At 37.8% G+C, this 114,382-nt stretch carries 124 protein-coding genes, 1 other RNA gene and 2 riboswitches (1 of these 127 running past the window's edge); of the genes, 96 read left to right on the forward strand and 29 right to left on the reverse strand.

The window, feature by feature from the left end; all coding sequences use genetic code 11:
* From rpoD to RUH74_RS00325, 6 genes are all read left to right on the forward strand, one after another.
* Window positions 1-159, forward strand: partial view of an RNA polymerase sigma factor RpoD gene (gene rpoD / locus RUH74_RS00300; protein WP_053477046.1) — the final stretch only. The gene continues 969 nt to the left of window position 1, outside the view; only the last 159 of its 1,128 coding nucleotides appear in the window; the start codon falls outside the window, past its left edge; the stop codon is at window positions 157-159.
* Window positions 160-311: 152 nt separating this feature from the next.
* Complete coding sequence (locus RUH74_RS00305; RefSeq protein ID WP_313798246.1) at window positions 312-839, forward strand: hypothetical protein; 528 nt, start codon at window positions 312-314, stop codon at window positions 837-839.
* Window positions 840-938: 99 nt separating this feature from the next.
* Window positions 939-2,081, forward strand: a complete 1,143-nt coding sequence (locus tag RUH74_RS00310; protein ID WP_313798247.1) for an acyl-CoA dehydrogenase — start codon at window positions 939-941, stop codon at window positions 2,079-2,081.
* Between the two features lie 177 nt (window positions 2,082-2,258).
* The gene (gene cccA / locus RUH74_RS00315) at window positions 2,259-2,621 is read left to right on the forward strand and encodes a cytochrome c550 (protein WP_313798248.1); all 363 of its coding nucleotides are present in this window, start codon (window positions 2,259-2,261) and stop codon (window positions 2,619-2,621) included.
* Between the two features lie 117 nt (window positions 2,622-2,738).
* Window positions 2,739-3,446 (forward strand): tRNA (adenine(22)-N(1))-methyltransferase, encoded by a 708-nt coding sequence (locus tag RUH74_RS00320; protein ID WP_313798249.1) that lies wholly within the window; start codon window positions 2,739-2,741, stop codon window positions 3,444-3,446.
* The gene (locus RUH74_RS00325) at window positions 3,443-4,558 is read left to right on the forward strand and encodes a Nif3-like dinuclear metal center hexameric protein (RefSeq protein WP_313798250.1); all 1,116 of its coding nucleotides are present in this window, start codon (window positions 3,443-3,445) and stop codon (window positions 4,556-4,558) included. The genes RUH74_RS00320 and RUH74_RS00325 overlap by 4 nt, the downstream gene beginning before the upstream one ends.
* 62 nt (window positions 4,559-4,620) lie before the next feature.
* Here the strand turns inward: RUH74_RS00325 and RUH74_RS00330 are convergent, their stop codons facing one another.
* Together RUH74_RS00330 and vrrA are read right to left on the reverse strand one after the other, a co-directional pair.
* Entirely contained in the window at window positions 4,621-5,559 is a 939-nt protein-coding gene (locus tag RUH74_RS00330; RefSeq protein ID WP_313798251.1) for a 4-hydroxy-3-methylbut-2-enyl diphosphate reductase, read from the reverse strand.
* 221 nt (window positions 5,560-5,780) lie between these two features.
* Window positions 5,781-6,341 carry a VrrA/YqfQ family protein gene (gene vrrA / locus RUH74_RS00335; RefSeq protein WP_313798252.1) on the reverse strand — a complete coding sequence of 187 codons (561 nt, stop codon included), beginning with the start codon at window positions 6,339-6,341 and terminating at the stop codon, window positions 5,781-5,783.
* 196 nt (window positions 6,342-6,537) lie between these two features.
* Between vrrA and RUH74_RS00340 the strand changes: the two genes are divergently transcribed.
* Together RUH74_RS00340 and RUH74_RS00345 are read left to right on the forward strand one after the other, a co-directional pair.
* Window positions 6,538-7,848, forward strand: a complete 1,311-nt coding sequence (locus RUH74_RS00340) for a DEAD/DEAH box helicase (protein WP_313798253.1) — start codon at window positions 6,538-6,540, stop codon at window positions 7,846-7,848.
* 22 nt (window positions 7,849-7,870) lie between these two features.
* Window positions 7,871-8,764, forward strand: a complete 894-nt coding sequence (locus tag RUH74_RS00345) for a deoxyribonuclease IV (RefSeq protein ID WP_313798254.1) — start codon at window positions 7,871-7,873, stop codon at window positions 8,762-8,764.
* Between the two features lie 53 nt (window positions 8,765-8,817).
* On the opposite strand, the gene RUH74_RS00350 is transcribed toward RUH74_RS00345, so the two are convergent.
* Entirely contained in the window at window positions 8,818-9,072 is a 255-nt protein-coding gene (locus tag RUH74_RS00350) for a DUF2624 domain-containing protein (RefSeq protein ID WP_313798255.1), read from the reverse strand.
* 183 nt (window positions 9,073-9,255) lie between these two features.
* Here RUH74_RS00350 and RUH74_RS00355 point away from each other — a divergent pair, with 183 nt between their 5' ends.
* From RUH74_RS00355 to RUH74_RS00365, 3 genes are read left to right on the forward strand one after another with little or no spacing between them, the layout of a single operon-like run.
* Complete coding sequence (locus RUH74_RS00355; protein ID WP_313798256.1) at window positions 9,256-10,053, forward strand: metal ABC transporter ATP-binding protein; 798 nt, start codon at window positions 9,256-9,258, stop codon at window positions 10,051-10,053.
* A complete protein-coding gene (locus RUH74_RS00360) occupies window positions 10,050-10,892 on the forward strand; it encodes a metal ABC transporter permease (protein WP_313798257.1) in 843 nt (280 codons plus the stop codon). The genes RUH74_RS00355 and RUH74_RS00360 overlap by 4 nt, the downstream gene beginning before the upstream one ends.
* 40 nt (window positions 10,893-10,932) lie before the next feature.
* A complete protein-coding gene (locus tag RUH74_RS00365) occupies window positions 10,933-11,367 on the forward strand; it encodes a Fur family transcriptional regulator (RefSeq protein WP_313798258.1) in 435 nt (144 codons plus the stop codon).
* 26 nt (window positions 11,368-11,393) lie between these two features.
* On the opposite strand, the gene RUH74_RS00370 is transcribed toward RUH74_RS00365, so the two are convergent.
* Window positions 11,394-11,963, reverse strand: a complete 570-nt coding sequence (locus tag RUH74_RS00370; protein ID WP_313798259.1) for a hypothetical protein — start codon at window positions 11,961-11,963, stop codon at window positions 11,394-11,396.
* 222 nt (window positions 11,964-12,185) lie between these two features.
* Here RUH74_RS00370 and RUH74_RS00375 point away from each other — a divergent pair, with 222 nt between their 5' ends.
* The gene (locus RUH74_RS00375; RefSeq protein ID WP_313798260.1) at window positions 12,186-12,566 is read left to right on the forward strand and encodes a DUF308 domain-containing protein; all 381 of its coding nucleotides are present in this window, start codon (window positions 12,186-12,188) and stop codon (window positions 12,564-12,566) included.
* 233 nt (window positions 12,567-12,799) lie between these two features.
* On the opposite strand, the gene ispG is transcribed toward RUH74_RS00375, so the two are convergent.
* Together ispG and RUH74_RS00385 are read right to left on the reverse strand one after the other, a co-directional pair.
* Window positions 12,800-13,909, reverse strand: a complete 1,110-nt coding sequence (ispG, locus tag RUH74_RS00380; RefSeq protein ID WP_313798549.1) for a flavodoxin-dependent (E)-4-hydroxy-3-methylbut-2-enyl-diphosphate synthase — start codon at window positions 13,907-13,909, stop codon at window positions 12,800-12,802.
* A 124-nt stretch (window positions 13,910-14,033) separates the two neighbouring features.
* Window positions 14,034-14,357, reverse strand: a complete 324-nt coding sequence (locus tag RUH74_RS00385) for a hypothetical protein (RefSeq protein ID WP_313798261.1) — start codon at window positions 14,355-14,357, stop codon at window positions 14,034-14,036.
* Window positions 14,358-14,572: 215 nt separating this feature from the next.
* On the opposite strand from RUH74_RS00385, the gene RUH74_RS00390 reads away from it, so the two are divergent.
* The gene (locus RUH74_RS00390) at window positions 14,573-16,240 is read left to right on the forward strand and encodes a methyl-accepting chemotaxis protein (protein WP_313798262.1); all 1,668 of its coding nucleotides are present in this window, start codon (window positions 14,573-14,575) and stop codon (window positions 16,238-16,240) included.
* Window positions 16,241-16,294: 54 nt separating this feature from the next.
* On the opposite strand, the gene RUH74_RS00395 is transcribed toward RUH74_RS00390, so the two are convergent.
* Complete coding sequence (locus RUH74_RS00395) at window positions 16,295-17,074, reverse strand: DUF1189 domain-containing protein (protein WP_313798263.1); 780 nt, start codon at window positions 17,072-17,074, stop codon at window positions 16,295-16,297.
* Between the two features lie 257 nt (window positions 17,075-17,331).
* Here RUH74_RS00395 and RUH74_RS00400 point away from each other — a divergent pair, with 257 nt between their 5' ends.
* Both RUH74_RS00400 and RUH74_RS00405 read left to right on the forward strand, forming a co-directional pair.
* Window positions 17,332-18,939, forward strand: a complete 1,608-nt coding sequence (locus tag RUH74_RS00400; RefSeq protein WP_396229747.1) for a Na/Pi cotransporter family protein — start codon at window positions 17,332-17,334, stop codon at window positions 18,937-18,939.
* A gap of 80 nt (window positions 18,940-19,019) precedes the next feature.
* Window positions 19,020-19,502, forward strand: coding sequence for a DUF456 domain-containing protein (locus RUH74_RS00405; protein ID WP_313798265.1), 483 nt, complete (start codon window positions 19,020-19,022; stop codon window positions 19,500-19,502).
* 139 nt (window positions 19,503-19,641) lie between these two features.
* Here the strand turns inward: RUH74_RS00405 and RUH74_RS00410 are convergent, their stop codons facing one another.
* On the reverse strand, window positions 19,642-20,337 hold the full coding sequence (locus RUH74_RS00410) for a Crp/Fnr family transcriptional regulator (RefSeq protein ID WP_313798266.1): 696 nt from the start codon (window positions 20,335-20,337) through the stop codon (window positions 19,642-19,644).
* A gap of 383 nt (window positions 20,338-20,720) precedes the next feature.
* Here RUH74_RS00410 and RUH74_RS00415 point away from each other — a divergent pair, with 383 nt between their 5' ends.
* From RUH74_RS00415 to phoU, 8 genes are all read left to right on the forward strand, one after another.
* Window positions 20,721-21,329 (forward strand): superoxide dismutase, encoded by a 609-nt coding sequence (locus RUH74_RS00415; RefSeq protein WP_313798267.1) that lies wholly within the window; start codon window positions 20,721-20,723, stop codon window positions 21,327-21,329.
* A gap of 125 nt (window positions 21,330-21,454) precedes the next feature.
* Complete coding sequence (locus RUH74_RS00420) at window positions 21,455-22,672, forward strand: MFS transporter (protein WP_313798268.1); 1,218 nt, start codon at window positions 21,455-21,457, stop codon at window positions 22,670-22,672.
* A gap of 199 nt (window positions 22,673-22,871) precedes the next feature.
* Window positions 22,872-24,962, forward strand: a complete 2,091-nt coding sequence (locus RUH74_RS00425; protein WP_313798550.1) for a peptidoglycan D,D-transpeptidase FtsI family protein — start codon at window positions 22,872-22,874, stop codon at window positions 24,960-24,962.
* A 211-nt stretch (window positions 24,963-25,173) separates the two neighbouring features.
* Window positions 25,174-26,166, forward strand: coding sequence for a PstS family phosphate ABC transporter substrate-binding protein (locus tag RUH74_RS00430; protein WP_313798269.1), 993 nt, complete (start codon window positions 25,174-25,176; stop codon window positions 26,164-26,166).
* A 93-nt stretch (window positions 26,167-26,259) separates the two neighbouring features.
* On the forward strand, window positions 26,260-27,210 hold the full coding sequence (gene pstC, locus RUH74_RS00435) for a phosphate ABC transporter permease subunit PstC (protein ID WP_313798270.1): 951 nt from the start codon (window positions 26,260-26,262) through the stop codon (window positions 27,208-27,210).
* Window positions 27,211-28,089 (forward strand): phosphate ABC transporter permease PstA, encoded by an 879-nt coding sequence (gene pstA / locus RUH74_RS00440; RefSeq protein ID WP_313798271.1) that lies wholly within the window; start codon window positions 27,211-27,213, stop codon window positions 28,087-28,089.
* Between the two features lie 74 nt (window positions 28,090-28,163).
* Window positions 28,164-28,952 carry a phosphate ABC transporter ATP-binding protein PstB gene (gene pstB / locus RUH74_RS00445; RefSeq protein ID WP_313798551.1) on the forward strand — a complete coding sequence of 263 codons (789 nt, stop codon included), beginning with the start codon at window positions 28,164-28,166 and terminating at the stop codon, window positions 28,950-28,952.
* A 57-nt stretch (window positions 28,953-29,009) separates the two neighbouring features.
* The gene (gene phoU, locus RUH74_RS00450; protein ID WP_313798552.1) at window positions 29,010-29,672 is read left to right on the forward strand and encodes a phosphate signaling complex protein PhoU; all 663 of its coding nucleotides are present in this window, start codon (window positions 29,010-29,012) and stop codon (window positions 29,670-29,672) included.
* A gap of 32 nt (window positions 29,673-29,704) precedes the next feature.
* Here phoU and RUH74_RS00455 read toward each other — a convergent pair whose 3' ends face one another.
* Both RUH74_RS00455 and RUH74_RS00460 read right to left on the reverse strand, forming a co-directional pair.
* The gene (locus RUH74_RS00455; RefSeq protein ID WP_313798272.1) at window positions 29,705-30,175 is read right to left on the reverse strand and encodes a hypothetical protein; all 471 of its coding nucleotides are present in this window, start codon (window positions 30,173-30,175) and stop codon (window positions 29,705-29,707) included.
* A complete protein-coding gene (locus RUH74_RS00460) occupies window positions 30,168-30,557 on the reverse strand; it encodes a hypothetical protein (protein WP_313798273.1) in 390 nt (129 codons plus the stop codon). The genes RUH74_RS00455 and RUH74_RS00460 overlap by 8 nt, the downstream gene beginning before the upstream one ends.
* Window positions 30,558-30,928: 371 nt before the next feature.
* Here RUH74_RS00460 and RUH74_RS00465 point away from each other — a divergent pair, with 371 nt between their 5' ends.
* The 9 genes from RUH74_RS00465 to RUH74_RS00505 all read left to right on the forward strand — a co-directional run bounded on the left by RUH74_RS00465 (window position 30,929) and on the right by RUH74_RS00505 (window position 37,408).
* Window positions 30,929-32,311: a glycosyltransferase family 4 protein gene (locus RUH74_RS00465; protein ID WP_313798274.1), complete on the forward strand. Its 1,383-nt coding sequence runs from the start codon at window positions 30,929-30,931 to the stop codon at window positions 32,309-32,311.
* A 37-nt stretch (window positions 32,312-32,348) separates the two neighbouring features.
* Entirely contained in the window at window positions 32,349-32,966 is a 618-nt protein-coding gene (locus tag RUH74_RS00470) for a hypothetical protein (protein ID WP_313798275.1), read from the forward strand.
* Window positions 32,967-33,093: 127 nt separating this feature from the next.
* Window positions 33,094-33,726 (forward strand): hypothetical protein, encoded by a 633-nt coding sequence (locus tag RUH74_RS00475; protein ID WP_313798276.1) that lies wholly within the window; start codon window positions 33,094-33,096, stop codon window positions 33,724-33,726.
* 248 nt (window positions 33,727-33,974) lie between these two features.
* Window positions 33,975-34,628 carry a DUF3267 domain-containing protein gene (locus RUH74_RS00480; RefSeq protein ID WP_313798277.1) on the forward strand — a complete coding sequence of 218 codons (654 nt, stop codon included), beginning with the start codon at window positions 33,975-33,977 and terminating at the stop codon, window positions 34,626-34,628.
* A 69-nt stretch (window positions 34,629-34,697) separates the two neighbouring features.
* A complete protein-coding gene (locus RUH74_RS00485) occupies window positions 34,698-35,129 on the forward strand; it encodes a GNAT family N-acetyltransferase (protein ID WP_313798278.1) in 432 nt (143 codons plus the stop codon).
* 332 nt (window positions 35,130-35,461) lie between these two features.
* Window positions 35,462-35,611 carry a 50S ribosomal protein L33 gene (gene rpmG, locus RUH74_RS00490; RefSeq protein WP_009332954.1) on the forward strand — a complete coding sequence of 50 codons (150 nt, stop codon included), beginning with the start codon at window positions 35,462-35,464 and terminating at the stop codon, window positions 35,609-35,611.
* Window positions 35,612-35,822: 211 nt separating this feature from the next.
* The gene (locus RUH74_RS00495) at window positions 35,823-36,395 is read left to right on the forward strand and encodes a 5-formyltetrahydrofolate cyclo-ligase (RefSeq protein ID WP_313798279.1); all 573 of its coding nucleotides are present in this window, start codon (window positions 35,823-35,825) and stop codon (window positions 36,393-36,395) included.
* Window positions 36,388-37,173: a DUF92 domain-containing protein gene (locus tag RUH74_RS00500; protein WP_313798280.1), complete on the forward strand. Its 786-nt coding sequence runs from the start codon at window positions 36,388-36,390 to the stop codon at window positions 37,171-37,173. The genes RUH74_RS00495 and RUH74_RS00500 overlap by 8 nt, the downstream gene beginning before the upstream one ends.
* Window positions 37,174-37,210: 37 nt before the next feature.
* Window positions 37,211-37,408 carry a hypothetical protein gene (locus tag RUH74_RS00505; protein ID WP_313798281.1) on the forward strand — a complete coding sequence of 66 codons (198 nt, stop codon included), beginning with the start codon at window positions 37,211-37,213 and terminating at the stop codon, window positions 37,406-37,408.
* Window positions 37,409-37,553: 145 nt separating this feature from the next.
* Here the strand turns inward: RUH74_RS00505 and RUH74_RS00510 are convergent, their stop codons facing one another.
* On the reverse strand, window positions 37,554-38,213 hold the full coding sequence (locus tag RUH74_RS00510; protein ID WP_313798282.1) for a hypothetical protein: 660 nt from the start codon (window positions 38,211-38,213) through the stop codon (window positions 37,554-37,556).
* 239 nt (window positions 38,214-38,452) lie between these two features.
* On the opposite strand from RUH74_RS00510, the gene RUH74_RS00515 reads away from it, so the two are divergent.
* The 7 genes from RUH74_RS00515 to RUH74_RS00545 all read left to right on the forward strand — a co-directional run bounded on the left by RUH74_RS00515 (window position 38,453) and on the right by RUH74_RS00545 (window position 46,941).
* Window positions 38,453-39,994, forward strand: coding sequence for a rhomboid family intramembrane serine protease (locus RUH74_RS00515; RefSeq protein ID WP_313798283.1), 1,542 nt, complete (start codon window positions 38,453-38,455; stop codon window positions 39,992-39,994).
* A 113-nt stretch (window positions 39,995-40,107) separates the two neighbouring features.
* A complete protein-coding gene (locus RUH74_RS00520) occupies window positions 40,108-41,568 on the forward strand; it encodes a spore germination protein (protein WP_313798284.1) in 1,461 nt (486 codons plus the stop codon).
* A 102-nt stretch (window positions 41,569-41,670) separates the two neighbouring features.
* A complete protein-coding gene (locus tag RUH74_RS00525) occupies window positions 41,671-41,874 on the forward strand; it encodes a YqgQ family protein (RefSeq protein ID WP_313798285.1) in 204 nt (67 codons plus the stop codon).
* A 277-nt stretch (window positions 41,875-42,151) separates the two neighbouring features.
* On the forward strand, window positions 42,152-44,053 hold the full coding sequence (locus RUH74_RS00530) for an LTA synthase family protein (RefSeq protein ID WP_313798286.1): 1,902 nt from the start codon (window positions 42,152-42,154) through the stop codon (window positions 44,051-44,053).
* Between the two features lie 106 nt (window positions 44,054-44,159).
* The gene (locus RUH74_RS00535; protein WP_313798287.1) at window positions 44,160-45,347 is read left to right on the forward strand and encodes a M14 family metallopeptidase; all 1,188 of its coding nucleotides are present in this window, start codon (window positions 44,160-44,162) and stop codon (window positions 45,345-45,347) included.
* Between the two features lie 111 nt (window positions 45,348-45,458).
* On the forward strand, window positions 45,459-46,601 hold the full coding sequence (locus RUH74_RS00540; RefSeq protein WP_313798288.1) for a YqgU-like beta propeller domain-containing protein: 1,143 nt from the start codon (window positions 45,459-45,461) through the stop codon (window positions 46,599-46,601).
* 25 nt (window positions 46,602-46,626) lie between these two features.
* Window positions 46,627-46,941 (forward strand): MTH1187 family thiamine-binding protein, encoded by a 315-nt coding sequence (locus tag RUH74_RS00545; protein ID WP_313798289.1) that lies wholly within the window; start codon window positions 46,627-46,629, stop codon window positions 46,939-46,941.
* A gap of 253 nt (window positions 46,942-47,194) precedes the next feature.
* Here RUH74_RS00545 and RUH74_RS00550 read toward each other — a convergent pair whose 3' ends face one another.
* Window positions 47,195-47,368, reverse strand: a complete 174-nt coding sequence (locus tag RUH74_RS00550; protein WP_075209188.1) for a DUF2759 domain-containing protein — start codon at window positions 47,366-47,368, stop codon at window positions 47,195-47,197.
* 286 nt (window positions 47,369-47,654) lie between these two features.
* On the opposite strand from RUH74_RS00550, the gene RUH74_RS00555 reads away from it, so the two are divergent.
* Window positions 47,655-48,290: an MBL fold metallo-hydrolase gene (locus RUH74_RS00555; protein WP_313798290.1), complete on the forward strand. Its 636-nt coding sequence runs from the start codon at window positions 47,655-47,657 to the stop codon at window positions 48,288-48,290.
* 554 nt (window positions 48,291-48,844) lie between these two features.
* On the forward strand, window positions 48,845-49,906 hold the full coding sequence (locus tag RUH74_RS00560) for a class I SAM-dependent methyltransferase (protein ID WP_313798291.1): 1,062 nt from the start codon (window positions 48,845-48,847) through the stop codon (window positions 49,904-49,906).
* Window positions 49,907-49,967: 61 nt separating this feature from the next.
* Here RUH74_RS00560 and RUH74_RS00565 read toward each other — a convergent pair whose 3' ends face one another.
* Together RUH74_RS00565 and RUH74_RS00570 are read right to left on the reverse strand one after the other, a co-directional pair.
* Window positions 49,968-50,210 carry a DUF2626 domain-containing protein gene (locus RUH74_RS00565; protein WP_053477001.1) on the reverse strand — a complete coding sequence of 81 codons (243 nt, stop codon included), beginning with the start codon at window positions 50,208-50,210 and terminating at the stop codon, window positions 49,968-49,970.
* A gap of 83 nt (window positions 50,211-50,293) precedes the next feature.
* A complete protein-coding gene (locus RUH74_RS00570; protein ID WP_313798292.1) occupies window positions 50,294-50,995 on the reverse strand; it encodes a helix-turn-helix transcriptional regulator in 702 nt (233 codons plus the stop codon).
* A 302-nt stretch (window positions 50,996-51,297) separates the two neighbouring features.
* Between RUH74_RS00570 and comGA the strand changes: the two genes are divergently transcribed.
* The 9 genes from comGA to RUH74_RS00615 all read left to right on the forward strand — a co-directional run bounded on the left by comGA (window position 51,298) and on the right by RUH74_RS00615 (window position 56,111).
* Window positions 51,298-52,368: a competence type IV pilus ATPase ComGA gene (gene comGA / locus RUH74_RS00575; protein ID WP_313798293.1), complete on the forward strand. Its 1,071-nt coding sequence runs from the start codon at window positions 51,298-51,300 to the stop codon at window positions 52,366-52,368.
* Window positions 52,355-53,386, forward strand: a complete 1,032-nt coding sequence (gene comGB, locus RUH74_RS00580) for a competence type IV pilus assembly protein ComGB (protein WP_313798294.1) — start codon at window positions 52,355-52,357, stop codon at window positions 53,384-53,386. Before comGA ends, comGB begins: the two co-directional genes overlap by 14 nt.
* Window positions 53,387-53,505: 119 nt before the next feature.
* Window positions 53,506-53,796 carry a competence type IV pilus major pilin ComGC gene (comGC, locus tag RUH74_RS00585; RefSeq protein WP_396229753.1) on the forward strand — a complete coding sequence of 97 codons (291 nt, stop codon included), beginning with the start codon at window positions 53,506-53,508 and terminating at the stop codon, window positions 53,794-53,796.
* Window positions 53,789-54,229, forward strand: coding sequence for a competence type IV pilus minor pilin ComGD (comGD, locus tag RUH74_RS00590; protein ID WP_313798295.1), 441 nt, complete (start codon window positions 53,789-53,791; stop codon window positions 54,227-54,229). The genes comGC and comGD overlap by 8 nt, the downstream gene beginning before the upstream one ends.
* Entirely contained in the window at window positions 54,213-54,545 is a 333-nt protein-coding gene (locus RUH74_RS00595) for a phosphatase (RefSeq protein ID WP_313798296.1), read from the forward strand. Before comGD ends, RUH74_RS00595 begins: the two co-directional genes overlap by 17 nt.
* Window positions 54,499-54,978, forward strand: coding sequence for a competence type IV pilus minor pilin ComGF (comGF, locus tag RUH74_RS00600; RefSeq protein WP_313798297.1), 480 nt, complete (start codon window positions 54,499-54,501; stop codon window positions 54,976-54,978). Before RUH74_RS00595 ends, comGF begins: the two co-directional genes overlap by 47 nt.
* Window positions 54,968-55,351 (forward strand): competence type IV pilus minor pilin ComGG, encoded by a 384-nt coding sequence (comGG, locus tag RUH74_RS00605; protein WP_313798298.1) that lies wholly within the window; start codon window positions 54,968-54,970, stop codon window positions 55,349-55,351. Before comGF ends, comGG begins: the two co-directional genes overlap by 11 nt.
* A gap of 14 nt (window positions 55,352-55,365) precedes the next feature.
* Window positions 55,366-55,869 (forward strand): shikimate kinase, encoded by a 504-nt coding sequence (locus RUH74_RS00610; RefSeq protein WP_313798299.1) that lies wholly within the window; start codon window positions 55,366-55,368, stop codon window positions 55,867-55,869.
* A gap of 65 nt (window positions 55,870-55,934) precedes the next feature.
* A complete protein-coding gene (locus RUH74_RS00615; RefSeq protein ID WP_313798300.1) occupies window positions 55,935-56,111 on the forward strand; it encodes a YqzE family protein in 177 nt (58 codons plus the stop codon).
* A gap of 37 nt (window positions 56,112-56,148) precedes the next feature.
* Here RUH74_RS00615 and RUH74_RS00620 read toward each other — a convergent pair whose 3' ends face one another.
* Both RUH74_RS00620 and RUH74_RS00625 read right to left on the reverse strand, forming a co-directional pair.
* Window positions 56,149-56,952, reverse strand: coding sequence for a YqhG family protein (locus tag RUH74_RS00620; protein ID WP_313798301.1), 804 nt, complete (start codon window positions 56,950-56,952; stop codon window positions 56,149-56,151).
* On the reverse strand, window positions 56,930-58,618 hold the full coding sequence (locus RUH74_RS00625; protein ID WP_313798302.1) for a DEAD/DEAH box helicase: 1,689 nt from the start codon (window positions 58,616-58,618) through the stop codon (window positions 56,930-56,932). The genes RUH74_RS00620 and RUH74_RS00625 overlap by 23 nt, the downstream gene beginning before the upstream one ends.
* Before the next feature lie 204 nt (window positions 58,619-58,822).
* Window positions 58,823-58,914: riboswitch (glycine riboswitch) on the forward strand.
* A 3-nt stretch (window positions 58,915-58,917) separates the two neighbouring features.
* Window positions 58,918-58,999: riboswitch (glycine riboswitch) on the forward strand.
* A gap of 92 nt (window positions 59,000-59,091) precedes the next feature.
* Here RUH74_RS00625 and gcvT point away from each other — a divergent pair.
* The 3 genes from gcvT to gcvPB are packed head-to-tail and all read left to right on the forward strand — an operon-like array spanning window position 59,092 to window position 63,014.
* Window positions 59,092-60,198, forward strand: coding sequence for a glycine cleavage system aminomethyltransferase GcvT (gene gcvT, locus RUH74_RS00630; protein ID WP_313798303.1), 1,107 nt, complete (start codon window positions 59,092-59,094; stop codon window positions 60,196-60,198).
* 16 nt (window positions 60,199-60,214) lie between these two features.
* On the forward strand, window positions 60,215-61,561 hold the full coding sequence (gene gcvPA / locus RUH74_RS00635; protein ID WP_313798304.1) for an aminomethyl-transferring glycine dehydrogenase subunit GcvPA: 1,347 nt from the start codon (window positions 60,215-60,217) through the stop codon (window positions 61,559-61,561).
* Window positions 61,554-63,014 (forward strand): aminomethyl-transferring glycine dehydrogenase subunit GcvPB, encoded by a 1,461-nt coding sequence (gcvPB, locus tag RUH74_RS00640; protein WP_313798305.1) that lies wholly within the window; start codon window positions 61,554-61,556, stop codon window positions 63,012-63,014. Before gcvPA ends, gcvPB begins: the two co-directional genes overlap by 8 nt.
* Window positions 63,015-63,175: 161 nt before the next feature.
* Here gcvPB and RUH74_RS00645 read toward each other — a convergent pair whose 3' ends face one another.
* Window positions 63,176-63,559, reverse strand: coding sequence for a rhodanese-like domain-containing protein (locus RUH74_RS00645; RefSeq protein ID WP_313798306.1), 384 nt, complete (start codon window positions 63,557-63,559; stop codon window positions 63,176-63,178).
* Window positions 63,560-63,750: 191 nt separating this feature from the next.
* Between RUH74_RS00645 and RUH74_RS00650 the strand changes: the two genes are divergently transcribed.
* Window positions 63,751-64,587, forward strand: a complete 837-nt coding sequence (locus RUH74_RS00650) for a lipoate--protein ligase family protein (protein ID WP_313798307.1) — start codon at window positions 63,751-63,753, stop codon at window positions 64,585-64,587.
* A 56-nt stretch (window positions 64,588-64,643) separates the two neighbouring features.
* Here RUH74_RS00650 and RUH74_RS00655 read toward each other — a convergent pair whose 3' ends face one another.
* Together RUH74_RS00655 and RUH74_RS00660 are read right to left on the reverse strand one after the other, a co-directional pair.
* The gene (locus RUH74_RS00655) at window positions 64,644-64,832 is read right to left on the reverse strand and encodes a DUF4177 domain-containing protein (protein ID WP_313798308.1); all 189 of its coding nucleotides are present in this window, start codon (window positions 64,830-64,832) and stop codon (window positions 64,644-64,646) included.
* A 170-nt stretch (window positions 64,833-65,002) separates the two neighbouring features.
* Window positions 65,003-65,413 (reverse strand): FUSC family protein, encoded by a 411-nt coding sequence (locus RUH74_RS00660; protein ID WP_313798554.1) that lies wholly within the window; start codon window positions 65,411-65,413, stop codon window positions 65,003-65,005.
* Between the two features lie 201 nt (window positions 65,414-65,614).
* Between RUH74_RS00660 and RUH74_RS00665 the strand changes: the two genes are divergently transcribed.
* From RUH74_RS00665 to RUH74_RS00680, 4 genes are read left to right on the forward strand one after another with little or no spacing between them, the layout of a single operon-like run.
* Complete coding sequence (locus RUH74_RS00665) at window positions 65,615-66,514, forward strand: ABC transporter ATP-binding protein (RefSeq protein WP_313798309.1); 900 nt, start codon at window positions 65,615-65,617, stop codon at window positions 66,512-66,514.
* Window positions 66,515-67,255 carry an ABC transporter permease gene (locus RUH74_RS00670; protein WP_313798310.1) on the forward strand — a complete coding sequence of 247 codons (741 nt, stop codon included), beginning with the start codon at window positions 66,515-66,517 and terminating at the stop codon, window positions 67,253-67,255.
* A 5-nt stretch (window positions 67,256-67,260) separates the two neighbouring features.
* The gene (locus RUH74_RS00675; protein WP_313798311.1) at window positions 67,261-68,385 is read left to right on the forward strand and encodes a sensor histidine kinase; all 1,125 of its coding nucleotides are present in this window, start codon (window positions 67,261-67,263) and stop codon (window positions 68,383-68,385) included.
* Window positions 68,382-68,984: a response regulator transcription factor gene (locus tag RUH74_RS00680; RefSeq protein ID WP_313798312.1), complete on the forward strand. Its 603-nt coding sequence runs from the start codon at window positions 68,382-68,384 to the stop codon at window positions 68,982-68,984. Before RUH74_RS00675 ends, RUH74_RS00680 begins: the two co-directional genes overlap by 4 nt.
* A gap of 34 nt (window positions 68,985-69,018) precedes the next feature.
* Here the strand turns inward: RUH74_RS00680 and RUH74_RS00685 are convergent, their stop codons facing one another.
* Genes RUH74_RS00685 through proV form a run of 3 tightly spaced genes read right to left on the reverse strand, consistent with a single transcriptional unit; the run spans window position 69,019 to window position 72,037 of the window.
* The gene (locus RUH74_RS00685; protein WP_313798313.1) at window positions 69,019-69,930 is read right to left on the reverse strand and encodes a glycine betaine ABC transporter substrate-binding protein; all 912 of its coding nucleotides are present in this window, start codon (window positions 69,928-69,930) and stop codon (window positions 69,019-69,021) included.
* Window positions 69,927-70,778: an ABC transporter permease gene (locus RUH74_RS00690; protein ID WP_313798314.1), complete on the reverse strand. Its 852-nt coding sequence runs from the start codon at window positions 70,776-70,778 to the stop codon at window positions 69,927-69,929. Before RUH74_RS00690 ends, RUH74_RS00685 begins: the two co-directional genes overlap by 4 nt.
* The gene (gene proV / locus RUH74_RS00695; RefSeq protein ID WP_313798315.1) at window positions 70,778-72,037 is read right to left on the reverse strand and encodes a glycine betaine/L-proline ABC transporter ATP-binding protein ProV; all 1,260 of its coding nucleotides are present in this window, start codon (window positions 72,035-72,037) and stop codon (window positions 70,778-70,780) included. The genes RUH74_RS00690 and proV overlap by 1 nt, the downstream gene beginning before the upstream one ends.
* 353 nt (window positions 72,038-72,390) lie before the next feature.
* Between proV and RUH74_RS00700 the strand changes: the two genes are divergently transcribed.
* From RUH74_RS00700 to RUH74_RS00710, 3 genes are all read left to right on the forward strand, one after another.
* The gene (locus tag RUH74_RS00700; protein WP_313798316.1) at window positions 72,391-72,933 is read left to right on the forward strand and encodes a GbsR/MarR family transcriptional regulator; all 543 of its coding nucleotides are present in this window, start codon (window positions 72,391-72,393) and stop codon (window positions 72,931-72,933) included.
* Between the two features lie 340 nt (window positions 72,934-73,273).
* Window positions 73,274-75,835: a vitamin B12-dependent ribonucleotide reductase gene (locus RUH74_RS00705; protein WP_313798317.1), complete on the forward strand. Its 2,562-nt coding sequence runs from the start codon at window positions 73,274-73,276 to the stop codon at window positions 75,833-75,835.
* A gap of 143 nt (window positions 75,836-75,978) precedes the next feature.
* Window positions 75,979-76,863, forward strand: coding sequence for a patatin-like phospholipase family protein (locus RUH74_RS00710; RefSeq protein ID WP_313798318.1), 885 nt, complete (start codon window positions 75,979-75,981; stop codon window positions 76,861-76,863).
* 26 nt (window positions 76,864-76,889) lie between these two features.
* Here the strand turns inward: RUH74_RS00710 and RUH74_RS00715 are convergent, their stop codons facing one another.
* Window positions 76,890-77,279: an SA1362 family protein gene (locus tag RUH74_RS00715; RefSeq protein WP_313798319.1), complete on the reverse strand. Its 390-nt coding sequence runs from the start codon at window positions 77,277-77,279 to the stop codon at window positions 76,890-76,892.
* Window positions 77,280-77,514: 235 nt separating this feature from the next.
* Here RUH74_RS00715 and RUH74_RS00720 point away from each other — a divergent pair, with 235 nt between their 5' ends.
* From RUH74_RS00720 to efp, 4 genes are all read left to right on the forward strand, one after another.
* A complete protein-coding gene (locus RUH74_RS00720) occupies window positions 77,515-78,036 on the forward strand; it encodes a YqhR family membrane protein (RefSeq protein WP_313798320.1) in 522 nt (173 codons plus the stop codon).
* A 132-nt stretch (window positions 78,037-78,168) separates the two neighbouring features.
* Window positions 78,169-78,615, forward strand: a complete 447-nt coding sequence (aroQ, locus tag RUH74_RS00725) for a type II 3-dehydroquinate dehydratase (protein WP_313798321.1) — start codon at window positions 78,169-78,171, stop codon at window positions 78,613-78,615.
* Window positions 78,616-78,617: 2 nt separating this feature from the next.
* Window positions 78,618-79,679, forward strand: a complete 1,062-nt coding sequence (locus RUH74_RS00730) for a M24 family metallopeptidase (RefSeq protein ID WP_313798323.1) — start codon at window positions 78,618-78,620, stop codon at window positions 79,677-79,679.
* A 70-nt stretch (window positions 79,680-79,749) separates the two neighbouring features.
* Window positions 79,750-80,307, forward strand: coding sequence for an elongation factor P (gene efp, locus RUH74_RS00735; protein ID WP_313798324.1), 558 nt, complete (start codon window positions 79,750-79,752; stop codon window positions 80,305-80,307).
* A gap of 49 nt (window positions 80,308-80,356) precedes the next feature.
* Here the strand turns inward: efp and RUH74_RS00740 are convergent, their stop codons facing one another.
* Window positions 80,357-80,536 (reverse strand): hypothetical protein, encoded by a 180-nt coding sequence (locus RUH74_RS00740; RefSeq protein WP_313798325.1) that lies wholly within the window; start codon window positions 80,534-80,536, stop codon window positions 80,357-80,359.
* Window positions 80,537-80,677: 141 nt separating this feature from the next.
* Here RUH74_RS00740 and ssrS point away from each other — a divergent pair.
* Window positions 80,678-80,860: non-coding RNA, 6S RNA (gene ssrS / locus RUH74_RS00745), on the forward strand.
* Between the two features lie 49 nt (window positions 80,861-80,909).
* Here ssrS and RUH74_RS00750 read toward each other — a convergent pair.
* Window positions 80,910-81,578, reverse strand: coding sequence for an SIMPL domain-containing protein (locus tag RUH74_RS00750; RefSeq protein ID WP_313798326.1), 669 nt, complete (start codon window positions 81,576-81,578; stop codon window positions 80,910-80,912).
* Between the two features lie 358 nt (window positions 81,579-81,936).
* Here RUH74_RS00750 and spoIIIAA point away from each other — a divergent pair, with 358 nt between their 5' ends.
* From spoIIIAA to RUH74_RS00790, 8 genes are all read left to right on the forward strand, one after another.
* Window positions 81,937-82,860 (forward strand): stage III sporulation protein AA, encoded by a 924-nt coding sequence (gene spoIIIAA, locus RUH74_RS00755; protein WP_313798327.1) that lies wholly within the window; start codon window positions 81,937-81,939, stop codon window positions 82,858-82,860.
* Window positions 82,861-83,376 (forward strand): stage III sporulation protein SpoIIIAB, encoded by a 516-nt coding sequence (spoIIIAB, locus tag RUH74_RS00760; RefSeq protein WP_313798328.1) that lies wholly within the window; start codon window positions 82,861-82,863, stop codon window positions 83,374-83,376.
* Between the two features lie 20 nt (window positions 83,377-83,396).
* Window positions 83,397-83,603, forward strand: a complete 207-nt coding sequence (gene spoIIIAC, locus RUH74_RS00765; RefSeq protein ID WP_009794945.1) for a stage III sporulation protein AC — start codon at window positions 83,397-83,399, stop codon at window positions 83,601-83,603.
* A 14-nt stretch (window positions 83,604-83,617) separates the two neighbouring features.
* On the forward strand, window positions 83,618-84,007 hold the full coding sequence (spoIIIAD, locus tag RUH74_RS00770; protein ID WP_313798555.1) for a stage III sporulation protein AD: 390 nt from the start codon (window positions 83,618-83,620) through the stop codon (window positions 84,005-84,007).
* A gap of 110 nt (window positions 84,008-84,117) precedes the next feature.
* Entirely contained in the window at window positions 84,118-85,326 is a 1,209-nt protein-coding gene (gene spoIIIAE / locus RUH74_RS00775; protein ID WP_313798329.1) for a stage III sporulation protein AE, read from the forward strand.
* Between the two features lie 12 nt (window positions 85,327-85,338).
* Window positions 85,339-85,983, forward strand: coding sequence for a stage III sporulation protein AF (spoIIIAF, locus tag RUH74_RS00780; RefSeq protein ID WP_313798330.1), 645 nt, complete (start codon window positions 85,339-85,341; stop codon window positions 85,981-85,983).
* Window positions 85,976-86,650: a stage III sporulation protein AG gene (spoIIIAG, locus tag RUH74_RS00785; protein ID WP_313798331.1), complete on the forward strand. Its 675-nt coding sequence runs from the start codon at window positions 85,976-85,978 to the stop codon at window positions 86,648-86,650. The genes spoIIIAF and spoIIIAG overlap by 8 nt, the downstream gene beginning before the upstream one ends.
* 3 nt (window positions 86,651-86,653) lie before the next feature.
* Window positions 86,654-87,202 carry a SpoIIIAH-like family protein gene (locus tag RUH74_RS00790; RefSeq protein ID WP_313798332.1) on the forward strand — a complete coding sequence of 183 codons (549 nt, stop codon included), beginning with the start codon at window positions 86,654-86,656 and terminating at the stop codon, window positions 87,200-87,202.
* A gap of 101 nt (window positions 87,203-87,303) precedes the next feature.
* On the opposite strand, the gene RUH74_RS00795 is transcribed toward RUH74_RS00790, so the two are convergent.
* Window positions 87,304-88,440 (reverse strand): methyl-accepting chemotaxis protein, encoded by a 1,137-nt coding sequence (locus RUH74_RS00795; protein WP_313798333.1) that lies wholly within the window; start codon window positions 88,438-88,440, stop codon window positions 87,304-87,306.
* Entirely contained in the window at window positions 88,416-88,784 is a 369-nt protein-coding gene (locus RUH74_RS00800; RefSeq protein ID WP_313798334.1) for a hypothetical protein, read from the reverse strand. The genes RUH74_RS00795 and RUH74_RS00800 overlap by 25 nt, the downstream gene beginning before the upstream one ends.
* A 297-nt stretch (window positions 88,785-89,081) precedes the next feature.
* Between RUH74_RS00800 and accB the strand changes: the two genes are divergently transcribed.
* The 14 genes from accB to spo0A all read left to right on the forward strand — a co-directional run bounded on the left by accB (window position 89,082) and on the right by spo0A (window position 103,468).
* Window positions 89,082-89,570, forward strand: a complete 489-nt coding sequence (accB, locus tag RUH74_RS00805; protein ID WP_313798335.1) for an acetyl-CoA carboxylase biotin carboxyl carrier protein — start codon at window positions 89,082-89,084, stop codon at window positions 89,568-89,570.
* A gap of 18 nt (window positions 89,571-89,588) precedes the next feature.
* Window positions 89,589-90,941: an acetyl-CoA carboxylase biotin carboxylase subunit gene (gene accC / locus RUH74_RS00810; protein ID WP_313798336.1), complete on the forward strand. Its 1,353-nt coding sequence runs from the start codon at window positions 89,589-89,591 to the stop codon at window positions 90,939-90,941.
* Between the two features lie 20 nt (window positions 90,942-90,961).
* Window positions 90,962-91,366 carry an Asp23/Gls24 family envelope stress response protein gene (locus tag RUH74_RS00815; protein ID WP_313798338.1) on the forward strand — a complete coding sequence of 135 codons (405 nt, stop codon included), beginning with the start codon at window positions 90,962-90,964 and terminating at the stop codon, window positions 91,364-91,366.
* Between the two features lie 256 nt (window positions 91,367-91,622).
* A complete protein-coding gene (gene nusB / locus RUH74_RS00820) occupies window positions 91,623-92,012 on the forward strand; it encodes a transcription antitermination factor NusB (RefSeq protein WP_313798339.1) in 390 nt (129 codons plus the stop codon).
* A 48-nt stretch (window positions 92,013-92,060) separates the two neighbouring features.
* Window positions 92,061-92,933, forward strand: a complete 873-nt coding sequence (gene folD, locus RUH74_RS00825; RefSeq protein ID WP_313798340.1) for a bifunctional methylenetetrahydrofolate dehydrogenase/methenyltetrahydrofolate cyclohydrolase FolD — start codon at window positions 92,061-92,063, stop codon at window positions 92,931-92,933.
* Window positions 92,934-93,051: 118 nt separating this feature from the next.
* Entirely contained in the window at window positions 93,052-94,392 is a 1,341-nt protein-coding gene (xseA, locus tag RUH74_RS00830) for an exodeoxyribonuclease VII large subunit (RefSeq protein WP_313798341.1), read from the forward strand.
* A 5-nt stretch (window positions 94,393-94,397) separates the two neighbouring features.
* On the forward strand, window positions 94,398-94,631 hold the full coding sequence (xseB, locus tag RUH74_RS00835) for an exodeoxyribonuclease VII small subunit (RefSeq protein WP_313798342.1): 234 nt from the start codon (window positions 94,398-94,400) through the stop codon (window positions 94,629-94,631).
* Window positions 94,632-94,633: 2 nt separating this feature from the next.
* Entirely contained in the window at window positions 94,634-95,527 is an 894-nt protein-coding gene (locus RUH74_RS00840) for a polyprenyl synthetase family protein (RefSeq protein WP_313798343.1), read from the forward strand.
* A gap of 367 nt (window positions 95,528-95,894) precedes the next feature.
* Window positions 95,895-97,787 (forward strand): 1-deoxy-D-xylulose-5-phosphate synthase, encoded by a 1,893-nt coding sequence (gene dxs / locus RUH74_RS00845; RefSeq protein WP_313798344.1) that lies wholly within the window; start codon window positions 95,895-95,897, stop codon window positions 97,785-97,787.
* A 2-nt stretch (window positions 97,788-97,789) separates the two neighbouring features.
* Window positions 97,790-98,635, forward strand: coding sequence for a TlyA family RNA methyltransferase (locus RUH74_RS00850; RefSeq protein WP_313798345.1), 846 nt, complete (start codon window positions 97,790-97,792; stop codon window positions 98,633-98,635).
* A 196-nt stretch (window positions 98,636-98,831) separates the two neighbouring features.
* A complete protein-coding gene (gene ahrC, locus RUH74_RS00855) occupies window positions 98,832-99,281 on the forward strand; it encodes a transcriptional regulator AhrC/ArgR (protein ID WP_313798556.1) in 450 nt (149 codons plus the stop codon).
* 36 nt (window positions 99,282-99,317) lie between these two features.
* Window positions 99,318-101,006 (forward strand): DNA repair protein RecN, encoded by a 1,689-nt coding sequence (gene recN / locus RUH74_RS00860; RefSeq protein WP_313798346.1) that lies wholly within the window; start codon window positions 99,318-99,320, stop codon window positions 101,004-101,006.
* Window positions 101,007-101,128: 122 nt separating this feature from the next.
* Entirely contained in the window at window positions 101,129-102,418 is a 1,290-nt protein-coding gene (gene spoIVB, locus RUH74_RS00865; RefSeq protein WP_313798347.1) for a SpoIVB peptidase, read from the forward strand.
* 261 nt (window positions 102,419-102,679) lie between these two features.
* On the forward strand, window positions 102,680-103,468 hold the full coding sequence (gene spo0A, locus RUH74_RS00870) for a sporulation transcription factor Spo0A (protein WP_313798348.1): 789 nt from the start codon (window positions 102,680-102,682) through the stop codon (window positions 103,466-103,468).
* An 84-nt stretch (window positions 103,469-103,552) separates the two neighbouring features.
* Here the strand turns inward: spo0A and RUH74_RS00875 are convergent, their stop codons facing one another.
* A complete protein-coding gene (locus RUH74_RS00875) occupies window positions 103,553-103,705 on the reverse strand; it encodes a YycC family protein (RefSeq protein ID WP_313798349.1) in 153 nt (50 codons plus the stop codon).
* A gap of 28 nt (window positions 103,706-103,733) precedes the next feature.
* Here RUH74_RS00875 and RUH74_RS00880 point away from each other — a divergent pair, with 28 nt between their 5' ends.
* Window positions 103,734-104,456, forward strand: a complete 723-nt coding sequence (locus RUH74_RS00880; RefSeq protein ID WP_313798350.1) for a glycerophosphodiester phosphodiesterase — start codon at window positions 103,734-103,736, stop codon at window positions 104,454-104,456.
* A 35-nt stretch (window positions 104,457-104,491) separates the two neighbouring features.
* Here RUH74_RS00880 and RUH74_RS00885 read toward each other — a convergent pair whose 3' ends face one another.
* Complete coding sequence (locus tag RUH74_RS00885; RefSeq protein WP_313798351.1) at window positions 104,492-104,725, reverse strand: DUF2627 domain-containing protein; 234 nt, start codon at window positions 104,723-104,725, stop codon at window positions 104,492-104,494.
* Window positions 104,726-104,885: 160 nt separating this feature from the next.
* Here RUH74_RS00885 and RUH74_RS00890 point away from each other — a divergent pair, with 160 nt between their 5' ends.
* The 7 genes from RUH74_RS00890 to RUH74_RS00920 all read left to right on the forward strand — a co-directional run bounded on the left by RUH74_RS00890 (window position 104,886) and on the right by RUH74_RS00920 (window position 114,197).
* Complete coding sequence (locus RUH74_RS00890; RefSeq protein ID WP_313798352.1) at window positions 104,886-106,952, forward strand: sigma 54-interacting transcriptional regulator; 2,067 nt, start codon at window positions 104,886-104,888, stop codon at window positions 106,950-106,952.
* A gap of 194 nt (window positions 106,953-107,146) precedes the next feature.
* Complete coding sequence (yqiS, locus tag RUH74_RS00895) at window positions 107,147-108,052, forward strand: phosphate butyryltransferase (protein WP_313798353.1); 906 nt, start codon at window positions 107,147-107,149, stop codon at window positions 108,050-108,052.
* A 31-nt stretch (window positions 108,053-108,083) separates the two neighbouring features.
* Window positions 108,084-109,181, forward strand: coding sequence for a branched-chain amino acid dehydrogenase (gene bcd / locus RUH74_RS00900; RefSeq protein WP_313798354.1), 1,098 nt, complete (start codon window positions 108,084-108,086; stop codon window positions 109,179-109,181).
* A 147-nt stretch (window positions 109,182-109,328) separates the two neighbouring features.
* Entirely contained in the window at window positions 109,329-110,435 is a 1,107-nt protein-coding gene (gene buk, locus RUH74_RS00905; RefSeq protein WP_313798355.1) for a butyrate kinase, read from the forward strand.
* Between the two features lie 291 nt (window positions 110,436-110,726).
* Window positions 110,727-112,145, forward strand: coding sequence for a dihydrolipoyl dehydrogenase (gene lpdA / locus RUH74_RS00910; RefSeq protein WP_313798356.1), 1,419 nt, complete (start codon window positions 110,727-110,729; stop codon window positions 112,143-112,145).
* Window positions 112,146-112,202: 57 nt separating this feature from the next.
* Window positions 112,203-113,198 (forward strand): thiamine pyrophosphate-dependent dehydrogenase E1 component subunit alpha, encoded by a 996-nt coding sequence (locus RUH74_RS00915; protein ID WP_313798357.1) that lies wholly within the window; start codon window positions 112,203-112,205, stop codon window positions 113,196-113,198.
* 15 nt (window positions 113,199-113,213) lie between these two features.
* Window positions 113,214-114,197 carry an alpha-ketoacid dehydrogenase subunit beta gene (locus tag RUH74_RS00920; RefSeq protein ID WP_313798358.1) on the forward strand — a complete coding sequence of 328 codons (984 nt, stop codon included), beginning with the start codon at window positions 113,214-113,216 and terminating at the stop codon, window positions 114,195-114,197.
* Window positions 114,198-114,382: the final 185 nt, after the last annotated feature.

Below are 114,382 nucleotides of genomic sequence, written 5' to 3' on the forward strand. Positions count from 1 at the left end.
CTTCGCTTTGGGCTTGATGATGGGCGCACACGAACGTTAGAAGAGGTTGGGAAAGTGTTTGGTGTTACTCGTGAACGTATTCGTCAAATTGAAGCCAAAGCATTGCGCAAATTAAGACATCCTAGCAGAAGCAAACGGTTGAAAGACTTTTTAGAATAAATGGGATGCCACATTTCCTTTTTAGAAAAGGATTGCCAGAAAATAGTTTACTTCTTACAATAGAGGTAAACTATTTTTTTTATTTAGTTTGGAAATATATTCTAACATTGATCTGTCTAGCGCAAGCGCTTTTCTAAAAGGATGTGTAACTTTTGAATGAAAATCGAAAAAACATCATTATAAATGAAATTTTATCTTGGAAGAAAGCCCGAATGCTTCCAGAACAATATTGTGATTATCTTTTGGCTTTATATACAGAAGGAAATCAACAAAAGATTTCAAAAAAAGGGATAGGTAGTGGTGGCTTTTGGAAAAATCACTATCTATTTATTTTACTTCTTCCACTAACCCTTTTTTTAATCCATTTTACTGAATTGTCTATTACTTTGCAAATGCCGGTATTCATTTTGTTTGTTTTGATGGGAGTTATCTTTACAATTTATTTTTCTAAAAAAGGAATACTGTTGCAAATCCCAATGATTGTGTCCGCGTTAATTCTATTGCTGGCTTCTGTTGAATTTTTTTCTAGTATGTACCCAGAAAAGCCCGTATTCCTTTATTTTAATTTAATCATTAACTGTTTACTATGGTTGTTGTATGGTTGGAAACTTAAGCAGCCGGCGTTTGCGATTTCAGGGATATTAGGGCTTGTTTTGCTTATTATTTATATTTTTGTATAATAAAATATTTTATAAAATTTTTAAATGTTGTGAAAATTATCTATTCTCTTTTATAATATAGTTGTAAGCGTATACAACGAGTATAAGGGGGATGGACTGTTGAATTTTGATTTAACTTCTGAACAAGAAATGATTCTTAAGACGATACGTGAATTTGCAGATGAAGAAGTAGCACCTGGTGCACTTGACAGGGATCGCAATAAAGAATTTCCAATTGATATTTTTAAAAAAATGTCTGACCTAGGTTTAATGGGTCTTCCTTTTCCAGAAGAATATGGAGGTGCTGGTGCAGATACAGTGAGTTTTGCGATTGTTACAGAAGAGCTAAGCCGTGCGTGCGGCTCGACAGGGATTACATATTCAGCTCATATATCTTTAGGCGGCGCCCCGCTGTATTTGTTTGGAACAGAAGAACAAAAGAAAAAGTATTTAGTCCCTATCTGTACAGGTGAAACGTTTGGTGCGTTTGGTTTAACAGAGCCGGGTGCTGGTTCGGATGCCGGCGGTACGAGAACTACAGCAGTTGAAAAAGATGGAGAATATATCATAAATGGAAATAAGTGTTTTATCACGAATGCGAGCTATGCGAAGCATTTAGCTCTTACAGCAATAACTGGTGAGGCAGATGGGAAAAAGGAAATAAGTGCAATCATTGTCCCGACTGATACGGCTGGTTTTAAGGTGATTGATAATTATGAGAAAATGGGATTGCATTCATCGAATACGACAGAACTTGTTCTAGAAGACGTGCGCGTGCCGACTGAGCACTTGCTCGGTAAAAAGGGCGAAGGCTTTAAACAATTTTTAATTACCTTAGATGGAGGCAGAATTGGTATAGGTGCAATGGCTGTTGGCATCGCGCAAGCTGCTTATGAGAAGGCAGTTCAATATGCAAAGGAACGTCAGCAATTTGGGCGTACTTTATCCAATTTCCAAGCGATTCAATTTAAATTGGCAGATATGGCAATGAAAATTGAACTAGCACGGAATATGGTTTATAAGGCAGCTTGGCTGAAGGATCAAGGAAGACCATTTTCTAAGGAAGCATCGATGTGTAAACTTTATGCTTCTGAGATATGTATGGAAATTACAGATCAGGCAGTTCAAATTCATGGCGGGTATGGGTATATGAGAGACTATCATGTTGAGAGATATATGAGAGATGGAAAGTTAACGGAAATTGGCGAAGGAACTTCCGAAGTTCAACGTTTAGTCATTGCCCGTCAAGTCTTAAGTAATTAAAAATAATGGGAAAGAAACAAGAAACTCCATCTACGTGATGGAGTTTTTGTCTATTTTCCGAATTTGCTGTGACAAAGTTTGCTTTAGGTCTTTTCCTTCGGTAGAATTTGAAGTAGAATAGAGATTGTTTGTACAATTACTTAATATTAGATGTTCATACATAAGGGAGGTTAAAACATGAAAAATACAGCAATGCCTTATCTTATTATTTTCGCATTCGGTATCGTAGCAATTTTCTTTATGTCTTTCATCGGACTTAATAACATGGATGAGATTGCTGCAGAGAAAGAAGGCGGCGGCGAAAAAGCTGAAGAGCAAGTTGCAGCAAGCCCAGAAGACACTTATAAGCAAAGCTGTCTTGCTTGTCATGGTGACCAATATCAAGGGGCTGTAGGTCCAGCATTAACTGGCGTTGGTGAACGTCATTCACAAGAAGAACTTGTAGATATTCTAACAAACGGTACAGCTAATGGGATGCCTGGCGGTTTAGTCGCTGGACAGGAAGAAGCAATGGCTGAATGGTTAATGACTCTTAAATAATTGATTGAAAAGAAAGTCCTTTGCATATGTAAAGGACTTTTTCTATACTTATGAAGATGGCTGCTGAAAAAAGGTGCGGGCTATTTATATAAAATTAAAGATATAAGTGGTGACAAAATGAATACTGAAAAATTATCACAGCGGCTAGAAGCTGTTGCGAATTATATTCCTAGTGGATCACGTCTCGCTGACATTGGGTCTGATCATGCTTATTTGCCATGCTACGCTGTTAAGCGGGGGATTGTTCCGTTTGCTATAGCTGGAGAGGTTGTAGAAGGCCCCTATCAATCAGCAAAACGGCAGGTGAAGATGGAAGGGCTTGATGAGCAAATTATCGTTAGAAAAGGAAATGGGTTAGAGGTCATTGCTCCGGGAGAAATTGACTGCATAACGATTGCCGGTATGGGTGGAGCTTTAATTGCAAGTATTTTGGAAGAAGGGAAGAATAAGCTAGAATCGGTTAAACGATTAATCCTGCAGCCAAATATTAGCGCTATGACGATAAGACAATGGCTTATAGATAATGGATGGGAATTAAAAGCGGAAGAAATTCTTGAAGAAGATGAAAAAATTTACGAGATTTTAGTTGCAGAGAAAGGCATTCCATTTAAACCATATAAAGATTTACAGAAGGAGCTTTTACTTGGTCCTTTCTTAATTAAACAATTGTCTGTTTCCTTTCAGAAAAAATGGAGAAACGAGCAAAAAAATTGGCAGAGAATTTTAACACAGCTGGAAAATGCAGCACAATCAGAGGATACAATACTGAAAAAGAAAGAGCTTAATGAAAAGATTCAAATGGTTGAGGAGGTATTAAACAAATGAAAAGGGTGAACGGGCATGAAATCGTCCAGTTATTCGAACAGTTTTCCCCGAAAAGTTATGCGATGGAGGGAGATAAGATCGGATTGCAAATTGGGAGATTAAATAAACCGATTGAGAATGTGATGATTGCTCTTGATGTACTAGAGGAAGTCGTTGATGAGGCAATTGAAAAAAATGTCCAGTTGATCATTGCTCACCATCCTCCCATTTTTCGTCCATTAAAAGCTATTGCAACGGAAACACCTGCTGGCAGGCTAATTGAAAAGCTGATCAAGCATGATATAGCAGTTTATGCTGCCCATACGAATTTAGATGTGGCAACTGGCGGTGTAAATGATATGCTGGCAGAGGCACTTCAGCTAACAAATACGGAAGTGCTTTATCCGACATATGAAACACATTTGAAAAAGCTAGTTGTCTATGTTCCTGTAGAAAATGCGGATGAGGTTAAGCTGGCTCTTGGGAATGCTGGTGCAGGAGCAATCGGAAACTATAGTTATTGTTCATTTTCATCCTCTGGGATTGGACAGTTTTTACCGGGAGAGGAAACAAATCCATATATCGGGCAAGCAGGAAAGCTTGAAACGGTTAAAGAAGAACGGGTAGAAACCATCTTTCCAGAGCATCTTGAGAAAAAGATTCTTTCAGCTATGTTTAAGTCTCACCCATATGAGGAAGTTGCTTATGATATTTATAGCTTGGAGAATAAGGGAGAAGTCCTAGGTCTCGGAAGAATTGGAGATATTCAAGAAATGACGCTAAAGGAGTTTGCTGCTCACGTAAAGAGCTGTCTTGATGTGAAAGCGGTACGGGTCGTAGGTGCTTTGGATGAAAAGGTAAGGAAAGTGGCTGTTCTTGGTGGAGATGGAAACAAATACTTTACTTCGGCAAAATTTAAAGGTGCAGATGTGTATGTTACCGGTGATATGTACTACCATGTTGCGCACGATGCGATGATGATGGGACTAAATATAGTTGATCCAGGCCATAATGTCGAGAAAGTGATGAAAAAAGGCGTAGCAATACAGCTGGAGAAAATGTGCAAGGAAAAGGGCTATGATGTCTCAATCTTTGCATCTGAATTGCATACAGATCCTTTTCAGTTTGTATAAGAGGATTGTCTGATCAATAGTTAACGAACGAGGACCGGTTCTTTCCAAACCGGTCCTTGTTCCTATCTTTTAATCTTAGGAAGAATTTTATTTAGCGGTACCTTTCTCTCTCTTTTCCAAGTCGTTTCATCAGTAGGATCAAACTGCTCGATAAAGGCAATTACTTCTTTTGTAATAGGTGTTGGAGTAGAGGCACCTGATGTAACTGCAACGGTTGATGCATCCTTAATCCAATCGATTTCTAGCTCGGTTACATCCGCAATCCGGTATGCTTTGGTGCTGGCGATTTCCTCAGACACTTGTGCGAGGCGATTGGAGTTATTGCTTTTTGGGTCACCAACAACTATGGTTACATCAGCTTGTCCTGCTTGAGTTGCAACCGCTTCTTGGCGTACCTGTGTGGCATTGCAAATTTCTTTATGAAACTCGGCATGAGGATACTTTTCCTTTAACTTATCCATTACATCTTTAACATCCCACTGACTCATTGTCGTTTGATTAGTGACAACAATCTTTTCATTTTGAAGCTTCAAGGCATTTACATCTTTTAGGGATTCAACTAGATGAACAGCATGTGGAGCAACACCAATGGCTCCTTCAGGCTCAGGGTGCCCTTTTTTTCCAATATAAATAATCTGGAAGCCTTCTTTCACTTTTTTTTCAATTAATTCATGTGTTCTCGTTACATCAGGACAAGTGGCATCAAGAGTAACAAGCCCTTTCGCCTTAGCTAATTCTCTTACCTCTGGTGATATGCCGTGAGCAGTGAAGATAACTGTTCCCTTATCAACCTTGCTAAGTATATCCATCCGGTCTTTTCCATCAAGAGTAATAATTCCTTCTTCTTCAAAGGCATCTGTTACATGCTTGTTATGAACAATCATTCCAAGGATATAAATGGGCCGTGGCAGTGATTTATCAAGTGCCGCATTTCTGGCAATAACCATTGCATCGACAACTCCATAACAATAACCGCGTGGTGATATTTTAATGATTTCCATATTCAAAACCCTCCCAATAATACAAACATCTATGATAAAGTCGGTCTATTTTTCTATATTTTTGATTGTTCATTCGGTAGAAAGTGAATGATCCGTATACTATTATATAGAACTTTTGCTAATAATAATACTAAAAGGCAGTTAAGTATGCTGTCTTTATTTATTAGCTAGAAAGGGAAAAGTTGAAAAAGTAAAATAAAAAAGAATGCTGCAGCATCCTTTTATACATACAATTTTGGCATCGATTGGCCATTTCTTTGTTCTTGTTTAGTGGGGCTGTTATCGATGTCTGCTCCTTTGCTTTCTTTTTTTATCGTTTTTTTTGTTTTAACGGATGTTGTTTCTTTTTTAGACTTTACATCCACTGAAGTTGGTTCTTCATCGCCATTCTTCAACCCTCTGTAAAGTTTCCACATGGCAGGGATGTTTTTTATGAGCGGTCCATACTGCTGCACCATTGGTCCTACTTGCTGGGCAGTATTTAAAACCTTTTGAGTATTTGATAAAAAGCCATTAATCGCAGTGGGGTTGCTTAAAGCTTTTAAAATGCCGCCTGCTCCTGATCCACCCGTTCCCGCAGCCCTGCTTGCTGTCCCAGCAGCACCAGCAGCACCTCTCGCTTTGCCCCCACCCATAAGTTTTGCGAGCAGGCCTCCACCTCCCTGTCTCATTTGAGGTGCCCCTCTCATCATTGATCCCATTGGTGGACGAGCTTGCATTGGTGGCATGAATGATTGGGGAGGCATTCCTCCTCGAAAAGGCATTCTCGGTCTATTCAACATTCTCATTAACCTCCTTTCTAATAAGATATGCATCATTACTGATTTGGTTTAGGCGGGGGAAAGATGGAATTCTGGAAGAAACAAATCAAAACAGATGCCAAAATAAAACTAATCTTTAGTATGAGTGGTTATTTGTCTAAAATTTTATTATAATAACAGGATGACTATAAGAATCGATACATGAGGAGTTAAGAGAATGAACGAAACAAAGTTTGAACGGTATGAATTCAAGCCATTTATTATTGAAGCAGTAAAAAAGCTAGGCTTTTATGAGCCTACTGAAATACAAGAACGCTTAATCCCAACAATTCTTAAAGGAGAAAGCGCAATTGGCCAATCACAAACAGGAACGGGAAAAACTCATGCATATATACTACCAATCCTGCAAAAGCTTGACCCTGCAAAGAATGAAGTTCAAGCGATCATTACGGCACCAACAAGGGAACTAGCTAACCAAATCTATCAAGAAATACTTAAAGTAACGGAGCATTGTTTAGAAGGTGAAGAAATAGTGGCACGCTGCTATATCGGAGGAACGGACAAGCAGCGAACCATTGAAAAGTTAAAAAAGCAGCCTCAAATTGTTGTTGGTACACCAGGAAGAATTAATGACCTAGTGAAGGAACAGGCTTTATTTGTTCATAAAGCAACTATGCTAGTTGTTGATGAAGCAGACTTAATGTTAGACATGGGATTTCTTGAGGATGTGGACCAAATTGCTGGAAGAATGCCTGAGAAAATTCAGATGCTTGTTTTCTCTGCAACGATCCCTGAAAAGCTGAAGCCATTCTTAAAAAAATATATGGAAAACCCAAAATATATCCACGTAGAGCCCGGGCAAGCAACGGCAGCTAAAGTGGAACAATGGATAATGCCATCAAAGCACCGAAATAAAGTAAATCTCGTTCATGAGGCTTTATCTGCATTTAATCCATATTTAGCTATTGTCTTTACGAATACGAAGAAAAAAGCGGACGAGGTTGCCGATGCATTGATTGCAAAAGGGTTAAAGGTAGGAAGGATTCATGGAGACTTGAATCCGCGCGAACGGAAAAAAATGATGAAGCAAATTATCGATTTGGAGTTTCAATATATCGTGGCAACCGACTTAGCTGCACGTGGAATCGATATCCAGGGGATAAGCCATGTGATCAATTATGAACTTCCGACAGATCTAGATTTTTATATTCATCGAGTCGGCCGAACAGCAAGGGCTGGATATTCTGGCATTGCTTTAACCATTTACGAAGCTGCCGATGAAGATGCACTCAACCGCCTTGAAAAAATGGGCATTGAATTTCACCATGTTGATTTGCAAAAGGGTGAATGGACAAAGCTTGATGAGCGCAACAAGCGTAAAAATCGTCAAAGAAAAACAGATGATATCGATAAAAAAGCTTCTTCGCTTGTCCAAAAACCAAAAAAGGTCAAACCTGGCTATAAAAAGAAGATGAAATGGGAAATGGATAAGATTAAAAAACGCGAAAGAAGAATAAAGAAAAAATAAACGTTTGGGGAGAGGGAAAAAGATGTTAAAAATTGGCTCACATGTATCGATGAGTGGGAAAAAAATGCTTTTAGCTGCCAGTGAAGAGGCGGTGTCATACGGATCCAATACATTTATGATCTATACAGGTGCTCCGCAAAACACAAGAAGAAAAAAAATAGAAGAATTAAATATTGAAGCAGGCTTAAAGCATATGGAGGAAAACGGAATTAGCGATATTGTTGTACATGCTCCGTATATTATCAATATCGGAAATACAACAAATCCGAGCACATTTGAGCTTGGTGTGAATTTCCTTCGTTCTGAAATCGACAGGACGGAAAGCTTAGGGGCTAGACAAATTGTCCTCCATCCAGGTGCACATGTCGGTGCTGGTACAGAGGCAGGCATCAAAAAAATTGTTGAAGGTTTAAATGAGGTTTTAAAAGGAGACGAAAAGGTTCAAATCGCTCTTGAAACAATGGCAGGCAAAGGGTCTGAATGCGGAAAATCATTTGAGGAACTTGCCATGATTATTGATGGGGTGAATTACAATGATCACTTATCCGTTTGCTTCGATACTTGCCATACTCATGATGCCGGCTATAATATTGTCGAAGATTTTGATGGAGTTTTAGAGCAGTTCGACCGTATTATTGGGATTGATCGATTAAAGGTTCTTCATATTAATGACAGTAAAAATGAGCGGGGAATGAGAAAAGACCGACATGAAAATATCGGTTTTGGTCATATTGGCTTTAAAGCTTTGAATTATATTGTTCACCATCCACAGCTGGTAAATGTTCCAAAAATACTTGAAACTCCATATGTCGGAGAGGACAAAAACAATAAAAAAGCACCTTATAAACATGAAATTGCTATGCTTCGTGCTCAAGAGTACAACGAAAATCTTTTAGATGTAATTATGCAGGGATAATCTCAATAAAAAAGCTGTGAAATTTTCACAGCTTTTTTCATTGTTTGAGAAAGTTATTTAGTAAATTGAATAAATAGCTTATTAACTGCTCGAGCTGTTTCAGGTCCTGCAATTTTTGCAATTTCCTTTACTACTTTTGTACGCTCCTCATCATTAAAAATGTTTACTTGTTTGCCACGGAGATAAGTGGCTATTTTATCAGCCTGCTGTTTTGTAATAATAATTTGAAATTGCTTTCCATATTTCAGTAGTTCATCACCAGTAATAGTACCTATTTTATGATTAATGATGTTTTCAAAAATTTTCATTCTCCATCACTCCTCCAATGTACTGTATGAGGAGTGAATAGATTTTGTTACAGTTTTTTAATGGGGGAAATGGAATACTTATTCTTTACAATTTTTTATCCATCCTGTATACTACTAAATCGTAATGATTCTTAAATTCGAAGCTGTGATATTTTTTATGCAGCTGTATTTTTAGGTGATGACATGGGAAAACAACAATCAATTATCGAAATTAAGCAAGTATCCTACCGATACGAAAAGGAGGATGTACTTGAAAATATTAATCTGACGATACAGGAAGGTGCATTTTTAGCAATAGTAGGACCAAATGGTTCAGGGAAGTCAACGTTGTTAAAACTAATTCTTGGGCTGCTCAGAACACAAAAAGGTGCCATTCGCCTTTTTGGACAGGAAATTAGCCGATTCAAAGACTGGCATAAAATAGGCTTTGTATCACAAAAGGCTAATTCCTTTAATACAGGCTTCCCAGCAACGGTTTATGAAGTTGTTTCAAGCGGATTAACGAAAAAGCTTGGACTGTTTCATTTTATGAAAAAAGAGGACCACAAAATGGTTACGGAAGCTATCAATTCAGTTGGACTGCTCTCATTTAAAAATCGTAACATAGGAGAGCTTTCAGGAGGCCAGCAGCAGCGTGTTTTCATCGCTCGAGCGTTAGTTAGCAATCCAAAACTAATGATTCTTGACGAGCCAACAGTCGGGGTGGATGTTCAAAATGTTCAATCTTTCTATGAAATGCTTGATGAGTTAAATAAAAAGCTTGGTATAACCCTTTTATTAGTGACCCATGATATCGGTACGATTTCTGATAAAGTGACTCATGTTGCCTGTTTAAATAAACATTTGCATTTTCATGGAAAAACAGAGGAATTTGAACAGCTAAAAATGGATGAAATGTCCGAGTTTTATGGTCATGATGTTCATATCCTCACACACAACCACGATCATCATCACCATCATCATGGAGGAACAGAGCAATGATTGCAGGAATATTACAATATGAGTTTTTACAAAATGCCTTTTTAACAGGGATTATTATTGGGATTATAGCTCCTTTAATTGGTGTGTTTATTGTTGTCCGCAGACTTTCCCTTATTGCAGATGCATTAAGCCATGTTACTCTTGCTGGGATTGCGGCAAGTCTTCTCCTTGAGAAAAAATTTATCGGCCTAAGCGGCTTAAATCCATTATATATGGGGATGGTTTTTTCAGTAACAGGCTCTCTGTTTATCGAAAAGCTGCGGGCAGTATATAAGCATTATCAAGAACTGGCTATTCCCATCATTTTATCTGGGGGGATCGGTCTAGGAGCTATTTTTATCTCACTTGCCGATGGATTTAACACCGATTTATTTAGCTACTTATTTGGTAGTGTAAGTGCGGTGAGCCGTGCAGATTTATGGACCATTTTACTGATTAGCATTTTTGTTATTGCTATGATTATTTTATTATATAAAGAATTATTTTTATTATCCTTTGACGAAGAGCATGCAAAAGCTTCTGGAATAGCAGCAAAAAGCATTCATTTTATTTTTATTGTTATGGTTGCTTTAGTCATTGCAGCCTCTATGCGAATTGTCGGTATCCTTCTTGTATCATCATTAATGACCTTGCCTGTTGCTGCAAGCATTCGAATTGCCAAAGGATTTAAACAAACCATTTTTTATGCTGTTCTTTTCGGTGAAACATCTGTTTTAGGCGGGCTGCTGCTTTCCTATTATTTAGATTTAGCTCCAGGCGGAACGATTGTTATTATCGCAGTTCTCATTTTGATCCTTACCATTTTAATAAAAAAAATTACAGTGAAGACAGCATCGTAAGCTTCAACCGTGTAAATAGAATTATTAGAGGTGAATAAAAGTGGATGTGAATGAAGCGTTACAGCTATTAAAGGAAAAGGGCTATAAGCATACGGGGAAACGGGAAGAAATGCTTGAGCTTTTTGCGAAAAGCAATAAATATTTGACAGCAAGAGATGTCCTCGCTTGGATGAAGGATGACTACCCTGGCCTAAGTTTCGATACAATTTACAGGAATTTATCATTATTTGTTGATCTTGGTATTTTTGAGATGACAGAATTGTCAGGGGAAAAGCATTTTCGTTACACATGTAAGCATGATCATCACCACCATCATTTTATTTGTTTAGACTGCGGAAAAACGAAGGAAATAAATACATGTCCAATGAAAGAAATGCAGGATAATTTAAGTGGTTATGATATTTCAGGTCATAAATTTGAGATATATGGGAGATGCCCTGAATGCTACGAGGGTAATGATGCTGCATATAGCTAAAATAAAAAAACGGCAAAGCCGTTTTTTTATTTTTGTTTTAACCAGTTGTCAACCCACGCGCTTGCCTCAGACCATGTATTGACTCTAACTACCCCATTTGGAATGGGTTCCCGATTGTACGGAGTATCAAATAAGATAACAGGAATTTGACATTCCTCGTGAAGCATAACCGCATTGTCGTGCTTGTCCTCAAAGAAAATATCTACTTGATACTTTTTTGCAGCCTCTATTTTATTATGTGTGCCCAGTAAATCGATATGATTGAAATGCAGGTCATTTTTTATAAACCATTCCTTCGTTATTTCTAAAAGGTGAGGACCACGTGCGCTAATAAATAATAATTCATGGACGGTTTCCCACTTTTTTAATATTTCTTTTGCCCCATTTGCAAGCGGCGATTCTGCATAAATCACTGGCTCGCTTTTTATAAACCAATCAGCAAACTCTTCTTCTGTACAATCGACGACATGGGTTAAATCGTATTGCTTCACATCATTTAACGTAATATTTACTTTAAAATCCTTATTAATATATGGAATGATGGAAGCAGGACATGTGACGGTTCCATCTATATCAATTCCAAATCGCTTCTTCATTTGAAACGCCCCTTTAAAATAATGTCACTTTTATCTTATCGCAGTTGGATGGTCCGGTCGAGAATGGAATTTTAATCAATTAGCAAATGCCAGTTAAAGAGTTAAAGATTAACAAAAATAAATTAGCCCTTTATGTGAACAATAATAATGCTCCAAAAATGCGAGACATGGATCATAAGGGAAGTTATATGTTTCCACTAATGAAAGCGAGGGATCTAGTAAATGGCAGATCAAGACCGTGATTATGAAGATTACGATCTTCGGCATAGCGAGAAATTTGGAGATAATAAAGACCAAAATGGAACTGCGGATTTCACGGAAGAAACCTCAGCTGAACTCGCTGCACCGATTTCCTTTGACAGAAGTTTAAATAGAACAGATGAACGGGAAAGGGAATCTGTAACCGCAGGAAGAGGGGTGGGAATTGCAGCTCTGGCACTTTCCATTCTGTCCTTGTTCGTGTTACCGGTCCTGTTTGGAGCAACAGGCATTGTGCTCGGTTTCGTTGCCAGAAGAAGAGGTGCTACTGCCCTCGGCAACTGGGCGATTGGAATCGGAGTCGTATCCATTATAGTAGGGATGTTTATTCTGCCGTTTTTTTAAACGGAGAAAAAAGGAGCCTGGCATCAAACGCCAGGCTCTTATCCTTATAGTGTTAAGGAAATTATATAATCAGATGTTGTGGATAACTTTGTGACGAGTTGGTCTGCATCCAGCTCCAGCACCTACCCCCTCGAGGTCACAAGCCAAGCCTCACTAAAAAGGTAAAGGGCACCTTTTTAGTGAGACTCGTCTTGTGCTTGTCGGGGGTGATCAAGGCGCTTGCGCATTTGTCCTTAGTTTACACTTTCAGCTTTTTTCTTTTCCTCTTCTTGCTTGGCAAAGTATTCTTCAGCAATTTTATCGATTTCAATTTTTAGTTCTTCAACCATTGTCGCTTCAGGTACTTTACGTACAATTTCCCCTTTACGGAAAAGAAGCCCTTCCCCGCGTGCACCAGCAATTCCAATATCTGCTTCCCTTGCCTCTCCTGGTCCGTTTACAGCACATCCCAATACGGCTACTTTAATAGGGGCTTTAATTTTTTGGATATATTCTTCTACTTCATTGGCAATGCTAATTAAATCGATTTCTATTCTGCCGCAAGTCGGACAGGAAATTAATGTTGCTGCATTGGATGACAAGCCAAATACCTTTAGTAATTCCCGAGCCACTTTAACCTCTTCTACAGGATCTGCACTTAAAGAAATTCTTAATGTATTTCCAATCCCCTTATGAAGAATAGCACCTAATCCTGCTGCACTTTTAACTGTGCCCGCGAATAATGTTCCTGATTCGGTAATCCCTAAATGTAATGGGTAGTCAAATGCTTTTGCTGCTTTTTCGTAAGCTTCAATAGCTAAATTTACATCTGAAGCTTTCATCGACACGATAATGTCGTGAAAATCAAGGTCTTCTAGGATTTTAATATGATGCAATGCACTTTCGACCATCCCGTCAGCAGTAGGGTATCCATATTTCTCAAGAATACGTTTTTCTAGTGATCCTGCATTTACACCAATTCGAATAGGGATTCCCTTTGCTTTAGCAGCTTTAACAACTGCTTCCACTTTTTCACGTTTCCCAATATTTCCTGGATTGATTCTTATTTTATCTGCGCCGCCTTCAATCGCCTTAAGAGCTAGCTTGTAATCAAAATGGATATCGACAACAAGGGGAATATTGATTCGTTTTTTAATATCTGCAATGGCATTGGCTGCACGTTCGTCAGGACAAGCAACACGGACAATTTGACAGCCGGCTTCTTCCAAACGTTTGATTTCAGCAACTGTTGCCTCCACGTCATGTGTTTTTGTTGTTGTCATACTTTGGATAAACAGCTCATTGCTGCCGCCAATTGTTAATGGTCCCACTTTAACTGGACGTGTTTTTGAACGATGTATCATTTCAGTCAATGGAGATTCGCTCCTTTTATTTACAGTTGATTATTTAATACAATTCACTTTCATATTGTATCAATGAATCAATCGAATTGACAAGAATGATGGTTTATCCAATAAAGGGAACTTTTTAGTTTTTGCTGCTATAGATGGGAAACTTGTATATTTCTCCATATTTTAGTTCTTCAGGCTTTAATCCATTATTTAAATTTGAAAAGTCAGTGATAACATCTGTGATACTGACTGGGATGGGACCGTTCAGTTTTTGCTCAATAATAGAAAGGACAGTGTCCCCTGGATTAACCTTCATTTCAAAAAAGGGTTCAGTTGTATTCGTCATGGAGGTTGCTTCGATTGTTTGTTCATCATCAGCTGGCAATGTTCCTTTACTTAAGTCGTAATAAATAACAAAAATAGTTAGTGCTGCTAATAGAAATGCGAATAATCGTTTCATATTGGCCAAACCTCCGGAATAAATAGCTCACATATCCAATATGTATGCTTGTCTATCAAAGGGTAGAACAAAAGATATAAATGTAAAGTTGTAATCTGAGTTTACGAAAATCTAACTTAACATTTACATTTCCTTAATATTCCTTTGCCATAATGTAGGTAGAAAGTCGGAATTGGTACATAATTGTCAAGGAGACGGGAAAGGTAGGAGTCATATTGCTGAAGAAGTTATCGCTGCAAACAAAGTTATTAGTCATGATTTTAGGCTTGCTGCTGCTGACGGTTTCAACTGTTGCTTACATTTCATACGGAAAGTCTAAGGATACGACAATTAAATTAATGGAGCAGCGGCTAAATAAAGAGGTTGCTGCCGTATATGATATTGCTCAAACTGTCATGCTTATTTATGTTGGCCAGGAGGAAAAATTCCATAAAAAAATGAATCAGGTCATTAAAAATCAAGATGCTGACCTAGCACAGGATGGGTTAAAGGGGGATTATTTTATAGTTGATGATAAAGGACCGACACCTTTTCAAATAAGTAAGAACTCGAAGATTAATTTTACGAAGGGGCTGCTTGAGAAAATTAGAAAAAAGCAAAATGGCATTTTCCATGAGAATATAGGCGGAGAGCTTTATACACTTTCCTTTCATTCGATTCAAGAGTTAAAGGGGATTTATGTCATTGCTATTCCTCAAAAACAATACTTACATGATATTAATGAGATGGCAAAATACATATTTATTGTTACGCTTATTAGCCTTATTCTAACATCTTCCATTCTCATTTTAATGGTACGCAGTTTAACCAATCCACTCATTAAGCTGCGAGAGGTCATGAAAGAAGCAAGGAATGGAAATTTAGACGTCCGAATTGAAACAAATACAACTACAGCTGAAATTATTTCACTTGTAAAAAGCTTTAATGCGATGATTAACCAAATGAGCACGCTTCTATATGAAATTTCATCGACGACAAAGGATCTATCTCAAACAGGGAAAAAGCTGAGAAATAGCTCTGGACAAGTATTGGAAGAAAATGAGCAGCTGATGGATGTGATCCAAGTAGTTAAAATAGGCGCTGAACAAGCAGCAATTAGCTCTGAAGAAAGTATCCAAATGTTTCAAGAAATGAACAAATCCCTCAGTAACATTTTTGAACATATGAAAGCCGTTATGGAAAAAGTACTAACAATGAACCATTCAGCCTATGAGGGTGAAAAGAATGTAGGGAATCTAATTGCTACATTTAATCGCTTTGAAATAGAGTTTAAAGATGTAGATACATCTGTTCAGGCAGTCAAAGACCACGCAGAATCAATTGCAAATGTGGTTACGATCATTCAGCAAATTGCAGAGCAAACGAAGCTATTGGCTTTAAATGCGGCGATTGAGGCGGCAAGGGCGGGAGATTCGGGAAAAGGCTTTGCAGTCGTTGCTAATGAAGTAAAAAAGTTAGCTGAACAATCGTCATTAGCAACGAGTGAAATTAAGAATACAATTGGGAAAATGGAATCTATTTCGGTTAAAGCATCCAATGAATTTGCTAGGATGATGAATAACTTCCAATCCCATGTTAAAACAGCATCGGCGAGCAAGGAATCTTTTGATCAGCTCATGCTTGAAATTGCCATGGTGAGCAAAATGATTGAAAAGGCACAAGCGGAGTTAACAGGCTTGAATTTTCTATTGCCAAGGATAGAGTTAGCTACAGAGAATTATGTCTCTGTTTCTCAAGAAACATTAGCAAGTGCTGAACAGATGATGAAAACATCAGAAAGGCAAATTATCAAGATGAAACAAAGTCATGAAGCTGGTGAGAGACTAACTGAATTATCACAATCGCTTGCCATGTTAAATGAGGAATTCCGATACGCCAAATGAAGGAAATATAAAAAGAAAACCGCGCAGATTGCGCGGTTTATTTTTTACTATACCCTAGTGCTTTTCTAATTTCTCTAGCTTTGGTATTTCCTTTATCACTAATAAAAAAATGATAAACGCAACAAACCAATTAATGATCGCTCCATTAGGGACCAAAGTTTTTAAACTATCCATAATAGTAAAGAAGACTGTAGGCAGCGTCACGCTATATGCCGCAATTCTCCAAATGTGGCGATATTGCATATTTACTTCCATTAGCTTTTGTAATAATAGACCAACTAAAGCTAGAAAGGATATCTCAATAAATTTCAATCCGGCAGCAAAAATATAAATAACTACTGCAATAAGTGGAATGATAATGGCTAATGAGGAATCAAAGGCAGCTAAGATATTCTCCAAATCATCATTTGTTAACATAAAATCATTTACCATGGAATAAGAGAAGGATTGAATTTGACCACCAGCTATAATTAAGGCTTCATTCTTTAGTAGTGCAACTGTGTTATTCTCGTTAGTTAATTCCTTTTGATCAACTGTTCCAGTAGAGTCGAAGATAATAGTAAAATTTTCTTTGTTTATAATCTTAGGAGCATCAAGATCTGACTGCATTTCACCGTTTTCAATAATAAAAGAAGGAAGTTCTGTTTTAACGCTATCTTGTAATGCGCCCAAACCATTCATTAACGCTGTACTGAAATAAATGATTGAGGGAATAATGGATATACATGTTAAAAAAAACACGTACAATATCGTTTTGCCAATTCCTTGAAAACGATATTGTGCAATATCCTTTGGTGAATAAAGACTTTTTATAAACTGCTTGAAAATATTCATTTGGACACACCCTTAATATAATTCATCCTTATATTCTACCTTCATAAAAAGTTCAGTACAAGTTATTGAAATATATTGCTTTAGTCGGATGTTTGTAACATATTTGTAACATTAGGCGTGTTTGTTAAGGTATTGTAAATTTAACTGTAGAAATCTTTACTCTTTATTCAACTTCATTAATAATTGTATGGGGTTTGATGAAATATGTCGAATAAGGATATAGGGGTTGGGGAATAGTGGAATTGGATATTCAGCAAATGATTTTTGAATTTCTAGGAGGCCTTGGGATTTTTCTTTATGGAATTAAAACAATGGGCGATGGTCTTCAGAAATCAGCTGGTGATCGGTTAAGGGATTTACTTGATCGATTCACAACAAATCCTGTAATGGGTGTTTTCGCGGGAATGCTTGTGACTATACTTATTCAAAGCAGCTCTGCAACAACTGTAATAACAGTTGGGTTAGTTAGTGCAGGATTCATGACACTCCGTCAAGCAATTGGTGTGATCATGGGTGCTAATATTGGTACGACCGTAACTGCCTTCATTATAGGCATTGATGTAGGTGCATATGCTTTACCTATTATTGCATTTGGAGCAATTTTGCTATTCTTCTTTAAAAGCCAAAAAACACATAATATTGGTCAAATTGTGTTTGGTTTTGGTGCTCTGTTTTATGGATTAGAGCTAATGAGTGGCGGAATGAAGCCGCTTAGGACACTTGAAGCTTTTCATGAGCTGACACTGAATATGAGTCAGAATCCAATTCTTGGTGTAATCGTTGGAACAGTTTTTACGGTTATTGTCCAAAGCTCAAGCGCAACGATCGGAATCCTTCAAGGACTGTTTTCTGAACAGCTCATTGATATACATGCGGCATTGCCAGTTCTGTTCGGAGACAATATTGGAACAACTATAACGGCAATTTTAGCAGCAATTGGAGCCTCTGTTGCTGCAAAAAGAGCTGCAGCTGTACATGTACTATTTAACTTAATTGGGACCACTGTATTCTTGATTTTATTAAAGCCATTTACATGGCTAATCGAATCAATTCAGTCCGGCATGGGTTTAAATCCTGAGATGACGATCGCTTTTGCGCACGGGATATTTAATGCTTCGAACACATTAATTCAATTGCCGTTTGTGGCAGTGTTGGCAATCATTGTAACAAAGTTAATACCTGGTGAAGATACCGTGATGGAATACAAAGCAAAACATCTTGATCCTATATTTATCCAGCAATCTCCTTCCATTGCCCTTGGACAAGCAAAGGAAGAAGTGGTTAGGATGGGTCAATTTTCTATTAGAGGACTTGAGGAAACCTGTCAATTCTTAAAAAACAAAAATACAAAGCATTCAAGCAATGCCATGCAGCTCGAAGAGGCCATTAATAATCTTGATCGGAAAATTACGGATTATTTAATCGAGCTTTCTAGAAGCTCATTATCTGCGCATGAATCAGAAGAGCATACCATGCTAATGGATACAGTCAGGGATATTGAGCGTATTGGGGATCATTATGAAAATATTATCGAGCTTGCTGAATATCAACAAGCAAATAAAGTACAAATCTCGGATAATGCAGCGGCTGATTTAGAAGAGATGTTTAAGCTTACGATCTCAACTGTGAAAGAATCAATCCATGCATTGGATCATAAAGATAGAATAGCCGCATTGGATGTAGTGAAAAAAGAGGAAGCTATTGATAAGATGGAAAGAAAGCTGCGAAAACAGCATATCCTTCGTTTAAACGAAGGGCTCTGTTCTGCACAGGCCGGGATCGTTTATGTTGATATCGTGAGTAATCTTGAACGGATTGGTGACCATGCCGTAAATATAGCTGAAGCAATTTTAGGTGAAGAATGATTAAATGAATTGTATTGTATAAGCAAGGAGATGCATCTCCTTGCTTTATTATCTAAAAAAGGATGGTGAGTTGTCGACCTATGGATACCTTATACTGGGGATTAATTATTCTATTATTTGTGATTGCTTTTATTGGACTTGTCTACCCTATTATTCCAAGTGTATTATTTGTTGCAGGCGGATTCGTGCTTTATGGGCTTTTCTTTTCCTTCGAGCCGTTTAACTGGCTCTTTTGGGTTATTCAAGGGTTATTTGTCTTATTGCTGTTTGGCGCGGACTACATTACAAATCTAATCGGGGTGAAAAAGTTCGGGGGCTCGAAAGCAGGGATATGGGGAAGCACAATTGGCATTCTGATCGGTCCTTTTGTCATCCCTGTCTTTGGAATTATCATTGGTCCCTTTTTAGGTGCCTTTCTAGCAGAGCTAACGGTTCATAAAAAAGGCTGGAAGGAAGCTGCAAAAATCGGATTTGGTTCTGTTATCGGCTTCATCAGCAGTGTTGTAACAAAGGGTATTATACAAGCTGTGATGATTGGTTATTTTATTTTTGTTGTTTTATAATATTTTTTTATGGTTATGAGTTTGTTCGAAAAGTCCCTAAGATTACCCCCAAAAGTGCTGATTAGCAGCATTTTTGGAGGTTGTTTTAAATAACATTGTGGCTAAAACACTGTGAATCGGAAGAATCATTTTTATATAGTTAATTTATCCCGCAGATTTCATAAGGACAATTAAGGCAATCCACTTCTGTTTTTAAGTAATTCAAATTTTTAATGGTGAGTTTTTGCCGTTCATAGGAAATGATCTCTTTGTCCCGCAGCTCTTTTAGCATGCGCTGGATGACTTCTCTAGTTCCAAATGTTAAATTCGCTAACTCCTGATGTGTAAGCGGGAAATCAATTAATATACCTTCTTCTGTTTTGACCCCATAACTGTTGCATAGTCGAATTAAAATGGAATAAAGCCCGCCTTTCTTTCCATGAATAATTAAATCCTGACAGGTCATTTGCGCTTTTAAATATCTTGTGCTCAGCCATGACGTTAAGTTACTTAACCTGTCTCGATCCTGTAAAATATATTCCTCGAACTGTTCTCTTTTTACAATAATCATTTCACAATCAGTAATCGTCTTTGCGAAAAAGTGATATTTAGGTGAATGTCTGAATAACTGGTATTCAATAATGATTTCTTCTCCATTTAATAATTTAAGGTTAAATTCTTTCCCATGAATATTCATTCTTCCTATAGCAATTTTCCCTGATAATAATAAGTAAACGTTTTTAACCTTGTCCTTTTCTTGAAAGAGGATTGAACCTGACTTAATTAATTGAACGGTTTCGTTTTCAATAAAATGCTGGATAAGTAAGCTATAAAGTGAGATGTTGAAATTCTTCATAAGTGTCTCTCCTTCCCATTAACTCTCCTTATGATTAAAAGGAAATACAGGTTGACTGTCAATGACATAGTAGGATTTTATTTGAGGAATCCTTTGGGAAATATGACTTAAGTCGTTGATTAATCAGTGTCGGTCAAATTCGTGACAATTTAACGAAATATGAAAATCTCGTAAGGATTATATATAGAAATGGGGAATGGTATTTTGTAATTTGGAGAAATCTAAAGGATAGGCCTCTGATTATTTAAGCATTTTCATTGAAAGGATTATTTAATTTTGGTAATCTTATATGGAAAGCCTGAATAATCATTCTAACATTAGAATGATGGGAATCGCAAAAAAATTCAGAAGGCTTAATTTATTTACATAGGGAGGAATTTAAAATGGCATTCGAATTACCGCAATTACCTTATGCTTATGACGCACTTGAACCAAATATCGACAAAGAAACAATGAATATTCACCACACTAAACACCATAACACATACGTGACAAATCTTAATAATGCATTAGAAGGAAATGAAGAGCTTCTTTCTAAATCAGTAGAAGAAGTAATTTCAAATCTTGATGCTGTTCCAGAAGCAGTTCGTACAGCTGTTCGCAATAATGGTGGAGGTCATGCAAACCACTCACTATTTTGGCAAGTCATTTCTCCAAACGGTGGCGGTGAGCCAACAGGAGACTTAGCAGCTGCAATTAACAGCAAATTTGGCAGCTTTGACAGCTTTAAAGAAGAGTTTGCTAAAGCAGCAACTACTCGCTTCGGTTCTGGCTGGGCGTGGCTTGCAGTAAACAATGGCGAGCTTGAAGTGACTAGCACGCCAAACCAAGACTCTCCATTAATGGAAGGCAAGACTCCATTATTAGGTTTGGATGTTTGGGAGCATGCATACTACTTAAAATATCAAAACCGTCGTCCTGAATATATCAACTCCTTCTGGAATGTTGTAAATTGGGATGAAGTATCTAAGCGTTATAGCGCTGCAAAATAATAGGTTTTGCACCTAAAGCGAAAGCACGGCAGAAACTTCTGCCGTGCTTTCATTTTGTAGAAATATTGAATAAGAGAATACATTTTGATGAAAACTACCCTTTAGATGTGAAGGGGAGTTTTTTTATGAGTAAAGTGAAAAAGTTGATCGGAGATGTGGAACTAACAAAGGATTTAGGCTTACTGCTGTTGATAGGAGGACTCTATTCATTGAGTGTGGCTTTATCGAATACATTCGTGAATATTTATCTATGGAAGCAGTCAGGAGAATTTAGGGATTTAGGCTTGTATAATCTCTCTATTGTTGTCATACAGCCGCTAACATTTATATTGGCAGGCAGATGGGCAAAGAAAATTGATCGGGTGATTGTTTTACGGATAGGTGTCATATTTTTGGCTGCATTTTATTTAACTGTTTTAGCTGTTGGTACATATGCGTCCAAATTTTTATTGCTGTTAGGTGCATTATTAGGAGTTGGATATGGATTTTATTGGCTTGCATTTAATGTGCTTACCTTTGAAATTACTGAGCCAGAAAATCGCGATTTTTTTAACGGATTTCTCGGTATCCTTACTTCTGTAGGCGGCATGATTGGTCCCATTGCTGCTGGTTTTATTATTTCACGAATGGAAAAGTTCACTGGATATTCAATCATATTTGGCATTTCATTATTTCTTTTTTCGTTGGCTGTTTTTTTAAGCTTTTTTATTAAGAGACGACCGGCGAATGGCAAGTATTGGTTTAAACGGATTATTGCGGAGAGAAAAAACAATATGAATTGGCGCCTGATTACGAATGCACATTTTTTTCAAGGTTTACGTGAAGGGACATTTGCCTTTATCATATCCGTTTTTGTATTTATTTCAACAGGGAGTGAAATGGCTTTAGGAACATTTGGCCTTGTTAATTCAGGAGTTTCATTCCTTACATATTACAGTGTGTCGAGGCTTCTTAAGAAAAATCAACGAAAAAAAGCGATTTTAGTTGGTGGAGTCATTTTGTATGCTTCCATCTTTTTAATTATATTTAATATAAATTATCCAAAGCTGCTATTATATGCAGGCTTAATTGCTATTGCCTATCCTCTCTTGCTCGTCCCTTATATATCCATGACATATGATGTGATAGGAAAGGGATGGAAGGCAGCTGAAATGAGGATAGAATATATCGTTGTTCGGGAGATTTTTTTGAATTCTGGAAGAGTTGTTTCTATTCTTGCCTTTCTTGGTGTGGTTGTATTTCTTAATGAAGAAAAAGGAATACCCATTCTTCTTCTTTCTTTAGGCATCGGGCACTTAATCATTTTTTTGTTTATCAGGAAAATTCATTTCCAATCATCATAAAAAGCACTTACACATTTCTTTTTTAGGGAAATTTTTCTTATCACAAATATGGGTTCTTAATAGAATAATTTATTGTTTTCTTATAGAATAGAGATAAGTGATAATGTGAACTGGTAAAAGGATGTGTAAATAAACCTTGAAACAAAAAAAGAAAAAGAAGAAGTCACATGTGCCATTCAGGGTAAATGTCTTATTCTTTATGGTTTTTATTCTGTTTTCGGTATTGATACTTAGACTCGGATTTGTGCAAATTGTTTATGGAGATGATTATCGACGAGAGATTGAGCGGACGGAAGACATTACAGTGAATAATCCTGTACCAAGAGGGAAGATGCTGGACCGGACGGGTAAGGTAATCGTGGATAATATCCCGCAAAACGCGATTACGTTTACAAATAGAGGTGCAAAGCAAGCAGATATGATAGAAGTTGCAAAAAAACTTGCAGTGCTTATTGAAAAAGATACAAGTAAAGTTCAGGAAAGAGATAAAAAGGATTACTGGATATTAGAGAATGCAGAGCGTGCAGATGCTAAAGTATCAGATGAGGAAATAAAAAAATTAAAGGAAACGCTGGAGGGAAAGGAGCTAGACAAAAAAATCTACCAGCTTAAGCTTGACCGCATTACGGAGGAAGAGTTGAATGAATTAACTGCATTTGATTTAGAAGTTCTCGCAATTTATCGTGACTTTTCAAGCGGATATGCACTAACACCGCAAATGGTTAAAAATAAAGGGGTAACAGATGAGGAATTTGCTGTTGTCAGTGAAAACCTGCAGCTGCTTCCTGGTGTGGATACAACAACGGATTGGGAACGATATTATGCCTTTGGCGATACATTAAAGTCTGTCCTTGGTAGTGTATCTGATGATGGCCTTCCTGCTGAACAGCTCGACTATTATTTAGCACGGGATTATAGCCGTAATGACCGGGTAGGAAAAAGTCAAATTGAGCTGCAATATGAGGACGTGCTGCACGGACAAAAAGCAAAAGTGAAAAATGTAACCGATAAAGCTGGCAATGTATTAGAAACGATTCCGATCTCAGAAGGGAAAAGAGGGAAGGATCTTGTCTTAAGCATTGATATGGATCTTCAGACGGCAGTTGACAAAATTGTAGAAGAGGAGTTGCTGGCAGCAAAGAAAAAAGCCGGCACTACTTTACTTGACCGCTCCTATGTTGTATTGATGGATCCTCGTACAGGGGAGATTCTCTCTATGTCAGGAAAGCGAATCGTTAAAAAAGAAAATGGGGAAAGAGTTGTTATGGATGACGCCCTTGGAAATATCCAAACAACTTACAATGTTGGCTCGACAGTTAAAGGTGCAACGATAATGACTGGATTTAATACAGGTGCGATCAAGCCAGGAACTATGTTCTATGATACACCTGTAAGAATCAAAGGCACACCACCCAAGAAATCTTGGAAAGCTGGCCTTGGGACGATGTCAGATATTACTGCTCTTAAGTTTTCTTCAAACGTATATATGTTCCAGACAGCGATAAATATAGGTGGAGGTACTTACATCCCTGATCATTCATTAAGGTTAGATCCTAAGGGCTTTAGTACTATTCGTGATTCCTTTGCTCAGTATGGTTTAGGGGTTAAAACAGGTATTGACCTTCCAAATGAGCAGTCCGGCTTTAAAGGGAATGGGACGAAGCCTGGTTTCATGCTTGACTTAGTAATTGGACAGTATGATACGTATTCGAATATGCAGCTTGCTCAATACGTTTCAACGATTGCAAATGGCGGAAATCGCATGGAGCCACATATTGTGAAAGAGATTCGCGAACCATTAATGGATGGGGAAATTGGACCAATAATCGAGGAAATTGAACCGAAAGTGCTTAATCGTGTAGAAGGAAAAGAGGAATGGCTTAATCGTGTTAAGGAAGGCTTCAAAAAAGTTACCCTAGAACCTGGTGGAACAGCCTATTCCAGCTTCGGCGCAAAAGGAAAAGATTATAAGCCAGCTGGAAAAACAGGCACGGCTGAAGCATTCTATGATGGACCTGAACGGAGTAAATATGGCAAAGAGCCGCCTGAGGTTATTAATTTAAGCTATGTAGGCTATGCACCTTATGACAATCCAGAGGTTGCAATTGCAGTCCTAGTCCCATGGGCATACCAAGGCAGCCATAGTCATTATGCCAATAGAAATATTGCTGAGCGTGTGCTAGATACGTATTTTGAATTAAAGAAACAAAGACAATCTGGTACAGCCAATACAGATAATTCAACCCAAGATCAGAATGAAACCGATGGTGAAAAAACAGATCAAGAATAATAAAACTTAGACACGAAAGCCTGTTCCCTAATTTTAGGGAACAGGCTTTTTGTATGCCAGTAACTTATTATTCTCTTCGTAGACAACGATTTTATACATCGCTTTGCAGTAATTTACAAAAGATTTACATTCAATTAAAACTAGATTAATGCTTGAGCCTTATTCTATACGTGTAGGACAAAACAACCAATCTCTTAGGGGGAATAAAGAAATGAAAAGCTTTAAGTACTTAGCACTTTCAACAATGATTGGAGCAGCGCTGGCGTTCACTGCAGCTTGTGGAAAAACAGATAATGAAGCGACAGCAAACGGCTCTCAAGCGGAAGGAAATAGTACAGAACAGAAAGCTGGCGAAGAGAATAAGCAGCTTCAAGGTGAGATAAATCTGGATGGATCCTCAACCGTTTATCCTATTATGGAGGCAGTTGTTGAAGAGTTTGGTATGGAGCAGCCTGGAGTGAAGGTTTCTGTTGCCTCTTCAGGTACAGGCGGCGGATTCAAAGCCTTCATTGCAGGAAGTACAGATTTGAGCAATGCTTCCCGTCCAATAAAAGATGAAGAAAAGGCACAATTAGAGGAAGCTGGAATTGATTATACGGAATTTAAATTAGCGAATGACGGCCTATCCGTTGTTGTTCATAAAGATAATACGTGGGTGGATCATTTAACAGTTGAAGAGTTAAAGAAAATGTGGGTTGAAGATGGAACAAAAAGAAAATGGTCAGATATACGTGAAGGCTGGCCAGAAGAGGAAATCAAATTCTATTCTCCAGGAACAGATTCAGGAACATATGACTATTTTGATGAAGTCATTTTAGATGATGCACCAATCGTCGAAAGTGCTACTCTTTCTGAAGATGATAATGTACTTGTTCAAGGTGTAACAGGGGATAAAAATGCCATTGGCTATTTTGGTTATGCGTATTATGCAGAAAACAAAGATAAGTTAAAGGTTGTTCCAATTGATGGCGGAAATGGACCTGTTGAACCGACAAATGAAACAGTTGAAAGTGGAGAATATGCGCCACTATCACGTCCGCTCTTCACTTATGTAAAAAATGAATCTTTGAAAAAGGAAGAAGTGTATGAGTTCGTTAAATATACACTTGAAAATGCAGCGGTTCTTTCTGAAGATGTAGGCTACGTAAAATTAAAAGATGAAGAGTATGAAGCTGCACTTAAAGTATTAGAGGGGTTAAAGTAAGAAGAATGCAATAAATTCCACTTGAAGATGGGAAGTGCGTAAAAACAGTGCTTCTCATCTTCCTTCGTTACACGGATGAAAGGGGTTTTCATTTTGGCTTTACAAAAAATGTCCAATTCTTTTTCTGTTCAAGAGCTTATTCAGAAAAAGAAACAAAAGAAGAGCGCAAATCTTCAAGTAGAAAAAATTGTCCCATTTTTATTATTGCTTACAGCGATTGTTTCAGTGCTTACAACGCTTGGAATCGTTCTAACATTAATTGCTGAAACCATTACCTTTTTTACGAAAGTTCCTATTCAAGAGTTTTTGACTTCACAAAAGTGGTATCCTTTCTCAGAAACACAGGGATCCTTTGGGATTCTTCCACTTGTAACAGGTACATTGAAAGTTTCGATTATTGCTGCCATTGTTGCAGTACCGATTGGCCTAGCTTCAGCCATCTTTTTGAGTGAGTACGCATCAGATAGAACACGCAGAATTATTAAACCGATATTGGAAGTATTAGCTGGCATTCCTACCATTGTTTATGGATTCTTTGCTTTAACTTTTGTTACACCGCTATTAAGAGAAATGATTCCTTCCCTTGAAATCTTTAATGCATTAAGTCCAGGAATTGTCATTGGAATTATGATTACCCCAATGATTGCTTCACTTTCTGAGGATGCGATGTCAAGCGTTCCGAACTCAATGCGCGAAGGCGCTTTGGCTCTTGGCTCCACTAAATTTGAAGTAGCGATAAAAGTTGTTCTTCCAGCAGCTATTTCAGGAATCATTGCTTCTATTGTATTAGCCGTATCAAGGGCAATAGGAGAAACAATGATCGTAGCTGTCGCGGGAGGATCTACACCAAATCTAAGCTGGGATGTCACAAGCTCCATTCAGACAATGACTGCCTATATTGTACAAGTAAGCCAAGGAGATGCGGGATATGGGACAACAATCTATTACAGTATTTACGCTGTCGGATTTACGCTATTCTTGTTCACATTGGGCATGAATATGCTTGCCCAATTCATTACTCGCCGTTTCAGGGAGGAATATTAAATGAAATTAATAGACCATACAAAAGTTCTGAAGCAAATGAAGCCACGAATTGTTTCTAACATTTTATTTAGGCTGTTATTTATGGCAGCTACAATATTCGGCTTGTTAATCTTAGGCATATTATTATATCGGGTATTTACTCAAGGAATTGGCTATTTGGATTTTCAGTTTTTGCAAAATCTTCCGTCAAGGAAACCGGAGCAGGCTGGTGTTAAAACGGCTCTAATCGGGACTATTTGGTTGATGGGGGTAGTTGCGCCTGTCACCTTTTTGCTTGGTGTCGGTACAGCAATCTATCTGGAAGAGTATGCAAAGAAAAGTCGATTTACTAGGTTTATTCAAGTGAATATTTCTAATCTTGCAGGGGTCCCTTCTATCGTTTTTGGTTTACTAGGCTTGACCGTCTTTGTACGTGCCTTAGCACTTGGAACAAGCGTTTTAGCTGCGGGATTAACGATGAGCTTGCTTGTCCTTCCAATTATTATTGTTGCTTCCCAGGAAGCGATCAAGGCCGTTCCAAAGGAATTAAGAGAAGCTTCTTATGGGATGGGTGCAACAAAGTGGCAAACAATTCTTCATGTTGTGCTGCCTGCAGCAATCCCAGGGATATTGACGGGTGGAATTCTTGCTTTATCAAGGGCAATTGGTGAGACTGCTCCATTAGTAGTACTTGGCTTACCGCTGTTTCTTGCCTTTTTGCCCAAGTCTGTATTCGATATGTTTACGGTGCTGCCGATGCAAATTTATAACTGGACAGGTCGTCCGCAAGAGGAATTCCAAGGTGTAGCCGCAGCGGGGATTATCGTCCTGCTGACGATGCTGATTATTATGAATTCAATTGCGGTTTTCATTCGAAATAAATTTCAAAAACGCTACTAAGTTAAGAGGTATTAGGATGAAGGGAGACTAAAACGATGAACGCAACGATTGAAAAACCAAGAGTAAGACTTGTAATGAATGAGAATAACATGGATGCACGTCCAAATAAAGAGATTGTATATAAGACAAGTGAATTAAACTTGTGGTATGGGGATAACCATGCGCTGAAAAATATAGATCTTGATATATATGAGAATGAGGTAACAGCCATCATTGGACCATCAGGATGCGGAAAATCCACGTACATTAAAACATTAAACCGAATGATTGAATTAGTGCCTGGTGTAAAAACATCAGGGAAAATTGAATATCGCGGCAGAAACATTTTTGATAAATCATATGGCGTAGAAGAACTTCGTACAAGAGTGGGGATGGTCTTTCAAAAGCCGAATCCTTTTCCTAAATCCATCTATGAAAATGTAGCATATGGCCCGAAGATTCACGGAATAAAGGATAAGAAAGTGCTTGACCAAATCGTGGAGGAAAGCTTAAAGGGAGCAGCCATCTGGGATGAAGTAAAGGATCGCTTAAATGAAAATGCATTTGGGCTGTCAGGAGGCCAGCAGCAGCGTCTCTGTATCGCACGTTGTCTAGCTATTGAGCCTGATGTCATTTTAATGGATGAACCAACCTCTGCACTTGACCCAATTTCAACATTAAAAGTCGAAGAACTTGTGCAAAAGTTAAAGAAGGAATTTAGCATTATTATTGTCACACATAATATGCAGCAGGCCGCCCGTATTTCTGATAAAACAGCGTTCTTCTTGAATGGGGAAGTCATTGAGTTTACGAATACAGACAAAATTTTCTCCAATCCTGCTGACAAACGTACAGAAGATTATATCACCGGAAGATTTGGCTAATAGACATGATGTGAGTGATCTGCTAGTAGCTTAAGGATGAAAGGAGAAATGAGTGGCATGTCTGTAAGAGGAAAATTTGATTATGATTTAAAGGAATTACAAGGAAAATTACTGGAGATTGGCAGCTTTGCGCAAGAGGCGTTAACAAAATCGATTGAGGCGCTTGAGACACAAAATATTGAGTTGGCTCTTGAAATTATGGATGATGATGCACATGCTGATTTAATGTATGAGGAAATCAATGATTTTGCAATTTTATTAATAGCTAAGCAGGCGCCTGTTGCGATTGATTTAAGGCGAATTATTGTTGCCATAAAGATTGCTACAGATATTGAACGGATTGCCGATTATGCTGTAAATATTGCAAAATCAACCATTCGCATTGGTGCAGAACCGCTCGTGAAGCCGATTATTCATATTAAACAGATGCACATGCTTACACTAGAAATGCTAAAATTGTCATTAGAAGCATTTGACGATGAAGATATTGTAAAGGCAAAAAAGGTGGCTCATATGGATGATGAGGTTGATGATTTATATGGTCAAACGATCAGGGATCTATTGCAAATCAATCTGCAAAATCCGGAGTTTTTGCCGCAAATTACTCAGCTCTCCTTTATTTGCCGTTTCCTTGAAAGGGCAGCAGATCATGTAACAAACATTTCTGAACATATTTTCTATCTTGTTAAAGGAAGGCAATATGATTTGAACAACAGTTAAAGCACAAAAAAGAGCTAAGGGAAAAGATTCCTTTAGCTTTTTGTAATGGTTTTTGCAATATCCTTATAGCTCATTTTTGCTGTTAAATGAAAGGAGCCAAGCTGGATTTTTTTGCTGTATCCATTTTCTTCTAAGTAGATTTCAAATCTATCTGCCTCATCGATAATTTTTTCTTTAGCAAGTATCTCAGCAATATCACGTGATACCATCCCGCTTACAATTTCAAGCTGATAGGCAGTGACAGATTCTTCAGATTTAGGCGGATCAGTCACTGGCTTTTGCTGCTTTTCTACGTTATTTGTTTCGGTTGAAAGGGTCTTTTCTATTTGAGCAAATTTGTCTTTTGATAAAACAACATAACCATTATCCTCTAAAAAGTTTTTTGCACGATCCATATTCATTTCAGCTACTTTTGTACCAGCAATTCGAAAGTAGAAAATTCCAATGATACACACAGAAAACAGTACCCCAAAGGCAAAAGCACGTGTATTTCTTCTATTCATACCGTTGCCCTCTTTCAATCATCTCACTTAAAATCGATTCAACCTCATTCTGAGATAACGAAGATTGTCGAGATATTTGATCAACAGTTAATCCTTGCTGAGCTAATGACCATACTTGGTTTTTAATAATCTCATGTACTTCTATTCTTTCAGAAGGAACTGGTTTTCGTGTCGGTGGAGAGGGTTGAAATAACTCGTCATCTACAAGTAATTCTTCTTCTAATACTTTTAGTTTCTTTTTTATTACATACATTTCTTGAATTTGCTGCATTGAAAGCTGATCTAATTCCTCTCGTAGAATTTTATACGGATCTTTTAAAAAAGTGGAAATAATAAACAGGATCAATGCGAAGGTAAGTAAGCCAATCATTACATATTCCATAAAAAACACCTCGATTTTGTACATGACACTTTACGTATTGACACTTTTTGCATGTCATGAAATATTCTACCATGATTATCGACAAAATTCGATTAGATTCATTAAACAAGAGAAAACCGTTGACCGTTTTGTCGTTTATTAACTGAAAAATAAGATGCATTTTGTCGATTTACTCAATAATCGTTTGGGTGTAAATTTTTTTTTCTCTATTTACCTAGTTAAATAAGGCTGCTGCATGAAACGACAATTTCTGTTCATTGTGAGACGTGTCATTCGATGCTAACATAAAGATATAGATGTAGGAATATTTTGTTTCTTTCTATCATAATGTAGTTATTTGTATTCCTTGTTCAACACAGTGGGGTGGATAATTGGAAAGAAGTAAGAAGAAACGAATAGAAACCGTATATTTGAAGAAAAATGAGCAGTCCTGTTATCCATTGCCATGGTCAGAACATGTGAGTACATATAGTTATTATGAAAAAGAGGCAGAGAGAAAAATAATTAGGGAAACAAGCGGCGGTCTAGAAACTATCTTTCAAAAGTGCTTGTTGAATGGAAATGATTTCCCTGCAATAAAAAAAGCTGACGATTTAACAATTCTTCTACTCGCATGGGAATATCCCCCTCATTTAATCGGTGGACTAGCGAAGCATGTTCATGGCCTTTCAATTGGCCTCCAAAGATCAGGATATAAGGTATATGTGATTACAGCCAATCCAGGTCATTTGACTGATGAGGAAATGGTTGATGAGGTCCATATTTACCGTGTGCGATCTTACAGTGATAACAGCAATGACTTTTTCATATGGGTTGATGGTTTAAATGCTGCAATTGCTGAGAAGGCATTAAAATTAGCAGAAAAACACCCTTTTTCAGTTATACATGCGCATGACTGGCTTGTTAGTGATAGTGCAATTTTTATTAAATCTAGCCTAAAGCTCCCGCTTATCAGTACGATCCATGCGACAGAGCACGGAAGAAACAATGGAATCTATACAGAATTGCAAAGCTACGTTCATGAAAAAGAACGGCAGTTAGTCATGATATCAGACCATTTAATTGTCTGCAGTGAATATATGAATGAGGAGCTTGTTCAGATATTTGAAGTAAGTGCACAAAAAATTGCCATTATCCCTAATGGTGTTGAGGAAGGACTGTCTGTTGAATCGCATAAGAATGAATTATTGCCTATGCCATTGCAGGTAAATAAACGTCTAATCTTTTCCATCGGACGAATGGTCAAGGAAAAGGGTTTTGACACGCTTATAGAAGCGGCCTTTTTAATGAAGGAACGCTTTCCTGACGTATATTTTATCGTTGCTGGAAAAGGGCCGATGCTTGAAGAATATCGAAAAAGAGTGCTCCAGCTTAATTTAAGCAATTTGTCTTTTGTCGGATTTATTTCGGAGGAGACAAAGAACGCGCTTTATAAGATTTGTACGTTAGCTGTTTTTCCAAGCAGATATGAGCCATTTGGTATTGTTGCTTTAGAAGCGATGCAGCATGGAAAACCAATCATCGCTTCAAGAACAGGAGGGTTCAAGTCAATTGTTCAGCATGGATTGACAGGTCTATTAATGGTGCCTGGAGATGCATTAAGCTTTATCCAATTGGCTTCCCGCCTTCTAAAATATGACATCGAGGCAGAAAAAATAGGACTTAATGGAAAAGTAATGGTTGAAAATAACTTTAGCTGGCAAAGGATCGCTGAAGAAACAATAAGGGTTTATAAAGAAACGTTAGAGGCGTAATGGCTAATTTTCAGTACTTAGCGGAGGTGAAAGAATAATGAAAACAGGGACTTGTATACAATCGGTTAGTAATCAGCAGGCATTAATAGCTGGTCTTCAGGTGATCCCTGGTATATGGGTAAATGGGAAAACATACTGGATGAAACAAGGGAAAGATAAAAGTCTTTCGGAAGAAGGTTTATCATTAAATATGAAACAAGAGTATAGTCAAGATAATACCCAATTATTTAGTTTTGAACTCACCAATCATCGGGATCATCCTGAATCTGTTAAAGTCCTTTTCCAGCATCGATCCCAGTATTGGGATAATGACCATGTTTCATTTGTTTCTCCATTAGAAAACGCTATCTTTCATTTGACTGATGATCAATTACATTTAGTAAATGGCTATATGGGCAAAGGAGAAGTTAGAAAAACATGTACAGTACAACCGCTTTGGAATATTTATAAAAACAGATACTGGGATTGCCTTGAATCTGGAAAGATCCAGTATCGGCCAATTGCAAAGGGAAATGTAGTAAGCTTGTTAATATACGACTATCATTTTATGGGGAAAGGAGCATTTGAAGGGGAAACATGGATCCTTAATGGGAAGAACGAAGCTGAACTAATAAATTTAAACAGCATACTTTTGAAAAGAGAAATAATTAATTAGTTAGACCTGAAAACGGAGCAGGTTTGTGCATAAAGGATTTCTCTTTCCTATATATACTTATTCATTTATATAAAAGTATCAGAGGGAGAGCATATTTATCAAAAAGGATCGTTTATCAATTATATTAATGGCAATCTTATTATTAACTGCGTGTAACAAGACTATTGATAATACTGAATTAAACCAGGGGAAAGGGCTCATTCTTGATTTTGAACAGCCTAGTAAAGAATCTATTTTTATAGATATTGATAATCAGGTCCCTATTTTAAAGTCCTATCTTGCACAGTTTGATGAACCGGAAATTGAAATGAGTAGAATGCAAAGTACCTATTTGATCTCATACAAACAAAGGGATTACTTCCTTTTAAGCTATAGCTGTGGTACAAAGATTTGTCATCAACTCTTGTTAGAGCATTATCAAGGCAAGATTAAATCATTTGAGGTCTCGGAAGCAAGTTTCCTTCAAGATTCAAAACATAGCAATAATTATTTAGCCTTTCTCTTTGGGAGAAACGAGGGGAAAGAAGTCATTAGAAATCAAGTCGTTATTGTTGATTTACAGAATTTCCGAAAGATGACATTACCAGAACACTTTGGAATCTTGGAATCCTTTGAATACCCGATACCGAGTATTGAATGGAAAGATCGTCATCTTAAAGCTACGATTGCTGTTTTAGAAGACCCGTCCTATGATAGTATTAAAGAATGGAATAAAAATAATAAAGAATCCACTCAAGAACTCCTGTGGAAAATCCAGTAAACGGAGAATGGAAAGAAAGTTTTTTTAGCAATACATGTAACAACAAAATAACTTTATATTACGTGGGACTTTTGTTGAACAACGGTTTTAACAATCTGGCGCTTTTCTTTAAAAGGAACAGCGTCCTTTTTTATGCTAATGGAAGTGGATATTTATGTTAAAATATATAAGTGATTGTGAAAGTTACTGCTTAACCTACTGTGATAATTGTTTTTGTCCGAAAAAATTGGTATGAATAGGGGAGTTTAATGAAATTATTAAACAAGTTTCCAAAAAGTAGCCCAAGTTTACATTTGGATCTAATTAAAAATGGATGGGTTCCAATGAAAGAACCTAAGACTTTAATAAGTGCTATTTTGTTATCTGTCCCTTTAATGGTTGTTAATGCAATCATCTCTATCGGGGTAATAAATATCTTTTCCACTGTTTCTTTAAGCGAATTTGGACTGTTATCTGATTCCATATCAATAACAATTAACTTAGGCATTATTTTTTGGCTAGTTTTGCTACTAATACTTCACGAATTACTTCATTTGATTTTTATTCCGAATTTTATTAAATCGGAAAAAACATTTGTAGGATTTACTCTATTCGGAGGTTTTGTGATAACAGAAGAAGTGGTTTCAAAATCAAGATATATCATCATTACATTTGCTCCTTTCATGATTATTTCAATCATTTTGCCACTAATATTAAGTGTGTTTGGGCTGTTAACAACGACATTAAAATTTTTGATAATACTAAACGCAATGGCATCATCAGTTGATATGCTTAATCTTCTTCATATAATTAAGCAGGTACCAAAAAATGCGGCGCTAAAAAGTAATGGACCAGATACTTATTGGAAATACACTCAAACGAACGAAAAGTGTAAATATAACGAAAGTAACTTATATAACTAAAAGGGCTATCCCTGAAAGGGTAGCTTCTATTACGTATGAGGTCCATTTAGTCATTATAGGGGTGATAAGGTGAATATTAGATTAAATAAGAAGACAGAAATCAATAAATTAGTAGAAATATGGTATGAAGGTTCTTTAATAGCACACGACTTTATTGATAAAGATTATTGGAAAGCACAGCAAACTGAGATGGAAGAAAAGTATATCCCAATGTCAGAAACCTATATTGTAAGTAATGAAAAAGATGTTGTCGGCTTTGTATCGATGTTGGATAATTACTTGGCTGCATTATTTATCGATGTTAAGCATCAAGGTGGGGGATATGGAAAGGGATTGTTAGATTTTATAAAAAGTCAAAGGGAAAATATACAATTAAAAGTGTACAAGAGAAATAAAAAGGCTGTTGATTTCTACTTAAAAAATGGTTTTGTTATAAAAGAAGAAACATTAGATGAACATACTTCCGAGGAAGAATTTTTAATGGAATGGGAAAAGAGGTAAGTGTCGTTAGACGAGTTAGATGATTCATGAAAATCCGAACGAACGATCTTCATCAATCGGGCTACTGACGAATAAAGTAAAAGAAGATGTGATTAAGTATGGATCCAGTTTTACACAGTCATTACATATTTGTTCAGGTGTCGCATAATCAGCTAACAAAAATAATCAGCAAATAAAACACAATGGATACTATAAAATAGATGGACATCTAAGTGCTATTTATAATTAAAACACTCACTTTTAAAAAACACACTAGCATTTCATAATAAAAAGTGATATTATAGAAAAGTCGTATGAACGAACTAGTCATCAATAGTTTGGAGGGATATTACATGCGTGTGAATATTACGTTAGCTTGCACAGAATGTGGAGATCGTAACTATATTTCTAAAAAAAATAAACGAAACAATCCAGATCGTCTTGAGCTTAAAAAATACTGCCCAAGAGATAAGCGTTCTACTACACATCGTGAGACAAAATAAGCAGTGGGGTGATTCCTACTGCTTTTTTTGTTGAATAAAATTAGAAAAGCGAAGGCGCCTCGATCAGGGGCGACAAGCATAAGCCATGCCAGATGGAAGGTTGTCCTTTAACCTTCAAGCCGGAATGGCTTATGACCTCGAGCCCCTAGGCGCAGCAGCTAGACAAAGAAAAGCGAAGGCGCCTGTTCAGTAAGAATTGGGAGATGAAAAGATGACCAATGAGAAGCAAATAATTCGCAAGCAAATAATGGATAAGCTTGCGAAAATTGACAAGCCTCACTATGAACATGATTCTTATGAAATAGCTCAATTACTTTTTCAGGATCCCCTTTGGAAGGAAGCAAACACAGTAGGGGTCACTATTTCAAAATATCCAGAAGTTGATACATACCAGATCATTAGAAAAGCATGGGAGGAAGGAAAACGAGTAGTCATTCCAAAATGTATTCCTAAAAACAAGGAAATGGTCTTCAGGACATTAACAAAATTTAATCAATTAGAATCGGTCTATTATGGGTTGCTAGAGCCAATTGAAGCGCTGACTAAAGAAGTTTCAGCAAATGAAATTGATTTAATTATTGTCCCAGGGATCGCTTTTACAAAGAATGGTTACAGAATTGGATTTGGCGGGGGGTATTATGATCGCTACCTTGCAGGTTACGGAGGACAGACGGTTTCACTTGCATTTACACCGCAGCTCGTAGCGGAACTTCCGATAGAAGAGCATGATATCCCTGTAAAAAAAATAATAACTGTGAAAAAGGTCGAGGAAACGGATGATTAATATCGTTTTGCTATGTTTATTTATTGCCGTAATGGCCTATTGTGGTTACTCCTTTCGATTACTTACCAAGTCGGGCAGCATTGCTGCCTTCGTTGTCGGTCTTGCGGTTAGTCTTGGTTTTGGGATAAAAGGGTTAATTATCCTCGGCTTCTTTTTTGCTAGTTCGAGCTATTGGTCAAAATATAAAAGAAGAAATAAAGTGGAAATAGAAGGACGCCATGAAAAAGGTTCAAGGCGTGATTGGCAGCAAGTTTTCGCAAATGGTGGAACGGCTGCTCTTTTCAGTCTTTTATATCTTCTTATTCCAAAAACGATATGGGTCATTGGCTTTGCTATTTCACTTGCTGCTGCGAATTCAGATACATGGGCGTCAGAAATTGGTTCTTTAAGCAAACGGAGGCCGTTTTTCATTCGGACTTTTAAACCAATCGATACAGGAACATCTGGAGCGGTGAGTCTCCTAGGTACCTTTGCTGCAATCAGTGGAGCTTTCACGGTTTCTTTATTAGCCTTTTATTTTTTTCATCTGTCAATGGTTGATGCGGCGATTATTTTTGCGTTTGGAACTATTGGTAATCTCTTGGATACCTTACTAGGTGCTTTCCTTCAATCTGTTTACAGATGTGAAGTATGTAAGGCAGAAGTGGAAGCATTAAGCCATTGTGGGAAGAAAACAACATTCACAAGAGGACTCCCTTTTATGAATAATGATTTTGTTAACTTTTCTTCAGGTCTTGTAGCAGCGCTTCTAGGAATTCTATTCGTTTGGATAAAATGATCAGGATCATCCCAAACTAGAAGTAGGAGGGATGAAAATGGGCCGCATATTAACTATTCTGCTAATCGGGTTAGGTGGATATTTTCTGTTCCAGAATCGCTATCGAGCAATGAATATTTTATTTAAGAACTCATTTTTGCGACGTCTAGCGGTTAGCTCATTCATGGGGATCCCTGGTATCCGTGAGCGCATGATGAAAATGGTGTTTCCACCTGGACCTGCAGAGTTAAAATGAAAAAAGACCTTAATAAAGGTCTTAGATTAATGACTAAGGTATTTTGGAATGCTGCATATTCCTAAATACCTTTTTATTTATTTGAATATCAATAATGATCAGTGATTAGATTAAATAGGATAGAACAGCGAGAAACGAATACCCGTTATTTTATTTTAAAATAATATTGATTTAACCGATGGAATAGATTTGTTGACATGCTTTTTAAAATTTTATATAAAATCAACATATACATAAGCATTAAAAATAATAGAACGAGGAAAATATTACTTAAATTTACTGAAATATACTTAAAAAATAAATAGCATAGTACAAATATGAGAACTGCATATAGAGAGTTGTAAACATGAAAACTTGTTATCGCTGTTCTTCCCTTAAATAGCTCCTGCTCCTCATTCCATAATAAAATCGGAAATCCTATATCAAAGATGCTGCATATTAATGATCCATTTAAAGTTAGAACAATAGAAAGTATGAAATAGTATATGAGAAATTGACCAGACACATTAAAAAAAACATTAAAAATTAAAACATATAAAAAAATGATTGGGATATGAATGATCCACGATGCCAAAACTTTGGCTATTATCGAATGTTTAATAGAAATAGGCATCGTACTCTTATAAGCAATTTCATTTTTCTCGCGCGAAAAGGATGAGATGGCAATTCGATTCCAACCAATGGTCCCAACAACTGACCAGATGATTATTTCTATAAAAAATAAACAAAGTACTTTGTTTTGATAGGTTGGCAACTTTTCAAAACTCGTTCTTGCATCGGTAGTTAATATTCCTAATTTTAACATAATTCCACTTTTTTGGGGGAATGCTTGGATAATTGTCAACACATTGTAAAGCCTTAATAAAGGTCTGTTTCTTTTAGGGTTAAATGTATTTTTACAAGGGGAAAATGTGAATATGTATCTTGCTTTACAAAAGGAAGGATAATTGCCTATAGTTAAAGAAAGACAAAATTGTTTCATGGCAATGATTGAAAAAAGGCCAAACGGAAAAATTGATTTTTGTTTAGAGAGTAGGAGAAAATTTGAGTTTTCAAGAGGAATATCTATTTTGGCGGCTGGCCCATTATTTTATTTCTGATCAAGAATATCGGATTGTTCAATTATCAAAGGAGCAGAACGAAATATGGCTAGAAAAAATGGAGAACAAAGAAGCGCAGGTCATTCGATTACTCCGTTATAATTTAGACTGGAGCAATTGGATGCAGAAGGATATTGAGCTGACCGCAATGAATGGTGAGAGAATTAGAAAGCAGCTTGCAAAGAGCAGCATAAATGTTATTAATTTTTATGTGACTCCACATCCCCCAGTAGATGACTATGAATTTAGAATTAAAGAGCCTTTTCAATTCCCTTCAAACGGGAAAACAAAGGTACAATCAATTATTTTTGACCGAGCCCATTACGAACAAGGTTTTCAGAAAGCAGAAGGGATCTTTCATGATTCTTTTGCATTCTCAATTGAGGAAAACTATTCCGAGAATGACATAGACAAAATAAAACTTTCAGCACTATCTATTGCTTCAAACAAAGTAAAAGAAGAGAAAAACATTTTCAATCAAGGGAAACCTTTTTTTACATATATATTTATGATCATTCAAGTAGCCGTTTTCCTTTTTCTTGAGGCAGTTGGTAGCAGTACAGATACGTCTACCCTGATTAAGTATGGAGCGAAGTTTAATCCGCTTATTTTAGAAGGCGAGTGGTGGCGCTTTTTTACCCCTATTATTCTTCATATAGGGTTATTGCATTTGCTAATGAATACTGTATCCTTATACTATTTAGGAACAGTCATTGAAAGGATTTTTGGCAAGTGGCGATTCTTGCTCATCTATTTAATTGCTGGGTTTGGGGGTTCTATCGCAAGCTTTATTTTCAGCCCTGCAATATCTGCAGGGGCAAGCGGAGCGATATACGGGCTCTTTGGCGCACTCCTCTATTTTGGGGCTATTTATCCGAAGCTTTTTTTCCGGACAATGGGATTTAATATCTTACTTATATTAGGCATCAACTTAATATTTGGTTTTTCCATGCCTGGAATTGATATGGCTGGACATATTGGCGGATTAATTGCTGGGTTTCTGGCGGCAGGAATCGTACATTTTCCAAGGAAAAAGAAACCTGCATTGCAGCTGCTGCTGTTAGTAATAACAGCTGGTCTCTTTGCGGGCCTTTTGAAATTTGGCTTTAATGAGCCTGGAAGACTATTGAATGAACAATCAGCTTTAATTATGGCACAGGAATATATTGAGGCAGAAGAATATGATCAGGCTCAAAATTTACTGCTGGATTATTCACATGATAATAACGTATCTGCAGAGGTATACTTTTTACTTTCTTATGCGGAAATCAAATTGAATGAATTCACTCAGGCGAAAGAGCATTTGCAATTGGCCATTGATAAGAGAGCGGATTTTCACGAAGCCTATTATAATTTAGCTCTAATCTATGTAGATGAAAAAAATTATATTGAAGCGAAAAAATGTGCAGAAAAGGCAGTTGAATTAATGCCTGAACAAACAGATTATGGAAATCTGCTTAAAGAAATTAATAAGTATATCAAATAGATAGCCTGTTATATGCAATCATACCAATTACTGGTATGATTTTTTTTTTGCATGTCTAAGCTGTTAAATAGGATTTAAAGAAAAGAATGGAAGAATGATGGGAGCGGAATGATTTGGAGCCACAGGAAAAGAAGCGAGTACAGCTTAATATAGATGAAAACATCAGCTATCTAAAAGAAGCGCTTGGAGTTGATAAAAGTTTTGATGTGATTCAGCTTGATGCTGTGTATGGTGAAAGAAAAATGGCCTTTTTTTTTGTAGATGGTTTTGTCAAAGATGATATTCTACATTATTTAATGAAAGAGCTCAGTGATTTGAATAAAGAGCAGTTAGAAGGAGAAACCCTTTCAAAGCTCGTTAAAACATATATTCCATATGTTGAAGTGGAAACAATTGAGGATCTTGATAAAGTAGTAGATGCGGTGCTGGCTGGTCCAACCGCACTTGTTGTTGATGGGATCGATCAGGTAATCCTAATTGATGCCCGTACATACCCTGTCAGAGGTCCCGAAGAGCCTGATACGGAAAGGGTGGTCCGCGGCTCGCGAGATGGTTATGTTGAGACTATTGTCTTCAACACAGCACTAACAAGGAGAAGGGTTAGAGACCGCACATTAAGAATGGAATATATGCAAGTGGGCAGACGTTCAAAAACAGACATCGTTGTGAGTTATATTGAGGATATTGCAGATCCGGATATGGTCCAAACGATTAAAGACTCTCTATCAAAAATTGATACGGATGGGCTGCCTATGGCTGAAAAAACGATAGAGGAATTTATCTCTGGCCGTCATTGGAATCCTTATCCAATGGTTAGATATACAGAAAGACCTGACACGGCAGCTACACATTTATACGAAGGGCATGTTTGCATCATTGTAGATGGTTCACCAAGTGTAATTATTACACCAACAACTTTTTGGCATCACCTGCAGCATGCAGAGGAATATCGAAACAAACCGCTTGTTGGTGCTTATTTAAGATTCGTTCGTTTTCTAGCAGTTTGGGGATCCATTTTTCTGCTGCCTCTTTGGTATTTATTTGCAATCCAGCCTGAGTTACTGCCTGATAGTCTGTCATATATTGGACCAAATGACACTGGTGAGCTTCCTTTAATTATACAGTTCCTACTGATCGAGCTTGGACTGGATATTCTTAGGATGGCTGCTATTCACACTCCATCATCACTTGCTACAGCATTGGGACTCGTGGCAGCTTTAATGATTGGTCAAGTCGCGGTTGAGGTTGGCCTCTTTATTAATGAAGTAGTTTTATATTTGGCAATTGCTGCAATTGGCACCTTTTCAACACCTAGCTACGAAATGAGCCTTGCAAACCGGCTAATTAGGATTGGTTTGCTGCTTGCAACCAGCATGTTCCATTCATATGGATTTGTTACTGGGATCGTCTTATTTATTTTCATGCTTGCACGACTAAAGTCTTTCGGCGTCCCATATCTTTGGCCGTTTATTCCCTTTAATTTACGCGCATTCAGAGATGTCCTGCTGCGTTCCCCTATTCCGTTGAAAAATCGGAGACCGCGATTTTTACATCCAAAGGACCCAGACAGGTGAGCATGGATGGCTTGTTATCATCCTACTTGTGGTATGAATGGATTTCCCATATACTTTTTATGTGAATATGCCAATTATATTTCTAAGACAATGGGGTAAAGAATGAAAACAATTTACGACATTCAGCAACTGCTTAAAAGGTTTGGAACCATTATTTATATTGGTGATAGGGTAGCGGATTTAGAATTAATGGAGGAGGAAGTGAAGGAACTATACAAAGCACAATTTATCGAAGCAAAGGATTACCAAACTGCCATATTGTTATTAAGACATGAGGCACAGCTGTTAAGAGAAAAATCTAAATAAATTTCAAAAAGAGCAGCCATTTTTTTGTCGCCTGCTCTTTTTGTTTTCCTAAAATTTGGACAATCATGAAACTTTTTGGGGTTTCAAACGTCTAATACTGTGGGTAATGGTAAATTAGCCATCCTTACATTTTATAAAACTAGTGTAAATGGTCAATTGATTTTTTGTAAAAAAAGTATTAAGATATTGTTTGATTTATCCGATCCATCCTTAAAATGGAAAAAACACGAAAATTCCACATCTGTTCTTAAAAAAAACAGGGAGGGTATCATCCGGTATGAATAAATTGAAAGGGTCAAAGCTATCGCTAATTGTGATTGCGACCGTATTGCTTTGGCTAAAAACGTATATTGTCTATAAGACTAGTTTTGATATAAAGATAGAAAACTGGAAGCAAGAGTTTATTCTGTTTATTAATCCTTTGAGTTTTCTGCTTTTTATTTTTGGCATTAGCTTGTTTATGAAGGAAAAAAATAAAAATCGCTATATACTTATAACCAGCTTTTTCATTTCTTTTGTTTTATTTGCGAATGTAGTGTTTTATCGCTTTTTTAATGATTTTTTAACGATCCCAGTCCTTTTTCAAACGAGCAATATGAGTGATTTAGGAAGTAGTGTTAGTGACCTATTAAGTGTAACAGATCTCGTTTATTTTGCCGATTTTCTAGTATTAGTGCTACTAGTTAAATTTAAACCAAACTTTATTTCCAGCAAAGCATTCACAAAAGTAGATCGAAGAGCTTATTTCTTAATAGCCATTGCCTTTGCTTTCTTCAATCTAGGATTAGCTGAGACAGAACGTCCACAGTTGCTTACTCGAACGTTTGATCGGGAAATGCTCGTGAAGAATATTGGCACATATAATTATCATATTTATGATGTCTTTCTCCAATCGAAATCTTCCGCGCAACGTGCATTAGCTGACGGAAGCGAATTAGTGGATATTGATAACTACATCCATGCGAATTACAAAAAGCCAAACGAGGAAATGTTTGGCATTGCTAAAGGAAAAAATGTCATCTTGATTTCAATGGAATCTACACAAAACTTTGTCATAAATGAAAAGGTAAATGGCCAGGAAATTACTCCATTCCTAAACGATTTTATTAAAGAGAGCTATTATTTTGATAACTTTTACCACCAGACTGAACAAGGAAAAACTTCGGATTCTGAGTTTCTTCTGGATAACTCGCTTTATCCGCTTAACCGTGGGGCTGTGTTCTTTACCCATTCAGGGAATGAATTTAATGCAACTCCAGAAATATTAAAGGATTACGGTTACTATACAGCAACATTGCATGCGAATAGCAAAAGCTTTTGGAATCGGGATATTATGTATGATTCCTTTGGCTATGACAGATTTTATTCATTGACTGATTATGATGTATCGAATGAAAATTCAGTTGGCTGGGGAATGAAGGACATTGATTTCTTCGAACAGTCTATTAAGCATTTAAAAGAAATGCCGAAGCCATTTTACACAAAATTCATTACCTTAACAAATCATCATCCATTTGAACTAGGGGAAGAGGATCGTTTGATTGAACCATATACTTCTGGTAATAAGACGGTAGATAATTACTTCCCAACTGTTCGCTATACAGATGAAGCTATCAAATTATTTATTGAACGGTTGAAAGAGGAAGGATTGTATGAGGATTCAATGATTGTCCTCTACGGTGACCACTATGGAATTTCTCAAAACCATAATAAAGCAATGGGTGAATTTCTGGGTGAGGAAGTAACTCCATTTGTTAGCACCCAGCTACAGAGGGTCCCTTTAATTATTCATATTCCCGGTCAGGAAGGGAAAACAATTTCTACTGTTTCAGGTCAAATTGACTTGAAACCAACACTTCTGCATTTACTCGGAGTGAATACTAAGAATACGATTGAATTTGGTTCAGATCTTTTTTCAAAAGAAAAAATGGAATTTACCGTGTTGCGTGATGGAAGCTTTATAACGAGGGATTATCTTTATACTCGTGAAACTTGCTATGATAAAAAGACTGGCGAACCTACTGATGGTGCAGCATGTGAACCATTTATAGAAAAAGCTGCACAGGAGCTTGAGTATTCTGATAAGATCATCTATGGGGATTTACTAAGATTTTACGAAGATGACCAAGTGCCTAACTCGACATTACTTAAAAATGAGCCGGCGATTGATATAAATTAAACGTAGAAAAAACCTGTATTACAGGTTTTTTTTATTGGAAAAGGCGTGCAGTCATTTTTTTCTATCCTTTTTCATATGAATGAATGGATGAAGGAGGGTAAAAATAATGAAGGTTCAAGTACGTTCAGGCGATACACTATGGCATTATAGCCGTCTTTTCATGATCCCATTAAATTTGATCATTGATTCGAATCCATTGATTCATCCAACTACTTTACAGATTGGCCAAGAAGTGCAGATCCCTGGATTTACCATACAGAAATATGTGTTGAAAAAAAATGATACATTTTGGAAGCTTAGCGGAGCTAGACATTTATCAGTTGATGCACTTCTTTTGCTAAATCAAAGCGTTAACCCAAATCAATTACAGGCAGGAACAACTATCGATATTCCCCATAGGGTAATTTCATCAGTCGTTAATGGGAGGAAGCGTTATAATTTTGAAGCTTTAACAGCGGACATCGCTAGACTAAAATCTATTTTTCCTTTCATTCAGGTAAATAATATTGGCAAAAGTGTATTAGGAAAGCCCATTCAAGAGATCCGTCTTGGAAAAGGAACGAAGAAAGTACATTTTAATGCTTCCTTTCATGCAAATGAATGGATCACTTCAGGTGTTTTAATGTCACTTCTGAATCATTTTCTGTTATCATTAACAAATGTGAAGCCAATCAGAGGGATGTCAACCATGCCCCTATATCAAGCTATAGATCTTTCCCTTGTACCCATGGTAAATCCGGATGGGGTTGATTTAGTTTTAAATGGTCCTCCAGATGAGAGGAGAGAAGAAGTGATCCAGATCAATAAAGGAAGTACAGATTTTACAGGCTGGAAGGCCAATATAAGGGGTGTGGATTTAAATAATCAATTCCCTGCAAAGTGGGAGGTTGAAAAGGAAAGAAAAGCAGAGAAAGCACCTGCCCCGCGTGACTACCCTGGGGATGCGCCTTTAACTGAACCGGAATCGATAGCTATGGCTGACCTTGCAAAAACAAGGCGTTTTAATCGCATGCTTGCCTTCCATACTCAAGGAGAGGAATTTTATTGGGGATTTGAGGGGCTTGAACCGCCAGAATCTAGGGTATTAGCTGCTGAATTTGCAAGAGTGAGCGGGTATACATCAGTCCAATATATTGATAGCTATGCGGGATACAAGGATTGGTTTATTCAAGATTTTCGAAGACCTGGTTTTACAATCGAATTAGGGTCCGGGATTAATCCGTTGCCATTATCTCAGTTTGATGAAATATTTGAAGAAGTGCTTGGTATTTATCTAGCTGCATTATATATGTAAAGTGAAAAAGCCGGTGCCGGCTTTTCTTTTTGAAATAATTTTGAAATAATTGAAACATTCTTCTTACATTTTTCGTATAATTAGTTAATTGGATTGGAAGGAGGGGGGAAGTTGCTCTGGAAAAAAAGAAAGAAATACAGAAAGGCTCTTTTTTTATGCATTTTCCTTTTGCTTTTTCTTGCAGGCTGCACAGTAAATAAAGATGCGGAAATACATTCTAATAAGAATCATCAAAAGGAAACAGTAAAGGAAGCGATTCCACCTTCTTTTCTAGGTCAAGAGTTAAAGTTGCCCATCCAAGTAGAACAGGGGCAATTTAACAGTATAAGCGGCTGGCTAAATAATGAAGAAATTGTATACATTACGAATGTCGGGTTAGGATCTCATGTGTATACCTATAATATATTTACTGGAAAGAATCAATTGATTTTTGAAAGTGAGTCACCAGTATCGACAGTTACTATTAGTCCTTCAGGGGAACGTTTATTGGTTCATACTGTTCCAACAACCTTTGAAGGAATTATTACAATTATTGATCGTAACGGGAAAGAGATTATGTCTGAAAGAATGGAGGCATATGACTTTGTTTTTGAGTGGAATCCTTATGATGAGGATCAGGTGCTCCTTTCTACGTTTACAGAAAGCTGGGACTTTTCTACTTATCAAATGAATTTTAAAGAGAAAAAGCTGATTCCTATCGATTTAAAGGAGCCATTTGCGGGCTGGAAGAGCAAGGATGAGCTTGTTTTTTTAGATTGGGGTCAAGAGGAAGAATTGCTATTTGCACCTTTTAAAAAGAAATCTATACTTAGTGAGCAGGACGATACAATTTTAGACAAGATATACTATATGAAGGCAATCAAGAATTTAATCATGACCATTACAGTCCCTTCTGATAAAATAAATGAGTCAGCATATACTTTTCTATCCAGTGATCTTAATAAGCTAGCAGATTTTAACATCCCGCATTTAACAAGATTTTCTGACTGGCTCATCCCTTATTTTGCATTTGATGAAAAGGATCACTTCTATACCTTTGCTCCGCTATATAGTTCGGAGGCTGATACGTATGCAGGAGGATTTCAGCTTCTTTCATTAAATATCAAAAACGGGGACAAGAAAGTGATTTTCGAGAAGATGGAAAATGAGCCTTTAAGCTGCTCCACCAATGGAAGTCATTGTTTGTATGGGTTTTATTTTGAAAAGCTCATTGATATGGATTCAAAAGACATTATGCCTATCATGAAGGAATAATAAATAGAAAAAAGGATGGATAAACATGGCAATAGTAGACGTAACCGTTATTCCAATTGGAACTGATACACCGAGTGTAAGCAGTTATGTGGCTGATATTCAGCGTGTATTATTGGAGTATGAAAAGAAGGGGCAAATCCGCTTCCAGTTAACACCAATGAATACGATAATCGAAGGAGAGCTTCCTGTTTTATTTGAAGTAATTCAAGCGATGCACGAGGTTCCTTTTGAAAAAGGGCTTATGAGGGTAGCGACAAATATTCGAATTGATGATAGAAGAGATGTAAAAAGAAAAATGGAAGAAAAAGTCCAACGTGTTGAAAGCCAGCTTAATCAATAAAAAAAGGATTCCCAGAGATGGGATCCTTCTTTTTTGTTGCCTTAATCAAGGCGCTAGCGGCTTCACTGTCTAGCACAGACTCGTATGGACTTAAAGTCCATACGTCGCTGAACAGTCGCCTGCGCTTTTCTATGTCCAGCTCCAGCGCCTAGGGGCTCGAGGTCATAAGTCAAGCCGGCAAAAAGGTAAAAGAACAACCTTTCTGCCGGCTCGTCTTATGCTTGTCGCCCCTGATCAAGGCGCTTCCGCTTTTCTAATGTGCTGCAGGGTATCCGCTGTTGATTAGTGTTAATAATGCAAATCCGCCAAATACAACGAATGAACCGGCTGCAAATACGAAACCTAGAATATTCTTGTTTTTTAATGCACTCCATGCACCATAAGCTGCTAAAATGGCTACTAAAAAGAAGATGATTACGATTCCCATAAATAAAAAGCCCCCTTTTGTTATGATAATCAGACATATGTCCATTGAAAAATCATATTCAGGTATGGAACCTGTATGTAATACTATATATACATTCGTATTATATTCTATATTTTTTTCTCCCGTTTGTCGAGGTCAAAAAATGACACTTCTATGTCGTTCATTCTATCATTCCCTTTAATCGTATAAAATATCTTCATTTTCCGATAATAAATGAGTTTCCTTTAATTTCTTAGTTTAGATAGTGTAAAATTAGTTCATATATCCACAGTTGGAGGTGTTGATCGTGGAATGGCAGCAAATTCCATTAGGTCTATTACAAACAAATTGTTATATTGTATCAAAAGAAGATCATACTTGTTTAATTTTTGATCCAGGAGAAGAAGGAGAGAAATTAAGCAGCTTTATTCTTGAAAAACAGCTGCATCCTCTTGCCATTATTCTTACACATGCACATTTTGATCATATAGGGGCAGTGGAAGAGATTAGAAAGAAATTCAATATCCCTGTCTATGTTCATAAAAATGAAGAAGATTGGTTAATTGACCCAGCTAAAAATGGATCACAATTGTTTGAAGTAGGCAAGTTAGTGAAGGGGAACCGTGCAGATTATGTTTTGACAAATGAGAAAGAATTGAAAATTGGTGATTTTTCCTTCCAAATCGCAGAAACACCAGGCCATTCACCAGGAAGCTTATCTTTTTATTTTAAAGAAGCGGGATTTGTAATCGCTGGTGATGCATTATTTAACGGCAGCATTGGGCGTACAGATCTTCCTGGAGGGAATCATGCGCAGCTGCTTAAAAGCATCCATGAGCAATTACTAATTCTTCCCGAAGAAACGATTGTTCTGCCAGGACACGGGCCTGCCACAACCATTGGACAAGAAATGGATTCAAACCCCTTCTTAAATGGGTTTTAAACAGAAAAGCGGAGGCGCCTTGGTAACCCCCGACAAGCACAAGACGAGCCTCGCGGAAAGGTGTTCTTTACCTTTCTGGGAGGATTGGCTTGTGACCTCGAGGGGGTAGGCGCTGCAGCTGGACAAAAAGAAAAGCAGAGGCGACTGTTCAGCGACGTATGGACTGGAGGGCTCCGGACTGAGATAAAGGAAACACGAAGAGCGATAGCGATTCGATGTTGACTTATCGTAGGGAGGAAGCCTGAAATCCAATAGTCGCTAGGAGCCGGAGCTGGACAAAAGAAAAGCGGAGGCGCCTTCGGAATAGTCAATATCGGATTGTATCTGTGATGCTTCTCAAGGGATCTTTCCTTAGTAGTTAATAGAAAAGCCCTTCTCAAAGGAGAAGGGCTTTTCTGGGGGATGTTCTATTCATATAATGGGAGGGGATATAGTTAAGCTACTATTAGTAGAATATAATAAAGTTAACACTATGTCAATGGTGAAAAAGCATAGTAAAAAAATAATCATAGATTTATGTATTACTATATTCAGCATATATTAGGGGAATCCAAATGATGAATTATTTAAAGGAATATATACGAAACAATCCGTCTAGAAAAATTACATTTGCAGATTACATCATGCAAGCTTTGTACCATCCACAATATGGTTATTATATGAATGATAAAAGAAAAATAGGACGTGAAGGAGATTTTATTACGACAAGTAATATTTCTGACATTTACGGCAGATCCATTGCTAAATGGTTTTATAAGAAAGCAATCGAACTTAATCTCCCATTCTCGATATGTGAAATTGGTGCAGGAACAGGCCGGTTTGCTAAAGCCTTTATGGATGAATGGAGGTTAATTTCTGCTGAACCCATTCAATATTATATTTTGGAAGAAAGTCCTTATCATCGAAAGCTGCAACAAGAGGAAATAATTTTTGATGAGAATATAAAACAGATCGCGAGTTTGGAGGAGATTTTTCCTTTTAAGGGTTTGATTTTTTCAAATGAATTGTTTGATGCGTTCCCGGTCCATGTAATTGAAAATCAAGCGGGCCAATTGCTAGAGGTTATGGTTACTGTGAAAGATGATGTGCTTGTTGAGAGCTTGGAACCATTAAAAAATGAAAAAATTACATCTTTTCTCGAACAAAGCGGGCTACTATTGAACGATCAGCAGCGGATTGAAATCCCATTACAGATGGAATCAATGATTTCAAATATGGCAAAGACTTTGCAAAGAGGGTTAGTGCTTACGGTTGATTATGGCTATACAAATGAAGAATGGATGGAGCCAGCAAGAAGGAATGGGAGCTTAAGGGGCTATTACAAGCATCAGCAAGTGAATAATGTTCTTGAACGGCCTGGGGAAATGGATATAACGTGTCATGTTCATTTTGATGCGTTAATCAAAATAGGGAATCAATTTGGGTTAAAACATGTTCATAAATGGAGGCAGGATGAATTTCTTTTAGCTACAGGAATTCTAGAGGAACTGGAGGAGAATTATGATCCGAACCCTTTTTCTGCTATAAGCAAAAGAAATCGGGCGATACGCAGCCTTATTATACCTGGAGGAATGAGCTCATCTTTTCATGTTATTTTGCAGCAGAAAGGAGTATAAAGGAATAATAAAAAAGCGATGGAATCCATCGCTTTTTTATTATGTAGCTAAACTTTGGTTTTTAGTGACCAGCACCTGGAACCATCATAAATGTGCTCCAATAAGTGAAACCTACGAAAAACACAGTTAAATACCCTGCAAAAACATATAAATACATACGTTCAGAAAGCTTTAAATAGCTTAAAAGCAGGAAAAATCCTGTTTGGGCAAAGAAGATTAAAGACGTTGTATACATATCGCCTAAGAAGAACATGACAGCAAATATTCCCGTCCAGAATCCACAAACCTTGTACATACGATCCATATGTATCCCTCCTTTTCCCCTAGCAATTCACATCATTACATATTATAAGTTAAATGATGGATAAAAGTAAATAACCTTTGTTGCTACTTTGTGACGATTGCATGATAAGAACAAGAATCACACCCGCCAAGCATATTTTCCTTTTCCACTAATTCGATGGAATCAAACAATGCCTCAAACATTCCTTTTAGAAACTCGTAATGCATATGACATACTGATTCAGTATGTTCAAGTGCTACTTCCTTAAATGGGCAATTATAAATTTGGAAATATATTTTGCTTTGATCCTCATTAACTTCAAATTCCGGATGAAAGCCTGCTAAGGTAGATGCATTTTTAAGGATATTTAGTTTTTGATCAAATGAAAGTTCTTCATTGTTGATAGAAGTACGGATGATTTCTTGTTCGACCAATTCCTTGCCAAATGTTTTTCCTGTCAAATATAATGCCTTTTTCCCCTCTTTACCTAAAGAGAGCATGGTTTGCATGGCAATCTTTGAAAGCAGCTGATAGTCGCGATAAGGAAAATGGAGCTGAATCACATCATCAGATAAACGATAAAGTCTGCTTGGTCTCCCGCCTTTTCCTGTTTTCTGGGTATCAGAGACGAGCATGTTTACATCTTCCAGCTTTGATAAATGCAGTCTAGCTACGTTTGGATGAATGTCAAAGTTATCTGCAATTTCCTGTACAGTTACATCCTTATGTCTTTTTGTAATGTATTGATAAATATAATAGCGTGTTGGATCTGATAATACATTTGTTATTTTTAACGTTTGTTCCACTTATATTCACCTCAAGTAGGATTTGATTCTATTATAATACAGCTAGTAAGGGTTAACACTGTATTCACTATTAGTTTATAAAAAGTTCACATTTAAACCAATAACAAATGTCACAAATTTATATAAATTTTGATAAATTCCAACGAATTTACCGAAGCGTTTTATTCATGTGTCCATTCTTTGAATGCTTATTTTACGAAAATTCCATATTTTTAATTGAATTAATTGTTAAAAAAAGCAGAAGATTATATAATAAGGTCGAAGCATATTTTTAATTAAAAGAAAGGTGGTGTACGATTCAATTGAATACAATTGAAAAGCTAGCAGAAAGAATTATAAAAGATGCAGTAAGAAATCATGCATCAGACATCCACATTGTTCCCCGCAGAAAAGATACCCTCATCCAATTACGTCTTGCTAACAAACTAATTCCCAGGCTTTACTTGCCAAAAGAAGAATGCGACAGACTGATTTCACATTTTAAATTTACTGCTTCGATGGATATTGGAGAAAAGAGAAGGCCGCAAAGCGGTGCCTATTCCTACCAAATTGATGGACAAATGATTGGTTTTCGCTTTTCAACCCTCCCCTCAAGCCATAATGAAAGCTTAGTTATTCGAATCCTCCCTCAGCAAGAACAAATTCCTTTTTACCAAATTTCCTTATTCCCAAATATGACTCGAAAATTACTTGCCTTATTAAAGCATGCCCATGGATTGATCATCTTTACTGGCCCGACTGGATCAGGGAAGACCACAACCTTATATTCCCTTCTAAATGAAACCTCCCATATGTTTAATCGGAATGTCATCACACTTGAAGATCCGATTGAAAAAGAAAATGATCGGGTTCTCCAGGTTCAAGTGAATGAAAAAGCAGGTGTTTCCTATGCGACTGGTTTAAAAGCTATTTTAAGGCATGATCCTGATATTATAATGGTGGGAGAAATTAGGGATGCAGAAACAGCAAAAATTGCGGTGAGAGCTGCGCTTACAGGACATTTGGTGCTTTCGACGATGCACACAAGGGACGCCAAAGGGGCCATTTACCGGTTGAGTGAATTTGGTGTGGATGCAGTAGAAATAGAGCAGACCCTTGTGGCAGTAACTGCACAAAGACTTGTGGAATTAGCCTGTCCGTTTTGTTCTGGGGATTGTTCACCTTACTGCCATTGCTATGGCAGATTGAAAAGAGCCAGTGTTTTTGAGCTTTTAGCTGGGAGGGCATTGAATGCTTCTATGAAAGCGGCGAGAGGTGAAGAGGCTGTCATTGAATACCGAACCTTAAAGGATATCATTAAAAAAGGAATAGCACTTGGATTTATTAAGGAAACAGAATATGAGCGGTGGGTGCTTGAACATGATCAAATGTAAGTGGAGTTTACAGGAGCAATGCCAGTTTTTAAAAAGAATGGGAGAATTGCTTACTAGAGGCTACCCTTTATCAGAGGCAATTGAGTCTCTTTTATTTCAATTGCCAAACCAAAAGAAGGTTGAGCTTAGTCAAGGTCTTGCTGATTTAAGAGAAGGCTACCCTTTTTATCAGGTCTTGGCTAAACTCCGGTTTAATCAGCATTTGGTTGGCTATGTGTATTTCGCAGAGCAGCACGGGGGATTAGCAGCTGCCTTCCAAGATGGAAGTGAAATGATGCTAAAGCGGAACCGAGATTTTGAGAAGCTAAAAAAATTGTTTGTTTATCCTTTATTTTTAATCTTTATTACTGCTGTTTTATTTATATTTGTTGAAAGAATCATATTACCTAGATTCTCCTCGCTTTTTATTTCTATGAGCCTCAAGCCTAATTTTTTCACAAAGGTCGTTTCCACATTCGGGGAAATGATTCCGTACGTAACGATAGGGATCTTTATTTTATTCCTTCTCCTCTTATGCTACTACTTCTATAGATTCCGCCATTTTTCTCAAATCAAACAAAAGAAAATTCTAGTCTCCATTCCGATGATCGGAATATTTTTCAAATTGTTTTATACTCACTACTTTTCTGTGCAAATTAGTTATTTACTAGCCGGTGGATTATCTGTTCATGAAGCGCTAAGCTTATTTGAAAACAATGAAAAACAGCCGCTTTATAAAGAGCTTGGTCAGGAATTAAAGCACGGCTTGCGGAAGGGGGAAAGGTTTGAGGACATATTAATAAGTTACCCATTTTTTGAAGGTGAGCTTGCTCATATTATTAGACACGGACAAAAGAATGGAAAATTAGATCAAGAGCTATTCTTTTTTAGTCGATATTGTTTAAGTCTGTTAGAAGATAAAACAGAAAAACTTTTAAAAACAGTCCAGCCTTGTTTGTATTTATTTATTGGCTTTTTAATTGTATCCATGTATTTAGCTGTATTATTACCAATGTTTCATCTATTGGAGGGATTTTGATGAAGAAGATAATGAAAAAAGATGAAAAAGGATTTACATTACTGGAAAAGAAAGATAGAAAATATGCTCGTTTAGCGGTGGAAAAGATAAATGAGCAAAATGCGTTCACCTTATTAGAGATGATGATCGTCCTTCTCGTCATCTCTGTCCTGCTGATTATCACAATCCCGAATATTACAAAGCATAACGGAAACATTAATAAAAAAGGGTGTGAAGCTTTTGTTAAAATGGTTCAAGCACAGGTCCAGGCATATGAAATCGAACATAAAAAGCCACCTGCTGATGTAAAGGCATTAGTGGATGAAAAGTATTTAAATGAAAATGAAACGACTTGCCCGAATGGGGATGCCATTGTTATTTTAAACGGAAAAGTCTCATCAAAACAAAAGGAATCCTCTTCTAATGATTAGCAAAGAAGATGGCTTTACATTATTAGAATCTCTCTTCGTCCTAAGTGTATTCCTCATTATTGCCTCGGTTTCTTCCATCCTGTTAAAATCTCAATTTCTAACACTTGAGAAACAACAATTTATTAGCCAATTAAAAGCAGACTTACTATATGGACAGCAATATGCCTTGTCACATCAGGTTTTAATAACTGTTCATATCCTCCCTGAGGAGAATTTTTACTATTTACGTGAGGGCTATAATAAAGGCTTTTTAATCGAAAGGGACATCCCTGATACGATTACGATTATGGAAGGAACGATGAAGCTGTTTTTCTCTTTCCATCCTGATGGAAATATCAATCGATTCGGCTCTTTTATTATCATGGTTGATGAAGTCCGGTACAAAATGACCTTCTTAATTGGGAAGGGGAGATTTTATGTGGCGAAAGCATGAAGGATTTTTCTTGGTGGAATTGTTATTAACACTTTCAGCGTGGCTAGTCATTGCCAGTGTTCTTTTTCCACTGATTATTAAGGCTGTTAATCAATCTCTTCAAGTAAAGCAGCAATTCCTTGCTAATGAAATTCTATACGAAAGTTTAATAGATGCGAAGAAGAAAGCGGCATTTCCAATCAAAGAAACAATCGTTGTTGATCAAACTATATTTGAGGTCTATCCAAAGGGAAATGGAGGATCTGCTAATATGGAGGTTTGTATTAAATATGAAGATATTCTTCAGCAATCCTATGAAACGTGTGAAACTTTTTAATCATAAAGGCTTTACGATGGTAGAAATGCTTTATGCATTCTCCATTTTCCTCATAATCGTTTCCTTTTTTCCTCTTAGCTTTAAATACCTTTTTCAAAATGAGCAGTTTGAAGCAAGAAATAAAGCAATGGAATGGCATGTGTTTGTGCAGCAATTGAAAAAGGAAGTTCGGCTATCTGACGAGATTATTGTATTCAATGATAGATTGATTTTAAGAAGAGATGGGCAGAGCATTCAATTTGATAAGCATGGGACAAATATCAGGAGAAGAGTGGATGAAAAGGGACACGAAATTGTCTTTCAGCAGGTGGAAAGGATCCGTTTCGATAAGTTGAAGAATGGTGTACGGTTGACTGTAAATGATTTATTTCATCAACAGCATACAGCATCCTTCATTACATTTCTCGATTTGGAGGAAGACTATGATCCGTAATGAAAAAGGGTTTTCGTACCCGCTAACTTTTTGTGTGCTTCTTTTAGCCTTTGTTGTACTGTCTATTCACTTTGAACTATATATTTCTGAGAAAAGGATCATTAAAGAATCAGTTACGATGCTAAAACAAGAATATTACTTCTTAAGTGCGATGCAATGGACCGAAGAACTATTTTTACAGGAAGATCATGGGGAGGTATCAGGAGTATATTCTTTTTCGGATGGGGAAGTAAGTTATCATTCCGTAAAAGTTGCAGATAGCCTTTATCGGGTAACCTTTAACTTAGCAATGAAGAATCTACCAGAAATCACAGGATTCGGTTACTATGACAAAGAACTTAAGAAAATGATAAAATGGAATGAAAAAAATTGAGTGAGGATCCGAGAATGAAATCAATCTATTTGACTGGATTTATGGGGGCAGGAAAAACGACGATTGGTAAGGCATTAGGCGAATACTTGAAGATGCCGGTTTTCGATACAGATCAAGAAATTGAAAAGATAGAAGCACGTACAATCAACGAGATATTCGAGAGGAAAGGTGAAGCGTATTTTCGCGCATTTGAAACAAGAATATTAGGGGAGCTCCCTGTAGAGGATGCAGTTATTACAACAGGCGGAGGAATCGTCTGCAGGGAGGAAAATAGGGAGTTGCTTAAAGAACAAGGAACCGTGATATTCCTATTTGCGAGCGAGGAGGAAATTGTGAAGCGGCTTAAACAGGATGAAACAAGACCATTGCTCAAAGGGGACAAAATAGCAAGGATAGCGACTCTTTATAACGAAAGGCTGCCATTGTATAAGCAAACTGCTGATTATATGGTTAATACTACGGGAAAAGGGATAGCTGAAGTGGTAACAGAAATCGCTACCTGTTTAAATTTGCAATAAAGGGGCATACTTGACGTATAGTTTCGATATTTATTGATAGAAATCAGCTAAGTGCAGGTGTGGCGATGAAATCAAATGATTATGTAAAATACATTACACAAACATTCGTTAAATATATTGATCAGCCAAAGGATGAACGAAAAAAATATCGTTTAGAAAAAAAGAATGCAAAAGAGCCTTTTTTATTGAAATGGTTTGGAATTATCCCTTATGCCATCCTTGCTTTGTTCAAAAGAAAATAATAAGAAGAAAAACCGGCCAGTAATGGTCGGTTTCTTTTTAATTTGAATGTTGGAAGGTGTTTTCGGTCAAATAAAATAACCCGCCATTAATAATCGTTATATTTATTCTAGGTTCGAATTGCTCCTTTAAAGCCATTTTCTCAATTTCATAGCTTTCTTCCTTCTCCATGTCCTCATAAAAGTGTTCAAGTAAATTCAAATCCTTATGCCAGCGAGTTATTGCCTCTTCCGCCCATGTATGATCCTCCTTTTCTATTTCATTTTGTAAAAAATGCTGAATTCTAATCATTCCGCTTTTGGGCATGATTAAAGGAGATAAGGTAAAAGAAAAGTCAGGAATTTTAGGCGTAAGCTCTAATCCTAAAAGCTTATTATGAAATCCATCTACCATTTGACCATTAATTAGTTGTAATCCTATCGACCTGAATACATCCCTCTTGCGATCACATTGGTAGGAAATACGCAAATTCATGCCGAGCCATGGGCGTAAAGGGGTTTGCTGACCAAATGGATTCTTGTGTTTTTCATATAAACGAATATACCCTGCAAGCTTCTTTGTGGATTCGAAAATCTGATGCAGCCGCGGGGAGCCGAAGTGGATAGTTTCCCCTTTTATCGTTTTAGGAGCAACTTCCGGATTTGTAATCATTGTCAGCTGCATCGGATTTGGACTGCCACCTGTTTTCTCTAAATAATGCCAGTAAAAGGGTCGGTTCATTAGCTGTTTGTCTAGTTCGATAGTTAATTGTACCGTTAGATAGCCTGGCCCTGACTCAATGGTCTCACAGTTGTTAGCGTGAAAATATCTTTCAAGAAAGTCATGAATTTCCTGTTGCTGCATTGCCTTCACCTGCCTTCATCTCTTCTGCAAATTGTATCATTGAGGTTAGATTGTCCATTTTAATTCTCATTTCCCCTTCGGAGGAAGACCTGCCAAAAATGTCAACGAGATGATCATTGATATTTCCGAAGTCAAGCTTAGTTAAAATATCATCCAGGTCACCAATCACTTTTTCAAAGAGATGTATTTTTTCATATAACAGCTTTAATACATGCTCCTCAACGGTATCCTTTATAGCAAAGTTGTAGATGTTTACATCTTTCTCCTGCCCAAGCCGATGGACCCGTCCAATTCTTTGTTCCAGGCGCATTGGATTCCATGGCAAGTCAAAATTAATAATATGATTGCAAAATTGAAGGTTAATACCTTCCCCTCCTGCTTCTGTAGCGATAAGAACTTGGGCGTTTTTTTGAAATAGCTCTCTCATCCAATCCTTTTTTCCACGCTTGAATCCGCCTCTAAAAGGGACAGATGTAATTCCATGCTGCTTAAGAAACCATTGCAAATACAATTGTGTGGCCCGATATTCTGTAAAGATGATTACCTTATCATTAATTTCCTGTATTAATTCCAGTGCCTTATCTGCTTTCGCATTCTTTTGAACGGCTTCTACCTTCGTTATTAAAGCTTGAATTTGCTCTTGAAATTCTTTTGTCGGCTCCTCCTTTTTCTGAAGCATATTTCTTAATGTAAAAAAAACAGCTTCCCTGCTGCTGCATGCTTCTCTTTGTAGTGTCATCACTGAAAATTGGCTTGAGCTCATCCAATTCCCATCTCCACGAAGATTGGTGACTGCCTCGTAAAGCTCTCTTTCTTCTTTTGAAAATTCAATCGGCAATGTTTCAACATTCCGTTTCGTCCATTCAATCCCTGTATCTGCTCTTCGGTTTCGAATCATCACTTTATTGACAAGTTCTTTTAAAAATTCATCATCGTCTAGTGATCGAGAATCCTTCTGATATTTTTGATAGAAATCAGCTTCATTGCCTAAATGACCGGGCTTTAGTAAAGAAACTAAATTAAAGATTTCACTGATTCGATTCTGGATAGGTGTGGCAGTCAGCAGCAAGCAGAATTTCTTTTTTAAGTTTTGAACAAACTCATAGTTTTTTGTCTTATTGTTTTTCAGTTTGTGAGCTTCATCGATAATGACTAAATCATAGTCTTGATTATAAATAATATCTTTATGCGGGCTGCGCTTAGCGGTATCAATTGAAGATACGACCACATCGCATTGCTCCCAAACATAGCTTTTGCGCTGGGCGATGGCGGGAATGAAAAATTTTGAATTTAATTCGATGGCCCATTGAGTGACAAGGGAAGCAGGTACAAGGATGAGTACCTTTTTCACTAGTCCTCTAATCATATATTCTTTTAAAATCAAGCCAGCTTCTATCGTTTTTCCCAACCCTACTTCATCAGCAAGAATTGCTTTTCCATTCATATTTTCTACTACCTGCTTAGCCACTTCCAGCTGATGCGGCAAAGGAATAAGGCTTGATAAGTGCCTAGGTGCCTGCAGCCCTTCAAATTCAGGAATAATTGTATGGTTTTCCACTTCTAAGGCTAATTTATACAGTTCCCAGCTTCCCCACGGCCCATCCTCTTCAATTCTATGTAAAAACTCATTTTGCCAAGTAGAATCAAAATTTATTTGCACTGTCATCTAATCCAGCTCCTTAAAAAGAGAAAATAATTCCCCATTGCCCAAAAGTGGTTCTAATGGTAGGATAAAATTAGCTTTGAAAGTTTTGAAATTTGCCACTTTATTTAGTTAATCGAAATAATATTGTTTACTTTTATTTTCCGTTACGTTTTCGTTGGTATTTGCGTTTAGTATGAACCAATTTGGAAAATTTTATAAATGCGGATGAAGGCAAGGGGAGAGACTACATTTGTAGCGCCGAAGGAGCAAGCAATATTTATTGTGAATCTCTCAGGCAAAAGAACCCTAGTTGGACGTAGCTCTGGAGAGTGATCTTCTTTTTAAGTAGATCCACCAAAGGGGAAAACCGTTGACGGTAAACTTTCAGGTGCAAGGACAGAGATCTTCTCATGATATGAGGGGATTCTCTGTCTTTTTTATGGTTTTAGGTAAATATTCAAACCTTTCAAAAGGATTATAAGGAGGACGAGTAAATGTCACAGTTAAAACGAACACCATTATTTGATGTCTACAAAGACTATGGTGCGAAGACAATCGACTTTGGAGGCTGGGATCTGCCTGTTCAGTTTTCAAGCATCAAAGAAGAGCATGAAGCGGTAAGAACAAAAGCTGGTTTGTTTGATGTATCCCATATGGGTGAAATTGAAGTCAAGGGTTCTGAAAGCCTTTCATATCTTCAAAAAATGATGACAAATGACATCTCGAAAATAAAAAATTCAGCAGCCCAGTATACAGCTATGTGTTATGAAAATGGCGGAACTGTTGACGATTTGCTCGTTTACAAATTAGAGGATAATCACTATTTACTTGTAGTGAACGCATCAAATATTGAAAAAGATTACAAATGGCTAGAAGAGCATCTTGAAGGCAATGTGGAGCTGAAAAACCTTTCGAATGAGATGGCTCAGGTTGCCATCCAAGGTCCATTGGCAGAGGAAGTACTGCAAAAGCTTGCAGGAGAAACAAATTTAGCAGATATTGGTTTCTTTAAATTTCAGGAGAATGTGGATTTAAATGGGAAGAAAGCACTTGTTTCCAGAACGGGCTATACAGGTGAAGATGGCTTTGAAGTATACTGTGATGCAAAAGACGTTGTAGCTATTTGGAAGGATATTTTGGATGCTGGGAAGGAAAACGGTGTTCTGCCTTGTGGCTTAGGAGCCCGTGATACATTGCGCTTTGAAGCGAATCTTGCTCTTTACGGGCAAGAATTATCTCCGGAAATTTCTCCGCTTGAAGCGGGTATAGGCTTTGCGGTAAAAGTGCAAAAAGAAGCGGATTTTATTGGAAAAGAGGCACTTGCCGCCCAAAAAGAGAAGGGGTTAACAAGAAAATTAGCAGGGATTGAAATGATTGATCGCGGGATTCCTCGTCACGGCTATCCTGTATATAAAGGCGATGAACAAATTGGTGAGGTGACAACAGGCACGCAATCTCCTACATTAAAGAAAAACATTGGCCTCGCCCTTTTAAAAACAGAACATACAGAAATCGGTTCTGAAGTGGAAGTTGAAATACGAGGAAAGCGCCTAAAAGCAGTTGTGGCTGCTACGCCTTTCTATAAAAGAGAGAAAAAATAGGAGAGGAGACAACACTATGAAACATCGCTACTTACCGATGACAGAGACAGATAAGAAAGAAATGCTCGAAACAATCGGAGTAAACTCAATCGATGAATTATTCAGTGATATTCCCGAACGGGTAAGATTTAAAGGGGAATACAACATCAAACCTAAGAAAACAGAAACAGCTTTAATGAAGGAACTTACGCTGCTGGCACAAAAAAATGCGGATCTAAGAAGCCATACTTCCTTTTTAGGTGCAGGTGTCTATGATCACTACATGCCTGTTATTGTTGACCATGTTTTATCCCGTTCTGAATTTTACACAGCTTATACGCCGTATCAGCCTGAAATTTCACAGGGAGAGCTGCAAGCAATCTTTGAATTCCAGTCGATGATCTGTGAATTAACAGGGATGGATGTAGCGAACTCTTCTATGTACGATGGCGGAACAGCTTTAGCTGAAGCAGCCATGCTTAGTGCTGGACAGACACGCCGTAAAAAGGTGCTCATTTCAAATGCTGTTCATCCAGAAGCAAAAGAAGTCGTGAAAACCTATGCAAAGGGTCAATATATTGAAGTAATTGAAATCCCTCATAAGGATGGTATTACAGATACAGCAGTTTTAAAAGACATGATTAATGATGAAATCGCAGCTGTCATTGTTCAATATCCAAACTTTTTTGGCCGTATTGAACCGTTAAAAGAACTAGAAGAAATCATTCATGCACAAAAATCTTTGTTTGTTGTTTCAAGCAATCCGCTATCACTTGGTGCATTAACACCTCCAGGGAAATTAGGTGCGGATATTGTCGCTGGTGATGCGCAGCCATTTGGGATTCCAACAGCATTCGGTGGTCCACACTGCGGTTATTTCGCGGTAACAAATAAATTGATGAGAAAAGTTCCTGGCCGTCTTGTTGGCCAAACGGTAGATGAAGAAGGACGCCGCGGCTTTGTATTAACGCTTCAAGCACGTGAGCAGCATATTCGCCGTGATAAAGCAACTTCTAATATTTGTTCCAACCAAGCATTAAATGCTTTAGCAGCATCTGTAGCAATGACAGCTCTTGGCAAAAAAGGCGTGAAAGAAATGGCAATCTCCAACATCCAAAAAGCACACTATGCGAAGGAAGCATTGAAGGCTAGAGGGTTTGAGATTGCGTTTGAAGGTCCTTCCTTCAATGAATTTGTTGTGAAGCTACATGCACCTGTTAAAGAAGTAAATAAAAAGCTTCTAGAAAAAGGGATCATTGGCGGCTATGATTTAGGCCGTGATTATTCAGATTTAAAGAATCATATGTTAATTGCAGTAACTGAACTAAGAACAAAAGAAGAAATTGATGCATTTGTAAATGAAATGGGGGATTACCATGCATAAGGATGATCAAGCACTCATTTTTGAAATATCGAAGCCCGGCCGCATCGGTTATAGCCTCCCGGAAATGGATGTTCCGGAAATAGATGTAAATGAACTAATTCCTGCTGGATATTTAAGAGAAGAGGAGCCAGAGCTTCCAGAAGTGTCAGAACTTGATATTATGCGCCATTACACAGCTCTGTCTAATCGGAACCATGGAGTTGACTCAGGCTTCTATCCTCTTGGATCATGTACGATGAAATATAATCCGAAAATCAATGAGAATGTGGCACGATACCCAGGATTTGCCCATTTGCATCCATTGCAGGATGAGAGCTCTGTTCAAGGGGCTTTAGAGCTTATGTATGATCTACAGGAACATTTAATTGAAATTACAGGTATGGATCAAGTAACACTTCAGCCTGCTGCTGGTGCTCATGGCGAATGGACAGCGCTCATGATGGTTCGTGCGTTCCATGAAGCAAATGGAGACTTTAAACGGACAAAAGTCCTCATTCCTGACTCTGCACATGGGACGAACCCTGCATCTGCAACGGTTGCTGGGTTTGAAACGATTACCGTTAAATCAGGAGAAAATGGATTAGTAGACTTGGATGATCTGCGCCGTGTAGTTGGGGAAGATACGGCAGCTCTTATGCTGACAAATCCTAATACTTTAGGGCTTTTTGAAGAAGATATTCTTGAGATGGCAGAGATTGTTCATGCTGCTGGCGGAAAGCTTTATTACGACGGGGCAAATTTAAATGCCGTTATGTCAAAAGCTCGCCCTGGGGATATGGGATTTGATCTTGTCCACTTAAACCTTCATAAAACATTTACCGGTCCTCACGGCGGCGGAGGTCCAGGTTCAGGTCCAGTTGGAGTAAAGGCAGATTTAATACCATTCCTTCCTAAGCCAGTGCTTGTGAAGCAGGGAGATCAATATGTATTGGATTATGACCGTCCACAATCCATTGGCCGTGTGAAGCCTTATTACGGCAACTTCGGCATTAATGTTCGTGCCTATACGTATATTCGCACGATGGGCCCTGATGGACTGAAAGCAGTGACAGAATATGCCGTATTAAATGCAAACTATATGATGAGGAGATTGCAAGAATCGTATGATCTTCCATTTGATAGACATTGTAAGCATGAATTCGTCCTTAGCGGAAAGCGTCAGAAGAAGCTGGGAGTAAGAACACTGGATATTGCGAAGCGGCTCTTAGACTTCGGTTACCATCCGCCAACCATTTACTTCCCGTTAAATGTGGAAGAATGTATCATGATTGAGCCAACTGAGACGGAATCAAAAGAAACACTTGATGCTTTCTGTGATGCAATGATCCAAATTGCGAAGGAAGCAGAAGAGAATCCAGAAATCGTTCAGGAAGCGCCACACAATACAGTGATTGGTCGTCTTGACGAAACATTGGCAGCTCGCAAACCCGTTCTTCGTTATCAAAAACAATAAAAAAATAATACTGGTTCTTTTAATAGAGCCAGTCTATTCTGTTTTCTGATCGATTAAAAAAACAGTATAAAGTTGTCTGAATCAAAAAGGAGCATTTCGCAAATAAGATAAGCAGATTGCAAAAAAAATCCTCTGCACGTTCAGTCCAGAGGATTTTATTACTAGTTTTTCGCTTTTATTTTGCCGCCCCATTTTTTAAAGCCGCCTTGAAGATGATAGAGGTCTTTGTAACCTCTGCGGTAAAGGAATTGTGCAGCTCTTCCACTTCTCATTCCGCTTTGGCAATATAAATAAACAGGCTTGTCGGGACGAAGCTCCTTCAAGCGTACTTTCAATTGAGACATCGGAATATTTCGTGCACCTAGAATATGTCCTGCATCAAATTCATTCTGTTCACGGACATCAATTAATTGGGCTTTTCGATAACCCTCGCGAAATTGCTCTTCTGTTAACGTTTTGACAATTTTACGCTGATATAACCATGTAATAACCGAATAGACAATAATTGCCCCTAACATAATTAGAAGTAAATAAAGGGTATTCAATGCGTCTTTCTCCTTTCAATCTTAGCTAGACCATCTTTTATTATATAGGTCTTGCTTGATATGAGTAAAGGAATTAAGCTAAATTTTCTTCCATTTCCCTATTTTCTTCAACTTTCTTTGTTTTTTTATTATATTTTGATAGACTTAAAAACGAAAATAATGCAAAACAAAAAAGTAAAAGAGGTTTTATTATGACAAAAGAAGTTTGGCGTTTTATTGACTCGGGTGCAGGTTCACCTTCCTTTAATATGGCTTTAGACGAAGCACTTCTAGACTGGAATAGTGTAGGGAAAATACCCCCGGTTATTCGTTTTTATGGATGGAATCCTGCAACCCTATCGATTGGGTATTTTCAAAAGGTAGAAAAAGAAATTGATATGGAGCAAGTAAAAGCACACGGACTTGGTTTTGTCCGTCGTCCGACTGGCGGCAGAGGTGTGCTTCATGAGCATGAGCTTACATATAGTGTTATTGTATCCGAGGAGCATCCTGATATGCCAAAGACTGTAACCGAGGCTTATCGAGTCATTTCTGAGGGGATATTAAAAGGATTTCATCATTTAGGAATGGATGCGTACTTTGCCGTTCCAAAAACTGCAGAAGAACGTAATTCATTGAAAAATCCGCGTTCGGCTGTTTGCTTCGATGCACCAAGCTGGTATGAGCTTGTTGTTGAAGGCAGGAAAGTGGCTGGGAGTGCGCAAACTAGACAAAAAGGAGTTATTTTGCAGCATGGTTCCATTCTGCTTGACTTAGATGAAGATAAGCTGTTTAGCTTATTCAAATATCCAAGCGACAGAGTAAAGGAGCGGATGCAAAAGGCTTTTAAAAATAAAGCGGTTGCTATTAATGAAATAAGTAAAGAACGAATTACAATTGAGCAGGCAAAGGAAGCATTTAAAAGGGGATTTGCAGAAGGGCTGAATATTGAGCTTGAGCCATATGAGCTATCGGCGGAAGAGCTTGCCTATGTAAATAAAATAGCAAAAGAGCGATATGAACAAGATGAATGGAATTTCAAAAGATAAAAAAACGGCCTCGGCCGTTTTTTTTCACTAATCGGGTGTTATCAGTCATTGTGAAACTAATGAAGGGGTCTCTCGAAAATCAATTCAAAATAAGCTGCTGAACCGTATCCTTTGGTTGAAGGAGCAAATATTTGAACAAATCTCCAACCGTTTGATGCGTGTTTGTTAATAATTTCCTGATAGTCTTCTTTAGGTTTACTGTTCCAAGTACCTAATTCAACTTTAACGTATTTATATTCATACATAAGTATCACCTTTCAGTTATGTTGTCTTGTTTCATATACGAATGAAGTAGAAGATGGTTTCATATTGAATGATAATAAGTTTCATCAGAAGAGGTTAATACGTTGATAGAAGAAGGCACGATATTTTATGTGTCTCATTCTTGCGGCGAGACTCCCAAGCAATATACGCGCTACTTAGGTAACCATATCATTTGTACTAGCACTGCAGCAACGACACCAACAAGGGTATCTCTCATTCTGTCTATGGCATAATTTTTCTCTTGGTGTTCTAACACAAAGACAAATAAAATCGTAATTGCCACTTGATGAATGACAATTTTATCAAATTTTAGCCATTTTGCGATAAAACAGCCTAATAAGATTAAAAGACCTAAGTTTATTCCGCTTACTTTAATATGGCTTGAGATTAGTACGGTAACAATAATACCAATCATTGTTCCAAATACTCGTTTTATTGATAGGCCGACCGTTTTGTTTAGAGTTGAATGCAAACATAATATGATAGACAATGGGGCTAAATATGGATGTTCAGAACCAAGAAATTTTGCAAGTTCCCAAGCTAAAGTTGAGCCAATTGCTATTTGCCATAATTAGAATAATGTACATGTGAAGAACTTGTATTCATAATAGTCACCTCGGAATAAATACTTTTTATAGTATTTACCGCAATATGAAATTTACTTACGAACATGACAAATGTCACCTGAATAAAATGACAAAATCCACTAATCCATATTCTACCTGCAGCTTATGATAGATATAGAAATGACGGAGGTGGAAAAATGGATTCAATTGTGGTGCTCGATCATGTGACGAAAACATTTAAAAATAAAAAAGCGGTGGATCAAGTTTCGTTTTCAATAAAAAAAGGTGAAGTTGTTGCGATTCTTGGCCCAAATGGTGCAGGGAAAACAACGACAATTATGATGATGCTGGGGTTGCTCGATCCAACAAGCGGAGAGGTAAGGTTATTTAACAATCACCCAAAGGAAAAGAAGATTCGAGAGAGAATCGGTGCGATGCTTCAGGAAGTCAGTGTGATTGATGCTTTAAAGGTGAAGGAGATCATTCAGTTATTTAGAAGCTATTACCCAAATCCGATGCCTATTGACGAACTAGTAGCATTTACTGGTCTCAGTGAGGATGATCTTAAAAGAAGAGCCGATAAACTTTCAGGAGGACAGAAACGTCGCCTTGGGTTTGCACTCGCCTTGGCAGGAGATCCTGATTTAGTCTTTTTGGATGAACCGACTGTTGGATTGGATATTACTTCTCGAAAATTGTTTTGGCATACAATTGGTGAATTAAAGGCACGCGGAAAAACGATTATTTTCACAACGCATTATCTTCAAGAAGCGGATGATGTTTCAGATCGAATTATTTTATTTAATCATGGAACTATTATTGAAGACGGGACACCAAGTGATATTAAAGCAAAATTATCCAAACAATCAGTTTCGTTTGTTGCGAGTGAAGAAATATCCATGAATGAATTAAGAAAGATTCCACATGTTTCAGAAGTATATAAAAGAAGCAATCGAATCTATTTAGTCACTGATCATACGGATGCTACTATAGCCGAGCTATTTGAGAAGAAACTTAAATTAAGTGGTATTCAAATTGAACAGGGGCGTTTAGATGAAGCATTTGAACAATTGACTGAAGATAAGGAGGCGATATAAATGAATGCTTTTCGAATGCAATGCAAAGTTGAAATCATTCGTATTTTGCGGAATCCATACTTTGTCTTTTGGTCATTGCTTATGCCAATTGTTTTCTATATAATTTTCACTAAAATTTTTAATACCAATATTCAAGATAAACAAGAGTGGCAAGCCCATTACTTAATGTCAATGACAACCTTTAGTGTGATGGGTTCAGCGATAATGACACTTGGGATTAGGCTTGTGGAGGAACGGACAAAGGGCTGGTCATTATTTATGAGAATCACACCATTATCTGATCATGCCTATTTTGCTGCAAAAATGATTGGTCAAACAGTGATTCACCTATTTTCTATTGTGATTATTTTTATTGCTGGTGCATTCATTAATGGAGTTACTTTAACAATTCTTGAATGGCTGATGAGTGGAATATGGATTTTGTTTGGATCTCTTCCATTTCTTGCTTTAGGTACGTTGGTCGGAACGATGAAGAGAGTGGATACTGCTTCTGGTATTTCAAATGTTATTTATATGATTCTCGCGATATCAGGCGGCATGTGGATGCCGATGGATGTGATGCCGTCATTTATACAGAAAATTGGGGTATGGCTCCCATCTTATAATTTTGGAAATGGTGCTTGGGAAATCATCCGCGGAAACAGCCCAGAATGGATAAATATTATTCTGTTACTAGGATATCTTTTCCTTTTCATGCTATTATCTAGTTATATTAGAAGAAAGCAGGAAGCGGCGGTGTAATTTTAATGGCAAAAGGAAAATTAGAGATTTTCCCTTCAAGATATGGATTTTTCCCTTATATGTTTTTAGTTTATTTATTTATGCCGGGTTATTATATCTACTTTGAAAGAGGCTGGAAGCTGTATGCCGGTTATGTATTATTAGGGTTATTCCTAATTACATACCGGCAGCTTTATTTTGCTGGGAGATCATTTACAAGCTGGTTGATTCTTCAAATTGCTGTGGTCTTATTTCTATCTATCTTTATTAATATAAATATTTTATTTTTAGGCTTTTTTCCGGCACATTTTATTGGCTGGTATGAGGAAAGGAAGAAGTTCTATACCGCACTGGTCCTTTTTGGTCTATCGATCTTTACACCATTAATTATTCATTATAATCAATTAAATCCAAATGCTCTGTTTTATTTTATTCCCTTTATTCTCATTATGCTGTTCTCTCCATTTGGCATTCGCTCGATGAATAGCAGAATGGAGCTTGAAAGACAGCTTGATGAAGCGAATGAGCGGATTGAAGAATTAGTAAAACGAGAGGAGAGACTGAGAATCGCACGTGATCTTCATGATACACTCGGTCATACACTCTCGTTGATTACATTGAAGAGTCAGCTTGTCGGGAAGCTGCTAACGAAGGATATTGAACGTGCCAAACATGAGGCGAAGGAAATAGAAAGAACCTCTAGATCTGCATTATCGCAAGTAAGAGAGCTTGTATCAGATATGAGGGCGATTACAATTTCGGAGGAACTGCAGGCATCTTCTGCCATTCTAGAAGCAGCAGGCATTGCTTTTCAATATCAGGGCGATTCGAGGCTGGAAGAGGCTTCAGGAATTACACAAAATATCCTAAGCATGTGCCTGCGTGAAGCAGTGACAAATGTGGTAAAGCACAGCCAAGCAAAAAACTGTCATATTTCAATCATTGAAAATGAAGGAGAAATAATGATTAGTATTCAAGATGATGGAAGAGGCATGGATGAAAATTGTCCGGAAGGCAATGGTCTGAAAGGCATTTCAGAAAGACTTGAATTGATTGATGGTAGTTTGAAAATAACGTCTTATAAGGGGACGAAGCTAATGATTACTGTCCCAGTCATTGTGAAGGAGAGAGAGGCAGGTGTTGGTTCATGATCAGAATAGTAATAGCGGAAGATCAAGGAATGCTTCGGGGGGCACTTGGTTCCCTTCTTGATTTTGAGGATGATATAGAAGTGATTGCACAAGCTAAAAATGGAGAGGAGGCCATTCGTTTTATTCAAACGCTTAAACCAGATGTCTGTTTAATGGATATAGAGATGCCGCTTATGAGCGGTTTGGAAGTAGCGGAAGAGTTAATGAAGCAGGGGTCTGATTGTAAAATTATTATTTTAACAACATTTGCTCGTCCTGGTTATTTTGAACGTGCTGTAAAAGCGGATGTACATGGGTACTTGCTTAAAGATGGATCTAGTGATGAACTGGCTGAGTCGATCAGAAGTGTAATGAGAGGGAAACGCGAATTTGCACCTGAGCTTATTTTTGGCAGTCTGAAAGATGAAAACCCTTTAACAAAGCGTGAACGTGAAGTGTTGCGGATGGTAGCTGATGGAAAAACGGCTAAGGAGATATCAGCTATCCTCTTTTTATCGGCAGGAACCGTTCGGAATTATATGTCCGAAATTATTAGCAAGCTGCATGTGAAGAATCGAATGGAAGCAATTAGCATCGCAGAAGAAAAAGGGTGGATATAAAAAAACGAGGCATCGTCAAATGCCTCGTTTTCTATTACTCTTTTAAATCTTCAATTGAATGAATGTCCATGTATGCAGGGACAACTAATCCGATTTTAGTTCCTTCTAAGTTTGCACCTAAATCCTCAAACTTTCCTTCAAATTCTTTATAATAGTCTGCATGTGTTAATGGCAGCCAGCCAGCGATATGCGCATCAAGACTTCCTTCAGCAACACCAGCCCACATTGGACCTGCTTCTACCTGACGAAGAGTTACGTTGTAGCCTAGATCAGTCAACACTTGTGCAACGACATTTGTACTTGCGATTTCCGTATCCCATGCAACATAACCAAGCGTGATTTTGTCCCCGTCGACTTCCTCTGCTCCATTTGTCCACTCTTCAACCTTTTCAGGATTTTCATCGATCCAGTTCCGAGCAGCTTTTTCCGGATCTTCCCCATCGGTAATTTGAACCATCACTGCATTCATATCTTCCTCTGGCCAGTTGAATTGATCTAACACCTTGTAAGCGGATGGATGGTCCTCAGCAAGCCCAATACGTGCTATGGAATGGATATTTTCTTCATCCCCATAAGTTCCTTTCGGGTCTTCTAAATACTTTAAATCGAATTTTGAAAATTTCCAGTGGGGGCTCCATCCAGTAATAATGATGGGTTCTTCTTTATCATAGGCTTTCTTTAAAGCTGCAGTCATGGCTGCTCCGGAGCCTTCTACTAATGTCCAATCATCTAGTTCGTATTCTTCAAGGACATTAGCTGTTGCTTTCATTAAGCCAGCTCCTGGATCAATCCCGATGATTTTGTAATCGACACTTTCCCCAACGGATTTTTCAGAAGTACCGTTGTCTGTTTTTCCCTTGTCACTGCTTGCCTCATCAGACCCACAAGCTGCTAGACCAAACGCTAAGGCAGGCACCATTAATAAAGATAACCATTTTTTCTTCATGAAATTTTTCCCCCTTGTTTTTTTATTCCTATATTTTGGGTAATCCGGTCAAGGATAATGGCCATAACCACAATCGCAAGACCAGCCTCAAAACCTCTTCCAATTTGAATCTGCGTGACAGCTCGGTATACATCTGCGCCAAGACCTGGTGAACCGACCATAGATGCGATAACAACCATGGACAACGACAGCATGATGCTTTGATTAATTCCTGCCATGATTGTTGGCATGGCAAGCGGAAGCTGCACCTTGAGCAAACGCTGGCTAGTAGTGGAGCCAAAGGCCTCTGTTGCCTCGATGATATCAGCAGGTACCTGCTGAATGCCTAAAATTGTCAGCCGTATTGTCGGTGGGACGGCAAAAATGACAGATGCAACTACCCCTGGTACTACACCGATGCTAAAGAAGAAGATAGCTGGAATTAAATAGACGAATGCAGGCATTGTTTGCATGAAGTCCAAGATTGGTGTAATAATCTGTTTTACTGTGTTCTTTTGGGAAGCCCAAATCCCCATTGGGATCCCAATGACGACTGTTATAATGACGGCAGTCAATACTAATGAAAGGGTTTCAAGCATTCCCTCCCAATAACCTAAATTATCAATTAAGAATAGACCGATGACTGCGAATATGGCGATGCCCTTTGTTGATAGTTTCCATGCTAATAAGCCAACAAGGATGATAAGTATATAGGATGGAATGAATTCTAAAACAGTAAATAGACCTTCAACGATCCCTTCTAAACTAACTGTAATGGCGTCAAATAGGAATTCAAAGGTAACTGTTAGCCAATCTACAAAGCTATCGATCCAATCTGCCAGCGGGAGTTTTGGTAATAAACCTTCCATTACTGATCCCCTCCTTTGTTTGACTGATCAGCAGCCACTTCTTTTTTTGCTTTTTCTAAGTCATTGATGACTTCATTATTTCCTGCAAGGGCGCCAATGACCGCACCTCTCACAAGAATGCCATATAGCCGATTGTTTTCATCTACAACCGCAACAGGGATTGTCGCAGTTGACACTTTGTCAAATAAATCGGTTAACAATGTTTCACCCGTCACCTTTTGCACATCTGGATTGAGGATTGCTTGTAATGTTTGCCCATTCTCAGCTGCTATCTTTGCATCATCAGCCGTTATTGCACCAAGAAGGATTTGCTTTTTATCAACGACGTAAATACTTGAAATGCCTAATTTCTTCATCAATTGCAAAGCAACTCGAGGTCCTTTATCGATTTGAACGGTCTCCGCTCTTTTCATTACATGGCTTGCAGTCAGTACTTTTGAAAGGTCAACATCTTCTACAAATCTCTCAACATATTGGTTAGATGGGTTCATAAGAATTTCCTCTGGTGACCCAATTTGGACAATTTCCCCGTCCTTCATTAAGGCTATTTTGTCTCCGATTCTAAGGGCTTCATCTAAATCATGTGTAATGAAGATAATTGTTTTCTCCATTGCGGATTGCAGCTCAAGCAATTCGTCCTGCATATCTTTTCTAATTAATGGATCCAATGCGCTGAATGCTTCGTCCATTAATAAAATATCTGTGTCATTTGCAAGTGCCCGAGCTAATCCGACACGCTGCTGCATTCCTCCACTAAGCTGTTTAGGGAATTGATTTTCATAGCCTTCAAGTCCAACAAGTTTTAATGCTTTAAGTGCCTTTTGCCTTCTTTCTTCTTTGCCTATCCCTTGTATCTCCAATCCATATTCTGTGTTTTCAAGGATGGTACGATGGGGAAGCAAGGCAAAGTTCTGAAATACCATACTAATTTTTTTGCGCCGTACATTCCTTAGCTCTTCTTTTTTCATTTTTGTAATATCTTTTCCGTCAATCCATACCTCTCCTACTGTAGGATCAATAAGTCTATTTAATGTACGAACTAATGTGGACTTTCCGCTTCCTGAAAGACCCATGATGACAAAAATCTCACCAGCACGAACATCAAATGTTGCTTGATTGACCCCGACTGTGGAGCCGGTCTTTTTTAAAATATCTGTTTTGGAATTCCCTTCATTTAAAAGCTGTAGTGCTTTTTTAGGATTTTTTCCAAAAACCTTTGTAACGTTTTTAACACTTAATTTCACGTGTTGCTCACTCAAACCTTTCACCTCGTTTAATTGAAACTACTGGACTAGTAGTAATGAATATGTAATAAACCTAATCAGTGCTAAATGCCGTGCAATAAGGACCATTTAATTGTATTTGTTTTAAAAAAATAGGGCAAAGCTGGTAATTGATCATATTCGGCTGTAAACTTTGTACAGAAAAAACTGAACGTACTGTACAGTATGAATCCTTACAATTCCTTTCTTTTCCTCCAAGATGCTATACTATATCCATCTTTACATTCTGAAAAATAGTGGTAGTCTAATAAATGATTATTTCATTTTTTGGGGTATGATAATGAAATATAGAATCAGATAATTTTACATTTATGGATGTGAATAGTTACATGGATGGGAAAGAACAGCTTGAGCGTGTTCGCGAAAGGGTCATTGAAACCATTGCTAAAAATATGAATTTGTATGGAATTACCGATTCAATTGGGCGATTATATGGAATGTTGTACTTTCATAATCATCCGATGACACTTGATGAGATGAAGGAAGAGCTCGGTATGAGCAAAACAAGCATGAGCACCTCTGTTCGTACCTTGATGGATTTAAAAATGGTAGAGAAGGTTTGGAAAAAGGGAACGAGAAAAGATTTGTACCAAGCAGAAGAGGACTGGTACCAAACCTTTATTGATTTCTTCTCCATTAAATGGCGTGCAGGAATTTCAATGAACATTGCTGCGATGACAAAATCCATATTAGAGCTTGAAAGATTAACAAATTCTGAAGAAATAGATGAGGAAGTGCGTTCAGCAGCTAAAATTGATATTACAAAAATGAAAGCGGCACTTAGTTATTATGAATGGCTAAATCGTTTAGTGGATAGCTTTGAATCAGAAGAGATTTTTGATTTCATTCCAAAAAACAAAGACGAATTGTAGGAATATTGAAAGCACAGGATCCTGTGCTTTTTCGTTTTTTTAACAATAGTATCTAGGTTGAAGTGCAAGCCGCAAAATATATTGAAATTTGTCTTATTTTGATATAAACCTATGAATCTCTCTTATTTTCTCACGATTTTAGTTTTTTTTGATTTTGACAAATTTAACTTCACATGCATCAAACACAATATGTAGTGGTGTCGAAAATATTTCAGGTACTATATGTTGATTTCGTAATTCTAGTATGGTAACTTTAGGTTATTGAATCATTCAACTAGATTTAACAGTGTTTTGAAGTTACTATCAAAATTGAATATTTTTATTTGAAGGAGTTGTAATAATGTCTGTTGCATTAGGACAAAAAATGAGTTTAAACATTGAACGCTTGAATGAAGACATCCGTCTATTTCCTCAAGTACACCCTATCACCTCTGATATGAAAATGACTCACAAAGGGGTTTCCCGCTTAGTCATGCTTGATAGGTACACATTTAAGGATACAGAAAAAATAACTCTGACTAATGGGGACTTTGTCGTTCTTACCATCAAAGAAGATCCAAAATTCCCTGCTCGAGGGCTTGGCTACATTCTAGATATAGATTGGGAAAATAAAGCAGCATCTGTTCTAGTGGAAGAAGATTATCGGGGGGTTCTTGATGACCCAGAAGAAGCACAAACTGGTATCATCAAGCGATCTCTGGATGTTATTGAGAAACCGCTAGAGCTTTTTTATGAGCAAATTGCAAAACGTAATGCAACAGGCCTTGCATCCGTTGAGAAAACAGAAGAAAAAAGGAAAGAATGGTTTGAGAAATTCTACAAAGAGCTTGCTAGCTTAAACTTTATCCCGGCTGGCCGCGTCCTATACGGGGCAGGCGCAGATACGGACGTAACATACTTTAATTGCTATGTTATGCCATTTGTTCAAGATTCTCGTGAAGGCATTTCTGAACACCGCAAGCAAGTCATGGAAATCATGAGCCGCGGTGGAGGGGTCGGAACTAATGGCTCTACTTTAAGACCACGCAACACGCTGGCAAAAGGGGTTAATGGAAAATCATCAGGATCTGTTTCATGGTTAGATGATATTGCGAAATTGACGCATCTTGTGGAGCAAGGCGGTTCTCGCAGGGGCGCACAAATGATCATGCTTTCGGATTGGCATCCGGATATTATCGAATTCATCATTTCAAAAATGCAAAACCCAAGAATTTTACGATTCTTGCTTGAAACGACAAATGATGAAACGATTAAAAAGTATGCAAAAGAGAAATTGAAGTTCACCCCTTTTACAGAGCAAGAACTTGCGATGTATCAAGGAATTGTGAATTATAAGCAAATACCTGGGTATGGTGGCTTTAATGAAAAAATAATTAACGACGCCGAAGAGAAATTAGCAACTGGCGGCAATTACTCTGTTCATAATTCAGAATTCCTAACCGGTGCGAATATTTCTGTCTGCTTAACGAAGGAATTTATGAATGCGGTTGAAAATGATGCCGAATATGAACTCCGATTCCCAGATGTAGAGAGCTATGATCAAGATGAAATGCGTATCTACAATGAAGAATGGCATAAAGTTGGGGACGTACGCGAATGGGAAAAGCTTGGTCATAAAGTCCGAGTGTATCGTAAAATTCAAGCGAAAGAGCTTTGGAATTTAATCAACATTTGTGCGACTTACTCAGCGGAACCTGGTATTTTCTTTATCGATAATGCAAATGACATGACAAACGCTAGAGCTTACGGGCAGAAGGTTGTAGCAACAAATCCGTGTGGGGAACAGCCTCTTGCACCATATAGTGTCTGCAATTTGGCTGCTGTTAACTTGGCAGAAATGGCAGATAAAGAGAACAAGACAGTAAACTTTGAGAAATTAAAGCGTACAGTTGAAGTCGGTGTGCGGATGCAGGATAACGTAATTGATGCAACACCATATTTCCTTGCAGAGAATAAAAAACAGGCTCTAGGTGAACGCCGTGTTGGTCTAGGTGTAATGGGTCTTCACGATTTATTAATCTATTGTGAAACAGAATACGGCTCTGAAAAGGGCAATGAGCTTGTTGATAAAGTATTTGAAACGATTGCAACCACTGCTTATCGTGCTTCTGTTGAACTTGCCAAAGAAAAAGGAAGCTTTCCATTTTTAACTGGGAATACAGAAGAAGAGACAAATCGTTTAAGAAAAGCCTTTACAGAAACAGGCTTTATGCAAAAAATGCCTGCAGATATTCAACAATCGATTATTGAAAATGGTATTCGCAACTCTCATCTTTTAACCGTGGCTCCAACTGGATCCACTGGGACAATGGTTGGGGTTTCAACTGGCCTTGAACCTTACTTCTCTTTCTCCTACTTCAGAAGCGGGCGCTTAGGCAAATTTATTGAAGTGAAGGCAGATATTGTTCAAGAATATTTAGATAGAAATCCAGATGCTGATCCAAATAACCTGCCTGAATGGTTTATTGCTGCAATGGACTTAGCACCTGAAGCGCATGCAGATGTGCAGTGTATTATTCAGCGTTGGATTGACAGCTCTATCAGTAAAACGGTTAATGCACCGAAAGGGTATAGTGTTGAACAGGTAGAAAAGGTTTACGAGCGATTATACCGTGGTGGTGCTAAAGGCGGAACGGTATATGTTGACGGTTCACGTGATTCGCAAGTGTTAACGTTAAAAGCAGAAGAAAACAGCTTCGATGATACGAGCTATGATAAGAAAGAAAAAACAAAACAGCATGTCGTACTCGTCGATACAATAAATGATCTTCGTTCAACAAATGTAACGATTGGATCAGAGGTTGGAAATACATGCCCAGTCTGCCGTAAAGGAAGCGTAGAGGAAATTGGCGGATGCAACACATGTACAAATTGCAACGCCCAGTTGAAATGCGGATTGTAGAATAAATACGAATGAAAAGAAGATGGAGTTTTGTCCATCTTCTTTTTTGTACTTTCAAATAAAAACATCCTGTCCACCGTACTATTTTTGAATGTTGCCGATTAAAAATGTAACAAGTGAGTACATCGACGGGAGTGGCTTACATGTATATTGACGGAGTTTTTTCCGGAGGGGGAATTAAAGGGTTTGCACTAATTGGTGCTTATGCTGAGATTGAGAAAAGAGGTTTTCGCTTCAAAAGAGTGGCAGGGACAAGTGCAGGGTCGATTGTCGCAGCATTAATAGCTGCAAAATATACAAGTGAAGAAATTTTTCAATTACTCGATGAACTTGATTTGCAAAAATTTCTTGACTCGAGAAAAACATTTATCCCGTTTGCGGTAACAAAGTGGATTTTTCTTTATTGGAGATTGGGATTGTATAAGGGTGATGAGCTCGAGAAGTGGGTGGGAGAGAAACTTGCTGCAAGAGGAATTAGGAAGTTTTCTGATCTTCCTCAGCAGTCCTTAAGAGTTATTGCCTCAGATTTAACAAATGGCCGTCTCGTTGTACTGCCAGATGATTTAATTCATTACGGCATCGATCCGGGATCATTTTCGATTGCAAAAGCGATTCGGATGAGCTGCAGTCTTCCGTACTTTTTTGAACCCGTAAAGCTTCATACAAGAGGCGAGATAAGTATTATCGTTGATGGAGGAGTACTGAGCAATTTTCCGATGTGGCTATTTGATAAGGATAATGTAAAAAAGGCACGTCCTGTATTAGGCGTACAATTAAGTCATAATATTATCGATCGCCCGAAAAATAAGATTAAAAATGCCATCCAAATGTATGAAGCATTATTTGAAACGATGAAGGATGCACATGATGCAAGATATATTTCTAGAAAGCATGCGAAAAATATTATCTTTATTCCAACCGAAGGAGCATTAACGACAGAATTTCAATTAACACAAGAGAAGAAACTCGCACTTGTCGATTTAGGAGAGAAATATGCAAACCAGTTCTTTTCACAATGGACTTATTAGTTTATAAAACAAAAAGGTCGAGCTTATTATAGGGAAGCCCGATCTTTCTTTTTGCCCTTTTTTCCTTGAATTACGGTTAAATGGGTGGAAGATTTTTTTTTCGTTTTTTTTAGAGATGATAATGAATTCCCAGAGCTGACCTTACGGGGATGTCCTTTCCCTGAGTGATTCGTTTGAAAACGCTTCTTTGATTTTTTGGCTGCGCGAATAAAGGCCTGCTGTTCACGTTTTCTAGGGCTAGCTTTATAAAAACGCTGAAAAATATAGTAAATAACAGCACCTACTAATAAAATGACAGCAATCCTGAGCAAAAAACCGGTAGGATTTGAGAACAAATTAGCAGTCATTCCTACGACAGCAAGTAAGATAAGGCCGAGGATTATGAATACTGAAATCCGATTTTTCAAGAAAGCCACCTCCCTATGAGCATGATGAGCATATTTTCTATCTTTTAAACTCGATCTAACAAGAAATTAATCGATATTTTTAGTTTTTAATTAATTTAAGCTGTCTGTACCTATCTCTATTCTACAAAATATATGAAAAAACCTCTAGGAGGGATGCTTAAATTCCTTTTAGACTGATTTACTTATTTCTTTTATGCAAGGGAATAATCAAAGAGGACATAATAAAAAAATGGAGGTGGTAAAAATGGCAGAAGAAAAGCAACTGGAACAAAATCAACGAGAAAAACCGATGTCCTTTATTACCATGGTAATAGCAACTGGATTAATTGGCGGAATATTGTGGAGCGGTCTTGGCTATTTTGCCTATGTATTTAATTTAACTGATATAAGGCCAAATGTCATTTTGGAGCCATGGACAATTGGGGAATGGAAAGAGGGGTGGCTTGGAACAGTCATTAGTATTGTCATGATTGGTGGAATTTCTATTATCTCAGCTTTTATCTATTATGTCTTCTTACGCAGGTTTCCAAGTATCTGGGTAGGAGCAGGGTACGGCATTGTTTTATTTTTCGTTGTTTTTTATGTTCTAAATCCAATTTTCCCAGGAATTAATCCTTTTTATGAACTAGGGAGAAATACCATTATTACGTCAGTATGTTTTTATATTTTATATGGTGTATTTGTAGGTTATTCCATTTCATATGAAGAGAGCGAGATCAAATATAACGAAAGAATGGAAAATAAGGCGCAGCAAGATTCTAAATAAGTTACCTGAAGATTAGTTATATTCTTCATCATGATCCTATTCCTATCAGGGGTGCATTCTTAAAGTAGTGGAAAAGAAATCATTTATGATAAAATATTCTTGTAAATCAATCTTTTTCACGGGAGTGCGTAAATGAATAAAATATTATTATTGAATGGTCCCAATCTTAATTTATTGGGGAAACGTGAGCCAGATATTTATGGATCTACAACATTAATTCAGCTGGAAGAGAAAATTGCGGCTTTAGGGAAATCTAATGACACGGAAGTCGTCTGTTTTCAATCCAATCATGAAGGAGAGATTATTGATAAGCTTCATGAAGCATCTGAGATCGGTGTGAATGGAATTATTTTTAACCCAGGTGCATTTACCCATTATAGCTATGCGATAAGAGATGCAATAGCCGGGATACAGGTACCTGTTATTGAGGTACATATCTCAAACGTCCATACCCGTGAAACCTTCCGACATACATCGGTCATTGCCCCAGTAGCAGCGGGACAAATTGTTGGCCTAGGCATGATTGGATATGAATTAGCCTTCCAAGCTTTAATGGAAAGAGTAAAGGGGAGAGAATAAAAATGGAAAAATTACAAAGATTACGCTCAAGCTTTGATAAACTAGGAATTGACGGCATGCTTATTACAAGTACATATAATCGCCGTTATATGACAAACTTTACTGGTTCTGCAGGGGTAGTGCTTATAAGCGGGGATCAGGCTCAGTTTATAACAGATTTTCGATATATCGAACAAGCTACTGCTCAATGTGCAGGTTATCAGATTGTTAAACATGCAGGTTCTATTCCAGATGAAGTAGCGGAACAAGTGAAGAAATTAGGAATAAAAAAGCTAGGCTTTGAGCAGGATTATTTAACTTTCTCTGCTTTTAAAACATATGAAAAGGCTGTTCAGTCGGAATTAGTCCCTGTTTCTGGCGAAATTGAAAAATTACGCTTGATTAAGACCGATGCAGAGATTAAGATATTAAAGGTAGCGGCGGACATTGCGGATGCTGCCTTTAAACATATGGTTGAATACATCCGCCCAGGATTAACTGAGATGGAAGTTTCCAATGAATTAGAGTTCTTTATGAGAAAAGCGGGTGCTACCTCATCATCCTTTGACACAATTGTTGCTTCAGGCTATCGTGGTGCCCTTCCACACGGTGTGGCTAGTGATAAAGTAATTGAAAAAGGAGATATGGTAACTCTCGACTATGGTGCTTATTATAATGGATATGTCTCAGATATAACACGAACACTAGCAGTCGGTGAACCTGATATAAAGTTAAAGGAAATATATGATATTGTATTACAAGCACAAATGCGCGGAATGGATGGCATAAAACCAGGAATGAGCGGAAAAGAGGCAGATGCTTTAACACGTGATTATATTACCGAAAAGGGTTACGGTGAATATTTCGGACATTCCACTGGCCATGGGATAGGCTTGGAAGTTCATGAAGGACCATCTCTTGCTTCTAAATCAGAAATTATTCTTAAACCTGGCATGGTCGTAACGGTAGAGCCTGGCATTTACATACCAGGACTTGGCGGTGTCCGTATTGAAGATGATACTTTAATTACGAATGACCATAATGAAACGCTGACACATTCAACAAAAGATTTAATTATTCTTTAATAACAGTCGTCTGAAAGCTAGTAAATTTTATTAGCTGAAGCACTGATGCTAGACAATTAGGAGGATTCACATGATTTCAGTAAATGATTTTCGCACAGGTTTAACAATTGAAGTAGATAACGGAATTTGGCGTGTAATGGATTTCCAACATGTTAAGCCGGGAAAAGGCGCAGCGTTTGTTCGTTCAAAATTACGTAATTTGCGAAATGGTGCCATTCAGGAAAAGACATTCCGTGCGGGAGAAAAAGTTGCTAAAGCACAAATTGACAACCGCAGAATGCAATATTTATACGCAAATGGAGACCAGCATGTTTTTATGGATAACGAATCTTATGAGCAAATTGAGCTCCCGGCAGCATCTATCGAATATGAACTAAAGTTTCTAAAAGAAAATATGGAAGTTCAAATCATGATGTACCAAGGTGAAACGCTTGGGGTTGAGCTGCCAAATACAGTTGAACTAGAAGTAACAGACACTGAACCTGGAATTAAAGGAGATACTGCTTCAGGCGGAACAAAGCCAGCTACACTTGAAACAGGTTTAATCGTTCAAGTACCTTTCTTTATCAACCAAGGCGATAAATTAATTATTAATACTACAGAAGCTTCATACGTTTCACGTGCTTAATCATAATATGAAAAAAGAAAATCCCGAAAGGAAACACCTTTCGGGGTTTTTATTCGTCTTTTTTCATGACAGACAGACCTTCTGCACCAGGGGAAAGATCTGTATCACTACGATTATTATAGGCAGGATCAGATGTCGGTTCGGCACTATTATCACGTGTTCCTCCAAGATATCTGTACTTTAGGTCTCTTTGATTTTTTAAAAACTCTTTTCGGTTTTCGTTCGTCATAAAAACGTTCCCTTCATTTCTTAATTTAAGCTATATATAGTATTGTTTTCTACTTCTAAGGGATTATGAAAAAAATATGAGATTTCTCCTTCCGTTTATTTCCACTTGTACAGTTGGCTAATTTAAGCTAATATAGATATACAGATGCTGCGTTGTTCGCTTGTATATGAAGTTTCAACCTTTATTTAGAATTAGGGAGTTCAATATCGTTGCCGGAACATCATGCCTCCATAGCTGAGGACGAATGAGAAAGCAATTGCGGACACCCACCTGTTGGAGCAGGTATGAAACTCCATATAAATCGGCGGCAAAGGCGGCTGTACATAACAAATGAGAAAAGCAATGACCATATAGGTTATTGCTTTTTTTATTTTCAAGAATATATATATTCAGCAGTAATATAACTTTTAAATTCGATTGTCCCTGGCTGAATTGGAGTTGCAGCCTCATTTTTTGCAAAGGCGGTTGCCTGGAAGGGAATAGGAGTACCTTGCTGGTGTGTATTTTCGATAATTTGTATTGGTGTTTTTATTAATTTGACACCTAAAGTCCCCGCAATCGCTTCAGCTTTCTGGAACGAATTTACAACCGCTAATGAAAGTGCCTGTTGGACGAACGGGTCAGCATCCTTTGTAGTAAATTGTATTCCAGAAACGATGTTTGCACCATTGTTAACAGCTGTATCAATGACTATACCGGTATTTTCTATTTGTTCAATGGTAACAAGAAGAAGATGTTGAACTTTATACCCTCTAAAAATTTGTTCCCCATCCTTATAATCATATTGCGGAAAGATAGAATAGTCGGCAGTTTGAATTTGTTGCTCAGGTACTCCGAGTTTCTTCAGTGCCTCCTTAATCCTCGCTATGATTATTGAATTATTATTCTGAGCCTGTGTTACATCCATTGCCTCAGTAGATGCCCCTAATGTTACCTTTGCCGTGTTAGGCTGCACTGAAACACTACCTTCCCCAAAAACGCGTATCACATTCATTCTCTTATTTGACACGTAATTATTTCTATATGTCGGATAGTAGTACATGCTCTCCTCCACTTCCTTTCAATAAATAGACTTAATTTATATGTACGATAAAAAGAAATACAACATTCGAATAGATATAGAATTTAGCGTAATAGAAGAAATCAAGTCATATTGTTTCAAAGCGGGCATACATTTTAAGTAGTGCTAGTCCAAATAGAAAAGCGAAAGCGCCTTGATTACCCCGACAAGCATAAGACAAGCCAGCGAGAAGGTTGTTCTTTAATCTTCTTGATGGATTGGCTTATGACCTCGAGGGGGTAGGCGCAGCAGCTAGACAAAGAAAAGCGAAAGCGCCTTGATTAGGGGCGACAAGCACAAGTGTGCTAGAAATCAAACAATGATTAGGAGGATCAGTGCATTGGAAGCGATTATAGCCTTTTTGCCGAAAACAATAGCCGATCAATTGAAGCATTTTTCCCCTCCTCAACTGCTGGAATTAGAAGAGATACGTATCCGAATTCATCGGCCCGTTGAATTAACGGTGAAAGGAATTCCAACGTTTTTACCCTATATTGTAAAACCGGAAGATGCTGTTCATTTACTTAATAAAATAAGCCGTTTTTCCATTTATACCCTTGAGGAAGAATTGCGCCGAGGCTATATCACCATTGAGGGGGGGCATCGTGTTGGGTTGGCAGGCAAGGTTATTCTTGAAGCCGGCAATGTAAAAGCCATAAGAGATATTTCTTCCTTCAATATCCGAATTGCTAGAGAAAAAATTGGAATTGCCGACAGATTAGTACCTCATTTGTTTAATGGCAGCTGGCTTCATACGATGATTATCGGTCCACCCCAAACAGGGAAAACAACGCTTTTGCGCGATATCGCGAGAATCATATCCAGCGGGGACAAAAATGGACAGTTTCATTCATATAAGGTCGGGATCGTTGATGAACGTTCAGAAATTGCAGGGAGTATAAATGGAATCCCGCAAATGACATTTGGCCCTCGAATCGATGTCCTTGATGCCTGTCCGAAAGTGGAAGGGATGATGATGATGATTCGGTCAATGAGTCCAGATGTACTGATTGTTGATGAAATTGGCAGGAAAGAAGATGCGGATGCCATCCTGGAAGCAGTAAATGCGGGAATCAAATTAATGATGACAACACATGGCACCTCATTAGAGGAGATAAGAAAACGGCCTACAATTAGACCAATTCTTGAAATGGGGATTTTTCAGCGCTTCATTGAATTAAACAGGATAAGCGGACCTGGAGGCATAGCAAGCATGAAAGATGGGGCTGGCAGAGAAATCCTCACTGAAGCGAGAGTGATGTAAATGGTGAAAATCCTTGGGGCTATTTTCATCATTATTGCAACTACTTGGGCAGGATTCGAGGCAGCCAGACATCTAAATGAGCGGCCTCGTCAGCTTCGGCAATTGAAATCAGCCCTTCAGTCTTTAGAAGCAGAAATTATGTATGGCCACACCCCGCTGCATGAAGCAGCAAGAAGGCTTGCAGCTCAGCTACCCAAACCGCTTTCTATGTTCTTTGAATCCTTTGCGAGGAGACTGACACATTCAGAAACAACTGTTAAAGAGGCGTGGGAACATAGTCTAAAGGAAATATGGAAAATAACTGCATTGAAGCAAGGCGAGTTTGAAATTATGAAGCAATTTGGGGAAACATTGGGCAGGCATGATCGGACTTCACAGCAAAAGCAAATTATTCTGACCTTAGCCCATTTAGAGCGTGAAGAAGCAGATGCTTATGATAAGCAGGCAAAATACGAAAAAATGGTTAAAAGTTTAGGCTTCTTATCAGGGCTTTTACTAATTATCTTACTAATGTAGAACGAGGCGGAGGAGAGTTAATGGGCTTAGAAGTTGATATTATATTTAAAATTGCCGGAGTTGGGATTGTTGTTGCATTTTTACATACAATCCTTGACCAAGTTGGGAAAAAGGAATATGCCCAGTGGGTAACATTATTTGGCTTTATCTACATCTTATTTATGGTCGCTTCTATCGTCGATGACCTGTTTCAAAAAATCAAGTCAGTCTTTCTATTTCAAGGCTAAAGGAGGGCTTCGCCATTGAAATTCTCCAAATAGTTGGTGTGGCACTTGTTGCTACATTTCTTGCATTGATTGTAAAAGAACAAAAGCCGAACTTTGCCTTCTTGCTTATTGTATTTGTAGGCTGTGCGATTTTCCTTTTTTTAGTTGATCAAATATATGCGATTATCCACATGATTGAACAAATCGCAGCAAATGCAAAAATCAATATGATGTATATTGAAACGATTTTGAAAGTAATTGGGATTGCCTATATTGCTGAATTTGCTGCCCAAATAACTAAAGATGCTGGACAAGGTGCCATTGCCTCCAAAATTGAGTTAGCAGGGAAAATCTTAATTCTTGCTATGGCCATTCCAATTCTAACAGTGATGATTGAAACGATCATTCAAATGATTCCAAGCTAGACCAAGTCTAACTTTAGTTCCCACCTCACGATGCTGCATAGATCTCATATTATACTACTTTTAATGAATCCAGAATTCTCAAAAACAGCCTTTTTAAATGAGGTGTAACAATGAAGCATTTAATACTGAAAGTGATTTTTCTCCATTTACTCCTGTTTTTCTTACTAATTCAAAGTGTACAAGCCTCTCCAAACACAAATGAAGAAAATGAACAAGTAGAAGCAATTAGTCCTCAAGCAATCGTTGACTCACAGCTTGATTCGCTTAATATCGACGAATTAAAAGGGTTTTGGGAAAAAATCAGCAATGAATATGGCGGTTTTTTGCCAGAAAGTCAAAAAGGAAGCCTATATGAATTTTTAAAAGGAGAAAAAAGCTTTTCCTTTAAAGAATGGGTTTCGGGCTTTATAAAATTCATCTTTCATGAGTTTATTGTGAATGGAAAGCTGCTTGGTTCGTTAATTCTTCTGACTGTATTCAGCATGTTTCTACAATCGCTGCAAAACTCCTTTGAAAAAAGCACAGTCAGTAAGGTGGCGTACGCTATTGTCTTCATGGTTTTAATTATTATTGCTTTAAATAGTTTTCATGTGGCCATTAGCTATACACAGGATGCAATTGATACGATGATTTCCTTTATTATGGCGCTTATTCCATTATTACTTGCGCTAATTGCTTCATCTGGAGGAATCGTATCAGCGGCATTCTTTCATCCGGTCATTCTCTTTTTAATGAATATGAGCGGATTATTCATTCAATATGTAGTGCTCCCATTATTATTCCTATCTGCATTACTTAGCATTGTCAGTACATTATCTGAAAATTACAAAGTCACACAGCTTGCTAATTTGCTAAAGAATTGGAGCATCGGTCTCCTTGGAACATTCCTGACTATATTTCTAGGTGTTATCTCAGTTCAAGGTGCATCTGCAGCTGTAACGGATGGAATTACGCTAAAAACGGCAAAATTCATCACTGGAAACTTCATTCCTGTTATTGGCCGAATGTTTACCGACGCCACAGATACTGTGATCAGTGCCTCGGTATTATTGAAAAACACAGTTGGGATCGCAGGCGTAGCAATATTAATCATCATAGCTGCCTTTCCAGCAATCAAAATCCTGATGATTGCTTTTATATATAAATTTGCGGCTGCTATTTTGCAGCCTTTGGGCGGGGGTCCGATCATAACTTGCCTGGACATAATCAGCAAAAGTGTTATTTATGTTTTTGCTGCTCTCGCCATTGTTTCGCTTATGTTTTTCCTAAGCATTACAGTCATTATCGCAGCCGGAAACTTGACAATGATGGTCAGGTAGGAGGTGGGCTAAATGGATTTTATTAAAGAATGGATAACAAATATCATTTTATTTGTGCTCTTGGCAACTGTCATTGATATGCTCCTTCCGAATTCAAATTTACAAAAATATATCAAAATGGTTACCGGGCTACTTTTGATTGCGATTATTTTGACGCCAATTTTGAAGTTAGTCTCCAATGATTTTGAGGAAGTGCTTACGGCCATCCCTGTTATTGAAGCATCTGGAGAAAAAAACTTAGAAAATTCCATCGAAATGCAGAAAAAAGAAATACAAGCATTCCAACATGCATATATTTTAGAAGAAATGCGTGTCCAATTGGAAAAGGATATGAAAGAGGAGTTGATGGAACAGTACGGATTGGAAATTGTAGATGTTGAATTACAGGCAGATGAATACGATCAGCGTGCTTTCCCAGAAAACTTTCAACTAGAAAACTTGCAAAAAGTAGTTGTCAAACTTAGACACATGGATGAAGTAGCTGAAGCTGTTGAGGTAGTTAAAAAGGTAGAAATTAATACTGAAGAAACTCTTCCTTCAAATCAGGCAAATGATGAAACAGAAAAAGTTGCTTCACTTATCGCACAAAAATTAGGTGTAGATGCAAACATAATCGAAGTATCGGTAGAAGGAGGGAAGATAAATAAGAATGGATAAGGATAAAGGACCTTTAACCTTTTTAAAAAAGCTATTTTCAAAGGACGAACAGTCGGATAAAAAACCAGGGAAATACCAATACTTGCTGCTGGTTCTACTATTTGGAGCAGCTATCATGCTAGTTAGCAATATCTTTTTTAAAGATAAAACAGCAGATACGAGTTTGCCAGTTTTTAAGAATCAGGCTGGAGAAAAGAATGAAGAAGATGTTGCTGCCTTCGGCAAGGAGCAGCCAGCAGGAAATAATGTCATTGCAGATTACGAAAGGGCTTATGAAACACAAATTAAAGAAATCCTTGATGATATTGTAGGAGTAGAAGATGCTACAGTTCTTGTGAATGTGGATGCCACAGAACAAAAGGTGTTAGAGAAAAATACAACAAGTAAGACACAGACCACAGATGAAACCGACCGTGAAGGCGGAAAGAGGAAGGTAGAGGATCAATCAAAGGAAGAACAGCTGGTGATTATTAGGGAGGGAGAAAAAGAGGTTCCAATCGTCTTAGAAACAAAGAAGCCGAAAATTAGAGGTGTAGCTATCGTCGCAAAAGGAGCCGAAAATATTCAAGTGAAAAGCTGGATCATTGAAGCGGTATCAAGAGGACTTGATGTACCGTCTCACCGCATTTCAGTTATGCCGAAAAAAACAAAAGCTAAGGGGGATTAATAAATGTTATTAAAAAAACAAACTGTCTGGTTATTAACAATGCTAAGCTTGGTTGTCGTCTTGTCCGTTTACTATATTACTTCACCTGAACAAAGAGTTAATGACTTGGCTAATACGGAAGAAAAGGCAGAACAGGGCAATGAAGAAGCTGTAAATACGGAGACAAAAGATGGAGATAGCGAAATCGTTACGAATGCCGCTGGTGATGAAAAGTTTGAGGCATTGCGACTAGAATTAAATGATGAACGCAGCAGAAAGATTGAAGAACTGACAGAAGTCGTGGGAACAACTGATCTTCCTGCTGAAGAAATTAGTGATGCGAAAGATCAAATTGATAAGCTGGATGAATTAGCAAAAAAGGAGTATATTCTTGAAACACTGATTAAAGCAATGAATTATGAAGACGTCCTCGTTCGTGCAGACGAGAAAAACGTTCAAGTGACTGTAAAGGCTGAGAAGCTTTCCCGCACAGAAGCAAATGCAATTATCCGCCAAGTAAAAAGCGAAATCGGTGATCTGCAATTAGTAACAGTAGAATTTCAGCCTGAGTAATTCCTAATGGGAAAAACGCGTTCAAAACAATCAAACTACCAATTGTTCCTGCGGGGAGAGACGTTAAACTTACGTAGTAAAATAGCGAGGGCGCACCCTCGCTATTTTTTTTGTAACTCTATTAATTGTTCCATTGAATCATAAGCACTCGATACAGAAATAAATAACTTTTCATGATGCTTTGTTTGCAGACCAACTGTAGATGTGATTTCTTGCAGGGATGCACTTGCTTGTTCAATAACCGTGCTAAATTCATTAATCGATTTACCTATCAGGTTTGATGAATCGTAAATTTGTTTTGTAAGATCATCATATGCAGTAATATCTTCTTTAAGTTCGAGAAAAGTTTGCTGAATTTTTTGAAAAACTTCCTGCGTTTCATTAGCAAGCGAAAGATTATTCGTTAATTTCTCTCCTGTAGTGTAAATCTTATTCTGTGTCCGTTCTGTATCCATCATAACATTGTTCAGGTTTTCAGTGATAAGGGCAGCGGTTTTTCTTGAAATATCTGCAAGCTTTCTGACTTCCTCTGCTACTACTGCAAAACCCTTTCCGCTGTCCCCCGCCCTAGCTGCCTCAATAGATGCATTTAAAGCAAGGAGGTTTGTTTGATCTGCTATATCCTGGATTGAAGATGCAAAATGGGATGTTTCCTTCACGAGGCTAACTAATGATGAGATATGAGCATTTACTACACTCATTTCAGCTAAGGAATAAGAAATATCTTGCCGAAGATTCGTTACTAGTGAATCCCCTACATTTGTTGTTTGCCCAGCTTGAATGGCATCCTTATGAAGCCTGTCGACGAGATGTGCAGTGTTTTTGGCAAGCTGGTTTGCTTCATCGAGTGAGTGGGTAATATCGATAATCGTATCTGATTGCATTTGAATACCGGCCGAAATTTCAGTAATTGTGTTGTTAATTTCAATTGCAGATTGGTAATTTTCTTTACTAAGCTGTTTAACATCTTCAATTAGAGAAGAAATGCTATTCGTGCTGCTTGCGATCGTTTTCTTCATTTCAATGTTATTCTCTAATAATAACCGGGTCTCGTTTTGGGCTGAAACAATATTCTCCGATAATTTTTTTGCTAGTGTAAGCTGAAATGTGAGGAGAACTGTTATTAGCATAAAGAGCAAATAAATCGTTGCATAGTTTTTTCCTTCTAATGGCAGCTGATCGTGGTGCATAAAAGTAAATACGGTTATTACGGTTAGTCCGATGGCTGACCGAGCCATAATAAATGGCGCTCCATATAAATAGCAGCTATCGCAAGAATAAAATAAATGAGAAAATAAGCTGTAGGGGAGACGCTATTTTCCATTATGATAAACATAACACCTGCTACTAGAAAAATGGACAAATAGGGAATGAGTTTCATTGCTTTCTTTAAGTAGTGCATGGCAGCGACGATGCCAACCCCTATTCCACCTGCAATAATAATAGATAAAACAACGGCAATATCTTTTTTCATAACAATATCAACAAGGGCTGCTAGGATCACGCACACAAAAGCTGCCTTTACAACAAGGGAGTTTTTCCTTAGTAAATCTTCCTTTTTAATTTCTTCAATCGTTCTCATTTCCTAATCTTCCTCCTAATTCTAGTCCATTTGAATGATACTTTCGCTAAATTCCTTCGAATTTCCTCTACATATAGTCACGAAGTATTTAAAAAAATGAAATGCATCTTTAAAGTGAAGGTTTCAAATGATAAGGTTGAAACAAGGAAAATGAAAATATTATGCATAGTTGATAATCCCATATTGAATTTTGATAAGATCTTATCGTATGATATTAGTAGCTAGTCATAATTTTTTCATTGCGATATTTCCAGATTTTTTGAGGGAATACACGAATGGATAAGAGGGGTGCCAAAGATGTTAAAAGTTCAGGAAATTCGTGAACTGATTAAACTTGTTGATCAGTCGAATATTGATGAGTTTGTATATGAGCATGATGGATCAAAAATTAAGATGAAAAAGAAAACAGCAGAAGCTGTTGTTGTTCAGCCGGCTAAACCGGCTATTGAGGAAGTTCAAGCACCTAAAGAAGTTGTACAAGCTCCAGTTAAACAAGAGCCAGTTGTGGAACCTGTTGTTACTGAAACAGTAAAGGAAACTGAAAATCTACATAAAATTGTTTCGCCGATGGTGGGAACGTTCTATCAATCATCATCACCAGATGCTGAAAGCTATGTAAAGGTAGGATCAAAAGTATCTAAAGATTCAATCGTTTGCATCGTAGAAGCAATGAAGCTATTTAATGAAATTGAAGCTGAGATTAATGGAGAAATTGTTGAAATATTAGTTAGTGATGGACAATTAGTTGAATACGGTCAGCCATTATTTTTAGTAAAGCCTGAGTAAGTAAGGAGCGGTAACAGGATGATAAAAAAACTGTTAATTGCAAATAGAGGAGAAATAGCTGTTCGTATCATTCGCGCTTGCCGCGAAATGGGCATTGAATCTGTTGCTGTATATTCCGAGGCTGACAAAGAGTCGCTACATGTCCAGCTTGCAGATGAAGCCTATTGTATTGGACCAACAGCATCAAAGGATAGTTATTTAAATTTCACGAATATTATTAGCGTCGCTAAGCTAACAGACTGTGATGCGATTCATCCAGGATATGGTTTTTTAGCTGAGAATGCCGATTTTGCAGACCTTTGCCGAGAATGCAATATTATTTTTGTCGGACCTACTCCAGAGGCAATTACGAAGATGGGAACGAAGGATATTGCTAGAGAGACAATGAAAGAAGCTGGAGTTCCTATTGTTCCTGGTTCAAATGGAATTATTAAAGATGTAGAAGAAGCGATTGAACTGGCAAAAAAAATTGAATATCCAGTTATTATCAAAGCAACAGCAGGCGGCGGAGGCAAAGGCATTCGTGTCGCACGAAATGAGGCAGAGCTTGTAAAAGGGATTACGATTACCCAGCAGGAAGCCTTAACCGCTTTTGGAAACCCAGGAGTTTATATTGAGAAATATATTGAAGACTTCCGCCATGTTGAAATTCAAGTGCTAGCAGATTCGTTTGGAACCGTTGTTCACTTAGGGGAAAGAGACTGTTCTATTCAAAGACGTCTGCAAAAACTCCTTGAAGAAACACCTTCACCTGCTCTGGATGAGGAAACACGAAACAAAATGGGAAACGCTGCTGTAAAGGCAGCTAAAGCAGTTGATTACACAGGTGCAGGCACCATTGAATTTATCTATGACTACCATGAACGCAAATTTTATTTCATGGAAATGAATACACGTATCCAGGTTGAACACCCAGTAACAGAGATGGTGACAGGTGTGGATTTAATAAAAGAGCAGATTAAAGTTGCTTCTGGTGAGAAACTGACATTTAGTCAGCAGGATGTGACTTTTAACGGCTGGTCGATTGAATGCCGAATCAATGCTGAAAATCCAGAAAAGAACTTTATGCCATCTGCAGGGAAAATTACCATGTATCTTCCTCCTGGCGGGTATGGTGTCCGTGTTGACTCTGCTGCGTACCCAGGGTATGTGATTCCACCTTATTACGATTCTATGATTGCGAAAGTAATCACATATGCGCATACGAGAGAAGAAGCTATTGCCCGGATGAAAAGAGCATTAAGCGAATTCGTTGTAGAGGGTGTTCATACGACAATTCCATTCCATTTAAAGCTTTTAAGCCATGAACAATTTGTCGATGGACAATTTAATACAAAGTTTCTTGAAATATATAATGTAATGGATAAATAAGATTAATTGGAGGTGCAATCATGAGCGAAAATATTTTAGAGATGAATAAGGAAAACGCAGGCCTTGGAAAAGTGGAAATTGCTCCTGAAGTGATAGAAGTGATAGCTGGCATCGCCGCTTCAGAGGTTGAAGGAGTTGCCCAAATGCGCGGAAACTTCGCTTCAGGCGTTGTTGAACGTTTAGGAAAGAAAAATCATGGAAAAGGCGTTAAGGTTGAGTTATCTGAAGAAGGAATAAAAGTGGATGTTTACTGCTCAATGACATTTGGTATATCTATTCCGAATGTAGCCCAAAAAATTCAAGATAATATCCGCCAAGCACTTCTAAATATGACAGCGCTTGAAGCACAAGAAGTAAACATTCATGTAGTTGGTATTACATTTGAAAATCACAAGCAGGAAGTGGAAGTAGATCAGGAAATGTAATAAGGATAAGGTCAAAGACGTTAAGTTGTCTTTGGCTTTTTTACGTTACAAAAAACTTTTTCAACTGTGACCTTATACGTATAATTAATAAATATTAGCTGCTAAAGTTATAAATGACGGTTTATAACCGTTTTTACAAGGGGAAATATGATGGTATAAGAAGATGCGTATTCGATATACTTATGCTATGATTACTAATGTATTTTTTGAACGATTCTTAGTAGAAATTTTCCCTGTAAAAGGAGTTATGGAATAGATGAAAAGAAGAACAGCCAGAGAAAAGGCATTGCAAGCATTATTTCAAATCGATATGAGTCAGGTAGAACCTGGTTCAGCCATTGATCATGTGCTAGAAGGTGCACCAAATGATAAGTATTTAAGCAAATTAGTCCATGGTGTATTAGAAAATAAAGACCGCATCGATGAATCAATTAAGGAGCATCTTTCAAATTGGACACTGGATAGATTAGCAACCGTAGATCGAAATCTATTAAGATTATCCGTTTATGAGCTGCAGTTCGGTAGTGAAGAAGTTCCGCCAAATGTTGCGATTGATGAAGCCGTTGAAATTGCAAAAATGTATGGAGACGATCAATCAAGTAAGTTTATTAACGGAGTTCTTTCAAAGATTAAACAGCAACTATGATTAGTTCAAACAGTGGTTTATTCACTTTACATTAGGAGGAAGCTAAAAATGGAGAAAAGTTTAATTGATGGGAAAGAAATTGCTAGACAGAAGAAAGCTTTAATTTCTGAAGAGGTTGATAAGCTAAAACAGGATGGCATCGTTCCTGGTCTTGCTGTTATATTAGTAGGAAATGATCCAGCCTCTAAAACCTATGTATCCAACAAAGAAAGAACATGTCGTGAACTTGGCATGCATTCTGTGTTAATTGAACTTCCTGAAACAGTAAGTGAACAAGCCTTATTAGATCAAGTAGCTGAATTAAATGAAGATTCGACTATTCATGGCATCCTCGTCCAAATGCCATTGCCAGATCATATTAATGAAACAAAGGTAATAGAAACGATTTCACCGGAAAAAGATGTGGATGGATTTCACCCTGTAAATGTTGGTAGGATGATGACAGGCCAGGACTCCTTCTTACCATGTACACCATACGGTGTAATGGAAATGTTAGATTATATTGGTGCAGATATTGCCGGAAAACATGTTGTTGTTGTTGGACGCAGCAATATTGTCGGGAAACCGGCTGGACAGCTCTTTCTAAATAAGAATGCAACCGTTACTTATTGTCACTCCAAAACAACTGATTTGAAAGCTTTTACAAGGCAGGCAGACATTCTCGTTGCAGCTGTTGGCAAGGTGAATTTAATTACAAAGGACCATGTGAAAGAAGGAGCAATTGTCATCGATGTCGGTATGAACCGAAATAGTGAAGGCAAGCTCTGCGGAGATGTGGACTTTAACAATGTAAGGGAAATTGCAAGCTATATCACTCCAGTTCCTGGAGGTGTTGGCCCAATGACAATTACAATGCTTATGTTCAATACATTAAAAGCAGCGAAGGCCATTCGAAATAAAACAGCTGCTGTTAATAATTAAATAGAAATAATCATTCTGCCTTTTCATTAGACACCTTTCCATTCCGTTTACATGTGACGGCTGGGAGAACCAAATCTATAATGAAAGGGCAGTTTTATTTAAGGAGACTGACTATTTTATGAATGATAAGCGCTATTTAACAGTCAATGCTCTAACTAAATACATAAAAAGAAAATTTGATGCAGACCCGCATTTACAAGATGTCATGGTAAAAGGGGAAATATCAAATTTTAAACAGCATTCGAGCGGACATATGTATTTTACATTAAAGGATGAAAAAGCTCGGGTTCTTGCTGTTATGTTTTCGAGATATAACCAGATAATGAAGTTTTCTCCTGAAAACGGGATGAAGGTGCTAATAAGAGGCGATCTTACTGTTTATGAACCGAGCGGTCAATATCAAATTTATATTAAAGACATGCAGCCAGACGGGATTGGCGATTTATATTTAGCATTTGAACAGCTTAAAGGAAAATTGGAAAAAGAAGGTTTGTTTTCTGCTGAATATAAAAAACCAATCCCCAAGTTTCCGAAAACAATCGGAGTTGTCACCTCACCAACTGGGGCTGCTATTCGGGATATTATAACAACGATTAAAAGGCGTTATCCCGTAGCAAATATTCTTATTTTTCCCGCCCTCGTTCAAGGTGGACAAGCAGCACCTTCTATCGTGAAAGCCATTCAAATGGCTAACAGCCGAGAGGAGGCTGATGTCCTGATTATTGGGCGCGGAGGCGGATCAATAGAAGAATTATGGGCATTTAACGAAGAATCAGTGGCAAAATCAATTTTTCATTCTCGTATTCCTATTATCTCTGCGGTTGGGCATGAAACAGATTTTACAATTGCAGATTTTGTAGCTGATTTAAGAGCGCCTACACCAACTGGAGCAGCAGAAATGGCCGTGCCCCATATTGATGAATTAGCGGAGCGGATTTTTAATAGACAGTCTCGGATGATTAGAGCCTTAAAAGAGCAATTGAATATACAAAATGACAGGCTTGCAAGAATTCAAAAATCTTATGCATTCCGCTATCCTCATAAATTATATGAACAAAAGCTTGAGCAGGTAGACAAATGGACGGAGCAGCTCCAAAGAGGATCAAAAAAGCTTTTTGATTTGAAAGCTGAAGAGTGGGGAAGTCTGCAAAAAAGATTGAAGCGAAGCCATCCAAATGAAAGAATTGAAGAAGCTAAGCAGCAGCAGGAAAAGGGGCAAAAAATATTAAATCGGGCGATGGCAACGATTTTTGCAGCGAAAGAAAAAGACTTTTCCCATATGCTTACAACCTTGGAAGCGCTAAGCCCATTAAAAATTATGGATAGAGGATATAGCCTTGTATACTCTGATCAGGGAAAATTAATTAAAACAGTAAACCAAATTAAGCAGAATGAGCAAATAAAAGTTAAGGTGTCGGATGGTACCATTCATTGTGTAATAACTGATATAGAGGAGTGAGAAGGATGTCTACAGAACAAAAACTTACTTTTGAAGAAGCGATGAAACATTTAGAAGAAATTGTTGAAAAACTGGAAGAAGGGGATGTTCCTTTAGAAGAGGCCATTAATATTTATAAAAAAGGGATGGAACTATCAAAGCTGTGCCACGATAAATTGAAAAATGTTGAGTCTCAGCTAACAGAAATTTTGACAGAAGATAAACGAAAGGAAAATTTCGTCATAACTGAGGAGGAGTAATTTTGTCACAAGAATTGTTTTCAACATTTGCAAGCACACATAAACAGTTGCTTGAAAAGGAATTAAGAGATCGCGTGAATCAATTAACTGCTCCTTCTGTTATTAAGGAATCGATGCTCTATTCTTTGGAGGCAGGCGGCAAGCGCATTAGACCATTACTTTTATTTGCGACCTTGTCTGCTTTTGGAGAGAACACAAGAAAAGGGCTGCAAACAGCGGCAGCGATTGAAATGATTCATACGTATTCACTCATTCATGATGATCTGCCTAGTATGGATAATGATGATTTAAGAAGGGGAAAGCCAACTAATCATAAAGTTTTCGGTGATGCATTTGCCATACTGGCAGGAGATGCACTTTTAACATATAGTTTTCAACTGCTTGCGGAGACTCCTGATGAGTTTGCGGACGCGTCCACAAAGCTTGCTTTAATAAAGGAGTTATCTAAAGCATCAGGTGCAGAAGGAATGGTTGGCGGACAGGTTGCAGATATAAGTGGAGAAGAAAAAGATTTATCCTTAAGTGATTTAGAATATATCCATATTCATAAAACCGGAAAACTTCTTGAGTGCAGTGTTGTTTCTGGAGCGATTTTGGCTGGAGCAACAGAAGAACAAATTAAAACCCTTGCAACATTTGCTTATCATCTTGGTCTTGCTTTTCAAATTCGAGATGATATTCTTGATTTGGAAGGAGTCGAGGAGATAATTGGCAAACGCGTAGGCAGTGACGAAATTAATCATAAAGTGACCTATCCATCACTTCTATCCTTAGAAGGGGCGAAGAAAGCGTTGCATCAACATATTGAATTAGCCAAAAATCAGTTAAAGTCTACAAAATTAAATGTCGAATGGCTTGAGGCAATCACAGACTTGATTGAGACAAGAGATCACTAATAAATGGATGAAAGATTTCCACAAGAATAAGCACTCTTGCTTTTTCTTGTGGATTTATTTCATACTGTTATAATAACACTATAAAATACTTTTGAGTTAGAGAACTGTCTAGCTTCAGCGCCTACCCCCGACCTGTAGGATATATTAGTGTCGGCAATGTGACAGACGCTGCGTTTTAACCGATCTTGAGGCACGAGCTAATCCTCTCAAAAAAGGCAAAGTACACCTTTTTGTGAGGCTCATCTCGTACTTGTCGGGGGTGTCCACTAAGGAAAGTTCCTTAGAATAATCTTCGCAGGAATAATCTGTATTTTGATTGTTCCGAAGGCGCTTCCGCATTTCTAATGAAAGTGAGTGATCCGCACGAATGGATCTTATGCAAATTAAGGACCCTTCCTTTTTAAAGAAATTATCAAATAAAGAATTAAAAGTATTAAGTCAGGATATACGCCGATTCCTGATTGAAAGATTGTCGAGCACTGGCGGCCATATTGGGCCTAACTTAGGTGTGGTTGAATTAACCATCGCCCTGCATAAATGCTTTGATAGTCCTAAGGATAAAATTATTTGGGATGTTGGCCATCAATCATATGTACACAAAATTTTAACAGGCCGTGCGTGTCAATTTGATACATTAAGACAATACAAAGGCCTCTGCGGATTTCCTAAAATGGCAGAAAGCGAACATGATGTCTGGGAGACTGGGCATAGCTCCACATCCTTATCGGCTGCGATGGGAATGGCCATTGCAAGAGATTTGAAAAAAGAAAATTCCTATGTAGTACCAGTTATTGGCGATGGTGCTCTAACAGGCGGGATGGCTCTAGAAGCATTAAACCATATCGGTCATGAAAAGAAGAATATGATCGTTATTCTTAACGATAATGAAATGTCGATTGCACCGAATGTTGGTGCTTTACACAATGTTCTAGGCAGACTTCGGACGGCAGGGAAATATCAGTGGGCAAAGGATGAGCTTGAATATCTTCTAAAGAAGATTCCGGCAGTAGGAGGAAAGCTTGCTGCAACAGCTGAAAGAGTGAAGGATAGTCTTAAGTACCTTTTTGTTTCGGGCGTATTCTTTGAAGAATTAGGTTTTACGTATTTAGGCCCAGTTGATGGGCATGATTTCGATAATTTATTTGAAAACTTAAGTTATGCGAAGAAAACAGAAGGACCAGTACTTCTGCATGTAATTACAAAAAAAGGAAAAGGCTACAAGCCAGCTGAAAATGACACAATTGGAACATGGCATGGGACAGGTCCATATAAAATGGAGACAGGTGATTTTGTTAAACCAGTGAATACACCGCCTGCTTGGAGCAAACTAGTAAGTGAAACGGTTCGTAAACTAGCGAGAAAAGATGAACGAATTGTTGCAATTACCCCAGCCATGCCTGTTGGATCAAAACTTGAAGGGTTTGCCAGTGAATTTCCCGAGCGCATGTATGATGTTGGAATAGCAGAACAGCATGCTGCAACGGTAGCTGCAGGCCTTGCGACACAAAAAATGAAGCCGTTTCTAGCGATCTATTCAACATTTCTTCAGCGTGCATATGATCAAGTCGTACATGATATCTGCCGGCAAAACTTAAATGTGTTTATCGGAATTGATCGTGCAGGTCTAGTAGGGGCGGATGGTGAAACACACCAAGGGGTATTTGATATTGCTTTTTTAAGGCATGTACCGAACATCGTTCTGATGATGCCAAAGGATGAAAATGAAGGACAGCACATGGTTTATACAGCGATTCAATATGATGATGGGCCAATAGCGATGAGATTTCCGCGAGGCAATGGAATCGGTGTACCGATGGATGAGACATTAAAACCAATCCCAATTGGTACATGGGAGGTGCTGAAAAAAGGCGAGGATGCAGCAATATTAACGTTTGGTACTACGATTCCGATGGCATTAGAAGCAGCTAATATTTTAGAAAAACACGGCATTTCTGTTAAAGTAATTAACGCAAGATTTATTAAGCCGTTAGATGAGAAAATGCTTTTAGAGCTATTTAAAGAAAATATGCCTATTTTAACTATTGAAGAAGCTGTTCTTCAAGGAGGGTTTGGCAGCTCAATTTTAGAATTTGCTCATGAAAAAGGATTCCACCATATGGAAATTGACTGCATGGGAATCCCAGATCAGTTTATTGAGCATGGAAGTGTAGATAAACTTTTGGAAGAAATCGGCATGACAACGGATGATGTAGTAAAGCGAATGAACATTCTAGCTAGAAAAAAACAAAAAAGGGCGTAAGCATGAAAATAAAGAAAGAACGCTTAGATGTTTTATTAGTTGAAAGAGGATTGGCTGAGACTAGAGAAAAAGCAAAGAGAACAATTATGGCTGGACTAGTATTCAGTAATGAAAATCGCCTTGACAAACCGGGGGAAAAAGTAAATATTGATATTCCTTTAAGAGTAAAAGGGAAAGTTTTGCCTTATGTCAGCAGGGGCGGTTTAAAGCTGGAAAAAGCATTGAAAATATTTAATTTAAATGTAAAGGATAAGATTCTTCTGGATATTGGGGCTTCTACAGGCGGATTTACAGACTGTGCCCTGCAAAATGGAGCAAAAATGTCCTATGCTCTGGATGTTGGCTACAACCAGTTGGCCTGGAAATTGAGGCAGGATGAGCGTGTTGTTGTGATGGAACGAACGAACTTCCGATATGTAACACCTGCTGATCTAACCGAAGGGATGCCGGATTTTGCCTCCATCGATGTATCCTTTATATCATTAAAATTGATCCTCCCTGTATTAAAGACGCTGCTTGTTTTGAATAGTGATGTGGTGGCTCTTGTTAAACCACAGTTTGAAGCAGGCCGTGAACAAGTAGGTAAAAAGGGGATTGTTAGAGATTCGAAGGTGCATGAGCATGTTCTTGAAATGATTATCAACTTCTCACTGGACCTTGGATATAATGTCTGTGACCTATCATTCTCTCCAATTACTGGTGGAGATGGCAATATTGAATTTTTGCTTCATCTTTCTTGGACGGGCGAAAAAACGATTGGGGAAAACTTGCTGCAAAAAAATCCAAATGAGATCGTAAAAGAAGCTCATTCAGAATTAAAAACAAAACAAACTAATCAGGAGGAATAGGCTTCGGCTTATTTCTTTTTTTGTGGAATATATTAAGACAATTGCAGGAAATATTCCCCCGGAAATTGAAGAAAAATTGTACATTATAGGGAAAATCAGCTAACATATAGGTAGGATTTAGTATATTTTCTTTGTCGTTATCAAATTCTAATGAGCAAATTCTTATGGGAATAGAAACATATATTGAGGTGAAATGATGAACAAAGGCCAACGACATATAAAAATTCGGGAGATTATAGCAAATAATGATATTGAAACACAGGATGATCTTGTCGATGAGTTGAAAAGTGCTGGTTATAATGTAACCCAGGCAACCGTATCTAGGGATATTAAAGAACTTCATCTTGTAAAAGTTCCATTAATTGATGGACGATATAAATATAGCCTTCCAGCTGATCAGCGTTTTAATCCATTGCAAAAACTTAGAAGAAATCTTATGGATGCTTTCGTTCGAATTGACTCTGCAGGGCATCTGCTTGTCATGAAGACTTTGCCAGGAAATGCTATGGCTATTGGTGCATTAATTGACAATCTTGATTGGGAAGAAATTTTAGGAACAATTTGTGGGGATGATACGATCTTAATTATTTGTAAAACACATGAGGATACAGAAGCTATTTCAAACCGCTTTCTTGAAATGCTTTAACTTCAAGGCGCATTTGATATGGGGTGAGAATATTTCATGATAACTGAATTATCGATAAGAAATTTTGCGATTATTGAAGCCCTATCAATTTCCTTTGATAAGGGCTTAACTGTATTAAGCGGAGAAACAGGAGCGGGAAAATCGATTATAATTGATGCCATTCATTTACTTGTAGGTGGAAGAGGGTCAGCTGAGTTTGTGCGCCATGGCTCTGAAAAAGCAGAAATTGAAGGGTTATTTCAATTGGATGATCCAAACCATCCATGCTTTGCAAAAGCAAATGAATTTGGAATTGAGCTTGAAGATGGGATGGCTATACTAAGAAGAGATATTTCGAGAAATGGAAAAAGTGTTTGCCGCATTAACGGGAAGCTTGTTACAATTTCAACCTTAAGGGAAATTGGCAGTACACTTATTGACATACACGGACAGCATGAGCATCAAGAACTAATGGATGAAACGATGCATCTCTCTCTTCTTGATCAATTCGGCGGGGAAAAGATTTCTGCGGCTCTAAATGAATATCAGCAAGTGTACCAAGCTTACGAGCAAAAGGTAAAACAATTAAAGAATTTAAGTGAAAATGACCAGCAAATGGCACACAGGCTAGATTTAATACAATTTCAACTGGATGAAATTCTTACTGCAGACTTAAAAATAAATGAAGATGAGGAGCTTATTGTAGAAAAACGAAAGCTAAGTAATTTTGAACGGGTATATGACTCACTGCAATCGGGATACAATGGATTACAAGGAGAATATAAAGGGCTCGATTGGATTGGACTTGTTATGGGGCATATTCAAAATGCTGCTGAGCTTGATCCTTCTTATAAGGAATTAGCTGAGTCTGTTTCAAACAGCTTTTATCAACTGGAAGATGCAGCGCGTACGATTCGGAATGAAATGGACTTTCTTGAATATGATCCGGAAAGATTAGCTGAAATTGAAGACAGATTAAATGAAATCAATCAATTGAAGCGAAAATATGGCAAGACTGTAGCAGAAATTCTAGAGTACTCTTCAAAAATTGAAGAGGAAATAGAAACATTGTTAAACAAGGAAACACATATTGGTCAACTCGAAAAGGAAATTGCTTCTCTTAGAAAAGACCTATTAGTTGAAGCGGAAGAAGTAAGTACACTTAGGAAAATTTTTGCACAAAAATTAACCAAATTGATTCACAAAGAATTAAAAGAGCTTTATATGGAGAAAACTGTGTTTGAGGTTCAATTTGTCAAAAATACAGAAAGTTTCATGAGGAATGGAATAGATAAAGGTGAATTTTATCTTTCTACAAACCCTGGGGAACCATTAAAACCACTTTCTAAAATAGCCTCAGGAGGAGAACTTTCAAGAATAATGCTCGCGTTAAAGAGTATTTTTTCTAAGCATCAAGGTGTTACCTCCATTATTTTTGATGAAGTAGATACAGGGGTAAGTGGACGAGTTGCTCAGGCAATCGCAGAAAAAATTCATAAAGTAGCAATAAATTCACAGGTTTTATGTATTTCCCATTTGCCACAAGTCGCTGCAATGGCAGATACTCATTTATATATTGCAAAGAATATTATTGAGGGTCGTACAAAAACAACGGTTAAACCGCTGAGTGAATCCGAAAAGATTAAAGAAATTGGCCGGATGATTTCAGGTGTGGAAATTACTGAATTAACGAAGGAACATGCGAAGGAGCTTCTTCAACTTGCAGAGCAATTAAAGATACATTGAAAAGCTATCCAAAGAAGGATAGCTTTTTTCTCTCTATACCAGTTATAAATGCTCGCTATGCAGGCAAAATTAAAGATGTAGCCATTTGACGTTGTGGATTAGAAGCGAGGAGAGTGAAAAAATTGACTTTAAATGCTTTAAGAAAAATAATTGGTGGAATTCTCCTTGTTTCATTAATTGCAATTGGTTTCTCAAAACCCTTTCAGGAATATTTGCATATTCCAAACAAAATTACTCTTTTTGAAGGCCAGCATATTGAAATAGCAAAAGCAAAAATGGTATCGGCAGAAATGTCTTCAAATAATGAAAGAATGGAGCTTAAAGAAGACACACATTCCATTTCCCTAAAAGGAAATAAACATGGGGAAAATGAAATGTTTTTAGAACTGGCAGGTTTTCCAATCAAAAAGGTTGATGTAAATGTGTTGAAGGATTTTAAAGTCATTCCAGGTGGTCAATCAATTGGAGTTAAATTAAATACGATTGGTGTGCTTGTTGTTGGGCACCATCAGATTGACGCTTTAGACGGAAAATCATCTCCTGGTGAAATAGCAGGAATAAAAATAGGGGACATCATAACAGAGATAAATGGGAAAAAGATTGAAAAAATGTCGGATGTCGCTCCTTTTGTCCAAGAAGCAGGAAGTAAAAGCACCCCTTTAAAAATCATGCTCAATCGTGAAAACGAAAAAATATCAACTGAATTAACGCCAAAGAAAGATAAGGCAGAGGGTTCATATAAACTTGGATTATATATCAGGGACTCGGCAGCAGGAATAGGAACGATGACTTTTTACCATCCAGAATCTAGAAAGTACGGGGCATTAGGTCATGTCATATCTGATATGGATACGAAGAAGGCGATTGTTGTAGATGATGGGCAGATTGTCCGTTCGACGGTCACCTCAATTGAAAAAGGAAGCCACGGAAACCCTGGTGAAAAACTAGCTCGTTTTTCGCCGGATAAAGAAGTTATAGGAAATATTGTTAAAAATAGTCCGTTTGGCATTTTTGGGAAGTTAAACCAAGATATCAAGAATGGCATTCTTGATAAACCAATGCCAATTGCTTTATCGCATCAAGTAAAAGAAGGGCCAGCACAAATATTAACTGTTGTGGATAATGACGAGGTCAATCTTTTTGACATAGAAATTGTAAGCACAATCCCTCAAAAGTTTCCAGCAACAAAAGGCATGGTCATAAAAGTTACGGATCCAAAGTTATTAGCGAAAACTGGTGGAATCGTTCAGGGGATGAGCGGAAGTCCAATTATACAAAATGATAAAGTAATTGGCGCAGTCACCCATGTGTTTGTAAATGATCCAACCTCGGGCTATGGTGTCCATATTGAATGGATGCTGCATGAAGCAGGAATTGATATTTATGAACAGCCAAGAGAAAAAGCATCTTAATAAAAAGTGTAAATAATTAGGAGACAGAGGGTGAAACTTCTGTCTCTTTTATTATGTTATAATTATGTAAAGAATGTTCGACAAAAATAATGAAATTAGTCGAATTAGAGAGAAAATAAAAGAAAACTAATGATTTTATCCTATTTTTAAGAAAATTTAAAAAAACTAAAGGAATTTCTGTTGCATTGTCGAATTTCTCATTTAGAATAAAAATATATAGATGGCAAAGAGACTAACATGGTTCGAGGAGGAAAGAATAAATTGAAGAAAATTAGAGTATGTGTGGTTGATGACAATCGAGAGCTTGTCGGACTTTTAGATGAATACATTTCATCTCAAGAAGATATGGAAGTTGTTGGCGTTGCTCATAATGGGCAGGATTGCTTGGAAATCCTTGAACATGAAGAGTTAGATGTTCTTGTTTTAGATATTATTATGCCGCATTTAGATGGGCTTGCGGTGCTTGAAAGATTGCGTGATATGAAAAAAACGCAATTGCCAAACGTAATCATGCTAACTGCATTTGGCCAGGAAGACGTTACAAAGAAAGCGGTTGATTTAGGGGCATCTTATTTTATCTTAAAACCTTTTGATATGGATAATTTAGCAAGACATATTCGTCAAGTTAGCGGAAAAACAAATCCGATCATTAGAAAATCCTCATCGAGCTATCGTCCTCAAGTAGAATCTAAGCCTAAAAACCTTGATGCGAGTATTACTAGCATTATTCATGAAATCGGTGTGCCTGCACATATTAAAGGATACATGTATCTTCGAGAGGCAATTTCAATGGTATATAATGATATTGAACTTCTTGGTTCTATTACAAAAGTTTTATATCCAGATATTGCGAAAAAATATAATACAACAGCAAGCCGTGTAGAACGGGCCATTCGCCATGCAATTGAAGTTGCTTGGAGCCGGGGCAATATTGATTCAATCTCTTCACTTTTCGGCTACACAGTAAGTATGTCTAAAGCTAAGCCGACAAATTCGGAATTTATTGCCATGGTTGCTGATAAACTGCGCTTAGAACATAAAGCGTCTTGAAAGGGATAGGATCCATGTAAGAATAATGAAAGAGAGCGCTCATAATTAGGAGCGCTCTTTTTTACGAATGGTACATACACTTATTTACAAACGTTCTGTTTGGTTACTTTTCTTTTCTAATTCCATCATTTTTTGGATCAGTATATGCTGAGGCATGTGCATGATTTGTTCAATTGGAAGCTTTAATTTTTCTGCCAGTGCTTTTGCTGTTTCAGCTGATATTTGTAAAGGTTTCATTACTTATTCCTCCTAAAGGGGTGATTGGATGACACTTGTATTTGCTCATAGAGGATATTCGCTAGTATATCCAGAAAATACAATGAAAGCATTTAAAGAAGCAGCCCTAGCAGGTGCTGATGGTCTTGAGCTTGATGTCCAACTTACAAAGGATGGGCAAATAGTAGTCATTCATGATGAAAAAGTCGATCGGACCACAAATGGGAAAGGCTTTGTAAAAGATTTTACCTTTAAAGAAATTAGAAAGCTAGATGCAAGTTATAAGAAAAAGAAGCTGTTACAAAAGGAACCTATTCCTGCACTAGAAGAAGTATTCGAATGGATGACAACGAATCAGATTATCTGTAATATCGAGTTAAAGAATGGGGTGTTCCCCTATAAAGGAATGGAAGAAAAGCTTATCCATCTAATTCATAATTATAAGATGAAAGATAGGGTGATCCTTTCTTCCTTTAATCACTATAGTATTGTTTATTGCTATAGGATCGATCAAGACATAGAAACCGCTCCATTGTTTTCTGAGGGGCTGTACATGCCTTGGGTTTATGCTCAGTCGATAGGTGCAAGGAGTATTCATCCGAAGCATACGGCTGCACCAAATGAATTGGTTAAGGCATCTATAGAATATGGAATTGCCGTAAGACCGTACACTGTAAATAAAGAAAAGGATTTACAAAGATTTTTTTCGGTTGGATGCTCAGCAGTTATTACCGATGATCCAGTTAAAGCATTGGAAATCAGAAATAGATGAACAAATAAAGCAATCGGTGAATTTCACCGATTGCTTTATTTTTTAAAACGATTTTGTACTTTATTTCTTTTTCGATCACGATAAAGGATAAAGCCGGCTACAAAGCCAAGTCCAAGTAAAAACAAGAGCATACCTACAAGAAACTGCAACCATAAATACGGGAAAGGGCTTTGCAAAATGCCAAAAACCATATCTCTCATCAATTTAATGCCATATGCTGCTAAAAATCCAGGTATTAATAGTATGATTAAAGCAAATATTCTTATCATCAGTGGTTCCCTTCATTTTTTCCTTCTAAAAAAAGTATTAAATGTATAGAGAAATTTGTCAAGTACAACAATCATGTATAAAATAAGAATATATGAAAAAAATTGCACAATAGATAGAAAATTCACGAAATAATCTTCAAGGTCCAAAGGTGGGTAATACATGCAAACAGTCATGATTGTTGGAGCTGGCAAGGGCGGTTCTGCGATCTTAAAAATAATGAGAGAAACAGAGATGCTAAAGGTCATTGCAGTAGTAGACTGCAACCCCGAAGCACCAGGCGTTGAAAAAGCAAAGGAAGTTGGAATTCCAACAGGTACCGATTGGAAGCAATTTATTGATCAAAATATAGATATTATTGTTGAAGTAACAGGAAGGCAGGATGTTTTCCTCGAACTTCGTGAGGCGAAAAAAAAGGATTCAGTATTAATACCAGGTACTGTTGCCTTTTTAATTGCCGGCCTAATAGAAGAAAAAGAAAAGTTAATTTCAAGTATTGAAAGTGAAACGTATAAGCGTGATCTCATTTTTAATACGACTGGGGACGGAATGATTGGAGTGAATCAAAACTCAGAGATTATCCTTTTCAACCGAAGCGCGGAAAAAATGACAGGCATTAAAGCGAAAGAGGCGATTGGACGTCCGATCGATCAAATTATATCAAATAGCCGATTAAAACGGGTAATGAAGACTAGACGAATTGAATCAAATCAGGAACTTGTATTGAATAACGGGCTAAAAGTAATTACAACAAGAATTCCGATGATTGGTGAGAATAATGAATTACTTGGGGCATTTTCAGTTTTTAAAGATATAACTGAAGTGATGAATTTAGCGGAAGAAATAACGAACCTCAAGGAAATTCAAACGATGCTTCAGGCCATTATTCAGTCAAGTGATGAAGCGATATCAGTAGTAGATGAGAATGGGAAAGGGTTATTAATAAATCCTGCTTATTCACGTATTACAGGACTTTCAGAAGAAGAGATTATTGGAAAACCTGCAACAACTGATATATCTGAAGGAGAAAGTGTGCATATGAAGGTTCTTCAAACGAGAAGGGCTGTAAGGGGAGTTGCCATGAGGGTTGGCCCCAATAAAAAGGAAGTCGTTGTCAATGTAGCACCCGTCATTGTGGACGGCATTATTAAAGGAAGTGTTGGGGTTATCCATGATGTTTCTGAGATTGAATCATTGAATAGAGAATTGCATCGTGCCCGGCAAATTATTCGTACACTTGAAGCTAAATATTCCTTTGATGATATCATTGGACGTTCTGAGGAAATGACCATTGCCATAGAACAAGCGCGTCTTGGTGCAAAGACACCTGCAACCGTTTTGCTTAGAGGGGAATCGGGTACTGGAAAAGAGTTATTTGCCCATGCTATTCATAATGGAAGTGATCGGAGGTACAATAAATTTATTCGTGTAAACTGTGCTGCTTTATCAGAGTCACTTTTAGAAAGCGAACTTTTTGGTTATGAAGAAGGAGCTTTTTCAGGGGCAAAAAGAGGCGGGAAAAGAGGACTGTTTGAGGAGGCGAATAATGGGAGTATTTTCCTTGACGAGATTGGTGAGTTAACAGCGAATACACAGGCTAAACTATTAAGGGTTCTGCAAGAGAAGGAAATCACCCGTGTAGGCGGGACTAAGTCCATCCCTATAAACGTAAGGGTAATTGCGGCAACTAATGTTAATTTAGAAAAAGGAATTGCGAGCGGAACTTTTAGGGAAGACTTGTATTATAGGCTTAATAGGATGCCTATTCATATCCCCTCACTACGGAAAAGGAAAGAAGATATTCCTTTGTTATGTACACGGCTTATTCAAAAAATTAATCAGGAATATGGGCGGAATGTAGAAAGTATTTCAGAATCCGCTATGAAAAAGCTGATGGAATATGATTGGCCAGGCAATGTAAGGGAGCTGGAGAATATTCTAGGCAGGGCGATTATTTTCATGAATTACAATGAAATTCAGCTTGAAGAACACCATGTTCCTGAACTGATAAAAAAAATGAATAAACCGAATGAACAAATGGAAGAACCGTTAAAACATGATCAAACATTGGCCAAGCTAGTAGAACAATATGAAGAAAGAATGATCCTAAAGACCCTAAAAGAAATGGAAGGCAATAAAACAATGACGGCGAAATCCCTCGGCTTGTCCGTAAGGAATTTGTACTATAAGCTTGAAAAGTATGGGATTGCAAACAATAGCATGCAATAATTTTCATGTGTGAAGATTTTTTCATGGCGATATTATTGTGAAAAAGCGTTTTCTTCGCATTTGTGTTTTGGCACACTTCTTGCATATAAGAATAATGAGTGTAGCAACAAGAAAAATGAAACAAAGTTAAGTGCTTGAGAGTTAGAGGATTGTCTAGCTCTAGCGCATAGGTTTTGAGTAAAGGGGTTGAGACGATGGAATTGGATTCGCTTATACAGAGAGCAACCCAATACGAAGAAAAAACTGTAGCAGTTGCGGCCGCAGAAGATCATGAAGTGATCGAAGCTGTCGCTTCAGCGCTCGAAAGGAATTTAGCAAAATTCTTATTATTTGGAGATAAGGAAAAAATTCTTCAAATAATGGAAGAGCATCATGGCGGTTTAGCTAAAAATCCAAAACTTCAAATCATTCACACTCATTCACCAGCTGCGTCTGCAGAACATGCAGTTAAAGCTGTAAAACTGAATGAAGCAAATGTATTGATGAAGGGGAATGTCCCAACTGCTACGATTTTAAAGGCTGTATTAAACAAAGAATATGGTCTGCGAGCAGGAAGTGTTTTATCACACGTTGCTGTTTTTGAGGTTCCCGGTTTTGACCGGTTTACAATTGTAACCGATGCAGCAATGAATATTGCACCAGATTTAGAGCAAAAGGCACAAATCACAAGAAATGCTGTCGGAATAGCAAAAAGCATCGGTGTTGATAACCCAAAAGTTGCACCTATCGCAGCTGTGGAAGTTGTTAACCCAGCGATGCAGGCAACTTTAGATGCTGCCGCTCTGACCACTATGAATAAACGTGGCCAGCTGACTGGTTGTATTGTAGATGGTCCGCTTGCTTTAGATAATGCAGTATCCTTAACTGCAGCCGAACATAAAGGGATAAAAAGCGATGTTGCTGGACAAGCAGATATTCTACTAGTTCCAACAATTGAAGTTGGAAATGCTCTTTATAAGTCATTGATTTATTTTGCAAAAGCAAAAGTAGGAGCAGTTATTGCTGGGGCAAAAGCACCAATCGTTTTAACATCTAGAGCCGATTCAGCTGAGAGCAAGCTATACTCATTAGCATTAGCGATCTGCTCTGCTACAAAATAATAAACACATGATTAGTGGGAGGAATTTTAACATGGAAATTTTCAAATATCTAGAAAAGTATGATTATGAACAAGTAGTAATTTGCCAAGACAAAACATCAGGTTTAAAAGCTATTATTGCTATCCATGACACTACATTAGGACCAGCACTTGGTGGTACTCGTATGTGGACATACGCTTCAGAAGAAGCTGCAATTGAAGATGCATTACGTCTTGCAAAAGGTATGACATACAAAAATGCTGCTGCTGGACTTAACCTTGGCGGTGGTAAAACAGTTATCATCGGCGATCCTAAGAAAGATAAAAACGAAGAAATGTTCCGTGCATTTGGCCGTTATGTCCAAGGCTTAAATGGCCGTTACATCACTGCTGAAGACGTAGGTACAACTGTTGCTGATATGGACCTTATCCATGAAGAAACAGATTATGTAACAGGTATTTCTCCAGCATTCGGTTCTTCTGGTAACCCATCTCCAGTAACAGCTTACGGTGTGTATGTAGGGATGAAAGCTGCAGCTAAAGCAGCATTTGGCACAGATTCTTTAGAAGGTAAAGTTGTTGCAGTACAAGGTGTTGGTAACGTTGCATACCACCTATGTAAACACCTTCACGAAGAAGGCGCTCAATTAATCGTTACAGATATTAATAAAGAAGCTGTACAACGTGCAGTTAACGATTTTGGTGCAAAAGCGGTTGAGCCAGATGAAATTTACGGAGTTGAATGTGATATCTATGCACCATGTGCACTTGGCGCAACAGTAAACGATGATACAATTCCACAATTTAAAGCAAAAGTAATCGCTGGTTCTGCAAACAACCAATTAAAAGAAGAACGTCATGGCGATATTATCCATGAAATGGGTATCGTTTATGCTCCTGACTATGTAATCAATGCAGGTGGAGTTATTAACGTGGCTGACGAATTATATGGCTACAATGCTGAACGTGCAATGAAGAAAGTTGAAGGCCTTTACGATACAATTGAAAAAGTTATTGAAATCTCAAAACGCGATGGCATCCCAACTTATAAAGCAGCTGACCGTATGGCTGAAGAAAGAATTGAAAGAATGCGTAATTCTCGCAGCCAATTCCTTCAAAATGGTCACCACATTTTAAGCCGTAAAAAATAATAAACAGTAAATGTAAACAAAAGATCTGGTCAAAGCGCTAAATGGTTATTTAGCGTCTTTGACTCATTTAAGTAAAAAAATAGAGCGGATTTCTCTTAAGCATCTTGCCTTTTAGATGCCAGACTGCTTTTAAATGGAGGTTTAACTGTGCAAGAACAAGGACATCGAATTCTCGTTATCAACCCCGGTTCTACTTCAACGAAAATTGGAGTTTTCGATAATGATATTTCTATTTTAGAAAAAACATTACGCCATGATACAGATGTAATTAACTCATTCGAAAATATTATTGATCAATATGAATTCCGAAAAAACGCTATTCTTGAGACTTTGGATCAAGAAGGCTTTAATATATCGAAACTAAGCGCTGTTTGTGGTCGCGGCGGATTGCTAAGACCAATTGAAGGCGGAACTTACGCTGTAAATAATGATATGCTCCAAGATTTACGTGAAGGATTTGCTGGTCAGCATGCTTCAAATCTTGGCGGTATTATTGCATATGAAATTGCAACAGCTTTAAATATCCCTTCTTACATCGTTGACCCTGTTGTAGTTGACGAAATGGAGCCAATTGCTCGTATTTCTGGTTTATCCAAAATTGAGCGTGTAAGTATTTTCCATGCCTTAAATCAAAAAGCGGTTGCACGCAGAGTGGCAAAGGAATTAGGGAAAAAGTATGAAGATATGAATTTAATTGTCACTCATATGGGTGGAGGTATTACAGTCGGTGCTCATAAGAAAGGCCGTGTAATCGATGTAAATAACGGCCTTCACGGGGAAGGTCCTTTCAGCCCTGAACGTGCTGGTACTGTTCCTATTGGTGATCTAGTTTCACTATGCTTCTCCGGTCAATACTACCGCGAAGAAATTACGAAAATGCTCGTTGGTCAAGGTGGTCTTGTTGGATACCTAGGTACGAATGATGCAGTTAAGGTAGAAAAAATGATCGAAGCTGGTGATGAAAAGGCGAAGCTTGTATACTCAGCAATGGCTTATCAAGTTGCTAAAGAGATCGGTGCTGCAAGTGCTGTTCTTAATGGGAAAGTGGATGCCATCATTATTACTGGCGGCCTTGCTTACGGTAAGAACTTCGTAAAAGAAATTAGCGACCGTATTAGCTGGATTGCCGATGTCATCGTTCAACCAGGAGAAGATGAGTTACAAGCTCTTGCTGAAGGTGCACTTCGTGTCCTTCGTGGAGAAGAAAATGAAAAAGTATATCCAGGAAATGTGAATGTAGAAGCTACTGTTTAATAGTAGGGAGCTTCTCTTCTTGTAGTATAAATACTGTCTAGCGCAAGCTGCCAGCCCCCGCAGTACAGGACGTTCTCGTGTCGACAATCCGACTGGATAAGGAAAGCTTCGGCAACGACACATCGCACGATCAAAAGCGAAGCTTTTGGGAGGACGTCACGCACTTGTCGACCTCGAGGTCACAAGACAACTCTCCCGCAAAAGGTAAAGAATACTTTTCTTGGGAGAATTGTGTTGTGGGACTGAAGGGTGAGCAAGGCGCTTGCGCTTTTCTGATTAGGAGGAAATATTGTGGCAGAAGAATATGATTTGGTCATTCTTGGTGGAGGAACTGGCGGATATGTAGCAGCTATCCGTGCTTCTCAACTTGGATTAAAAACAGCATTAGTAGAAAAAGGTAAACTTGGTGGTACATGCTTACATAAAGGATGTATTCCAAGTAAAGCATTGCTTCGCAGTGCTGAAGTATATGCACAAACAAAGCATAGTGAAGACTTTGGTGTTTTCACAAGTGATGTTTCTGTGAACTTTGGCAAAGTTCAAGAAAGAAAAGGCAAAATCGTTGATCAGCTTCATAAAGGAGTTCAGCACTTAATGAAGCAAGGGAAAATTGACGTGTTTGAAGGAATGGGACGCATTTTAGGTCCTTCAATCTTCTCACCAATGCCAGGAACAATTTCTGTTGAAATGAACAACGGAGAAGAAAATGCAATGCTTGTTCCGAAAAATGTGATCGTTGCAACTGGTTCACGTCCACGTACATTGCCAGGATTAGAAATTGGCGGCAATGTAATGACATCTGATGAAGCTTTAGCTATGGAAGAAATTCCAAAGTCAATCATTATCGTTGGCGGCGGCGTTATCGGTATTGAGTGGGCTTCAATGCTATCTGACTTCGGAGCAGATGTAACTGTTATTGAGTATTCAGACCGCATCATCCCAACGGAAGATAAAGAAATCTCTAAAGAAATGCAGCGCCTGATGAAGAAAAAGGGTGTAAACATCGTAACAAGTGCAAAAGTTCTTCCTGAAACATTAAAACAAGGGAATACTGTTTCAATTTCTGCAGAAGTTAAAGGCGAACAAAAAGAATTTACAGCTGAGAAAATTCTTGTATCTGTTGGACGTCAAGCGAACGTAGAAGGCATCGGACTTGAAAATACAGATATCCAAGTGGAAAAAGGCTATATCGTTGCAAATGAATACTTCCAAACAAAAGAATCTCATATTTATGCGATCGGTGATGTAATCGGCGGATTACAGCTTGCACACGTTGCTTCACATGAAGGAATCGTTGCAGTTGAACATATCGCTGGTGAAAATCCATCTCCAATCGACTATGATCTTGTTTCTAAATGCATCTACAGTTCTCCTGAAGCGGCAAGCGTTGGGATAACTGAAGATCAAGCAAAAGAAAAAGGATTTAAAGTGAAAACTGGGAAGTTCTCTTTTAAAGGAATCGGAAAAGCACTTGTATTTGGTGAATCTGATGGTTTCGTGAAAATCGTTGCCGATGAAGAAACAAATGATATTCTTGGCGTGCATATGATTGGTCCACACGTAACAGACATGATTTCTGAAGCTGGACTTGCTAAAGTACTTGATGCAACTCCTTGGGAAGTTGCGCACACAATTCATCCGCACCCAACATTGTCAGAAGCAATTGGTGAAGCAGCTCTAGCTGTGGATGGAAAAGCTATTCATGGATAAAAATATAGAGAGCTAAAAGATAGCTCTCTAGTACATATTTATTTAGGAGGTTACAAAATGGCTAAAAAAAATCGTCATAAAGATTTAGGTTTAAGCGATGAGAAAGTATTAGAAATGTATGAAATGATGCTTTTATCACGTCGTATTGATGAGCGCATGTGGCTATTAAACCGCGCTGGTAAAATTCCATTTGTTATTTCATGTCAAGGTCAAGAGGCAGCTCAAATAGGTGCAGCATATGCACTTGATAAAGAGAAGGATTATGTTCTTCCATACTACCGTGACATGGGAGTTGTATTAACTTTTGGTATGACTGCAAGAGACTTAATGCTTTCAGCATTCGCAAAATCAGAAGATCCAAACTCAGGCGGCCGTCAAATGCCAGGACACTTTGGTCAAAAGAAAAATCGCATCGTAACAGGTTCTTCTCCAGTTACTACGCAAGTTCCACACGCAGTTGGTATTGCTTTAGCTGGAAAAATGGAAGGAAAAGACTTAGTAACTTTTGTAACATTTGGTGAAGGTTCTTCTAACCAAGGAGACTTCCATGAAGGTGCAAACTTTGCTGGAGTTCACAAGCTTCCTGTTATTTTCATGTGTGAAAATAACAAATATGCAATCTCAATTCCAATTGAAAAACAATTAGCATGTGAAAAAGTTTCTGATCGTGCAATTGGTTACGGTATGCCAGGGGTTACTGTAGATGGAAATGATCCACTTGAAGTCTATAAAGCAGTTAAAGAAGCAGCTGATAGAGGCCGCCGTGGTGAAGGTCCATCACTTGTTGAAACGGTATCTTACCGCTTAACTCCACACTCTTCTGATGATGATGATCGTCCATATCGTTCACGTGAAGAAGTTGAAGAAGCAAAATCGAAAGATTCTATTATTACTTTCGCTGCTTACTTAAAAGAAAATGGCATCTTAAATGATGAAAAAGAAAAAGAAATGAACGATCGTATTATGGCAATCGTTAATGATGCAACAGATTATGCTGAGAATGCTCCATATGCTGATCCAGAACATGCATTGAAATACGTATACGCAGAATAGTAAGGGGGAACAAACATGGCTGTAATTTCATATATTGACGCGGTAACAATGGCAATCCGCGAAGAAATGGAAAGAGATCCAAAAGTTTTTGTTTTAGGTGAAGATGTTGGATTAAAGGGTGGAGTTTTTAAAGCTACCACTGGTTTATATGATAAATTTGGTGAAGACCGTGTACTTGATACACCACTTGCAGAATCTGCAATTGCTGGTGTAGGTGTTGGAGCAGCAATGTACGGAATGCGTCCAATCGCAGAAATGCAATTTGCTGATTTCATTATGCCTGCTGTAAACCAAATTATTTCTGAAGCAGCAAAAGTTCGTTACCGTTCAAATAATGATTGGACTTGTCCAATGGTTATTCGTGCACCATATGGCGGCGGCGTTCACGGTGCATTATATCACTCTCAATCTGTTGAGGCTGTTTTTGCAAACCAACCTGGTTTAAAAATTGTTATGCCTTCTACTCCATATGATGTAAAAGGATTACTTAAAGCGGCAATCCGTGACGAAGATCCCGTTCTATTCTTCGAACACAAGCGTGCATACCGTCTAATCAAAGGCGAAGTTCCTGATGATGATTATGTATTGCCAATTGGTAAAGCTGATGTGAAGCGTGAAGGTGAAGATTTAACAATCATCACTTACGGTCTATGTGTACATTTTGCACTTCAAGCTGCTGAAAAGTTAGCTAAAGATGGTATTTCTGTACATGTACTTGATTTAAGAACGGTTTACCCGCTTGATAAAGAAGCTATCATCGAAGCTGCTTCAAAAACAGGTAAAGTATTACTATTAACTGAGGATACAAAAGAAGGAAGCATCATGGGGGAAGTGGCAGCAATCATTGCTGAAAACTGCCTATTTGATCTGGATGCACCAATTATGCGTCTTGCTGGTCCTGATGTTCCTGCAATGCCATACGCTCCTACTATGGAGAAATTCTTCATGGTTAACCCAGATAAAGTAGAAAAAGCAGCACGAGAATTAGCTGAGTACTAAAATAAAAGCGAAGGCGACTGTACAGCCCTGACAAGCATAAGAAAGTCAGCTGTTGGGAAGTGATTTTCTTCCCATCGGCTGAATGAGCTCGAGGTCGACAAAAACGCGACGTCCTGTCGCATTGTCGACACTAGTACGTCCTGTACGTCGGGGCTAGGAGCCGCAGCTGGACAAAAGAAAAGCTT

Source organism: Cytobacillus sp. (assembly GCF_032154635.1).
GTDB lineage: Bacteria > Bacillota > Bacilli > Bacillales > Cytobacillaceae > Cytobacillus.

What these genes read in the sequence shown, in the direction of transcription:
- RUH74_RS00920 (WP_313798358.1), top strand. Translation starts at nt 113,214, where the DNA reads ATGGCTGTAATTTCATATATTGACGCGGTAACAATGGCAATCCGCGAA.
- RUH74_RS00730 (WP_313798323.1), top strand. Translation starts at nt 78,618, where the DNA reads ATGGAAAAATTACAAAGATTACGCTCAAGCTTTGATAAACTAGGAATT.
- RUH74_RS00815 (WP_313798338.1), top strand. Translation starts at nt 90,962, where the DNA reads ATGAGCGAAAATATTTTAGAGATGAATAAGGAAAACGCAGGCCTTGGA.
- RUH74_RS00345 (WP_313798254.1), top strand. Translation starts at nt 7,871, where the DNA reads ATGTTAAAAATTGGCTCACATGTATCGATGAGTGGGAAAAAAATGCTT.
- RUH74_RS00595 (WP_313798296.1), top strand. Translation starts at nt 54,213, where the DNA reads ATGTGGCGAAAGCATGAAGGATTTTTCTTGGTGGAATTGTTATTAACA.
- RUH74_RS00470 (WP_313798275.1), top strand. Translation starts at nt 32,349, where the DNA reads ATGAAAACAGGGACTTGTATACAATCGGTTAGTAATCAGCAGGCATTA.
- RUH74_RS00680 (WP_313798312.1), top strand. Translation starts at nt 68,382, where the DNA reads ATGATCAGAATAGTAATAGCGGAAGATCAAGGAATGCTTCGGGGGGCA.
- RUH74_RS00340 (WP_313798253.1), top strand. Translation starts at nt 6,538, where the DNA reads ATGAACGAAACAAAGTTTGAACGGTATGAATTCAAGCCATTTATTATT.
- RUH74_RS00790 (WP_313798332.1), top strand. Translation starts at nt 86,654, where the DNA reads ATGTTATTAAAAAAACAAACTGTCTGGTTATTAACAATGCTAAGCTTG.
- gcvPA (WP_313798304.1), top strand. Translation starts at nt 60,215, where the DNA reads ATGAAACATCGCTACTTACCGATGACAGAGACAGATAAGAAAGAAATG.
- RUH74_RS00705 (WP_313798317.1), top strand. Translation starts at nt 73,274, where the DNA reads ATGTCTGTTGCATTAGGACAAAAAATGAGTTTAAACATTGAACGCTTG.
- spoIIIAC (WP_009794945.1), top strand. Translation starts at nt 83,397, where the DNA reads ATGGGCTTAGAAGTTGATATTATATTTAAAATTGCCGGAGTTGGGATT.
- RUH74_RS00410 (WP_313798266.1), bottom strand. Translation starts at nt 20,337, where the DNA reads ATGAAGAATTTCAACATCTCACTTTATAGCTTACTTATCCAGCATTTT.
- RUH74_RS00565 (WP_053477001.1), bottom strand. Translation starts at nt 50,210, where the DNA reads ATGGATCGTATGTACAAGGTTTGTGGATTCTGGACGGGAATATTTGCT.
- gcvPB (WP_313798305.1), top strand. Translation starts at nt 61,554, where the DNA reads ATGCATAAGGATGATCAAGCACTCATTTTTGAAATATCGAAGCCCGGC.
- RUH74_RS00425 (WP_313798550.1), top strand. Translation starts at nt 22,872, where the DNA reads ATGGTTTTTATTCTGTTTTCGGTATTGATACTTAGACTCGGATTTGTG.
- RUH74_RS00915 (WP_313798357.1), top strand. Translation starts at nt 112,203, where the DNA reads ATGGCTAAAAAAAATCGTCATAAAGATTTAGGTTTAAGCGATGAGAAA.
- RUH74_RS00500 (WP_313798280.1), top strand. Translation starts at nt 36,388, where the DNA reads ATGATTAATATCGTTTTGCTATGTTTATTTATTGCCGTAATGGCCTAT.
- RUH74_RS00720 (WP_313798320.1), top strand. Translation starts at nt 77,515, where the DNA reads ATGGCAGAAGAAAAGCAACTGGAACAAAATCAACGAGAAAAACCGATG.
- RUH74_RS00650 (WP_313798307.1), top strand. Translation starts at nt 63,751, where the DNA reads ATGACAAAAGAAGTTTGGCGTTTTATTGACTCGGGTGCAGGTTCACCT.
- RUH74_RS00530 (WP_313798286.1), top strand. Translation starts at nt 42,152, where the DNA reads ATGAATAAATTGAAAGGGTCAAAGCTATCGCTAATTGTGATTGCGACC.
- spoIIIAE (WP_313798329.1), top strand. Translation starts at nt 84,118, where the DNA reads ATGAAGCATTTAATACTGAAAGTGATTTTTCTCCATTTACTCCTGTTT.
- RUH74_RS00405 (WP_313798265.1), top strand. Translation starts at nt 19,020, where the DNA reads ATGGATACCTTATACTGGGGATTAATTATTCTATTATTTGTGATTGCT.
- cccA (WP_313798248.1), top strand. Translation starts at nt 2,259, where the DNA reads ATGAAAAATACAGCAATGCCTTATCTTATTATTTTCGCATTCGGTATC.
- vrrA (WP_313798252.1), bottom strand. Translation starts at nt 6,341, where the DNA reads ATGTTGAATAGACCGAGAATGCCTTTTCGAGGAGGAATGCCTCCCCAA.
- RUH74_RS00850 (WP_313798345.1), top strand. Translation starts at nt 97,790, where the DNA reads ATGAAAATAAAGAAAGAACGCTTAGATGTTTTATTAGTTGAAAGAGGA.
- RUH74_RS00495 (WP_313798279.1), top strand. Translation starts at nt 35,823, where the DNA reads ATGACCAATGAGAAGCAAATAATTCGCAAGCAAATAATGGATAAGCTT.
- RUH74_RS00330 (WP_313798251.1), bottom strand. Translation starts at nt 5,559, where the DNA reads ATGGAAATCATTAAAATATCACCACGCGGTTATTGTTATGGAGTTGTC.
- aroQ (WP_313798321.1), top strand. Translation starts at nt 78,169, where the DNA reads ATGAATAAAATATTATTATTGAATGGTCCCAATCTTAATTTATTGGGG.
- RUH74_RS00510 (WP_313798282.1), bottom strand. Translation starts at nt 38,213, where the DNA reads ATGTTAAAATTAGGAATATTAACTACCGATGCAAGAACGAGTTTTGAA.
- RUH74_RS00350 (WP_313798255.1), bottom strand. Translation starts at nt 9,072, where the DNA reads ATGAAAATTTTTGAAAACATCATTAATCATAAAATAGGTACTATTACT.
- xseB (WP_313798342.1), top strand. Translation starts at nt 94,398, where the DNA reads ATGTCTACAGAACAAAAACTTACTTTTGAAGAAGCGATGAAACATTTA.
- RUH74_RS00610 (WP_313798299.1), top strand. Translation starts at nt 55,366, where the DNA reads ATGAAATCAATCTATTTGACTGGATTTATGGGGGCAGGAAAAACGACG.
- RUH74_RS00355 (WP_313798256.1), top strand. Translation starts at nt 9,256, where the DNA reads ATGGGAAAACAACAATCAATTATCGAAATTAAGCAAGTATCCTACCGA.
- spoIIIAB (WP_313798328.1), top strand. Translation starts at nt 82,861, where the DNA reads ATGGTGAAAATCCTTGGGGCTATTTTCATCATTATTGCAACTACTTGG.
- nusB (WP_313798339.1), top strand. Translation starts at nt 91,623, where the DNA reads ATGAAAAGAAGAACAGCCAGAGAAAAGGCATTGCAAGCATTATTTCAA.
- efp (WP_313798324.1), top strand. Translation starts at nt 79,750, where the DNA reads ATGATTTCAGTAAATGATTTTCGCACAGGTTTAACAATTGAAGTAGAT.
- xseA (WP_313798341.1), top strand. Translation starts at nt 93,052, where the DNA reads ATGAATGATAAGCGCTATTTAACAGTCAATGCTCTAACTAAATACATA.
- comGF (WP_313798297.1), top strand. Translation starts at nt 54,499, where the DNA reads ATGAAGATATTCTTCAGCAATCCTATGAAACGTGTGAAACTTTTTAAT.
- RUH74_RS00395 (WP_313798263.1), bottom strand. Translation starts at nt 17,074, where the DNA reads ATGAATATTTTCAAGCAGTTTATAAAAAGTCTTTATTCACCAAAGGAT.
- accB (WP_313798335.1), top strand. Translation starts at nt 89,082, where the DNA reads ATGTTAAAAGTTCAGGAAATTCGTGAACTGATTAAACTTGTTGATCAG.
- RUH74_RS00685 (WP_313798313.1), bottom strand. Translation starts at nt 69,930, where the DNA reads ATGAAGAAAAAATGGTTATCTTTATTAATGGTGCCTGCCTTAGCGTTT.
- RUH74_RS00795 (WP_313798333.1), bottom strand. Translation starts at nt 88,440, where the DNA reads ATGGCTCGGTCAGCCATCGGACTAACCGTAATAACCGTATTTACTTTT.
- RUH74_RS00655 (WP_313798308.1), bottom strand. Translation starts at nt 64,832, where the DNA reads ATGTATGAATATAAATACGTTAAAGTTGAATTAGGTACTTGGAACAGT.
- RUH74_RS00665 (WP_313798309.1), top strand. Translation starts at nt 65,615, where the DNA reads ATGGATTCAATTGTGGTGCTCGATCATGTGACGAAAACATTTAAAAAT.
- RUH74_RS00325 (WP_313798250.1), top strand. Translation starts at nt 3,443, where the DNA reads ATGAAAAGGGTGAACGGGCATGAAATCGTCCAGTTATTCGAACAGTTT.
- yqiS (WP_313798353.1), top strand. Translation starts at nt 107,147, where the DNA reads ATGGAATTGGATTCGCTTATACAGAGAGCAACCCAATACGAAGAAAAA.
- RUH74_RS00370 (WP_313798259.1), bottom strand. Translation starts at nt 11,963, where the DNA reads ATGAAGAAGCGATTTGGAATTGATATAGATGGAACCGTCACATGTCCT.
- RUH74_RS00385 (WP_313798261.1), bottom strand. Translation starts at nt 14,357, where the DNA reads ATGAAACGATTATTCGCATTTCTATTAGCAGCACTAACTATTTTTGTT.
- pstA (WP_313798271.1), top strand. Translation starts at nt 27,211, where the DNA reads ATGAAATTAATAGACCATACAAAAGTTCTGAAGCAAATGAAGCCACGA.
- gcvT (WP_313798303.1), top strand. Translation starts at nt 59,092, where the DNA reads ATGTCACAGTTAAAACGAACACCATTATTTGATGTCTACAAAGACTAT.
- phoU (WP_313798552.1), top strand. Translation starts at nt 29,010, where the DNA reads ATGTCTGTAAGAGGAAAATTTGATTATGATTTAAAGGAATTACAAGGA.
- pstB (WP_313798551.1), top strand. Translation starts at nt 28,164, where the DNA reads ATGAATGAGAATAACATGGATGCACGTCCAAATAAAGAGATTGTATAT.
- RUH74_RS00690 (WP_313798314.1), bottom strand. Translation starts at nt 70,778, where the DNA reads ATGGAAGGTTTATTACCAAAACTCCCGCTGGCAGATTGGATCGATAGC.
- RUH74_RS00740 (WP_313798325.1), bottom strand. Translation starts at nt 80,536, where the DNA reads ATGACGAACGAAAACCGAAAAGAGTTTTTAAAAAATCAAAGAGACCTA.
- RUH74_RS00670 (WP_313798310.1), top strand. Translation starts at nt 66,515, where the DNA reads ATGAATGCTTTTCGAATGCAATGCAAAGTTGAAATCATTCGTATTTTG.
- RUH74_RS00400 (WP_396229747.1), top strand. Translation starts at nt 17,332, where the DNA reads ATGATTTTTGAATTTCTAGGAGGCCTTGGGATTTTTCTTTATGGAATT.
- RUH74_RS00535 (WP_313798287.1), top strand. Translation starts at nt 44,160, where the DNA reads ATGAAGGTTCAAGTACGTTCAGGCGATACACTATGGCATTATAGCCGT.
- RUH74_RS00475 (WP_313798276.1), top strand. Translation starts at nt 33,094, where the DNA reads ATGGCAATCTTATTATTAACTGCGTGTAACAAGACTATTGATAATACT.
- RUH74_RS00525 (WP_313798285.1), top strand. Translation starts at nt 41,671, where the DNA reads ATGAAAACAATTTACGACATTCAGCAACTGCTTAAAAGGTTTGGAACC.
- RUH74_RS00615 (WP_313798300.1), top strand. Translation starts at nt 55,935, where the DNA reads ATGAAATCAAATGATTATGTAAAATACATTACACAAACATTCGTTAAA.
- RUH74_RS00885 (WP_313798351.1), bottom strand. Translation starts at nt 104,725, where the DNA reads ATGATAAGAATATTTGCTTTAATCATACTATTAATACCTGGATTTTTA.
- RUH74_RS00420 (WP_313798268.1), top strand. Translation starts at nt 21,455, where the DNA reads ATGAGTAAAGTGAAAAAGTTGATCGGAGATGTGGAACTAACAAAGGAT.
- comGD (WP_313798295.1), top strand. Translation starts at nt 53,789, where the DNA reads ATGATTAGCAAAGAAGATGGCTTTACATTATTAGAATCTCTCTTCGTC.
- RUH74_RS00800 (WP_313798334.1), bottom strand. Translation starts at nt 88,784, where the DNA reads ATGAGAACGATTGAAGAAATTAAAAAGGAAGATTTACTAAGGAAAAAC.
- spoIIIAF (WP_313798330.1), top strand. Translation starts at nt 85,339, where the DNA reads ATGGATTTTATTAAAGAATGGATAACAAATATCATTTTATTTGTGCTC.
- RUH74_RS00375 (WP_313798260.1), top strand. Translation starts at nt 12,186, where the DNA reads ATGGCAGATCAAGACCGTGATTATGAAGATTACGATCTTCGGCATAGC.
- RUH74_RS00360 (WP_313798257.1), top strand. Translation starts at nt 10,050, where the DNA reads ATGATTGCAGGAATATTACAATATGAGTTTTTACAAAATGCCTTTTTA.
- comGB (WP_313798294.1), top strand. Translation starts at nt 52,355, where the DNA reads ATGATCAAATGTAAGTGGAGTTTACAGGAGCAATGCCAGTTTTTAAAA.
- spoIIIAG (WP_313798331.1), top strand. Translation starts at nt 85,976, where the DNA reads ATGGATAAGGATAAAGGACCTTTAACCTTTTTAAAAAAGCTATTTTCA.
- RUH74_RS00875 (WP_313798349.1), bottom strand. Translation starts at nt 103,705, where the DNA reads ATGAAACCTTTACAAATATCAGCTGAAACAGCAAAAGCACTGGCAGAA.
- RUH74_RS00710 (WP_313798318.1), top strand. Translation starts at nt 75,979, where the DNA reads ATGTATATTGACGGAGTTTTTTCCGGAGGGGGAATTAAAGGGTTTGCA.
- bcd (WP_313798354.1), top strand. Translation starts at nt 108,084, where the DNA reads ATGGAAATTTTCAAATATCTAGAAAAGTATGATTATGAACAAGTAGTA.
- RUH74_RS00505 (WP_313798281.1), top strand. Translation starts at nt 37,211, where the DNA reads ATGGGCCGCATATTAACTATTCTGCTAATCGGGTTAGGTGGATATTTT.
- RUH74_RS00550 (WP_075209188.1), bottom strand. Translation starts at nt 47,368, where the DNA reads ATGGGAATCGTAATCATCTTCTTTTTAGTAGCCATTTTAGCAGCTTAT.
- RUH74_RS00625 (WP_313798302.1), bottom strand. Translation starts at nt 58,618, where the DNA reads ATGACAGTGCAAATAAATTTTGATTCTACTTGGCAAAATGAGTTTTTA.
- rpmG (WP_009332954.1), top strand. Translation starts at nt 35,462, where the DNA reads ATGCGTGTGAATATTACGTTAGCTTGCACAGAATGTGGAGATCGTAAC.
- RUH74_RS00455 (WP_313798272.1), bottom strand. Translation starts at nt 30,175, where the DNA reads ATGAATAGAAGAAATACACGTGCTTTTGCCTTTGGGGTACTGTTTTCT.
- dxs (WP_313798344.1), top strand. Translation starts at nt 95,895, where the DNA reads ATGGATCTTATGCAAATTAAGGACCCTTCCTTTTTAAAGAAATTATCA.
- RUH74_RS00480 (WP_313798277.1), top strand. Translation starts at nt 33,975, where the DNA reads ATGAAATTATTAAACAAGTTTCCAAAAAGTAGCCCAAGTTTACATTTG.
- RUH74_RS00620 (WP_313798301.1), bottom strand. Translation starts at nt 56,952, where the DNA reads ATGCAGCAACAGGAAATTCATGACTTTCTTGAAAGATATTTTCACGCT.
- recN (WP_313798346.1), top strand. Translation starts at nt 99,318, where the DNA reads ATGATAACTGAATTATCGATAAGAAATTTTGCGATTATTGAAGCCCTA.
- RUH74_RS00415 (WP_313798267.1), top strand. Translation starts at nt 20,721, where the DNA reads ATGGCATTCGAATTACCGCAATTACCTTATGCTTATGACGCACTTGAA.
- ahrC (WP_313798556.1), top strand. Translation starts at nt 98,832, where the DNA reads ATGAACAAAGGCCAACGACATATAAAAATTCGGGAGATTATAGCAAAT.
- RUH74_RS00320 (WP_313798249.1), top strand. Translation starts at nt 2,739, where the DNA reads ATGAATACTGAAAAATTATCACAGCGGCTAGAAGCTGTTGCGAATTAT.
- comGG (WP_313798298.1), top strand. Translation starts at nt 54,968, where the DNA reads ATGATCCGTAATGAAAAAGGGTTTTCGTACCCGCTAACTTTTTGTGTG.
- accC (WP_313798336.1), top strand. Translation starts at nt 89,589, where the DNA reads ATGATAAAAAAACTGTTAATTGCAAATAGAGGAGAAATAGCTGTTCGT.
- folD (WP_313798340.1), top strand. Translation starts at nt 92,061, where the DNA reads ATGGAGAAAAGTTTAATTGATGGGAAAGAAATTGCTAGACAGAAGAAA.
- RUH74_RS00880 (WP_313798350.1), top strand. Translation starts at nt 103,734, where the DNA reads ATGACACTTGTATTTGCTCATAGAGGATATTCGCTAGTATATCCAGAA.
- comGC (WP_396229753.1), top strand. Translation starts at nt 53,506, where the DNA reads ATGATGATCGTCCTTCTCGTCATCTCTGTCCTGCTGATTATCACAATC.
- ispG (WP_313798549.1), bottom strand. Translation starts at nt 13,909, where the DNA reads ATGATACATCGTTCAAAAACACGTCCAGTTAAAGTGGGACCATTAACA.
- RUH74_RS00700 (WP_313798316.1), top strand. Translation starts at nt 72,391, where the DNA reads ATGGATGGGAAAGAACAGCTTGAGCGTGTTCGCGAAAGGGTCATTGAA.
- RUH74_RS00560 (WP_313798291.1), top strand. Translation starts at nt 48,845, where the DNA reads ATGATGAATTATTTAAAGGAATATATACGAAACAATCCGTCTAGAAAA.
- RUH74_RS00430 (WP_313798269.1), top strand. Translation starts at nt 25,174, where the DNA reads ATGAAAAGCTTTAAGTACTTAGCACTTTCAACAATGATTGGAGCAGCG.
- RUH74_RS00460 (WP_313798273.1), bottom strand. Translation starts at nt 30,557, where the DNA reads ATGGAATATGTAATGATTGGCTTACTTACCTTCGCATTGATCCTGTTT.
- RUH74_RS00890 (WP_313798352.1), top strand. Translation starts at nt 104,886, where the DNA reads ATGCAAACAGTCATGATTGTTGGAGCTGGCAAGGGCGGTTCTGCGATC.
- RUH74_RS00675 (WP_313798311.1), top strand. Translation starts at nt 67,261, where the DNA reads ATGGCAAAAGGAAAATTAGAGATTTTCCCTTCAAGATATGGATTTTTC.
- RUH74_RS00750 (WP_313798326.1), bottom strand. Translation starts at nt 81,578, where the DNA reads ATGTACTACTATCCGACATATAGAAATAATTACGTGTCAAATAAGAGA.
- RUH74_RS00545 (WP_313798289.1), top strand. Translation starts at nt 46,627, where the DNA reads ATGGCAATAGTAGACGTAACCGTTATTCCAATTGGAACTGATACACCG.